Origin of the sequence: Streptomyces tagetis, from assembly GCF_018069565.1 — a bacterium.
Classification (GTDB): Bacteria; Actinomycetota; Actinomycetes; order Streptomycetales; family Streptomycetaceae; genus Streptomyces; species Streptomyces tagetis.
Window position 1 is genome coordinate 1 of sequence record NZ_JAGPNL010000013.1, and the last position, 107796, is coordinate 107796.

Genomic DNA, 107796 nt, shown 5'->3' on the forward strand with positions numbered 1-107796 from the left:
CGGTGGTTATAGCGTAGGGGAAACGCCCGGTTACATTCCGAACCCGGAAGCTAAGCTCTACAGCGCCGATGGTACTGCAGGGGGGACCCTGTGGGAGAGTAGGACGCCGCCGAACAAATATTGATGAGAGGGCCCACACCGAAAAGGTGTGGGCCCTTTCTTTTTTGGTGCATTACCGTGGCCCCCATGAGCAGCACCAGCAGCACCGAGCAGTACGTCGTCCGCGCCGTGCGCGCCGAGGAGTGGCCGGCCGTCAAGGCGCTGCGGCTGGTCGCGCTCCAGGACCCGGTGGCGCACCTCGCCTTTCTGGAGACGTACGACGAGGCCGTGGCCAGGCCGGACTCGTACTGGCAGGGGCGGACGGGCGGGGCTTCCGTGGGGTCGGGCGGCGCCCGCCAGTTCATCGTGGAGGGGCCGGACGGCGCCTGGGTCGGAAGCGTGACCATGCTCGTCGAGGAGGCCGGCACGACGGACTGGGCCGGATTCCCGGTCGAGCGGCGGCAGGGGCACCTCGTGGGTGTCTATGTGCGGCCCGAGCACCGCGGTTGCGGGCTGACCGAGGTACTGGTCGACGAGGCCCTGGAGTGGGCCTGGGGCGTCGGCGTGGAGCGGGTGCGGCTGATCGTGCACGAGGACAACGGGCGGGCGCTGCGCTTCTACCGCAGGATCGGGTTCCAGCCGAGCGGGGTCAGCGTGCCGCTGACGGCCGGCTCGGCCGAGTCCGAAGTGGAGGAAATGGAGGAAGTGGAGGAAGTGGAGTACGTCCTCGAACGTCCCTGAGCGCCGTGGAGACGGCCTGGTCAGGCCGGAAGTTCGGCGTGCGGCCAGCGGGCGCGGGCCTGTTCACGGGAGCGGAGCAGGGCCAGCGTGGGCAGTCCCTGACCGGCTCCGGTGGCCAGCAGCTCCGGGAGCTGGGGGAGCGGGGCGACGGCGGCGACATCGTCCAGGACGAGGGTCATTGGTGGGTCGAGGCGACCGGAGGATGACCGTTCGGCCATGCGCCGGCCGCGCTCGACCACGCTGGAGACGAGCGCCGTGAGCAGGGGCATGGCGCCCGGAGTGGTGCGGGGGTCCTCCAGGGACTCCCCCACCGCGTAAAGGCTTCCCCCTTCGTGCGGAAAGGAATCCAAGGCGAGCGCATCACTTCGGTGGGGAGTGCACGCCTCGCGGATGTTCACCGTCGAGAGTGCGGCCAGCGCCCGCGTGGTGAGCTGCTGGGCCATGTCCCGGCGCTCCGGATGGGCCGTCAGGGCCGCCTCCAGCTCGCCCGCGGACCCCGGCGCCGCCTTCGGGTGGGTCCGGAGGACGCGGACCGCGTCCTGGACCTGGCCGCCCTGGGACCAGCGGTGCACATGGCGCAGGGTGCGGCCGTCGACGGCGGCGGCGTGCAGGTAGCTGCGCAGCAGTGTCGCCGCGGTGTCGCCGAGGGCCTGGTCGAGCCGGGCGGTGGGCCGTACCGGGGCCAGCAGTGCGGCGGCCCGTGCCACGGCGGTGTCGCGGTCCTCGCACCCCGCCGTGGGCGACCAGTGCAGGCGGGCCGGGGTGTCGCAGAGGTGGGCGGGGTCGTAGAGCAGGACCGGGCCCAGCTTGGCGCGGGCGTCCTTCGTGTCCTGCCAGAGGCCGGGGTGCGAGGTGACGACGATGACGGCGCCCTCGGCCTCCCGCACGGCCCGCGCCGCCAGGGAACGCCGCTCCTCCCGCGAGCCCAGCAGCACCTTCCCCCAGCCGCCCGTGCGCGCGGCGGTGGTGAAGACGGGCGCTGCGCCCCCGAGGGCCGGGAACTCCGGCGTCGTACGGTCCGCCGGGGGCGTCTCCGCGGCCTCGTGGACGGGGGCCGGCCTCGGGGCCGGGACCTCGTGGCGGGGCGCGGGCTCCGTCGGCACGGGCGGTGCCTCGACGGGGTGGGCCTCCTCGGCCGGGTACGCGGTGCGGCGGCGTTGCCGTACCGCCTTCCAGCGGGCCAGCGTGCCCATCACGAACACGGCCAGCACCACCAGCACCATCAACTGGCCGATGAACAGCCCCCAGAACAGGCCGTAGCCGGAGAGGCCGGCCGCCGGGGCGTCCGGCCAGGCGCCGGGGATGTCGTGCGGTTCGGTGATCAGGGCGCGCATCGCCCGCGGCGTGCCCGTGAAGGTGACGCCGTCCGGCCAGGCCCCGTGCGCGAACAGCGCGGCCACTCCGGTCGCCGTCCACACCAGCACCGTCATGCCGAGCAGGAAGGCGAGGACGCCGACCAGCAGACCGTCGGGGACGCCGCCCCGGTGGTCGGGCCGGCCCTCGCGGCGGTCGTCAGGTCTCATGCGGCCTCCCGCTTCGCTCCGTCTACGCCACCGTCGAGGAGTCGCCCAGGTGGTGTTCCATGAAGGCCGCCGCCCGCTCCTCCGCCTCCAGCTCGGCCGCCCGCAGTGCCTCGTCCGCGAGTTCGTCGGAGGACTCGGTCATCGCGCGGTCGGTGAAGACGAGGGGGCGCTCGGTCTCGGTGATCAGGTGTTTGACCACCTGGACGTTGCCGTTGACGTCCCACACGGCGATGCCGGGGGTGAGGGAGGGGATGATCTCCACCGCCCACCGGGGCAGCCCCAGCACCCGTCCGGTCGCGCGGGCCTCGTCGGCCTTCTGCGCGTAGACGGTGCGGGTCGAGGCCATCTTGAGGATCGCCGCGGCCTCCTTCGCCGCCGCCCCGTCGACGACGTCGGAGAGGTGGTGCACCACCGCCACGAAGGAGAGGCCGAGCCGGCGGCCGAACTTCAGCAGCCGCTGGAACAACTGGGCCACGAAGGGGCTGTTGATGATGTGCCACGCCTCCTCGACCAGGAAGATGCGCTTCTTGCGGTCGGGGCGGATCCAGGTGTGCTCCAGCCAGACGCCGACGATGGCCATGAGGATCGGCATGGCGATCGAGTTGCGGTCGATGTGAGAGAGGTCGAAGACGATCAGCGGCGCGTCCAGGTCGATGCCGACCGTCGTCGGCCCGTCGAACATGCCCCGCAGGTCGCCGTCGACCAGCCGGTCCAGTACCAGCGCCACGTCCAGACCCCAGGCCCGTACGTCGTCTATGTCGACGTTCATCGCCTCCGCGGACTCCGGCTCGGGGTGGCGGAGCTGCTCGACGATGTCGGTGAGGACGGGCTGGCGGTCGACGATGGTCTCGTTGACGTAGGCGTGCGCGACCTTGAGGGCGAAGCCGGACCGTTCGTCGAGGCCGTGGCCCATGGCCACCTCGATGATGGTGCGCAAGAGGGCGAGCTGGCCGGTCGTGGTGATCGACGGGTCCAGGGGGTTGAGGCGGATGCCGTGGTCCAGGGCGGCCCGCGGGTCCAGCCGGATGGGCGTGATGCCCAGCTCCTCGGCGATCAGGTTCCACTCGCCGACGCCGTCCTCGCCCTGGGCGTCCAGGACGACGACCTGGCGGTCGCGGAAGCGGAGCTGGCGCAGGACGTACGTCTTCTCCAGTGCCGACTTGCCGTTGCCGGACTCGCCGAGGACCAGCCAGTGCGGGGCGGGGAGCTGCTGTCCGTAGAGCTGGAAGGGGTCGTAGATGTAGCCCTTGCCGGAGTACACCTCGCGGCCGATGATCACGCCGGAGTCGCCGAGGCCGGGGGCGGCCGTCGGCAGGTAGACGGCCTGGGCCTGGCCGGTGGAGGTGCGCACCGGGAGGCGGGTCGTCTCCACCTTCCCGAACAGGAACGACGTGAAGGCGTCGGTGAGGACGGACATCGGGTCCCGCATCAGGCTCAGCCCCTACCTTCGGATGCCGGTGGCGAACGGAAGTGTGTTCACGAAGGCGCGGTGGTGCTCGCGGTCGCACCACTCCAGCTTCAGGTACGACTTTCCGGCCGAGGCCCGGATGGTCCGCTTGTCGCGGGCCAGCGCCTCGGGGGAGCGTGAGGAGACGGTGATGTAGCCGACGAGGTTGACGCCGGCCGCGCCGCTGGCGAGGTCCTCGCCGCGCTGGTCGAGCCGGCTGTGGGCGGCGATGTCGCGGGGGTCGACGGTGCGGTTCATCTTGGCGGCGCGGGACGCCTCGGCCTCGTCGTTGGTCTTCTCGGTGAGCATGCGCTCGATGGCGACCTCGGTGGGTTCGAGGTCCATGGTGACGGCGACGGTGCGGATGACGTCCGGGGTGTGGACGAGCAGCGGCGCGAGGAAGTTCACGCCGACCGGGGTCATGGGCCACTCCTTGACCCAGGCGGTGGCGTGGCACCAGGGGGCGCGGGTGGAGGACTCGCGGGTCTTGGCCTGGAGGTAGGTGGGCTCCATGGCGTCCAGCTCGGCCGGCCAGGCGTTGCGCTTGGTCATCGCCTGGATGTGGTCGATGGGGTGGTCCGGGTCGTACATGGAGTGGATGAGGGAGGCGAGCCGGCCCTGTCCGAGGGGCTGGCGGACCCGGATGTCGGCCTCCTGGAGGCGGGAGCAGATGTCGGTCAGCTCGCGGGCCATGACGACGGCGAGGCCGGCGTCGCGGTCGACCTTGCGGCCGTTGTGCGGGCGGGCGGCGCGGGCCATGGCGTGGGCCTCGGCGGCGAGTTCGCGCGAGTAGTGCATACAGGCGACGAGGTAGGCGCGGTGCTGCTCGCTGCTGGTGGAGACCATGGACTGGAGCTGGTCGTAGGACTGGCGCAGCCAGACGGCGGCCTTGTCGTCGCCGCGCAGGGTGACGTCCTTGGCGTGGGCGTCGGGGTCGGCGGGGAGGGTGCGGGCGAGCATCTGGAGGCGGGTGACGAAGCCGTCGCCGTTGGCCACGTGCTTGAGCAGGGTGCCGAAGCGGTCGACGAGGGCTTCCTGGTCCTCGGAGTCGCGCAGGCCGACGCCGGGGCCCTCGATCTCGATGGCGGCGGTGACGGTGCGGCGGTCGGCGTGGAGCAGGACGGCGATCTCGTCGGGCCCGAAGGGGGCGGCCAGCCAGGAGATGCGGCCGATGCCGGGCGGCGGGCCGATCTCGACCTCGCGCCCGTCGAGCCGGGTGCCGGCCTCGACGACGCCGGAGCGGTAGGCGGTGCCCTGGCGCAGGGTCCGCTTGTAGCTGCGGTTGATCTCGAACCACTTGTAGAAGGTGCGGTGCTTGTACGGGACGTAGACCGCGGCGAGCGCGAGCATGGGGAAGCCCGTGAGCAGCACGATGCGCAGGGACAGGACGGGGACGAGGAGTCCGGACATCATGCCGAGGAAGGCGCCCGCGATGATGAGGGCGATCTCTCCGGTCTCGCGGTTGCGTCCGACGATCGCGTTCGGCCGGGCGCGGCCGATCAGATACGTCCGGCGGGGCGTGACCGGATGGGCCAGATGGGAATCGGTCGTCAACGCCCTTCACCTCCCGTGCTCTTGTTGCTGGTGCGGGTGCTGCTGGCGTGGGGCGTGTTGACGGGGCTGCCGGCGCGGGGCGCGGGGGCGGCGGAGGGGGCGGGGCCGCCGCCGGCGGGGCGGGAGCTGTGCGCGGCGACTCCGCCGGAGGCGGGGTTGGCGGGGCGGGGGGCGGCGGAGGACTGGCCGCCGTCACCGCCCTGGCGGGTGCTGTGGGTCCGGATGCCCTGGGCGACGAGGTTGGCCGGGGAGCTGATCACGGCGGCGGCCTTGTTCTCGGCGCCGCGCATGAGGCGGTTGTCGCGGGAGCCGGCGATCTCGTCGCCGAAGCCGGGGACGAAGCGGTAGATCATCGCGGAGGCGAAGATGGCGAGCAGGATGATCGCCAGGCCGGAGACGACGGCGGAGAAGGCGTTGGGGCCGTCGTCGGCGGAGAGGGCGCCGGCCAGGCCCAGGACGATGACGATGACCGGCTTGACCAGGATCACGGCGATCATGACGCCGGCCCAGCGGCGGACGTGGCCCCACAGGTTCTTGTCGACCAGGCCGGCGTAGACGACGGTGCCGAGGAGGGCGCCGACGTAGAGGAGGGCGGCGCGGATGACGAGTTCGAGCCAGAGGACGCCGGCGGCGAGGATGGAGACGAGGGAGACGACGATCAGCATGATCGGTCCGCCGCCGATGTCGTTGCCCTTCTCCAGGGCGCCGGAGAAGGTGCCGAAGAAGGTGTCCGTCTGGTCGCCGGTGGCCTTCGCGAGGACGTCGGTCACGCCGTCGGTCGCGGAGACGACGGTGTAGAGGATCAGGGGGGTGAAGGCGGAGGCGAGGACGGTGAGCCAGAGGAAGCCGACGGCCTCGGAGAGGGCGGTGCTGAGCGGGACGCCGCGGACGGCGCGCTTGGCGACGGCCAGGAGCCACAGCAGGAGCGTCAGGATCGTCGAGGCGGCGAAGACGACGGCGTACTGCTGGAGGAACCTGGGGTTGGTGAAGTCGACGGTGGCGGTCTCGCGGACGGCGTCGCTGAGCTTGCCGACGGTCCAGGAGGCGGCGTCGGCGCAGCCCTGGGCGAGGGAGGCGAGGGGGTCGAGGGCGGAGACGGGGGTGTCGGGGCCGGAGCCGCCTCGACGGGAGCCGCCGCGTTCGCAGTAGTCCTTGGCGGGGCCGTGGATCAGATCACAGGGGTTGTCGCTGGTGGTGGGCGACGGGGTGGGGTCGGCGAAGGCCCGGCCGGCGAAGAGCACCAGCGCTGTCTGTGCCACCGTGACCGCACCGGCCAGCTTGAGTACGTGGCGGTTAGCGCGCATAGGTGAGCCCTCCGTACCCCTGGATGGCCTCCGCCATCTCGCCCGAACTGGAGGCCCTGTCGTCCCCCGGAATCGGGGCAGGGCCTTCCTGCTGAGAGTGCGTCACGATCTTCCAGTCGCCCTCGGTCCACCGCAGCTCCATGGTGATGGTGAACCAGCCGCTGGTGACGGGTGTCGTGGATTTCTCCCCGGCGAGACCGAGGAGCCCGTTGCACCAGACTTCGACGGTCGCGCTGTCGGCGGAGCCCTTGGCGAATTTGGTGCCGATCGGAGTCGTGCGGGACACGAAGGTGTAGCCCTTCGGCGTGGACCCGTCTTCCCCGAGACCGACGCTCTTGTTGAAGTCCGGGCTGTACGCCTTGTCCAGGGCGGCCGAGAACTCGGCCACTCTCGACGGCACGATGACGGTCTGCAGGATGCCGTCGCGCTTGGACTTGTCGAACATCTCCGCCGAGCCCAGGGCGACGGAGTAGTTCGCCGCCGCGCTCTGGGCCCCCTGTTGGGTGTGGGGGTGGCCCGTGGGGATGCCGTGGGTGGTGGTGTCGACGGGGCGTTCGCCGGTGGGGGAGGTCGGGGAGGTGCGGGGCTTGTCGCCGGAGGCGCCGTCGCGGGGGGCGGAGTCGCCGCCTCCACGGTTCGCGAAGGCGATCGCGGCGATGAGGAGGACGACGACGCCGACGACCGTGACCAGGCTGCGCGAGGACGAGCGGCCCCCGCGGCGTGGGCCCGGGTACCCCTCGGGGCCGCTGTCGGGCAGCCGTGTGCGCGTCTGACCTGTGCCGCCGTAGCCGCCGGAGGTCTGCTGGTCGTCTCCGAGACTCATGCCGCGTACGCCCCCTCGACGTCGTGCGGGAACACCTCGTACTCCGTGCCGTAGAAGTATGACGGTAGCCGTGCTGGTTCCCGCTCGGGCGCGGTGTGGTGACTCGGCATCAGGGAAACGCAACCTCGGTCGGTGGGCACGGCGGGCGGGTGGGTGGAGGGGGACCGGGCGTGCCCGGAGGGGCCGGTGGGGCGGGCCCGGTTACACGGCCATGCCGTACACGATGGTGAAGAGCGTGCCGAGCGAGCCGATGATGAACACGCCCGTGAGCCCGGCGACGATGAGGCCCTTGCCCTGTTCCGCGCTGAAGGTGTCGCGGAGCGCGGTGGCGCCGATGCGCTGCTTGGCGGCGCCCCAGATGGCGATGCCGAGGCAGAGGAGGATGGCGACCGCCATGACCACCTCGATCATGACCTTGGCCTCGTTGCCCAGGCTGCCGAAGGGGCCCCAGTCCGGAGCGATCCCGCCGATGATGGTGTTGATGTCTCCCTTGTCGGCCGCAAAGAGCATGTAAGTCACCGCCCCTGTTGGGTAGTTCCGCACCCTCTGCGGTGTGCAGAGGTCAGACCTCATTGTCGCCGACGATGGCGCCGTCGCATGTCGACTTGGCGTCATTGCCTGGCTGGTTTCGTGAGAACAGCTTGCCATCGCCCCGCGCCGGCGCGCTCGCGGCAGGCGTGGGACGGTGTCCGGGATGTCGTATCGTCACTCTGTGTATCACGGCAGGTCACGCCGGGCAACGAGGAGGGTGCGGAACCTGTCGTGTGGTTCGGTCGTTAGGCCCTTCTACGCGTCCGTCGGCGGCTCCTGACGGATGGTCGGGCGGGGCGGCGGTGGCGCCCCTACACTGACGTGGGCGGCGTACTCCTGGACGGCGAGGGGTGGTTGAGGGTGCGTAAGGCGTGGGTCCTGGCGACCGTGGTCCTGGGGGCCGGCCTCTCCTTCGTGATGCTGCTCGTCGTGGGCGTCTACGTGGTCGCCGGGAACCTGGCGGGCGGGGTGGCCGGGGGGACCAAGCGGCTCGCCAAGGGGACGGTTCCGGCCGCGTACCAGGAGCTGGTGCAGACCTGGGGCAACCTCTGCGACGCCATCAACCCGGCGCTGCTGGCCGCCCAGCTCTACCAGGAGAGCGGCTTCGACCCGAAGGCGCAGAGCCCGGCGGCGGCGCAGGGGATCGCGCAGTTCATCCCCGGCACCTGGGCGGCGCACGGCATCGACGGGAACGGTGACGGGGTCCGGGACGTGTGGGACCCGCGGGACGCGATCCCCTCGGCCGCCTCGTACGACTGCCAGTTGGCCTCGTACGTGAAGAGCGTGCCCGGGGACCCGACCGAGAACATGCTGGCGTCCTACAACGCGGGCCCGGACGCGGTGATCCGGTACCAGGGCGTGCCGCCCTACAAGGAGACCCGGAACTACGTCAAGGTGATCCGGTCGCTGGAGGAGAGCTTCGCCCAGCCAGTCAGCCGGGTCGCCCCCTCCCGGCAGGCCGCCGGCGCCATCGCCTACGCGCAGAAGAAGCTCGGCACGCCGTATCTCTGGGGCGGCAACGGCACCGCGGACCAGGGCGGGCGCTTCGACTGCTCGGGGCTGACCAAGGCGGCCTACGAGAGCGTCGGCATCACGCTGCCCCGGGTGGCGAACGACCAGTACAACGCGGGTCCGCATCCGGGGCGGGACGAGCTGCTCCCGGGCGATCTGGTCTTCTTCTCGGACGACCTGACCGATTCGCGGGCCATCCGGCACGTGGGGATCTACGTGGGTGGCGGGTACATGATCGACGCGCCGCGGCCCGGTGCGGTGATCCGGTTCGACCCGGTCGACACCCCCGACTACTTCGGCGCCACGCGGGTGACCGAGGATGGCGCGAACGCGCTCCCCACGACCGTGTGAACCGAGCGTGAAACCCTGCCCTGAGCTGCGACGATCTATCTCTCTTCGATAACGTCTGAGTGATCGTTCGGTGGAGTGTGGAACGTATGGGCGGGGACCGTGCGTTCCTGTGTGCGTAGAGCGTGATCTACGACCACGGGGGTGGCAGGAGAGACGCGCGCACCGCGCGTCGGAGGACGGGACGAAGGGGCCGCAGCGCCATGGCTGGACTCGCCGAATCCGGGTCGAACCCCGACGTCGAGCTGCTCTACGACATCAATGGCCTGGCCAAGGACGCGCCGCACTGGTTCGACCGGGTCATGGAGTTCGTAGGCGAGTACGGGGTGGTGTTCGCCCTCCTGCTGCTGGTGGTGTGGTGCTGGTGGTCGGTGCGCCGGCGGGGCGGCGAGGACGCGGCCTCCTCGGTGGCCGCGCTGGTGTGGGCGCCGCTCGCGGCGGGCGTGGCGGTCCTGGTCAACGTGCCGATACGGGGTTTCGTCGAGCGCCCCCGGCCGTTCTTCGACCACCAGGGGCTGGAGGTGCTCGTCGCGGGCAAGACCGACTACTCCTTCGTCAGCGATCACGCGACGCTGGTCATGGCGATGGGCGTCGCCCTGTTCGTGGCCGACCGCCGCTTCGGTGTCGCGGGGATCGTGCTGGCGCTGTTCGGCGGGTTCTGCCGGGTCTACATGGGGGTGCACTACCCGACCGACGTCGTGGGCGGCTTCGCCCTCGGTACGGCGGTCGCGCTGCTGCTGTCGCCGGTGGCCATGGCCCTGCTGACGCCGCTGACCCGGGCCGTCGAGCGTTCCCCGCGACTGGGCGGGCTGGTCAGCGCGCGGGGGCGGGCCGCCGGGCAGGACGCGGTGATCCCGGGGGCGCGCAAGGAGAGCCCCGGCAGCGAGGAACGCGGTCTGGCCGCCTGACGGGGGCGGGTGACGCCCGGTCAGGGGCGGACGGCCGCCGGGCCGGGGGCGCCGGTCACACCGCGCCCCGGCCGCGCCCCGCGCCGCCCCGCCCCGGTCACACCTCGCCCCGGTCACATCCGGCGCCGGTCACACCCGGCCCCGGCACGGTTAGAGCCCCTGCGGTGAGGTGAAGACGCGGTCCGGGTCGTAGCGGTCCTTCAGGGCGGTCAGGCGGGGCGCGGCGTCGCCGTAGTAGGCCGTCCGCCAGTCCTTCAGCTCCGGGTCGGTGTAGTTCTGGTAGGCGGCGCCCGAGGCGTACGGGCGCATGGCCCCGTGCACCGAGGCGAGCCAGTTGCGGGACGCCGCGCCGTCGCCGCCCGCCGGCCAGGAGGCGAGGTACTGGGCCAGCGTCCGGGAGCGGCGGTGCACGAAGGCGGTGGCCGTCGGCGCGACGCGGTTGACCGCGCCGCCGAGCGCGGTGAACGAGACGCTGCCGGCGCCGCCGGACACCGTACGGAGCCGGTCCAGCAGGGCCGTGACGCCGGCCGCCGGGATGTCGCGGTCGAAGAAGTCCGAGCGGGCGGCGTACGTCTCGCGGGCGAGGCCGCCCTCGGGGGCGCGGCCGGGGGTGGACCCGGAGAGGTGGCAGCGGGCGTCGGTGGGGAAGGACGAGCAGCCCGCGTACACCTCCATGGCCTCCCGGTAGCTGCGGCGCTTGAAGGAGACGTGGCTCGCGGAGGCGCCGGTCTGCGCGGCGAGCCGGTCGACGGCGTTCTGGAGGTCGCCGAGGGTGCCGAGGGAGAAGGCGGCCAGGGAGACGGCCGGGCCACGTCCCGCGACGGCCTCCAGGTGCAGGGAGGACCAGATCTCGTCGGGCTGGTCGGGCCCCCACCGCTGCCAGGCGGCGACCAGCCGGCCCGCCCGTGACCAGGGCCAGGTCAGGTACGCGGAGACCGCCTGCGGGGCCGGACGGGTGCGGAAGCGCAGCTCGGTGACGACGCCGAAGGTGCCGTTGCCCGCTCCGCGCAGCGCCCAGAACAGGTCCGGGTTCTCGGTGGCGTCGGCGGTGAGCCGCCGTCCGTCGGCGGTGATCAGGGTGGCGCCGGTGAGGTGGTCGCAGGTCAGTCCGTAGGCGCGGGAGACGACGCCGTGGCCGCCGCCGAGGACGAGCCCGGAGATGCCGACGGTGGGGCACGACCCGGCCGGGAGGGTGGTGCCCCGGGCGGCGAGGGCGCGGTAGACGTCGATCAGCTTGGCGCCGGCGCCGATCACCGCCTCGTCGCCGCTCGCCCGGACGCGGTCGAGGGCGGAGACGTCGATGATCAGGCGGCCGTCGCCGGAGGACCAGCCGGCGTAGGAGTGGCCGCCGCTGCGCAGGGCGACGGGGACGCCGTGGGCGCGGGCGTGGCCGAGGGCGGTGCGGACGTCCTCGGGGTGCGCGGGGTAGGCCACGGCGGCGGGGCGCAGGGTGTCGAAGCGGGTGTTGTAGAGCTGGCGGGCGGTGGTCCAGCTCCGGTCGCCGGGGCGTACGAGGGTGCCGTCGAGGGAGGCGGCGAGCGCGTTCCAGTCGGCGGGGGTCGGTGCGCCGCCGGGGGCGGGGACGGAGCCGCGGGCCTGCGGGGGCGAGGAGGACGGCGGGCGCGCGGGTTCGCGCGGGCCGCTCTGGTCGTCCGGGACGGTGCCGGCGCAGCCGGCCGTCGTCGCGGTGAGCGCCGCGGCGGCCGTGCCGCCGAGGAACGTGCGCCGGTCCATGTCCGCCTCCGCCTCACGTGGGGTCGTCAGGCAAGACGGGACACGCGGGGGCGGGGGTTCCCTCGGCGGTGTCGGCCGTGCGGGTGAAGAAGGCGGACGGAAGGTGCCGGATCAGCCCGGGGCGTGGGTGTGGGCGTCCGTGCGGGCCTGCGATCTGGCCCGGCGGGCCGGGCCCTGCCAGCCGCAGGTGCAGCGGGCCCGGCAGAACGACCCCCGTTCGGCGGTCGACGTGCGGTGTTCCGGGGTGTCCCGGCGGATCTCCGTACCGTCCTGCTGTGCCACGGGCGCAACGTTACCGGCGCCGCCCGCCCGTCGTTAACCGGGCGGCAGGGGGCCGGGACGGACGGCACGGACGGGGGCAGGGAAGGCGATGGCAGGGCGGCGGGAGCGGTGGGGCGGCAGGGCGGGCGGCGGGGTCCTCGCCGGGAGCGTGGTCCTCGGCGCCTGTCTGGGCGGCGGCGCGTGCTCCGGCCAGGGGGCCGCCGTGCGGGACGCCGCCGCGGGCGATCCGGTCGCCGTGCTCCACGGCGCCGCCGACCGGCTGGTCGCCGCGGGCAGCTCCAAGGCGCGTACGGCGATGGAGATGGCGAGCGGCGGGACCCGGGTGACCATCCGCGGCGAGGGTGTCTACGACTTCCGGGAGCGGCGCGGGAGCCTCAAGGTGCTGCTGCCGGCCGACGCGGCGGGCAACCGGGACCACCGGCCGATCACCGAACTGCTCACCCCGGGCGCCCTGTTCATGAAGAACCGGGGCGCGGGCGTGCCCGACGACAAGTGGGTGCGGGTGGAGACCGCCACGCTCTCCGACGGCAATCTGGTCACCGGCGGCGCCACCGACCCCTTCACCGCCGCCGAGGTGCTGCGCGGGACGCGGACGGCTGCGTACGTGGGGCGCACCGAGGTCGCGGGCACCGCCGTGCGGCACTACCGGGGGACCGCCGACCTCGCCCGCGCCGCCCGGGACGCGACCCCGGACAACCGGGAGAAGCTGGCCGCCGCGGCCGAGGGGTTCGCCACCGCGGAGGTGCCCTTCGACGTCTACCTCGACGACGAGGGCCGCATCCGCAAGCTCCGGCACCGCTTCAGCTTCGTCAACGGGCAGTACGAGGGAACGGTGGCGGTCTCCTCCACGACGCTGCTCTACGACTTCGGCACCGAGGTCCGGGTGCGGCTGCCGGCCGAGGGCGACATCTACGCGGGCCGTATCGCCGAGGGACCGGCCGGTAAGGACTAGCCCTTCCGTGCCATGCGCGCTGCGTAGCCGCTGCCTACTCTAGGAAGTCGGCTACGGCAGGGACGAGGTGACGGGTGTGGCTCCGGTCGGCGGGACGGCGATTCAGGACCACGTGGCCCTCGCCGAGATCGAGCTGTGCGGGGAGCTGATCATCGCGGCCTCCGCCGCCCGGGGGCGGCTGAGCCTGGAGAGCATCGACGAGGTGCTGAAGGTGGCCGAGGAGCGGCGCACCGCCGACCGGTAGCGCCGTCCCTGAAAGCTGAGAGCTGAGAGCTGAGAGCTGAGGGCCCTGGTCCGCTCCCCGGTGTCAGGTGCGCAGCAGGCGGCCGATGGCCTTGGTGGCCTCCTCGACCTTCGCGTCGATCTCCGCGCCGCCCTTGAGGGCCGCGTCGGCGACGCAGTGGCGCAGGTGCTCCTCCAGCAGTTGCAGGGCGAAGGACTGGAGGGCCTTGGTGGAGGCGGAGACCTGGGTGAGTATGTCGATGCAGTAGACGTCCTCGTCGACCATGCGCTGGAGGCCGCGGATCTGGCCCTCGATCCGGCGCAGGCGTTTGAGGTGCTGGTCCTTCTGGTGGTGGTACCCGTGCACACCGCGGTCGTGGTCGGTCACGGGGACGTCCGCCACCGGGTCGGTGCCCTGGGCGGTCCGGGCGTTCCGTGTGTCCTGGGTGTCCTGGGTGTCCTGGGTGTCCTGGGTGTCCTGGGCGCCGACGGCGGCGGTGGAGGGCGCACCCGCGCCGGCCTCGGTGGTCGTCATCGCGTCCTCCTGGTGGACAGATTGCGGACATATACCCCTAGCGGGTATATGGTAACGAACTTCGCCGCGCACGGGCTCCTTGGCCGAATCTTGACCCGTTTTTTGGTGGTTCACGGGCGTTTCTTGGGTAGCGCATGGCCGACGCGGTGTGTCGGGACCGGGCCGGTTGGCCCCGGGATGCCCCCCTGCTCGCCACGGTGTCCGATGGGCGACACTGGGGGACGGCCCGTTAGCCGTGGCCGGTTGATGCGCCTAGCATCAGCCTGACCGAATTCCATGCACCCCGAGGACCCCACGTGCGCTTTCGTCTGACCCCCAGGGAGACGAGCTTCTACGACATGTTCGCCGCGTCCGCGGACAACATCGTCACGGGCTCCAAGCTCCTGATGGAACTGCTCGGGGCGGACGGTCCCGCCCGAGCCGAGATCGCAGAGCGTATGCGGGCCGCCGAACACGCGGGTGACGACGCGACGCACGCGATCTTCCACCAGCTCAACTCCTCGTTCATCACGCCCTTCGACCGCGAGGACATCTACTCCCTCGCCTCCTCGCTCGACGACATCATGGACTTCATGGAGGAGGCCGTCGACCTGGTCGTCCTCTACAACGTGGAGGAGCTGCCCAAGGGGGTCGAGCAGCAGATCGAGGTGCTGGCGCGGGCCGCCGAGCTGACCGCCGAGGCCATGCCGAACCTGCGGACCATGGACAACCTCACCGAGTACTGGATCGAGGTCAACCGGCTGGAGAACCAGGCCGACCAGATCCACCGCAAGCTCCTCGCCCACCTCTTCAACGGCACCTACGACGCCATCGAGGTGCTGAAGCTCAAGCAGATCGTGGATGTGCTGGAAGAGGCGGCCGACGCCTTCGAGCACGTGGCGAACACGGTGGAGACCATCGCGGTCAAGGAGTCCTGACCCCTTCATGGACACCTTCGCTCTGGTCGTGACCATCGGGGTCGCGCTCTTCTTCACGTACACCAACGGATTCCACGACTCGGCGAACGCGATCGCGACGTCGGTGTCGACGCGGGCGCTGACCCCCCGGGCCGCGCTCGCCATGGCCGCGGTCATGAACATGGCCGGGGCCTTCCTCGGTTCCGGGGTCGCCAAGACCGTCAGCGAGGGCCTGATCGAGACCCCCGAGGGGTCCAAAGGGATGGGCATCCTCTTCGCCGCGCTGATCGGCGCGATCGTCTGGAACCTGGTCACCTGGTACTTCGGTCTCCCCTCGTCCTCCTCGCACGCGCTCTTCGGCGGCATGGTCGGCGCGGCCCTGGCCGGGGGCACCACGGTCTACTGGCACGGGGTGCTGGACAAGATCGTGCTGCCCATGTTCATCTCCCCGGTCGTCGGCCTGATCGTCGGCTACCTGGTGATGACCGCCATCATGTGGATCTTCCGGCGGGCCAACCCGCACAAGGCCAAGCGCGGTTTCCGCATAGCCCAGACGGTGTCGGCGGCCGGCATGGCACTGGGCCACGGCCTCCAGGACGCCCAGAAGACGATGGGCATCGTCGTGATGGCCCTGGTCATCGCCGATGTCGAGGACGCCGGCGACCCGATCCCGGTCTGGGTCAAGATCGCCTGCGCGCTGATGCTGTCGCTCGGGACCTACGCGGGCGGCTGGCGCATCATGCGCACCCTGGGCCGCAAGATCATCGAGCTGGACCCGCCGCAGGGGTTCGCGGCGGAGACGACCGGCGCGTCGATCATGTTCACCACGGCCTTCCTGTTCAAGGCGCCGATCTCGACGACCCACGTCATCACCTCGGCGATCATGGGTGTCGGCGCCACGAAGCGGGTCAACGCCGTGCGGTGGGGCGTCGCCAAGAACATCATCCTGGGCTGGTTCATCACCATGCCCGCCGCCGCCGCGGTCGCCGCCGCCTCCTACGGGATCGTGTACCTGGCCGCTCCCTGAGCGCGCCTGCCCCCGGCCCGGACGTGAAGGGGCCCGCCCCCGGTGGACGGGGGCGGGCCCTTTCGCCTCGCGGCGGCACCGCCATGCAGCGCCGCGAGGGGATCGTGGGTCAGCCGAAGCGGCCGGAGATGTAGTCCTCGGTCGCCTGCACCGACGGGTTGGAGAAGATCCGCTCCGTGTCGTCGATCTCGATCAGCTTGCCGGGCCGGCCGACCGCCGCCAGGTTGAAGAAGGCCGTACGGTCCGAGACGCGCGCCGCCTGCTGCATGTTGTGCGTCACGATGACGATCGTGAACCGCTCCTTCAGCTCGCCGATCAGGTCCTCGATCGCCAGCGTGGAGATCGGGTCCAGGGCGGAGCAGGGCTCGTCCATGAGGAGCACGTCGGGCTCGACGGCGATGGCGCGGGCGATGCACAGCCGCTGCTGCTGACCGCCGGAGAGGCCGGAGCCCGGCTTGTTCAGGCGGTCCTTGACCTCGTTCCACAGGTTCGCGCCGCGCAGCGACTTCTCGACGATGTCGTCCAGGGCCGCCTTGCGGTGGCTGCCGTTGAGACGCAGACCCGCCGCCACGTTGTCGTAGACCGACATGGTCGGGAACGGGTTCGGCCGCTGGAAGACCATGCCGACCTCGCGGCGCACGGCCACCGGGTCGATGCCGGCGCCGTAGAGGTTCTCGTCGTCGAGCATCACCTTGCCCTCGACCCGGCCGCCCGGCGTGACCTCGTGCATGCGGTTGAGGGTGCGCAGGAAGGTGGACTTCCCGCAGCCGGAGGGGCCGATGAAGGCCGTCACCGAGTGGGGTTCGACGGCCATCGAGATGTCCTCGATGGCGAGGAAGGAGCCGTAGTAGGCATTGAGTCCGCTGACGTCGATGCGCTTGGCCATGGGGATCACTGCTTCTTTCACGTCGTGGGGGCCGGCCGGATCGCGGCGGCCGGCCGCGCGGGCGGGGCCGCGGATCAGCGGGGGGCCTTCCAGCGGGCGATGGCGCGGGCCGCCAGGTTGAGGATCATGATGAACGCGATGAGCGTCAGGGCCGCCGCCCAGGCGCGGTCGTACGCCGCGCCCTCGCCGCCGCTGTTGGCGTACTGGAGGTAGATGTACATCGGCAGCGACGCCTGCGGTCCGGAGAGCGGGTTCGTGTTGATGAAGTTCGTGCCCCAGACCAGCAGCAGTACGGGGGCGGTCTCGCCGGTGATGCGGGCGATCGCGAGCATCACGCCCGTGGTGATGCCGCCGAGCGAGGTCGGCAGGACCACCTTCAGGATGGTGCGCCACTTCGGCACGCCGAGCGCGAGCGACGCCTCCCGCAGCTCGTTCGGGACGAGCTTCAGCATCTCCTCGGTCGAGCGGACGACGACCGGGATCATCAGGATGCTCAGGGCGAAGGAGCCGGCGATGCCGGACGGGCCCATGTCGAGGATGAGCACCCACAGGCTGAGGATGAACAGGCCCGCGACGATCGACGGGATGCCCGTCATGACGTCGACGAAGAAGGTGACCGCCTTCGCCAGCCGGCCCCGCCCGTACTCGACCAGGTAGATCGCGGTCAGCACGCCGACCGGCACGGAGAACAGGGTGGCCAGGCCGACCTGCTCCAGGGTGCCGATGAGGGCGTGGTAGATGCCGCCGCCGGGCTCGGTGTCGCTGACCACGCCCATCGAGTGGGAGAGGAAGTAGCCGTCGAGGACCTTCACGCCGCGCTTGAGGGTCTCCCAGATCAGGGAGGCGAGCGGGATCACGGCGAGCAGGAAGGCCACCCAGACCAGGCTGGTCGCCACCCGGTCCTTGGCCTGGCGCCGGCCCTCGACGCGGGCCGAGACGCCGTAGTTGCCGCCGACGAAGCAGACGGCCGCGATCAAAGCCCACTGGATGCTGCTCTGCAGCCCGGCGGCGGCGCTGACGGCGAGGCCGAGGGCGACGGAGGCGGCGGCGACCGCCCACGGGAACCACTTCGGCAGGGTGGCGCCGCGCAGCGAGCTGCGCCGGGGCGTGAGGGATGCGTGGCTCATGCGTTGGCCCCCGAGTACTCCTTGCGGCGGGCGATGATCAGTCGCGCGGCGCCGTTGACCAGCAGGGTGATGACGAAGAGCACCAGGCCGGAGGCGATCAGCGCGTCCTGGCCCATCACGGTGGCCTCGTTGAACTTGCTGGCGATGTTCTGGGCGAAGGTGCCGCCGCCCGGTTCGAGCAGGCTGGCGCGGATGTCGAAGACGGGGGAGAGCACCATGGCGACGGCCATCGTCTCGCCGAGCGCGCGGCCGAGGCCCAGCATCGAGGCGGAGATGACGCCGGAGCGGCCGAAGGGCAGCACGGCCATGCGGATGACCTCCCAGCGCGTGGCGCCGAGGGCCAGGGCGGCCTCCTCGTGCGTGCGCGGGACCTGGCGGAAGACCTCGCGGCTGACGTTGGTGATGATCGGCAGGATCATGATCGCCAGCAGGATGCCCACGGTGAACAGCGAGCGCGCCGGGCCGCCGCTCCAGGACAGGACGCCGGTCCAGCCGAAGTAGTCGTCGAGCCAGCCGTAGAGCCCGTTGAGGTGCGGGACGAGGGCGAGGGCGCCCCACAGGCCGTAGACGATGGAGGGCACGGCGGCGAGCAGGTCGATCACGTACGCGATGGTGCCGCCGAGCTTCCGCGGCGCGTAGTGCGTGATGAACAGGGCGATGCCGACCGCGACGGGTACGGCGATGGCCATGGCGATGACCGACGAGACGACGGTGCCGAAGGCCAGGACGGCGATGCCGAACCGGGGCGGGGAGCCGCTCGGGTCCCATTCGAAGCTGGTGAGGAAGTCGGCCTCGTTCTCGCTGAGCGCGAGGACGGAGCGGTAGGTGAGGAAGGCCGCGATGGCGGCCATGACGATCAGCACGAGGATGCCGGACCCCCGGGAGAGTCCCAGGAAGATCCGGTCGCCGGGACGGGTGGCGCCGCGCGCGGCGCGTTCGGCTCCGGCTTCGGGTGTGGGGGGTTCCGTCTGCTGGTGGGTGGCGGTGGTGGTGTCCATCGGGTTCTCCGGTCTGCGGAACCGCTCCGTCGTACGGGCGGCTCGGGCGGAGCCGCCCTCGGGTCGGGGCGCTCCTGGCGGCGGTGCACCGGACGGTGCGGTCCGGCCCCCGCGGGGGAGGCCGGACCGCACTCGGGTCAGCTCAGGCCCGAGACGGTCTCGCGGACCTTGGTGATGATCTCCTGCGGCATCGGGGCGTAGCCGGCCTCCGCCAGCAGGCCCTGGCCGTCCTCGGAGGCGATGTAGTTGAGGAAGGACTTGGTGGCGGGCAGGGTCTCGGCCTTGTTGCCCTTGTCGCAGACGATCTCGTACGTCACCAGGACGATCGGGTAGGCGCCGTCGGCGGAGGGGGTGTAGTCCAGCTTCAGGGCGAGGTCCTTGCCGGTGCCGACGACCTCGGCGGCGCCGATGGCGGCGGTGGCGTTCTCGACGGTGGCCTTGACCGGCTCGGCGGCCTCGGTCTTGATGTCGACCGTCTTGACGCCGTCCTTGGCGTAGGACAGCTCGAAGTAGGAGATGGAGCCCGGGGTCTGCTTGACCTGCTGGGCGAGGCCGGAGGAGCCCTGCGCGGACTGGCCGCCCTTGGCCTCCCACGACTTGCCCGGCTCGTACGTCCAGTCCTTGGGCGCGGCGGCCTTCAGGTACTTGGTGAAGTTGTCCGTGGTGCCGGACTCGTCCGAGCGGTGGAACGCCTGGATCTTCAGGTCGGGCAGCTTCGCGTCGGGGTTGAGCTTGGCGATGGCCGCGTCGTTCCAGTTGGTGATGCGGCTGTCGAAGATCTTCGCCAGGGTCGGGGCGTCCAGGGCGAGGGTGTCGACGCCGGACACGTTGAAGCCGACCGCGATCGGGCCGCCGACCATGGGCAGGTCGATGCCCTGGCCGTCGGTGCAGACCTTCTTGGACGCCTCGACCTCTTCGGGCTTCAGGGCCGAGTCGGAGCCGGCGAAGGCGGTCTGGCCCTGGGTGAACGCGGTGATGCCCGCACCGGAGCCGGTCGGGTTGTAGTTGATCTGGACGTCCTTGCAGGCCGCGACGTACTGCTTGACCCAGGCGTCGATCGCGTTCTTCTGCGCCGAGGAGCCCGAGGCCTGGAGGCGGCCCTTGGCGTCGTCGCACTGGACCGAGCCGCCGGCGGCGGCGGAGGCGGAGGAGTCGCCGCCGGCCGTCTTGTCGCCGGTGTCGTCGGAGCCGCACGCCGTGAGGGCCAGGGCGCCGGAGACGGCGAGAGCACCGAGAGCGAGGGCCCGCCGGTTCATGCGCTGAAGCTTCACTTGAGGGAGTTCCTTCCAGGAGCCGCCGTCCTGAATTCGGCGGCGTGCGAGGACTGGTGCTGCGGACAGCGCCGACAGGGCCGCGTCGCTTCGGCGGGGTTGCGCCGGGATGCGTCCCGTATCGGGTAAGGCCGAAATTAGGCAGATCAGATGAAGGCGCCGATGGGCGTGCGTGAACGCGGGGTGAACCCCTGAGGACGGTGCGGTGAGGTCACGGAAGGCTCACGTCAAGGACACGGAGCGGTCCCGGCCGGGCCCGTCCGGAGCAGGGCGTCGACCAGGGCGCGGTCCCGGGGGTGGCTGAGGCGGGCGCGGGCGTCGGCGGGCGGCAGCCACAGGACGCGGTCGACCTCGTCGGAGGGGACGAAGGCGCCGTCGCCGGCCTCGGCGGCCCAGTAGCGGACCTCCTTGGGGCGGCCGTCGGCCGGATAGCGCACGGTGGGCAGGGCCGCGCCCGGCACGGCCGCGTACCCGGTCTCCTCGGCGACCTCGCGCAGGGCGCCGGCGAGCGGGTCCTCGCCCCGCTTCAGCTTGCCCTTGGGGTGCGACCAGTCGTCGTACTTGGGCCGGTGGACCAGGCAGAGCTGGAGCTCGCCGGTGCGCGGGGCGCGGCGCCACAGGACGCAGCCGGCCGCCCGTACGACGGGGTCCCGGGTGGGCTGCATGGGCGGGGTCCTCTCGGGTGGCGGCGGCCGGGGGGCCAGGCTCGGGCCCGGCTCGTGCGGCGGGCCGGGGTGGCGGGCCCGGCTGCGTGCGGGGCTGGGTGCCGGGCCCCGCCCGGCGCGGGCTCAGCGCGGGGTGCCGGTGGCGGCGCGCTGCCGGCCGTGCCGGAACGCGTACCGCGCCGCCTCCACCTCATGCCGCTGGGCGGCGTGCAGCACCCCGAGGGCGTACGCCGTCGCCGGGGCGATGCGCGGGGTGCGGGCCGCCTGCGCCGCCTCGGCGGCGGCCTCCGCGGCGTCGCGGTGCCGGTCCAGGGCCTGCCCGGCGGCGCCGAGCCACGCCGCGTCGGGGTCGGTGCCGCCGGGCCCGAGCAGCACCTCGCGCGCGTACCGGTGCAGGCGCAGCAGCAGCCGTACCTGGAGCCAGGGGGCGTCCTGCGGATGCGGCGCCGCGTCCGGGGAGAGCCCCTGGTCCAGCGCCTGCGCGTTGTACGGGTGCCCCGCGGAGGCCAGCGGCAGCGCCGTCACCGCGTCGGTGAGCCGGCCCTCGGCCGCCGCGGCCGGGGCGCGCAGGTCGGCTCCGGCCGCGCCGGCCCGCAGCGGGACCTCGCTGGCCAGCAGGGCGACCGCGTCGGCGACCGCGTGGAAGCGGCTGCTGCCCAGCGCCTGGAGCGCGGCCGAGTGCGCCCGGGTACGGGCCAGGGTGAGCCGGCGGTCGAGGAGCGCGCCCGCCCTGGCCGCCCCCACGGTGAGCTGCCCCCGGTCGGGGAGCGCGGTGCGGGCGACGGGCACGGCGGTCCCGGCCGGCCCGCTCGCCGGGGCGGCGACGGCCGCCCGGCCCGCCGGTGCCGCCGGGCCCGGGAAGGCCGGGGTGCCGGAGAGCCGGTGCAGGGTGGTCAGCAGGCGCTCCAGCCGGGACGCGCAGGCGTGCTCCCGCGAGAGCGTGCCCGACAGCCACGCCAGCTCCGGGCGCATGGCCTCGGCCCAGTCGGCGTCCAGCAGCGGCTGGTAGGTGTGCAGGGTGCCGCTGATGCGGCGGGCCGACCGGCGCAGGGCGAGGGCCGCGTCGGCGGGCTCCTCCGCGTCCGGGCCGCAGGGGGCGGCGCTCTGGGTGCCCGCCTCCCGGTGCAGGCGCAGGGCCCGGAGGAACTCCACGGCCTGGGCGCGCAGGTACGCCGCGAGGGCGTCCGCGGGCACCGGCTCCCCCCTGGGGTCCGTCGGGTCAGGGTGTCGCTGTGCCACGCCGGCGCCTCCGGGCGTCTATGAGCATCTCCTGGATGTTGCGCAGTGGCCGCCCCTCCGCGTCGGCGGCGTGCCGGGTCCACTCGCCGTCCGGGCCGAGGTGCCAGGAGGCGGTGGTGTCGGACATGCCGGTCTCCAGCAGCCGGCTGAGGGTGGCCCGGTGCGCGGGGTCGGTGACCCGCACCAGGACCTCGATACGGCGGTCGAGGTTGCGGTGCATCATGTCGGCGCTGCCCATCCACACCTCGGGCTCCCCGCCGTTGCCGAAGGCGAAGACCCGCGAGTGCTCCAGGAAGCGGCCGAGGACCGAGCGGACCCGGATGTTCTCCGACAGCCCCGGCACCCCGGGGCGCAGCGCGCAGATCCCGCGCACCCACACGTCGACGGGGACGCCCGCCTGCGAGGCGCGGTAGAGGGCGTCGACGACCGTCTCGTCGACCATCGAGTTGACCTTGACGCGGATGGCGGCGGGGCGTCCGGCGCGGTGGTGCCGGATCTCCTGGCGTATCCGGGAGACCAGCCCGTCGCGCAGCGACCTGGGGGCCACCAGCAGGCGCCGGTAGGTCTCCCGGCGGGAGTAGCCGGAGAGCCGGTTGAACAGGTCGGAGAGGTCCGCGCCGACCTGCGGGTCCGCGGTGAGCAGACCGAGGTCCTCGTAGAGGCGGGCGGTCTTCGGGTGGTAGTTGCCAGTGCCGACGTGGCTGTAGCGCCTGAGCGTCTCGCCCTCCTGGCGCACCACGAGCGAGAGCTTGCAGTGGGTCTTCAGGCCGACCAGCCCGTAGACCACGTGGCAGCCGGCCTCCTCCAGCTTGCGGGCCCACTTGATGTTGGCGTGCTCGTCGAAGCGGGCCTTGATCTCGACCAGGACGAGGACCTGCTTGCCCGACTCGGCGGCGTCGATCAGGGCGTCCACTATCGGCGAGTCGCCCGAGGTCCGGTACAGCGTCTGCTTGATCGCCAGCACGTCGGGGTCGCCCGCCGCCTGCTCCAGGAACGCCTGCACGGAGGTGGAGAAGGAGTCGTACGGGTGGTGCAGGAGCACGTCCCGTTCGCGCAGCGCGGCGAAGATGTCCGGCGCCGACGCCGACTCGACCTCCGCGAGGTCGCGGTGGATGGCGCCGACGAACTTCGGGTACTTCAGCTCCGGCCGGTCGAGTCCGTGGACGCGGAAGAGACCGGTGAGGTCCAGCGGGCCGGGCAGCGGGTAGACCTCCGCCTCGCCGATCTTCAGCTCGCGCACCAGCAGGTCCAGGACCTCCCGGTCGACGGACTCCTCCACCTCCAGCCGCACCGGGGGCCCGAAGCGGCGCCGCGTCAGCTCCTTCTCCAGCGCCTGGAGCAGGTTCTCGGCGTCGTCCTCCTCGACCTCCAGGTCCTCGTTGCGGGTGAGGCGGAAGGTGTGGTGCTCCAGCACCTCCATCCCGGGGAACAGCTCCTCCAGGTGGGCGGCGATGACGTCCTCGACGGGCACGTAGCGGCCCGGGGACGCCTCCAGGAAGCGGGAGAGCAGCGGGGGCACCTTCACCCGGGCGAAGTGCCGGTGCCCGGTGACCGGGTTGCGGACGACGACCGCCAGGTTCAGGGAGAGGCCCGAGATGTACGGGAAGGGGTGCGCCGGGTCCACCGCGAGCGGGGTGAGCACCGGGAAGATCTGCTGCCGGAACAGGGTGAAGAGGCGGGCCTGCTCCTTCTCGGCCAGCTCGTTCCAGCGGACCAGATGGATGCCCTCGGCGGCCAGCGCGGGGGCGACGTCCTCGTGGAAGCAGGCGGCGTGCCGCGCCATCAGCTCCCGGGAGCGGGACCAGATCATCTCCAGCACCTCGCGGGGCTGGAGCCCGGAGGCGGAGCGGGTGGCCACGCCGGTGGCGATGCGGCGCTTGAGCCCGGCCACCCGGACCATGAAGAACTCGTCCAGGTTGCCGGCGAAGATCGCCAGGAAGTTGGCGCGCTCCAGCAGGGGCGTCGCCGGGTCCTCGGCGAGTTCGAGCACCCGCTCGTTGAACGCGAGCCAGCTCCGCTCGCGGTCCAGGAAGCGGTCCCCGGGGAGCCGGGCCCGGTCGGAGTCCGCCGCCTCCTCGTAGGTGTCGGGGTCGGCGTCGATGTCCGGTTCCAGGTCGGGGACGGCCGCTGCCACGGTCTGCGGGCGGTGCGCGGCGATGGAGCCGACGGAGGGCTGTGGCTGCGGGCCCTCGGCCGGTGCCTGGCTGTTCGGCTGCCTCATGAACCCATTCTTCCGCGCCGGGGCCGTTACGGGCGCGTCCGAGGGCGCGGAGGGCTCTGGCAGGCTCGGCTTCATTCGGCGAGGGTCGCAAGGTTGTCTGAATCGACGGTTACGGCGACATGACGTGTGGGGGCCGGGGCCCACGGGACGGAACGGACCGGTGCGACGGCGCCCGCCAGCGCCGCTTCGCGCGCCCCGCCCGCCCCCGGCGGGCGCCGGTCCCGCGCCCCCGTGCGAGGGCCGCGTGAACCGGCGGGAGGGGCTCGTCCGATGAGGAGACGTGAGCGAAACGAGAAGCGACGGGGAGCTGCTGCGCGCCGTCGCGGCGGACGCCGACCGCCGCGCCTTCGAGGAGCTGTACCGCCGGTACGCGCCCTGGCTGACCGCGCGGCTGCGCGGGCGCTGCGCCGACCCGGGCGTCGTCGACGACGTCGTGCAGGAGACCTTCCTCGCGGTGTGGCGGGGCGGCGCCCGCTACCGCGAGGACGGGGACGTGGCCGGCTGGCTCTGGCGGATCGGCTCGCGGCGGCTGATCGACGCGCTCCGCGGTGACGGCGCGCGGGGCCGGCTGCGGCAGGCGCTGGCCCGGCTGCGCCACCGCGACGAGGCGTCCGCCGAGGACCGGGTGCTGGCCGGCGTCGAGCACGGGGACCTCGCCGGGGCCCTGGTCAGGCTCTCCCCGGAGCTGCGCGCGGTGCTCCAGGCCACGGTCGTCGACGGGCTGACCACCCGCGAGGCCGCCGTCCTGCTCGGCATCCCGCCGGGCACGGTCAAGACGCGGGCCATGCGGGCCCGCCGGCAACTGCGGGAGGCGCTGGCATGAGCGACGACACCTGGCACGTGGCCGAGGAGGACCTGCGCGCCTACGCCCGCGGCACCCTCACCGCCCCCCTGCTCTGGTCCGCCGACACCCACCTCGCCGCCTGCGCGCGGTGCCGGGCGCTGCTCGCCGAGGCCGGCGACCCGGCGGCGCTGGACGCCGGGTGGGAGCGGCTCGACGCCGAGCTGGACGCGCCCCGGCCGGGCCGCTGCGAGGCGCTGCTGGTGCGCTGCGGCGTCCCCGACCACACCGCGCGCCTCCTCGCGGCCACCGCGCTGCTGCGCCGCTCCTGGCTCGGCGCCCTCGGCCTGGTCCTGCTGATGACCTGCGTCGCCGCCCTCTCCACGGCCGCCACCCGGACGCCCACCCCCTTCCTCGCCGTCGCCCCGCTGCTCCCGCTGGCCGGGGTGGCGCTGGCCTACGGGCCCGCGCTGGACCCGGCGTACGAGATGGCCGTCGTCACGCCCACGCACGGCTTCCGGCTGCTGATGATCCGCACGGTGGCCGTGCTCGCCGCCGGGCTCGGGGTGAACGGCCTCGCCACCCTCGCCCTGCCCGGGTACGGGCTGCGCGCCCTCGGCTGGCTGCTGCCGGCGCTCGCGCTCACCTCGGCCGGCCTCGCGCTGGCGCCCCGGCTGGGCCCGGTCGGCGGCCCCTCGGCGGTCGCCGGGGCGTGGGTGGCGGTGCTGCTCGCCGCCGACGCCGCCCGCGCCGCCCCGGGCCTCCCGCTCGCGCCGTTCACCGCGGCCGGGCAGGGTGTCTCGGCCGCCGTGGCCCTGCTCGGCGCCGGGCTGCTCTTCCTCGTCCGCGACCGCTTCGACGTCTGCGCGCGGGGTGTGGTGTGAGCCGCCGACGGCCCGGCCCGGCCCGCCGCGCCCCTCGTGTCCTCCGCCCTTTCCGTCCCACGACCGGGAGTGCCGTATGACCCCCACCGTCTCCGCCTTCGGGCTCAGCCTCCACTACGGGCGCACCCGCGCCCTGGACGAGGTGTCACTGCGGCTCACCCCCGGCGTCACCGGGCTGCTCGGTCCCAACGGCGCCGGCAAGACCACGCTGCTGCGGGTGCTGGCCACCGCCGCCCCCGCCGACCGGGGCACCTTCACCGTCCTCGGCCACGACCCGTCCGGCGCCGCCGGGCGCCGCGAGGTGCGCCGCCGGCTCGGCTACCTGCCGCAGACGCCCGGACTGCACCCGCACTTCACCGCCTTCGAGTTCGTCGACTACGTGGCTATCCTCAAGGAGCTGACCGACCGCGCCGCCCGCCACCGCGAGGTGCGCCGCGTGCTCGACGAGGTCGGCCTGGCGGACGTGCGCGCCCGCAGCGTCGGCAAGCTGTCCGGCGGCACGCGCCGGCGGGTCGCCCTCGCCGCCGCCCTCGTCGGGGAACCGGCGTTCCTCGTCCTGGACGAGCCCACCGTCGGCCTCGACCCCGAGCAGCGGATGCGCTTCCGGGAGCTGATCGCCGGCGCCGGCGAGGGCCGTACCGTCCTGCTCTCCACCCACCAGACCGAGGACGTGGCGATGCTCTGCCACCGGGTGCTGGTGCTGGCCGACGGCACCGTCCGCTTCGACGGCACCCCCGCCGAACTGGCCGCGCGGGCGGCCGGCCGGGTGTGGAGCAGCGCCGAGCGCGCTCCCGGAGCCCGTGCCGGCTGGCGCACCGGCACCGGTGGCCACCGCAACCTCGGAGACCCGCCACCCGGCGCCGACCTGCTGGAACCCACGCTGGAGGACGGCTACCTGCTGACCCTCGACGAGGCCGGCACGGAGGTGGCGGCATGAGCGCCCCGCTGCCCGACGCCCCGCTCCCCGACGCCCCGCCCGCCACGGCCGACGCGCCGCCCGGCGCCGGGCCCCGGGCCGTGCTCGCCCTGGCCCGGTTCGAGGCCCGCCGGCTGCTGCTGACCGCCCCGGTCCTCCTCGCCTTCGCCGGGTACGCGCTGTGGATCGGGTGGCGGACCCCCTCCTCCTGGGACGGCCACCCCGCCCTCCAGGACGTCGACCGCGCCGCCCAGGGCCCGCCGCTGCTCGTCGGCCTCGCCGTGCTGCTCGGCGCGAGCCTCGGCGTGCTCCGCTCCCACCGGCACGGCACCGAGGAGCACTTCGGGGTGCTGCCGCTCACGCCCTGGCGCCGCACCGTCGCCCACCTGCTCTCGGTGGTGCCGGCCGCGCTGCTCACCGCGGTGGGCGTGGCCGTCCAGTTCGGCTGGGAGGCGCTCAAGCCGGGCGCGGTCGGGCACGGCTCGCCCGCCGAACTGGCCGTCGGCCCGCTGTCGGTGCTGCTCTTCGGGGCGGCCGGGGTGCTGTCGGCCCGGCTCGCGCGTTCGCCGCTCGCCGCGCCGGGGCTGGTCGTCGTCCTGCTGGGCGTCGTCGCCCTCGGCGCCGGACCGGACGGCACCGACGGGCTCTCCTGGCTGGCCCCGTCCGTCGCCACGGGCGCCTCCACCACCTTCCCCTCCGAGCTGCTGGGGCGGCCCGCCGCCTGGCACGTCCTCTACCTGGCCGGTCTCGCCCTCACCGTGGCCCTCCTCGCCGTGTTCGCCGCCGGGGGACGCACCCGGGCCGTCAGCGCCGGCCTCGCCCTGTCCCTCGCCGCCGCCGTCGCCGGCGGCACCCTCCAGGCCCGCGGCGCGGCGCCCTCGCCGGAGCTGACGGCGGCCCGCGAACGCGCCACGCTCGCCCCGGAGAAGGAGCAGACCTGCCTGCGGCGGGGCACGACGACGTACTGCGCCTTCCCCGAGTGGGAGCCCCGCACCGCCACCTGGGCCGCGGTCGTGGACCGGGTCCGCTCCCGCACCGGCGGACCCGCCCGCGAGGCGCCGCTGCTCGTGCGGCAGCGCGTCGAAGCCCGGTACGGGCCGTACGACGACTCCGCGATCCCGCCCGCCGAGGCCCCGCACCAGGTGACCGTCGGCACTTCCTGGGGCGGCAACCGGGTACCCGAGTTCTCCACCGCTGTCGCCGCCGTGTTCGTCGCGGGCAGCGAGAGCGCCGGGGCCGAGCTGTGCGACGGGCGGATGGTCACCGTCATGTGGCTCTCGCTGAGCTGGCAGGACGATCCGGTGGACGCCCTGCGCCGGGTCCGCGTCGACGACAGCCTCAGCGGCCCCGCGACGGTCCTCGCGCCCACCGAACCGCTCTCCATGACGGCTGCTCAGACCAAGGTCGTACGGGAGTTGCTGGAGTCCCCGCCGCCCGGCGTGGCCGAGCGGGTCCGGGAACACTGGGCCGAGCTGACCGCCCCCGGCGTCACGACCGCGCACGCCGCCGGACTCCTCGGCGCGAGCGCCCCGGCGCCGGACGAGCCGACGGAGGAGGGCGAGGCGTGCGAGGCGTGACCCGGCCCGGCGCTTGACCACGCCGGGCAGGCCCGGCGGGCGGAGGGTCCCGGGCCCGCCGGGCTCACGTCTCCGTGCGGTACATCAGGTCCGTCTCGTGGGTGGTGAAGCCCAGCCGCTCGTAGACCGCGACCGCCGCCTCGTTGTCGGCGTCGACGTACAGCATCGCCGTGGGCAGCCCCCGCCGCTCCAGGTGCCGCAGGCCGATGGTGGTGAGGGCCTTGCCGAGGCCGCCGCCCTGGGCGTCCGGGCGGATGCCGACGACGTACACCTCGCCGAGGCCCTCGTCCGCGTGCTCCTTGGTCCAGTGGAAGCCGATCAGCTCGCCGTCCCGCTCGGCGAGGAAGAAGCCCGCCGGGTCGAACCACGGCTCGGCCTCGCGGTCGTCGAGGTCGCGCTGGGTCAGCGAGCCCTGCTCGGGGTGGTGGGCGAAGGCGGCGGCGTTGACGGCGAGCCAGGCCGCGTCGTCCTCGCCGGGCACGAACGGACGCACCGTCACGCCCTCGGGCAGCCGCGGCTCGGGCAGGTCCAGGCCGGTCAGCGGGCGCCGCATCTGGCGCAGTTCGCGGAAGAGCGCGAGGCCGAGGGCCTGGGCGAGGTGCCGGGCCGCCGGGTGGCCGCCGTGCGCCCAGAGCCGCAGCCGCTTGCCGGAGGCGGCGAGCAGCGCGGAGCCCAGCGCCCGTCCGTGGCCCCGCCCCCGGTGCGAGGGGTGGACGACCAGTTCGGCGGCGGGCGGCTCCACCGGGTCGGTGTCCTCCAGTTGGGCGTAGCCGACGAGTTCGCCGTCCGTGGTCAGCAACAGGTGGGAGACGCCCTCGCGGGCCGCGCCGCGCAGGTGCAGCCGGCCCTGTTCGGACACGGCCTGCTGCCCGTCGTGCCGGGCCGCCTCGGCGAGCAGGGCCAGGACGGCCCCGGCCTGCTCCTCGCCGAGTGCGGCGTGGGTCTCGATCGAACGGGGGCGGCCGGGCCGCTCGGTGTCGTCGCTGCTCATGCGTACGAGGGTACGGGGCGCACCCCGGGCGGCGGCGGGAGCCGGACACGCGGATACACCAGGATGTAACCCGGAACCCCCTGTCGCGCTACGCGCGTTGACCTTAGGCTGCGCCGGTGGACCGGACACCCCGGCCGCCCGACGACGCGAGACCCACAGGGGGACGCATGCCATCCACAGGACAGTCGCAGGTGCTGCGCCGCAGGCGCCGTACGACGCGGCTCCTCGCTCTCACCGCCGGTGCCGTCACCGTCGGGGCGCTCGCCGCGGCGGCCCTGCCGGGGACCGCGAGAGCGGGCGAGAGCGGGCGGGGCGGCGGCCACGGCCCGGCCCGCTACCAGGACGTCCAACTGCTCTCCTTCAACGACCTGCACGGCAACCTGGAGCCGCCCGCCGGCTCCTCCGGCCGGGTCACCGAGGACCTGCCGGACGGCACGACGCGCACCCTGGACGCGGGCGGCGTGGAGTACCTCGCCACCCACCTGCGCACCGCCCGCAAGGGCCACGCCTACTCGGTCACCGCGGCCGGCGGCGACCTGGTCGGCGCCTCCCCGCTGCTCTCCGGCCTCTTCCACGACGAGCCGACGATCGAGGCGCTGAACGGGCTCGGCCTGGACGTCACCAGCGTCGGCAACCACGAGTTCGACGAGGGCGCCCGGGAGCTGGCCCGCCTCCAGAAGGGCGGCTGCCACCCCACCGACGGCTGCTACACGGACAAGCGCTTCAAGGGCGCCGACTTCCCCTACCTCGCCGCCAACGTCCTCGACGAGCGCACCGGCAAGCCGCTGCTGAAGCCGTACTGGGTGTGGCAGAAGAAGGACGTCAAGATCGGCTTCATCGGCGTCACCCTGGAGTCGACCCCGGACATCGTCTCCGCCGAGGGCGTCAAGGGGCTGACCTTCGAGGACGAGGCCGAGACGATCAACAAGTACGCCCGGGAGCTGGAGCGCAAGGGCGTGAAGTCGATCGTGGCGCTGATCCACGAGGGCGGCTTCCCGGCCTCCGCCTCCTACAACGCCGACTGCGACGCCCCGGGCGCGGGCGCCGGCGTCTCCGGCCCGATCGTCGACATCGCGCGGAAGATCTCGCCCCAGGTCGACGCGCTGGTCACCGGGCACACCCACAACGCGTACGTGTGCACCATCCCGGACCCGGCGGGCAAGCCCCGCATGGTGACCTCGGCCGCCTCCTTCGGCCGCCTCTACACGGACACCACGCTCACCTACGACCGCCGTACGGGCGACATCGCCCGGACGGCCGTGCGCTCCGCCAACCGCGTCGTCACCCGCGACGTGCCCAAGGCCCCCGACATGACCCGGCTGATCGGCAGGTGGGACGCGCTGGCCGCCCCCATCGGCAACCGCGCCGTCGGCCACATCTCCGGCGACATCGGCAACACCGGCACCGAGTCCCCCCTCGGCGACCTGATCGCCGACGCCCAGCTCGACCACGCGAAGTCCCTGGACCCCTCGGCCGACCTGGCGCTGATGAACCCGGGCGGCATCCGCGCCCCGCTGACCTACGCGGCCCAGGGCGCGGAGGGCGACGGCGTGGTGACCTACGCCGAGGCGTTCACCGTCCAGCCCTTCGCCAACACCGTGAACCTCCAGGACTACACGGGCGCCCAGCTCGTCCAGGTCCTCAAGGAGCAGGTGAGCGGCGCGAACGAGGCGGCGCCGAAGATCCTCCAGGTCTCCTCCGGCCTCACGTACACCCTCGACCTGACCAAGTCCGGCGCCGACCGGGTCGTGGCCGGCTCGATCCGGCTGAACGGCGCCCCGATCGACCCGGCGGCCACCTACCGCGTCGCGGCCAACAGCTTCCTCGCGGGCGGCGGCGACGGCTTCACCACCCTCGGCCAGGGCACCGATCCGCTGGTCGGCGCGGACGACCTGGCGGCCCTGGAGCAGTACCTGACCGCCCACTCCAGTGCGACCGCCCCGCTCGACCCGCCCAAGGCCGACCGGATCACGATCCTGGACTGAGCCGGCCGCGCGCCCTCACGCCCCGCCGTCCGCCGCCGGGCCGGGCGGCGGGGTCGGCGCACCCGGCAGGCGGATCGTCGCCACCGTGCCGCCCTCCGGGTCCCCGGCCCGGGTCAGGGCCACCTCCCCGCCCGCCTGGTGCACCGTGCGGGCCACGATGGACAGGCCCAGCCCCGAGCCGGGCAGCGCGCGGGCCTGCGGCGAGCGCCAGAACCGGTCGAAGACGTACGGGAGATCCTCGGCCGGGACGCCGGGCCCGCGGTCGCGGACGGTGAGGGCGCCGTCGGCCAGCCGGACGTCGACGGTGCCGCCCCGGGGGCTGAACTTCACCGCGTTGTCGAGGACGTTGACGACCGCGCGCTCCAGCGCCGCCGGTTCCGCCCGTACGTACCAGGGCCGCACGTCGGCCGTGAAGGTCAGCTCCGGCCCGCGCAGCCGGGCCCGGCGCAGCGCCGACTCGACCACGTCGTGCCAGGCGAGGATGCGGGTCCGCCCGGCGTGCTGGCCGGTGTCCGGCCGGGACAGCTCCTGGAGGTCGCCGATGAGCGTCGCCAACTCGGTCATCTGCGCCTTCACCGAGGCGAGCAGCGCCGCCCGGTCGGCCTCGGGCAGCGGACGGCCGGTCTCCTCGCTGCGGGTGAGCAGCTCGATGTTGGTGCGCAACGAGGTGAGCGGGGTGCGCAGTTCGTGCCCCGCGTCCGCGATGAGCTGCTGCTGAAGGTCCCGTGAGCCGGCCAGCGACGCGGTCATGGTGTTGAAGGAGCGCGAGAGGCGGGCGATCTCGTCCTCGCTGTCCTCGTCCACCGGGATGCGCACCGCGAGGTCCTCGGTGCGGGCCACGTGCTCGACGGCGCGGGTCAGTTCGTCCACCGGGCGCAGCCCCGCGCGGGCCACCCACAGCCCGGCGGCGCCCGCGCCGAGCACCCCGGCGCCCGCCACGAAGACGAGCACCAGCGCGAGGTTGTTGAGCGAGCCGTCGACCTCGCTGAGCGGCCGGGCGGCGGACACCGCCACCTTGGGCAGCCCGCGCACGGTGTAGGTGAAGACGCGGTACGGGGTGCCGTCGGAGCCGGTGGCGTCGTGCAGCGCCTCGTCGGACCGGCGTTCGGCCACGGCGCGGTCGGCGTCGGTGAGCGTGACCCGCTCGGTGCCGATGATGAGGCAGCTCTTCCCCTGGTCGTCCAGCAACTGCACGCTGGAGTTGAAGAGGTTGGGTTCGCGCGGGGTGGACTCGTGGGCGCACAGACCGGTGGCGAGGTCGACGTACCCGGCGACCTGCTGGGTCGTCATGCGGTTGGCGCGCAGCGCGTCGTCCAGCGAGTTCACCAGCACGTTCTTCACCACGAACCAGCAGGCCACCGCCGCCGCGGTCACCGCGAACGCCACCGCCGCCGCCACCAGCAGGGCCAGCCGCGACCGCAGCGGCAGCGAACGGAGGCGGCGGACCGCCCGGTTCACTCCGCGCCGCCCTGGCGCAGGACGTACCCCACGCCCCGCACGGTGTGCACGAGGCGCGGTTCGCCGCCCGCCTCGGTCTTGCGGCGCAGGTACATGACGTACACGTCCAGGGAGTTGGACGAGGGCTCGAAGTCGAAGCCCCAGACCGCCTTGAGGATCTGCTCCCGGGTGAGGACCTGGCGCGGGTGGGCGAGGAACATCTCCAGCAGCGTGAACTCGGTGCGGGTCAGCTCCACCGGCCGCCCGCCCCGGGTGACCTCGTGGGTGGCCAGGTTCATGGAGAGGCCGGCGAAGGAGAGGGTGTCGTCGTCCTCGGTGCTCGCCGCGAGGGCCGCAGCGTAGGAGCTGCGGCGCAGCAGCGCGCGGATGCGGGCGAACAGCTCGTCCAGCTCGAAGGGCTTGACCAGGTAGTCGTCGGCGCCGGCGTCCAGCCCGGTCACCCGGTCGCCGACGGTGTCGCGGGCGGTCAGCATGAGGATCGGGGTGGTGTCGCCGGCGCCCCGGATGCGGCGGGCTGCGGTCAGTCCGTCCATGCGGGGCATCTGGATGTCGAGGACGACCAGATCGGGGCGGTAGGCCGCCGCCTTCTCCAGCGCGTCGGCGCCGTCGACGGCGACCTCGGTGCCGTACCCCTCGAAGGCGAGGCTGCGCTGGAGGGCTTCGCGGACCGCCGGCTCGTCGTCGACGATCAGGATGCGCTGGGTGTCACGGTCGCCTTCTGCGGGGCTCATGGCTCGGGGTTCCTCGGGTGCGGTGGGCTCGGGGGCGGGACGTCCTTCAGCGTCGCACGTCGGTGGGGGGTGCGGGAAAGCCGCGGGGGACCGGGCATGCGGTACGGGGCGGCGGCGGGGTCCGGGCGGGCGGTACGGGGCCGCCTCGGCCGGGCCGGGTCAGCCGTCCGCGCCCGCCCGCAGGGAGGCCAGGTCGGCCTTGACGGTGTTGACGGGGATGGCGAAGCCGAGCCCCACGCTGCCCGCGTCGGCGGACGAGGAGGAACCGGCGGCCGAGTACATCGCCGAGTTGATGCCGACGATGTTGCCGTTCATGTCGATCAGCGCCCCGCCGGAGTTGCCCGGGTTGAGGGAGGCGTCCGTCTGGATCGCCTGGTACGTGGTCGTGGAGGAGCCGGTGTCGCCGTTGAACTGGCGCCCGCCGTAGGAGAAGGGCCAGCCGCCGCCCTGCTGCTGTTGCCGCTGCTGCTGCCCGTCGCCGCCCTTGGCGACGGTGACGTCGCGGTCGAGTGCCGAGACGATGCCGCTGGTCACGGTGCCGGTCAGGCCCTCGGGGGAGCCGATCGCCACGACCGGGTCGCCGACCTGGAGGCCGTCGGAGTCGCCGAGGGTGGCGGCGGTCAGCCCGGAGGCGTTCTCCAGCTTGATCAGCGCCAGGTCCTTGGAGCTGTCGGTGCCGACGGTCCGCGCGGTGTACGTCGTGCCGTCGCTGGTGCGTACGGTGATCGAGGAGGCGCCCGCGACGACGTGGTTGTTGGTGACGATCTCGCCGTCACCCGTGATGATCACGCCGGAGCCGGTGGAGGTGCCGGTGTTGGTGGCCGCGCTGATCTCGACGATGCTCGGGCCGACCGCGCGGGCCACCCCGGCGACGGTGCCCTTCTGGCCGGCGGGCACCACGGCGGTGCTGGTGGAGCTGGAGGTGACGGCGGTGGTGCCGGTCAGCTCCTGGATGCCGTACGCGGTGCCGCCGCCGACGGCCGCCGCGACCAGGGCCACCGCCGCGAGCAGGGCGAAGGGCCCCCGCCGGGCGGCCCGCTTACCGGACGGTGCCGGCGGCTGCTCGGCTCCGGGAGACGAAACCGCGGGCGGCTGGTTCGGCGGGGGCGGCCAGGCGGGGTCCACCGGGCCCGTGCCCAGGGGAGCGTAGACGTGCGAGCGGTCGCCCTCGAAGGGCGTCGCGTACGGGTTCTCGTCGCCGCTGCGGCGGTGGCTCTCGGTCATGTCCATGAGCCTCCCGCCCGTCCATGAGAGCCGCCTGAGGGACGCCTGAGAAGCCCGGCAGAACCGCGTATGCCCGATATAAGGGCGGCAGCCCGAGGGCGCGGCGCCGCTACGGCGCGCTCGCCCCGACGCTCACGCGCAGCCGCAGGACTGGCGGACCACCAGTTGGGACGGGAACTGCTTCAGGCGCTCGCGCCGCGAGCCGGCCACCCGCAGCCCGTCGTCCAGGACCAGGTCGACCGCGGCCCGCGCCATCGCCGACCGGTCCGAGGCCACCGTGGTCAGCGGCGGATCGGCCAGCGCCGCTTCCTTGATGTCGTCGAAGCCGGCCACCGCCAGCTCGCCGGGGACGTCGATGCGCAGCTCGCGGGCGGCGCGCAGCAGGCCGATCGCCTGGTCGTCGGTGGAGCAGAAGACCGCGGGCGGACGCTGCGGGCCGGAGAGCAGGTCGAGGGCGATCCGGTAGGCGTCGTACCGGTTGTACGGCGCCTCGAAGAGCCGGCCCTCGGTGGAGAGCCCGGCCTCCTTCATCGCGCGCCGCCAGCCCTCGACGTGGTCGGAGACCGGGTCGCCGACGGCCGGGGTGTCGGCGGTGCCGCCGACACAGGCCACGTACTCGTACCCGTGCTCCAGCAGGTGGCGGACGGCGACCTGGGCGCCGTTCAGGTCGTCGGTGACGACGGCGACGTCGTCGATGGCCTCGGGCCGCTCGTGCAGCAGGACGACCCGGGCGTCCCACGCCTCGATCTCGGCGGCGGCCATGTCGTTGAGCGCGTGGCTGACCAGGATCAGCCCCGAGACCCGCATGCCGAGGAAGGCGCGCAGATAGTGCACCTCGCGCTCGCCGACGTAGTCCGAGTTGCCGACGAGCACCATCTTCCCGCGCTCGGAGGCGGCCCATTCGACGGCGTGCGCCATCTCCCCGAAGAACGGCTGGCGCGCGTCCGGCACGATCAGCCCTATGAGGTCCGTGCGCCGCGACGCCATGGCCTGGGCGACCCGGTCGGGCCGGTACCCCAGCTCCTTGATCGCGGCGAGGACACGCTCGCGCGTGGCCGGGGCGACCGGCCGGGGTCCGTTGTTGATGACATAGCTGACGACGGCGGTGGAAGTCCCCGCCAGCCGCGCCACGTCATCCCGAGTCACCTTGGCCACGCGCGGAGTCTACGCGGATGGACCCGCGCCGGGCAGGGCGTATCACACCTTGGATGGCCTGGACGTTCCCGCGGGTCCGCCGGTGACGCCCCGCGCGGGCCGCTCGCCCTTCGCACCCCGCTCGGCCCGCTCGCCCTTCTCGGGCGTGACGAAGCGGTAGCCGACGTTGCGGACGGTGCCGATCAGCGATTCGTGCTCGGGGCCGAGCTTGGCGCGCAGCCGCCGCACGTGCACGTCGACGGTGCGGGTGCCGCCGAAGTAGTCGTAGCCCCACACCTCCTGGAGGAGCTGGGCGCGGGTGAAGACGCGGCCCGGATGCTGCGCGAGGTACTTCAGCAGCTCGAACTCCTTGAAGGTCAGGTCGAGCACCCGGCCCTTCAGCTTGGCGGAGTAGGTCGCCTCGTCCACCGACAGGTCGCCGTTGCGGATCTCGGTGGGGGAGTCGTCGACGATCTGCCGGCGGCCCAGGGCCAGCCGCAGCCGCGCCTCGACCTCCGCGGGGCCCGCGGTGTCCAGCAGCACGTCGTCGACGCCCCAGTCGGCGGTGACGGCGGCGAGCCCGCCCTCGGTGACGACGAGGAGCAGCGGGGAGCCCGGCCCGGTGGAGTGCAGCAGGCGGCACAGCCCGCGCACCTGGGGCAGGTCGTGGCGCCCGTCGACGAGGACGACGTCGGCGCCCGGGGCGTCGATCAGGGCGGGGCCCTCCGCCGGGGCGACCCGGACCGAGTGCAGCAGGAGGCCGAGGGCGGGGAGCACCTCCGCCGAGGGCTGGAGCGCGTTGGTCAGCAGCAGCAGGGAACTCATCGCGCCCCACCTGCCCGGGGCGTCGGATGATCGTGCGCGGTTCGCTCGCCCATAACGTCGGATTCCTCTCCGGTTCCTGCGAGGACGTCTGCGGCACTGCTTCTGGCGGTGCGGGCCGTGCCCGTGGGGCCCGCCGCGAGTCCGGGAACCGGCCGGCCCCGAAAGCACGAAAGGACCCGGGGGCTACGCTGCCCGAGTCCTCTGCCGAGCAGAATAGCCGACATGAGCAAGGGTCCGGCAGGTCGTGTGGCACGCGCCACCTCTCGTCCGTCCGCCCGCGCACCGCGCGCGGCGTCCGCCCCGGAGCCCGCCGGGTCCCCGCCGCCCCGCACCGGCGCCCGCACGTTCCTCCGTACGGCCGACGGCGTGCGCGTCGACGCCGTCTACGCGCCCGGTGCCGCCGCCGGTGACGCGGGCGCCCCGGTCTTCGTCGTCGCGCACGGCTTCACGGGCGACGCCGACCGGCCGCACGTGCGCCGGGTCGCGGCGGCCCTCGCCCGCCACGGGGCCGTCGTCACCTTCTCCTTCCGCGGGCACGGCGCCTCCGGCGGCCGGTCCACGGTCGGCGACCGCGAGGTGCTGGACCTGGCGGCGGCGGTCGCCTGGGCGCGCGGCTTCGGGCACGCGCGCCTGGTGACGGTCGGCTTCTCGATGGGCGGCTCGGTGGTCCTGCGGCACGCCGCCCTGTACGGCGCGGACGCCGCCGGGCCCGACGCGGTGGTCTCGGTGAGTTCCCCCGCCCGCTGGTACTACCGGGGGACCGCGCCCATGCGCCGGCTGCACTGGCTGGTCATGCGCCCGGCCGGCCGCCTGGTGAGCCGCTGGGGACTGCGCACCCGCGTCCATCACCGGGACTGGGACCCGGTGCCGCTCTCCCCGGTGGAGGCGGCGGCGCGGATCGGGGTGCCGCTGCTGCTGGTGCACGGCGACCGGGACGCCTACTTCCCCCTCGACCACCCCCGCATGCTGGCCGGGGCCGCCGGTGACCGGGGCGAACTCTGGCTGGAGCCCGGCATGGGCCACGCCGAGCACGCCGCGGACGGCGAACTCCTGGACCGGATCGGCGACTGGGCGGTGTCGCGGGCGGGCTAGCCTGAGGTGTTCACTGCCGAACGACGACAGGCGACGAAGGGTCCAGATGGCAAAGGTCACGGTGCGCTACTGGGCGGCCGCGAAGGCCGCGGCGGGGGTGGCCGAGGAACCGTACGAGGCGGACACGCTCGCCGGGGTGCTCGACGCGGTGCGCGAACGCCACCCCGGCGAACTCACCCGCGTGCTGACGCGCTGCTCGTTCCTGGTCGACGGTGACCCGGCCGGGACCCGCGCGCGGGAGACGGTACGGCTGGCCGAGGGCGGCACGGTCGAGGTGCTCCCGCCGTTCGCAGGAGGGTGAGATGAGCGACCAGCCGCATCAGCCGTACGGGGGGCAGGAGCCCCCGGCGTGGCCCGCGCAGCCTGGGCGGGGCTTCCCGCCGGGGTTCGAGGAGCCGTCCGCCGCCGAGCAGACCCAGCAGTGGCAGGGCCAGACCTGGGAGACCCGGCTCCAGCCCCCGATCGACCCCACCACACCACCGCCGTCGCCGTCTCCGGGCGGGGGGTACGGGGGGCAGCCGCAGCCGGGACCGTCGTACGGGGGGCAGCCGTACGGGGGCGAGCCCCAGGCCGGGCAGCCGCCCTACGCGGGCCAGCCCCAGGCCGGGCAGCCGCCCTACGGGGGGCAGCCGTACGCCGGGCAGTCCTACGGGGGCGGCCCGCAGGCCGGTCAGCCGTACCCCGGCCGGCCCCAGCCCCAGCCGGAGCACCAGTACGCCGCCCCGCCCCACCCCTACCAGCAGGCGGCCCAGCCGTACCCGCAGCCCCAGGCCGCCGCCGCGTACGCCGCCGCCCCCGCGGCCCGGCCCCACGAGCCCGCCGCCGCCCCGGAGCCCGCGCCCCCCGCCGGTGACGGGCCCGGGTACGGTCCGGCGACCCTCGCCGGCAACGCCCGGATCACCGACGCGCAGCGCGCCCGCGCCGAGGGCCGCTCCCCGATCATCGACCCGGGGATGCGGCCCGCCCTGCTCACCGCCCTGCTCGGCCTGCTGCTGGCCGGGGCGGCGGCGATCGGCACCTACGCCCTGCTCCTGCCGCTGGTCGCGCTCCAGGCGGTCACCGCGGCCGGCTGGTTCCGGCTGAACGGCATGTGGCCGGCCCGCCAGGGCATCGCGCTGGGCTTCCTCGGCGCGCTCGTCGCCGATGTGGCGATGCTCGCCTCGGACCGGTCCCCGGCCGCGCTCCTCGGCAGCCTCGGCGTGTGGGTGCTGCTCACCCTCGTCCTGCAACTGCGCTCGCACGCCGACCCGGACGAGCGGATGTACGGCCTGATGGCCACCGTCGTCGCGGCGGCCCTCGCCATCATCGCGGGCGGCTACCTCGCGGCGGACACCGACGCCGTGACGGTCGGCGGCATCGCGGTGGCGGCGGCTGCCGTGGTCCGCGCCCTGCCGCTGCCCGCCCCGGCGGCGATGGTCGCGGCGGTCCTGGCGGCGGCGGGCGCGGGCGCCGCGGCCGGCGGGATGACCGGGCTGGGCACCTCGGGGGCGCTGCTCGGCGCGGGCGCCGCGGTGTGCGCGCTGATCGGCCACCGCGCGGCGGCCTACGACTACCCGTCCCGGTTCGTCCACTTCACGGCGGGCGTCGCCCTGCCGCTCGCGGCGGCGGCCCCGGCGGTGTACGTCCTCGGGCGGCTGCTCGGCTGAGCCGTCCCTCCTGTCACAGGTGATCGACAGAATCCGGCGGCCGTCCCCCCGCGCGCTACCCTCGCGCTGGACGGCCGCCCGGTCGTCGGGGGAAACGCCGTCGTCGACGCCAAGGGTGGGAAAGACACCGCATGCGAGCATTGCGAATACTGCTGATCATCGTCGTGATCCTGGGCGGTCTCTTCGCCATCGCGGACCGCCTCGCCGTCAACTTCGCCGAGAACGAGGTGGCCGAACGGCTGCGGACCTCCGAGGACCTCGCCGAGACCCCGGACGTGTCGATCAACGGCTTCCCCTTCCTCACCCAGCTCCTCGGCGGCGAGCTGGACGACGTCGAGATCGGCATCGACTCCTACGAGGCCGCCACCGGTGACGGCGGCAAGAAGATCCGCATCGACGACCTGCGGGCCCGCATGAAGGGCGTCGGCTTCTCCGGCGACTTCTCCTCGGCCACGGCGTCCAGCGCCGACGGCAGCGCGGCCATCTCCTACGACGAGCTGCTGAAGGCCGCCAAGTCCGAGCCGACCCAGGCAGCGCCGGGCGTCACGGCCAAGGTCGTGGGCCTCTCCGACGGCGGCAACGGCAAGATCAAGGTGGCCCTGGAGGTGACCATGCTGGGCACCCCGATGCCCGAGCCGGTCCACGTGCTCAGCTCCGTGCGGGTCAAGGGCGACGAAGTCGAGGTGGCCGCCGACGGTCTGCCCACCGTCGCCGGGGTGAAGCTGCCCGAGTCCCGGGTGCGGGCCGTCACCGACTTCCGCCAGCGGATCGACGGACTGCCCGGCGGCATCACGATCGACAAGGTCGAGGCGGCCGAGGACGGCGTCCGGATCACGGTGAAGGGTTCGGACATCCGCCTGGCCGGGTAGGACTTCCCCAGCCTCTCCGGCCTCCCCGGCCCGCCCGGACGGACCCGGCAGCCCGCCCCGGCGCCCCGGCGCCTTGGCGGGCGCCCGCTCCCTCGGCGGCCCCCGGACCGCGCTGTCGTCCGCGATGCGAGACGGCGCCGTCCGCTCCGTAGAAACCCGGCCGGACCGGAGGGCTTGCCCGACGGGCCGGATTCCTCCCCGCATGCCGCTCATCTCACATCACGGACCATTGTGTCTCACCATGTGATCCGCCGGTGACACACCCGGCATTCCGTCCCTACGATCGGGCCCATGCAGTGCCAGACAAGCGTCCTCCGTTCGCGGGGACAGGCGGATCTCACGAAGCGGCGGGCAGTGGACCTGTGCCGCGTCGCCGCCATGCTCTGTCGCACTTTCTGAGCGGAAGGCCACGCCTCCGCATCCCCACCCCGCACGCCGGGGGGTGTCCGTGTGCCGCGCCCGCCACGCGCCGCGCCGCGCCCCTCACCCCGTTCCGCAGGCCCCGCCGCATCTGCCCCGGAGGAGAGACATGAGCCGCAGTGACGTCCTGGTCGACGCCGACTGGCTCCAGGACCACCTGGACGACCCGAGCATCGCCATCGTCGAGGTGGACGAGGACACGTCCGCGTACGAGAAGAACCACATCAAGAACGCGATCCGCATCGACTGGACCAAGGACCTCCAGGACCCGGTGCGCCGCGACTTCGTGGACCAGGAGGGCTTCGAGAAGCTCCTGTCGGCCAAGGGCATCGCCAACGACACGCTGGTGATCCTCTACGGCGGCAACAACAACTGGTTCGCGTCCTACGCCTACTGGTACTTCAAGCTCTACGGCCACGAGAACGTCAAGCTGCTCGACGGCGGCCGCAAGAAGTGGGAGCTGGACGCCCGCGAGCTGGTCGAGGAGGTGCCCGAGCGCGCCGCCACCGACTACAAGGCCAAGCCGCAGGACACCTCGATCCGCGCCTTCCGCGACGAGGTCGTCGCCGCGATCGGCGTGCAGAACATCGTCGACGTGCGCTCGCCCGACGAGTTCTCCGGCAAGCTGCTCGCCCCGGCCCACCTGCCGCAGGAGCAGTCGCAGCGCCCTGGCCACGTGCCGTCCTCCCGCAACATCCCGTGGTCGAAGAACGCCAACGACGACGGCACCTTCAAGTCCGACGAGGAGCTGAAGGCCCTCTACGAGGCCGAGCAGATCGACCTCTCCAAGGACACGATCGCCCTGTGCCGCATCGGCGAGCGCTCGGCCCTGAGCTGGTTCGTCCTGCACGAGCTGCTCGGTGTGGAGAACGTCAAGAACTACGACGGCTCCTGGACCGAGTACGGCTCGCTCGTCGGCGTGCCGATCGCGCTGGGCCCCGCCAAGTAAGCCGACCGACCCTTCCCAACACCTCAGGAGTACGACATGTGCGGAGCGAAGGCCGGCGGCCCCGACGCCTCGACGATCAAGCCGGGTGAGACCACCATCCAGGGTCAGGTGACCCGCGACGGCGAGCCGGTGACGGGCTACGTCCGTCTGCTGGACTCGACCGGCGAGTTCACGGCGGAGGTCCCCACCTCCGCGACGGGCCAGTTCCGCTTCTACGCGGCCGAGGGCACCTGGACCGTCCGGGCGCTGGTCCCGGGCGCCACCGCCGACCGCACGGTCGTCGCCCGGCAGGGCGGGCTGGCGGAGGTCGCGATCGCCGTCTGACGGCACACGCGCGGAAGGGGCCGCGCCCCACGGGTTGGACACCCGGGGCGCGGCCCCTTCGCCCGTCCGGAACTACCCTGGAGGTATGTACGCACGGCGGCGTCACGTGTACTTCGCCATGATGGGGACGTGCCTCGCGCTCTTCGTCCTGGCCTGGGGCGTGGTGCGCATCTGGTCGGTGCCGGCCGCCGTCGGCATGTGCGTGGTGGCCATGCTCATCCCGCCGGTCGCCGCGATGGTCGCCAACCGCCGCGGCCCCGAGGACCGCTGGTGGGACGACCCATCGGGCGATCCCAAGTCCGACGAGTGGTGGGACGAGCTGGACGGCAAGAAGCACCACTGAACGCCTGCTACGGCGGCTACGGCACCCACGGCGGCCGTCCCCCGCGCCGTCTCAGTAGACGAGCGCCTGCGTCTCCTCGCCCATGGCCTCCTGCACGAAGACCTGGGCGCCCGCGATCCGCACCCCGTCCAGCACGTCACCCTCCGTGATCTCCCGGCGGGCCGCGCACTGCGTGCACAGCGTCAGCCGGCCCCCGGCCAGCACGGAGTCCAGCAGGTCGGGCAGGGGCGCGGCGTGCGGCAGCTCGAACTCGGCCGCCCGGCCCGGCAGCGCGAACCACGACGCCTCGCCGGTCAGCCACAGGGAGACCTCGACACCGCTGGCCACGGCCACCGCCGCGACCGTGAACGCCTGCGAGCACCGCTCGGGGGCGTCGGCCCCCGCCGTCAGCTTGATCACCAGCTTCTTCGCCATGGCCGCATCGTACGGCGCCGGGCGGGGCCCACCTCCCAGGGTGCCGCCCGGCCCGGCCGCGTAAGCTGGTGTCCGGCCCTGTGCACACCGCGCACGTACGACCCCGCTCAACCGAGGAGCACCCCGTGGAGATCTTCTTCGAAGTCCTGTTGGTCCTGGTCTGCGTCGGCGTCCTCGCCTTCGCCGGACTGACCGTGAAGAAGCTGTACCAGGGCCAGCGCTGACCCCTCGCCAGGAAGTTCCGCTCATGATCGAGATTCCGTCCGACCTGCACAAGGACCTCGTCCCGCTCGCCTTCCTGCTCGGTGAGTGGGCGGGCGCCGGCGTGCACGACTTCCCCGGCGCCGAGAAGTGCAACTTCGGCCAGGAGGTCGCCTTCACCCACGACGGCCGGGACTTCCTGGAGTACCGCTCCCGCACCTGGGTGCTGGACGGCGACGGGAACAAGCTCCGCCCGCTGGAGACCGAGCACGGCTTCTGGCGGATCGACGCCGACCGCAAGGTCGAGGTCACGATGGTCCGCGACGACGGCGTCATCGAGATCTGGTACGGCGAGCTGGCCGACCAGAAGCCCCAGATCGACCTGGTCACCGACGCGGTCGCCCGCACCCCCGCCGCCCGCCCCTACACCGGCGGCAAGCGGCTGTACGGCTACGTCAAGAGCGACCTCATGTGGGTCGGCGAGAAGCAGACCCCCGAGGTCGAGCTGCGCCCCTACATGTCCGCCCACCTCAAGAAGGTCGTCACCCCCGAGGACGTCGAGCGCTGGGCCAAGGCCCTCCCCGACGACATGCCGGACGACGGCATCGCCTTCTTCAAGTAGCCCGGCCCCAGCAGACCGCGGTTCCTCCAGCAGGCCAGCCCTCTTATGGGCGGCGCTCCGGTTCTTCTCGTGGGGCGGTAACCCCAGGTCCCCCGTACCCCGGCATGGGTTAACAGATGACCCAGCATGGCAATGCGCTTGCTTCTCGCCGGGGTCTGGGGATACCGTCTTGGTTGTCTTCGTGGTGGGCGATGTCATCGTCCCGCGGATGCGCGAAGCCCCGACCGTAATGTGTCTGCGGTCGGGGCTTCGGAGGCCATGCTCTGGGCGGCATGCGAAGCAGAGGCGGACCCAGGGCGTACGCAAGCCACGATAGCAGAGCACATCCGCGGGCGCGCCGCGCTGCGGAAACCGAGTGGGGGAGAGACTGTGGCCGGTGACCTGCCGGAGTGGATGCTGCGAGCCTTCTCGAAGCCGCGCATGGCTTCCTACCTGCGCGCGGCAAGGGGCGATGCCCAGAAGGCCGCCAGCCTCTACTGGTGGAACATGGAGGCGTCGGCCGCGCTGTACGGACCACTGAACTGCCTGGAGGTCACGCTGCGCAACGCCCTGCACGGCGTGCTCGAACAGCATCACGGCCGGCCGGACTGGTGGGTGGGGGCGCCTCTGAGCCCGAACGGCCTCCGCCTGGTCGACGACGCGCGCGCGAAGTGCGAACGGAACGGAACGGCCTCGGCCCCCGTCGACGGCATCGTCACCGAACTGACCCTCGGCTTCTGGGTCTCCCTGGTGAGCGGCGCCCGCGGCTACGACCGTGGGTTCTGGGTGCCCGCCACCCACAAGGCGTTCCCGAACTACTCGGGGCGACGTAAGGAGCTGCATGACAGCCTCATGTTCCTCCTGTGGCTGCGGAACAGGGTCATGCACCATGAGCCGATCGACCATCAGTGCCGACGGCGGTGCCCCCGCTGGCACCTGGACCCGGTGAGTGGGCACGCCACGCTCTATGACGTGCTCGGCTACCTCAGCCCCGAGCTGGCCAAGGAGGCACGAGCCATGGACAGGTTCCCCGCCGTCTTCGCGTCGCGGGGCGATGCCCTTCGCGGCACCAGGCCGCCTCAGTTCTGAAACCGGACCGTCAGGAGACGCTGTGACCGACTTCGACGTGCGCTCCCGGGGTGGCGATGCCAACCCGGAGTTCGCCGGTGTGCTCGTCTCGCGGCCCGACATCGCCCGCCTGGCCGGGGTGAAGCGTCCCGCGGTCACCAACTGGGAACGACGGTACGCGGATTACCCTGCCCCGCTTCCTCGAAGCGAGGGCGCGCGCGGTGCCGCCCCCGAGATGTTCCGAGCCGACGAGGTACTGGCCTGGCTCTCGGCACGGCCCATTCCCGCCAACGCCCTCCTGCCCGGCGAACCGTCGGGAACGACGTACGGCGACCGGTTTCGAGCCGGGCTGACCGGGAGCAGAGCGGGCGGGCTGCTCGCGGCGGTGAAGGAACTCACCGGACCCGCGGCGGAGCGGATGCGCGGGCCGGTCCCCCTGCCGCTCTACCTCGACTGGCTGCTGTACCTCGTGTTCCGCGCGATCGTGGAGGCGGACGGGGGGCAGGAGGGCAGTCAGGGCCGGACCCAGGCCGGGAGGGACGTCGCCGTCCCGGAGGAGAAGTACCCGCGCGGACTTCCGGCCGACCTCCAGAACCTTCTGGACCGGAATCCGCCCAGCTCCCCGGAGGACGGACGTCAGGCGTTCGACCTGGTCCTCACCCTCCTGCGCGACGCCGAGGACCGCGGGTTCGGTGACTTTCTCACCCCCCCGTCGGTGAGCCGTGTCATGGCCGGAGCACTGGCTGCCGTGGCACCCGCCGTGCCGACACCGTACGACCCGTTCTGCCGTACCGGCGAGCTGCTTGCCGCCTACCTGGACGCCACCGCCGAACGGGACGGACCGGGACCCCGCAGGGTGAGGGGGCGGGTGCTCCATGACCGTGCGCTGCGCATCGCCCGTATGAACGTCCGGGTACACGGCGCGGACGACGCGGAACTCGCCCTGGGGCCCGGTGCACCCCCGCCGGACCCGGACGGGATGTTCGACGTGATTCTCACCAACCCGCCGTTCGGTGGCAGAACCCGTGACGACGGGCCCCCACCCGCCTACTGGACGTACGGCCCCGCCCGGCGCGTCGAATTCGACTGGCTTCAGTACGTCATCTCCCGCCTCGCCCCCGAGGGCCGGGCCGCCGTCCTGATGCCCGCGGCAGCCGCCTTCCACACGGGTGCGGCACGTACGGTCCGGGCCGGGTTGGTCGAGGCCGGGATCGTCGAGTGCGTGATGGCGCTGCCCGGACAGCTCTTCGGGCAGACGGCGATCAAGACGCACATCTGGTTCCTGAGAGCCACACCCGGGCCGGTACGCGACGTACTTTTCGTGGACGGTGAGGACCTCGGGCACGTCGTGAGCCGCACTCGCCAAACCCTTTTCGACGACGACGTCGCCCGGCTGGTGCGAGAGTACGGTTCCTGGTGTTCAGCCGCCGACAGCGAACGGGAGTACCCCGGAACACCGGGGCTGAGCCGGGCCGTGGCGCCGGGTGAGATCGTCGCACACGACCACCGGCTCGACCCGGCGACGTACGTACGCACAGCCATGCCTGAGCCGGCCGTCACGGACTCGGCCGAGGTACGTGGCCGGCTGGCCGGACTGGCGCAGGAGATCGAGGTCCTGCAGGCGCGGGCCAGGAACGCCGACGCCGACGCGTTGAGGCAGCTCAGGAGGTATGGACTGTGACGGGCACAAGAGGGGGAACGGAGGCATCTGACACCGGGCTTCATCTGCCTGAGGGCTGGCGGTGTGCTCCCCTGAGGGACCTGTGTGCCTCCCTCCGGGCGGGCCCGGCGTCGCGTGTCCAGGACAAGGGACACACACAGGCGGACGGTGGTGTCCCCGTCGTCCTGCCTCGTGATCTCGGTGGGCAGCGGATCACGACCGCCGAGCCCGGCCTCGTGCCCGCCGTCCCCAGGGAGCGGGCGCGAGCACTGGAGCAGCACCTGCTGGCCGAGGGAGACATCCTCATCACCCGCACGGGCAACGTCGGCCGCCTGGCCCTGGTGACGGGAGAACACAGCGGCTGGCTGTTCCACGCCAACCTGGTCAGGATGCGGCTCCCGGGCGCCGGCCCGGCGCAGGCCCCCTACCTCGCCGCCTACCTGAGTTCGGGCACCGCTCAGGACTGGGTCCGTGCGCGGACGGCCGGCTCGGTGATCCCGTCGGTGAGCATACGGACGCTGGGCGAGCTGCCCGTGCCGCTTCCGCCGCAGGCGGAGCAGCGGGCCATCGGCGCGACCCTCGCGGCCCTCGACGAGAAGATCAGAGCGCACACGGAGATCGCCCGGACTACCGTCCAGTACCGTGCGGTGCTGGCGGACGCGCTCCTGACCGGCGTGGTGACCGCCCAACCGTGACCTGGGTTCTGGCCCTAGACTCGGGGCTGTGGTGAGCACCGACTGGAAGAGCGACCTCAGACAGCGCGGCTACCGGCTGACCCCCCAGCGTCAGCTCGTACTGGAGGCTGTGGACACCCTTGAGCACGCCACCCCGGACGAGATCCTCATCGAGGTGAGGAAGACGGCATCCGGGGTCAACATCTCCACCGTGTACCGCACCCTGGAGCTGCTGGAGGAGCTGGAGCTGGTCTCGCACGCCCACCTCGGCCACGGGGCGCCCACGTACCACCTCGCCGACCGGCACCACCACATCCACCTGGTCTGCCGGGACTGCTCCGACGTGATCGAGGCCGATGTGTCGGTGGCCGCCGAGTTCACCGCCAAGCTCCGGGAACAGTTCGGCTTCGACACCGACATGAAGCACTTCGCCATCTTCGGCCGCTGTGCGGACTGCACCTCCGGGGGCGCGTCCGCCGGGTCGTAGGCTGGGGCCATGAAGAGCCCTCTGCTGTCCCTGCCCGGCGCCGTCCCCGCCGAGGGCGTGGACGAAGGCGTCGCCGCCCACTACGGCGACCTGTTCCGCGAGCAGCGTGCCCTCGCCGACGGCACCGGATTCGTCGACCTCTCCCACCGCGGCGTCCTCGCCGTCACCGGTGAGGACCGGCTGAGCTGGCTGCACCTGCTGCTCACCCAGCACGTCAGCGACCTGCCGCCCGGCGAGGCCACCGAGGCCCTGGTCCTCTCCGCCAACGGCCACATCGAGCACGCCCTCTCCCTCGTCGACGACGGGACCACGGTCTGGGCGCACGTCGAACCCGGCACCCAGGAGGCGCTCATCGCCTACCTGGAGTCCATGAAGTTCTTCTACCGGGTCGAGGTGGCCGACCGCACCGCCGACACCGCCGTCGTGTACCTCCCGGCCGGCTCCATCGCCGAGGCCCCCGAGGGCGCCGTGGTCCGCGAGACGCCGTACGGCCGCGACCTCTTCCTGCCCCGCGCCGGGCTGGAGGACTTCGCCGCCAAGGCCGGTCCGCCGGCCGGCATCCTGGCCCACGAGGCGCTCCGGGTCGAGCGGCACCGGCCCCGGCTCGGCTTCGAGACCGACCACCGCACCATCCCGCACGAGCTGGGCCTGATCGGCAGCGCCGTCCACCTCCAGAAGGGCTGCTACCGCGGCCAGGAGACCGTCGCCCGGGTGCAGAACCTGGGCAAGCCGCCGCGCCGCCTGGTCTTCCTGCACCTGGACGGCAGCGAGGTCCACCTCCCCGGGCACGGCGCCCCGGTGCGTGTCGCCGACGACGGCCCCGACGGCCGGAAGATCGGCTTCGTCACCACCTCCGTACGCCACCACGAGCTGGGCCCGGTCGCCCTCGCCCTGATCAAGCGCAACGTGCCCGTCGACGCCCGCCTGATCGCCGAGGACACCGCCGCCGCCCAGGAGACCGTCGTCGAGCCGTGAGGCCGGGGTCCCTCACACCTCGACGAGCACCGTGAACGGGCCGTCGTTCGTCAGCGCGACCCGCATCCGCGCGCCGAACCGGCCCGTCGCCACGGTCGCCCCCAGCGCCCGCAGCCGGGCCACCACCTCGTCGACCAGCGGCTCGGCCACCTCGCCGGGGGCGGCGGCGCTCCACGTGGGGCGGCGGCCCTTGCGGACGTCCCCGTACAGGGTGAACTGGCTGATCACCAGCAGCGGGGCGCCGATGTCGGCGCACGACTTCTCGTCGTGCAGCATCCGCAGCGACCACAGCTTGCGGGCGAGCCGGTCCGCCTGCTCCGGGGTGTCGTCGTGCGTCACCCCGACCAGGACGCACAGCCCCTCGCCCTCGATCGCCCCCACCGTCTCGCCGTCCACGACGACGCTCGCGCCGTCCACCCTCTGCACCACTGCACGCATGCCCGCCATGATGCCGTGCGGGACCGGAACGCCGACGGGCGGGCCGCGGGGCGCCCGCGCACTGCCACACGGGGCTTCTTTTCGCTCCGTAACCCCCCATCTGGGGCCGATCGGGGGCACTCGGTCACATAGCGGCCACTTGGGGTGGCACGATGCTCCCAGACGCCGGTCGAGGGGACGGTAGAGGTAGATGAGCACACCGAGTACGGGGCAGCCGCTTGGGACTGTCGCGTTGACTCACCCGGGCGGCCTGGAGGCGCCCAGACCGCCCGTGCAGCGGACGGACAGCCCAGAGCTGCCCGTGGACGCGGCACCGGGCATCCCGGGCTCTCCGGGCGCGGGGCGCGACCTGGCCGGGCTGAGCCTGCCGGAGCTGCGCACGCTGCGCCGGGACGCCCAGCGGGAGGAGGCCGACCTCAGCTACGTACGGCGGCTGCTGCACGGGCGGATCGACATCCTCCGCGCCGAGCAGGCACGGCGGGGTACGGCGTCCGTGCCGGCCGCGGCGGAGGCGTCCGTGGTCGAGCGGCTGTCGGAGATCCTGGCCGACGCCCCGGTCCGGCACCGGGCCTCCGCCCGCCATGTCACGCTGGGCACCCCGCGCAGCGAGGAGGGCCGCAGGCTCGCCGCCGAGATGCTCGGGGACGTGGAGCTGTCCGATCTGGCGGCGCTCACCGATCCGGAGCTGATCGCCGCGATGGGCCGCCTGGTCCGCCACGAGCAGCGGGTCTCGCGCCGGCGCCGCCGGCTCCAGCGCACCGCCGACGACTCCAGCGCCGAGATCGCCCGCCGGTACCGTGAGGGGGAAGCACAAGTCGACGACCTGCTCGTGTGACGCCAGGAGCCGCTGTACGCCGTCCTGGGGGCCCGGTGATCCCGGGCCGTCGCCGTGACGGGTCCTTGTTCCGGAAGGCCACCGCCGATGTCCGCGTCCCAGCCCGTGTCCACGCCCGCGCCGGCCACCCCGCCGGCGCCGCCGGCCGCCCTCGCGCCCGTCGTGCCGCCCGTCCTCGCCGAGGTCGTGCGGTCCGGCTTCGTCGAGGGGCGGCACCGGGGCAGCCTGGTCGTCCTGGGCGCCGACGGAGCGGTGGAACTGGCGCTCGGGGACGTGACGGCACCCGTCTTCCCCCGCTCCTCCAACAAGCCCATGCAGGCCGCGGCGGTACTGCGGGCCGGCCTGGAGCTGGCGGGGGAGCGGCTGGCGCTGGCCGCCGCCAGCCACTCCGGAGAAACCTTCCATCGCACACTCGTACGGACCATGCTCGGCGAGTTCGGTCTCGACGCCGGGCTGCTGCGGTGCCCGCCCGACCTGCCCCTGGACGCCGAGGAGCGGGACCTCTACCTCGCCGCCGGGAAGGTCGCCGACCCGGTCACCATGAACTGCTCCGGCAAGCACACCGCGATGCTCGCCGCCTGCGCGCTGCGCGGCTGGCCGCTGGAGGGCTACCTCGACCCCGGCCACCCGCTCCAGCGGCTCGTCCACCGGACCGTGGAGGAGGCGGCGGGCGAGCCGGTCGCCGCGGTCGGCACCGACGGGTGCGGGGCTCCGCTGATGGCGATCAGCCTGGTCGGACTGGCCCGCGCCTTCCAGGGCTTCGCCGGCGCCGAACCCGGCACGCCCGAACGCCGGGTCGCCGACGCGATGCGCGCCCACCCCGAGTACGTCGCCGGTACCCGCCGCGCGGACACCTGGCTGATGCGCGAGGTGCCGGGCACGCTCTCCAAGATGGGCGCCGAGGCGGTCCAGGCGGTGGCCCTGCCGGACGGCCGCGCCCTCGCCTTCAAGATCGAGGACGGGGCGACGCGGGCGCTCGGCCCGGTCCTCGCCCGCGCGCTCACCCTGCTCGGCGTGGACGGCCCCGTGGTCGGCCGCATCGGCCGCGCGCCGCTGCTGGGCGGGGGCGCGGAGGTGGGGGAGATCCGGGCGGCGTTCTGAGGGCGGTGCTCGCGGGGGCGCGTGGGGTGAGGAGGCTCTTGCGGGGGCGCGTGAAGCGAGGGGGCCTTTGCGGGGGCGCGTGGGGTGAGGGCGGTCTTCGCGGCGCGCGTGAGGTGAGGGGCGCCTTCGCGGGGGCGCGTGAGGTGTCGGGCGGGAGGCATCAGGCGGCGGGGCATCGGGGCTGGTGGGGCCCGTCGGGTGGCCGCGGAAATTTCCGCGACGCACGCCCCGGGCGCCGCATACCGTGAGCGCATGACGAGCCGTGCCGAGATCGACGTACACCCCATCACCGAGGCCGAGTTCCCCGACTGGAGCCGGGCCCTGAGCACCGGTTTCCTCCAGGACCCCGTCCTGGGCGAGGAGCAACTCCGGGCCCGTGCCAGGCAGTTCGTACCGGGCCGGCTGCTCGGCGCGTTCGACCGCGGCCGGTGCGTCGCCACCTACCGCTCCTTCGACCAGCGGCTCACCGCCGTCGGCGGCGCCGAGGTGCCGGCCGACGCGGTCTCCAACGTCACCGTCACCCCGACGCACCGGCGCCGCGGCCTGCTCAGCCGCATGATCGGCGCGGACCTGGCGGCGGCCCGGGAGCGCGGGGACGTCGTCGCCACGCTCATCGCCGCCGAGTACCGGATCTACGGCCGCCACGGCTTCGGCCCGGCCACCACGATGACCCAGTGGACGGTGGACGTGCCCCGCGCCGGCCTCGACCCGCGCTGGGCGGCCCCGGAGGACGGCGGCACCATCGACCTGGCCGACGGCGCGGACGTCCGCAAGCTCGGCCCCGAGCTGCACGAGCGGCTGCGCCGGGCCCAGCCGGGCGCGGTCAGCCGCGACGAACTGTGGTGGCAGGCGCGGACCGGCGCCGTCCGGATGCACGCCACCCCGTGGCACGAGCCGTTCTACGCGGTGTACCGCTCGCCCGACGGCGAGGTGCAGGGCATGGCCGCCTACCGGGCCGACGACACCTGGGGCGACGCGAAGCAGCCGCTCAACACGGCGACCGTCGACTGGCTGATCGGCGTCACCCCGGCCGCCGAGCGCGCCCTGTGGCGGTACCTCTGCTCCATCGACTGGATCACGACGGTCAAGAGCGGCTGGCGCTCCCCGGACGATCTGCTCCCGCACTACCTGCCCGACCCGCGCGCGGCCCGGATCAGCACCCAGGCCGACTGGCTGTGGGTCCGCGTCCTGGACGTCGTACGGGCGCTGGAGGCGCGGACGTACGCGGCGCGGGGCTCGCTGGTGCTGGAGGTCGTGGACCCGGGCGGGCCGGCCGCCGGGCGGTGGCGACTGGAGGCGGAGGAGGGCGGCGCGTCCTGCGTGCCGACCACCGAGAGCGCCGATCTCGTGCTGGACGCCGGGGCGTTGGCGATGCTGTGGCTCGGGGACGAGTCGGCCGCGCGACTGGCGGCGCTGGGCCGGGTGACGGAAGAACGAGCGGGCGCCGCCCTGTCGGCCGACGCCCTGCTGCGTGCGCCCCGGCGCCCGTGGTGCCCGGACATGTTCTGAGGGGCGGGGCCCCGTGAGGTGCGGGTGTCCTCCTTCCCCGGTGACGGAGCGCGGGCGTGTCCGTAGCGTGCGCTCCGTCGTGCCGGTGGTCGGGCCGGCCGGCCGCCGGGCCGGGCTCCCGGCTCCCCTCCGGAGAGGAGCCCGGACGGCGGCGTGGCCGGCTCAGCCGGACTGGGCGAGCAGCATGACGAGGATGACCGCGCCGACGCCGCTGATCGCGCCGCTCCTCGCCTTGACGCCGACGGTCAGCGTGACGAGGGCGATGAGGCCCATCGCCCCGTACTTCCCCTGGACGAACTGCTCGAACCCGACGGCCAGAGCGGCGATGACGATGGCGATGTACGGCATGGTGCCCCCCTTCGGGCCGCCCCGGCCGGGACCGGCCCCACACTCTCTCCTGGTGGCCAACCTCCTGAAGGCGCAACCACGTTGTCCAAGTTGGTTGCCAACTTACCGCCGGGATGGCTCTACTTGGAAGGGTCGTGCATCCAGATCGTGCCGAACCGCCCCAAGTTGGCGAGAAGTTGACGGTGTTCCCGGCGCCTCACAGGGCCGGTCGCGCCACCAGGAGCGCGAGCAGGACCGCGCCGGCGGAGCTGAGGGACGGGCTCTTGGCCTTGATCCCGACGGTGAGCAGCAGCAGTCCGACGCTGCCGGTGAGGCCGTACTTCCACTGGACGGCCTGCTCGAAGCCGACGGCGAAGGCCGCGGTGAGCAGAGCGAGGACGGGCATGGTCTTCTCCCTTCGGGCGTCTCGGCAGCCGAACTCTCGCCAACCGGGCAAAGTTGGCAACCAACTATGACTATGATGTCCCCAGTTGGCATCACCTCGCAAACATGTTTCAGTCAACTCCTGCTTGGAAGGCAGGAGTTGTAGTTTCTGGTCGTGACCCAGGAGAAGGCGTCCGTGAACACCGGCAGAAGGCCCACCCCCCAGGAGATCGCCGAGATCCTGCGGGAGCGCATCCGCGGAGGCCGGCTCAAGGCGGGCGACCGCCTCCCCACCCAGGCCGAACTCGCCGACGAGTTCGGCGTGGAGCGCGGCACCGTCCGGCAGGCCCTGCGCGCGCTCCAGGACGACGGCCTGCTCACCAACGTCAGCAAGGGCAGCCCGCCCCGCATCGCCCAGCCCGCCCCGCACCCCGGCGAACCGCAGCCGGCCCTGGTGGTGCTCGGACCCCGCCTGTCGGACGCCTTCCGGGAGCCTCGGGTACGGCTGGACGTGGTGTGCCACACCGCGGAGTCCCTGCTGCTGGCGCTCAGCGAGCCGCTGCGCCAGATCCACGAGGGCCGCGTCCGTCCGGACTCCCTCGACCTGCGCGTCCTGATGCCGGCCCGGGACATCGCCCTGGCCTTCCCGGTCCTGGCCGACCCGGCGGAGCCGGGGGCGCCGGAGAGCGCCACGGCCGGTGCGGAGGCGGAGCCGGTGCCTGGGCAGGGGCCGGTCCCGGAACCGGACGACCCGGCCCACCGGCGCTGGCTCCAGATGCGCAACGCCCAGGCCCGCGTGCTCCGGCACAGCCTGCACGCCCTCCGCTCCACCCACGGCATCGCCGTCAAGGTCTCCTTCCGGGCGCTGCCGTTCACCCCGCCGGTGAAGCTCTACCTCCTCAACGGGGAGGAGGCGCTCCTCGGTTACTACCTGATCGCCCGGCGCGAGGAGGAATGGGAGGACCGGACCTTCCAGACGTACGACGCCCTCGGCACCCAGTCCCTGCTGTTCTCCTTCCGCAACCAGGCGGCCCCCCGGGACGCCGCCTTCGTGACCGAGTCCCAGAAGTGGTTCGACGCCCTGTGGGACACCATCACCACGGACATGACACTGTCCTGAGCCCACGCCCTGACCCTTGCCCTGAGCCCTGGCTAGGGTGGGGCGGCATGGCCGACGAGTGCTTCCGCCACCCCCGCCTCGCCCCGCTCTACGACGTCCTCGACCCGGACCGCGGCGACCTGGACGCCTACCTCCGGATGGCGGAGGAGTACGGGGCCCGCCGGGTCCTGGACGTGGGATGCGGGACGGGCGTCTTCGCCCTGCTCCTCGCGGACCGCGGCATCGAGGTCACCGGCGTCGACCCGGCCGGAGCCTCCCTGGACGTGGCGCGCGGCAAGCCGGGCGCCGGACGGGTGCGCTGGCTGCACGGCGACGCGACACGGCTGCCGCCGCTGCGGGTGGACCTGGCGACCATGACGGCGAACGTCGCCCAGGCCATCGCCGGCCCCGACGACTGGCACGGCACCCTGCGAGGCGTGCACGCGGCGCTGCGTCCCGGGGGCCGCCTGGTCTTCGAGACCCGGGACCCGGCCGCGCGGGCCTGGGAGGAGTGGAACCGCGCCGCGTCGCACCGCGTGACAAAGGTCCCCGGCACCGGCGCGGTCGAGAGCTGGGTCGAGGTGAGCGAGGTGGACGGACCGCTGGTGACCTTCCGCTGGACCATCGTGTTCGCCGCCGACGGCGCCGTGCTGACCTCCGACTCCACCCTGCGCTTCCGCACCCGCCGGGAGATCGAGGACGACCTCGCGGCCCACGGCTACGTACTGGACGAGGTCCGCGACGCCCCCGACCGCCCCGGCCGGGAACTGGTCGTCATAGCCCGCCGCCCCTGAACCCGACGTACCGCCGAAGCACCTCCCGGCTGTCGGGGGTGAACCCCCACTCCCCCCACTCCCCCCAGGCCGCCCGCAGCTCGCCCCCGCTCAGCCACCCGCACCAGGCGACCTCGGCCGCATCCGGCACGAGGGCCCCGGTCACCACGGCCTCGTGCACCCCGAGTCAATGCGGGCTCAGCCCCACGCGGTTGACGAACGCGCCCAGCAGTCGCACCGGCGCCCGCACCCCCAGCTCCTCCGCCAACTCCCGTGCCGCGGCCTCCTCGTACGACTCCCCGACCCGTACCGCACCCCCGACCCCCACCTCGTGACGCCCGGGATACCGCGCCAGGTGCCCCGCCCGCCGCAGCACCAGCACCCGCCCCCGCCCGTCCCGGCACACGGTCACGGCCACCCGGTGCAACCACCCTTCCCGGACGGCCCGTTCCCGCGACACCACCCCCGACACGCGCCCGAACCCGTCCACCCACTCCACCATCTCCGCCACACCCCCACCCTCCCGCACCCCACTGACAACGGGACCAAAGCCCGCCGAGCCCAGGCCCCCGCCCTGGAGCGAGCGCAACCCAGACCCGAGCCCGGACCCCATGAACCCCACCGCACCCCAAGTCGTCCTCGACATAATGGACTTCGACACCCGTGCCGCCCCCGACCGGGCCTTCGCCGTCCTCGACTCCTTCGTCGCCTGCGGAGCCGGCGGGCGCCTCATCGGCTCATGGCCGCGGACCCGCCCCGGCGTCCGCGAGACGGTGCGGATCGCGACGAAGGTCGGGCGGGCACTCCTGGCTCCAGGATCGGCGTATCAACTGGTTGGATTCCTGTATGACGGACTGGTCGGAACTCAGCCACGCCTACGGCTCGGCGGAAGACATACCCATCCTGTTGGACCGGATCGCAGGGGAAGCGAAGTCCGGGCTATGGAGCGACCTGTGGTCAGCGCTGTGCCATCAGGGCAGCGTCTACTCGGCCAGCTTCGCGGTGCTGCCCTGGCTGACCGACATGGCCGGCAGTGACGACCGAGACCAGGCGGTGAACGCGCTGGCCCTGGCAGGCGCGATCATGGCGGGTGCCGAGCAGCCGCACGGGGCCGGTGACGTCCGCGCGCGGCACGCCGCGGAGGTCGAGCGCCTCCTGACGGCAGTGAACCGGCAGCTCCGGACGGCATCCGATCGCACCGACTACATCCACCTACTGGAAGCCATGCTGGGTTTCGAGGGCGTCGTGGGCTGGAGTGAGGATCTGGCCTGGGGACTGGGCAACGAGGAGTACGAGGTCGACTGCCCCGGCTGTCAGACCGGCCTGTTCGTCGTTTTCGGCGAGCGAGGATTCTTCTCCACCAGCGAGGACTACGCGCTCGCGGACAGCGATCTCGAGACGAGGCCGCTGCTGCCGGCCAACCCCGCGGACCTGGACGGCATCGGCCGGCGCCTCCACGACCTCGCGCTCTCCGACGGTCAGCACGAGGTCGCCCACGCGCTGACCTACGTATTCGGCCACGCGGCGTGCCCGGAGTGCGAAACGCGCTTCTCCGTTGCCGACGAGGTCGGCGCCGACTGGACTACGGGTCTTGGGACGGGCTAGTGCGCCAGAGGCGTCTGAGGGCTTCGAGTTCGGTTCGGGGGAAGTGCTCACCCCACTTGCCTCGGCAGCCGCTCTCGCCGTAGGTCTGTGCGACCTCATCGAAGCAGCGGATCACGGCGCGGGCGAGCTGGTCGATGCCGAGCTGACTCGACCAGATCGCGGTTCCCTTGTTGTCGTGATCGCCGCCATCGCGCGGTTCCAGCACGCGGCACCAGATGTCCTCGCCTTCGCGGTAGAAGATCCACCGGCGGCCTTCGCGTGGTGATTCTCAAGGGTGCAGTCGGCCCATCCGTGGGCTCCCAGCGTCCAGGTGATGCGGATGCCGGACGTCACCGCTGCTCCCCGGCGTGGAAGTGGCGGATTGCCTGCCTCCAGAGCATGTTGGTGGCGACGCCGGACGACCGCGCCGCCCTACGGCTGAGCGTCACGCCGTCGGCCGGGTGAGTTTGGCGGCCACGGCGTCGAGGACCCAGTCCAGGCCGGTCGTGAAGGTCGTCTCGGCGTCCACGTCCGTGCCGTCGTACACGGCCTTGGCCAGCGCCGGGAAGCGGCCCGTGGCCAACAGGCCCGTCACACGCGGGCCGTGGGCGCGCTGCCAGTCGTGCTTGGACAGGCCCGTGGCGCGCTCGGCCCGCAGGTTCGCGATCTCGCGCCTGATCGCGCCGATGAAGTAGGCGCTGACGGTCTCCACGGCGCGCATGACGGTGTTGACATCGGCGAGGTCGTCGAGGGCGGCCAGTGTGGCCTCGGTCATGGCGAGACCGTTCGGGCCCAGGGCCGGGCGACCGCCGAGCAGGTCGGCCAGCCATTCATGACGGAGAGTGGTCCGCCTGGTGCGGTGGGCGAGGGCGCTCAGTGCCTCCCGCCAGTCAGCGGGCTGTTCCTCGGGGAGCATCTCGGCCTGGACCTCGTCCACCATGAGGTCGAACAGCTCCTCCTTGGTGGAGACGTATCTGTACAGCCGCATCGGACCGGCGTCCAGACGGGCCGCGACCTTGCGCATCGACACCGCCTCCAGCCCGCCCTCGTCGGCCAGTGCGATCGCGGCGGCGACGATCCGCTCCCGGTCGAGCGGCACGGGTTGAGTCGGCGGCTCCGGCCGGTCCCACACAGTCATGGCGACACCGTACCGTTGCGATGCGTCGTAGCGAAGAAATACAGTGTATCGACATGAGATACCGCATCGCAGTAGTCGGGGGCGGTCCTGCCGGCCTTACCTTCGCGCGTGTCCTGCGCCGTCATGGTCACCCCGTCACCATCCTCGAACGCGATCCCGCCCCGGACGCCCGCCCTTTGGGCGGCACGCTGGACCTGCACGAGGAGCTGGGCCAGCGCGCACTGGACAAGGCGGGGCTGCTGGCGGAGTTCCGGGCCCTGTCCCGTCCCGAGGGGCAGGCCATGCGCATCCTGGACGCGGACGGGACCGTCCTGCGCGACTGGCGGCCCCGGCCGGATGACCGGGCCCATCCCGAGATCGACCGCGGGCAACTCCGTGACCTGCTGCTCGGCCCTCTCGACGTCCAGTGGGGCCGGGGCGTGACGCGGGTGGTGCCGGGGGCCCGGGACGGCGTACCGGTCCACTTCGCGGACGGGCGGCAGGAGACGTTCGACCTCGTGGTCGGCGCGGACGGCGCCTGGTCCCGGGTCCGCCCGGCGGTCTCGTCGGCGACACCGACCTACACCGGCGTCACCTACGTCGAGACCTCCCTCGACGACGTCGACACCCGCCACCCTGACCTCGCCCGTCTGATCGGCGACGGTTCCGTGGCCGCGTACGGCGTGAACCGGGCTCTCGTCGCCCAGCGCAACAGCGGCGGCCACGTCAAGGTGTACGCCCAGTTCCGCGCGCCGCTGGACTGGCACACGAACCTGGACCCGGCCGACGCCGAGGCCGTGCGGTCGAGCCTGCTGGCTCTGTTCGACGGCTGGGCCGCTCCCGTCCTCGGCCTCCTCCGTCACGGCACCGCGTTCGTCCACCGCCCCCTCCACGTCCTGCCCGTGTCCCACACCTGGACCCACGTCCCCGGGGTGACGCTCCTGGGCGACGCCGCCCACCTGATGCCCCCCTTGGGGGCGGGCGCGAACCTCGCGATGCTGGAAGGCGCCGAACTCGCCGAGTCCCTCGCCGCCCGCCCTGAAGACCTGGACGAGACCGTCCGCGCCTTCGAGGAACGGATGTGGGCACGGGCCGGCAGGTGGGCGAAGATCACGACAGCCGGCCTGGAACGCCTCGTGAGCCCGGACCCCGCCGCAGCCCTCGCCCTCTTCGACCAAGTCCAGCCCTCCTGACCACCCATCGCGCGAACACCCTCCCGTCCGGGCGTGCAGGGTGCACTTTTGCAAGCGGGGTGCTTGCAAAAGTTAGCGGGAGGGGGCAGGCTGGGGGTATGGCATCGCTCAACGTCGGCAATCTCGGCGAGTACCTGCGCGAGCAGCGGCGCAACGCGCAGCTCTCGCTGCGGCAGCTCGCGGAGGCCGCCGGGGTGTCCAATCCGTACCTGAGCCAGATCGAGCGCGGGCTGCGCAAGCCCAGCGCGGACGTGTTGCAGCAGGTCGCCAAGGCGCTGCGGATCTCCGCCGAGACGCTGTACGTGCGCGCCGGCATCCTCGACGCGGAGCGGGACCGGGACGAGGTGGAGACCCGCGCGGTGATCCTCGCCGATCCCACCCTGGACGAGCGGCAGAAGCAGGTGCTGCTCCAGATCTACGAGTCCTTCCGCAAGGAGAACGGGTACGGGGCCGGAGCGGATGCCGGCGGCACCTCCATACCGGACGACCGCCCCCCTGTCGCGGAGGGTGGCGGCGCCGGCCCGCGGGAGACGGCCGGATGACCGGCCGCCGGGCGCGGGACCCGTACGACAACCCCAGCCGAACGCACACCGGGAGGACCAGCACCATGCCGATCACCGAAGACCTGCGCAAGACCTTCAGCGACCCCACCCTGCTCTACTTCGCCGCGGGCACCGCCGACCTCGCCTTCCAGCAGGCCAAGAAGGTGCCCGTGCTGGTCGAGCAGCTCCGCGCCGAGGCCCCGGCCCGGATCGAGGCCGTACGCAACACCGACCCGAAGGCCGTCCAGGAGCGGGCCGCCGCCCGCGTCCGTGAGACGCAGGGCACCCTGCAGAGCAAGGTGAACGAGTTCGTCGGCACCCTGGACGCCGACTTCAAGAAGCTCGGCGAGTCCGCCCAGGACCTCGCCCTGCGCGGCGTCGGCGTCGCCGCCGAGTACGCCGTCCGCGCCCGCGAGACCTACGAGAAGGTCGCCGAGCGCGGCGAGCAGGCCGTGCGCACCTGGCGCGGACAGACCGCCGAGGGTGTCGAGAGCGTCGCCGAGGGTGTCGAGGACGTGGCGGTCGCCGTCGAACCGAAGCCCGAGCCGGTCGAGGTCACCGAGGAGAAGCCCGCCTCGGCGAAGAAGGCCCCGGCCGCGCGGAAGCCCGCGGCCCGCAAGAGCACCGGCCCGAAGAAGACGCCGCCGTCCGCCGAGTGACCGGCGCCGGGCACCCCGCCCGGCGACGACGACGGCACCGACCGGAGAACGGGCCGGGCACCCTGGGGATGCCCGGCTCGTTCTCCGGGTACCGTGACCGCGTAGGGACGATCCGAATCTGGTGGTGGACGTTGTGCTGATGCAGGGTTTCGCAGGCTTGATGTGGCTGCTGAGCACGGCCCTGATCCTTTTCAGCGGCTTCGCGTTGATCGACGCCGCCACGCGCCGCGAGGACGCCTACCGCGCGGCCGACAAGAAGACCAAGCCGTTCTGGCTGATCGTCCTCGGGCTCGCCTTCGTGGTGAACCTGATCTTCAACATCCTGTCGTTCCTGCCGATCATCGGCCTGATCGCGACGATCGTGTACATGGTCGACGTACGGCCCGCGCTGCGCGGTCTGTCGGGCGGCGGGCGTGACACCCGCCGCGGCTCCAGCAGCGACGGCCCCTACGGCCCCTGGAACGGCGGACGCTGAGCGGCGACGACCGTCGGCTGATCCACCCCCACGGCCGCGTGGCCCCGAGGCCGCCCGTCCCCGAGCCGCCCGCTCGCGCTCGGGGCGGCTCGGGCAGGTTCAGGGCACCTGGGGCACGCGGTCGAGGAGCAGGACCGCGACGTCGTCCGTCAGCTCCCCGCCGTTGAGGTCGCGGACCTCGTTCACCGCGGTCTGGAGCAACTGCTCGCCCCGCAGACCGTCGGCGAAACGGCGGCGCACCATCTCCACCATGCCGTCCTGGCCGAGCCGCTCCCGGCCCGCGCCGACGTGGCCCTCGATCAGGCCGTCGGTGTAGAGCATCAGGCTCCACTCGGCGCCGAGTTCCACCTCCACCCGCGGCCAGCGGGCCGCCGACAGCAGGCCGAGCGCCGGGCCGTTCTCGTCGTGGGGGAGGAGCCGGGCGGGCCGGTCCGGTCCCGCGAGCAGCGGCGCCGGGTGGCCGGCCAGGCAGAGGCCGGCCCGCGTCCCGTCCGGGGAGATGTCCACCGCGCACAGCGTCGCGAAGATCTCCTCGTCCGAGCGCTCGTGCTCCAGCACCTGCTGGAGGGTGGCGAGCAGTTCGTCCCCGCACATCCCGGCCAGGGTCAGCGCCCGCCAGGCGATGCGCAGTTCCACCCCGAGCGCCGCCTCGTCCGGCCCGTGCCCGCAGACGTCGCCGATCATGGCGTGCACGGTTCCGTCCGGGGTGCGGACGACGTCGTAGAAGTCCCCGCCGAGCAGGGCGCGGGAGCGGCCCGGACGGTAGCGCGCGGCGAACCGCAGCGGTGAGCCGTCCAGGAGCGGTGTCGGCAGCAGCCCGCGCTCCAGTCGGGCGTTCTCCTGCGCGTGCAGCCGGCCCTCGGCCAGCCGCCGTTCCGCCCAGTCGGACCGCTTGCGCTCGACGGCGTAGCGGATCGCCCGGCTCAGCAGCCGGCCGTCGAGTTCGTCGCGGAGCAGGTAGTCCTGGGCGCCCACCGCCACCGCCTCCGCGCCGCGCTCGGCGTCACCGGCCGAGGTGAGGGCGAGCACGGCGTGCCGGGGCGCCAGCTCCAGCACGTGCCTGAGCACCGCCAGCTCGTCCTCGTCGGCGCCGTCGCCGGGGCGGGCCGGGCCGGGCAGGGCGAGGTCCAGCAGGATGCAGTGGACGTCGTCGGTCAGCAGCCGCCCGGCCTCGGTGAGGTTGCGGGCGGTACGGACCCGGATCGGCTTGCCGGCCTGGTCGAGCAGGTCGGGCACGATCGGGGAACCGCCCGGATCGTCCTCGATCAGCAGCAGCGTCAGGTTGGTGGGCGGGGTGATGTCCGGGTGGTCCGTGGTGTCCTCGCGCATCTCGGTGGGGGACGCGCTCGGTCCGTCCGGGGTGGCGGGCCCGCGCGCGCCGGTGGCGTCACGCGGGTCCGTGGTGCTCGCGCACCGGGTGGTGTTCTCGGCCGGGTTCTTCCCCGGGGTGGCCCGCTCTTCGCGGGGGCCGCCGTCCGGGGACGCGGCGGGCGCCTGACCGCACTCGGCGGCCGGGATCGCCCTCTGCCGCGGTACGGGTACGGGCATGATCGTGGGTTTCCTTCCCTCCCCCCGAGGGCACGGTGGGGCGAGGGACCTCGACCCACCGACGGGGACCATAGCGGGTGACGGCACCGGCGCGGAATGGTCGGCCCCGCCGGGCTACGGCACCGGACGCTGTCATATGCGGTGGTCTGTCCCGCAGTTGGACACGTTGCCGGGGTGCGGGGGATGACGAACGTCACGCGGGGTGGGCGCCGCGCGTGGACTGCGTCACGTGGTCCGGATCACGCCACCGGGGGGTGGGGGTTCGGCCACGGGGGTTCGGCCACGCTGTACGGGCGGGGCCGTTTTCGGCTCCGCCGGGGTGTGGGGTGTGCGTGGCCCGGGGCGCCGTGCCACCGACTGCCTGTGGCCGGTGTCACGATGCCGGGCTTCCCCTCGCGCGGTGTGCGTCCGCCCCCGAGGCCCGGTGCCCGGAGGGCTCACGCCCCGCTCGCCCCCCGCTCGCCCCCCGCGCCCCCCCCGGCTCACGCCTCCGGACGTACCACCCCGAGGATCGGCATCGTGCCGGCCCCGGCGATCGTCACCGTGCGCCCCGGGCGCGGGGCGTGCACGACGGAGCCGTCGCCGACGTACATCCCGACGTGGCTGGCGTCCTCGAAGTAGATGATCAGGTCGCCGGGACGCATGTCCTCGACGTCGACCTGCCGCAATTGCCGCCACTGCTCCTGCGAGGTGCGCGGTATCCCCTGGCCGGCCGCGGCCCACGCCCGCGAGGTGAGTCCGGAGCAGTCGAACGAGGAGGGGCCCGCGGCGCCCCAGACGTACGGTTTGCCGATCTGGGCGGTGGCGTACTCCACCGCCTCACGACCCCGCTCGGTCGCCTTGCCGTCGAGCTCCTTGAGGATGCCGGAGCGGAGCCAGGCGGCCTGGGCCTCGCGCGCGGCCTGCCGTTCCAACTGGGCGAGGCGCTCCTTCTCCTCCTTCTCCAGCTCGGATTCCAGCTTCTCGGCCTCGGCGACGCGCTTCTCGACCTTCTGGCGGGCGGTCGCCTTCTCCCTGCGGTTGGCCTCCAGTCTCCTGGCCTGGACGGCGGCGTCGGTGGCGTAGGTCTCCAGGTCCTGCTGGGTGCGGGTGAGTTCGCCGAGCAGGCCCTTGGCCGCGCGCTGGCCCTGGAGCACCCGGCCGCCGGACTCCAGGAACTCCTCCGGGTCCCTGCTCAGCATCAGCTTGGCCTCGTCGGGCAGGCCGTTGGTGCGGTACTGGGCGCGGGCGGCGGCGCCGGCGCGGTCGCGCAGCCGGTCCAGCCTCTCCTGGCCCCGGGCGGTCTTCTTGGCCAGCTCGGCGAGTTCGGCGGACTGCCTGCGGGCCTTCTCCTCCGCCGCGTTGTACTCGTCGGTGGCGGAGGCCGCGGCCCGGTAGAGGGACTCCAGCTCCTTGCGTACGGCTTCCAGGTCGCGGGCCGGGGTGGCGGTGGCGCTTGGGGCCGGTGGGGCGGGTGAGGTGGGCGAGGTGGGTGCGGAGGGTGCGGAGGGTGCGGAGGGTGGGGCGGGCGCCGGGGTGGGCGCGGGGGCCGCGAACGCCACCCCCGGGGCCGCCAGCAGAGTGACCGCGCAGACCACGGTCACCGCGGCGGCCGTCAGCCCGTGCTTGCCCGTACGCATATGGCGCCCCCACCATGGACGAACCCGTCAGTAACATCGCGTCGCTCGGGGGATCGTGCCACGTGCGACGGCGAAACGACAGAGGGGGTGCTTCCCCCACAGGGGGGACGAACACGACCCGGAGATCGTTCCCGGGCGGTGAACCCCGGCGTGGTGGCAGTGGGTGGGGTTCTGGGCGGGAGGCTCCCGCCGGCGCACCTCGGGCGGCCGGTCCGCCCCGGCCGGCTTCAGCCGCGTGGCGCCAACGCCGCCCAGCGCACCGTCACTTCGCCCTGCCGCCACCGCGCCGGCCCGTCCGCCACCGGCCAGTCGGCGGCCAGGTCCCGTACCGTCCGCAGCCAGTGCTGGCGGGCCCCGTAGGACGCGTACGGCGCGGCGGCGGCCCAGGCGCGGTCGAAGTCGCGCAGGAAGGCGTGGACCGGTTCACCGGGGACGTTGCGGTGGATCAGCGCCTTCGGGAGCCGTTCCGCGAGGTCGGAGGGGCGCTCCAGCGAGCCGAGCCGGGTGGCGAAGGTCACCGTGCGGGGGCCTTCCGGGCCGAGCGCGACCCACACGTGCCGCCGCCCGATCTCGTCGCAGGTGCCCTCGACCAGGAGCCCGCCCCGGGAGTGCTCCGTCGCCGGCGCGAGCCGCGCGCACAGCCGCCGCCAGACCGCGGCGACCTCGGACTCGTCGTACTGGCGCAGGACGTTCGCCGCGCGGATCAGCGCGGGGCGGCGGGTGACAGGGACCTCGAAGCCGCCGTGCCGGAAGACCAGCCCCTCGCGCGCGTACGCGGCGGCGCCCGCGACCCGCTCCGGATCGATCTCGACGCCGACCACGCGGGTGCGCGGCGCGACGGAGCGCAGGCGGTGCAGCAGCTCGACGGCGGTCCAGGGGGCGGCGCCGTAGCCGAGGTCGACGGCGACGGGATCGTCGGCGCGGCGCAGTTCGGCGCCGTGGACGGCGGCGATCCAGCGGTCCATGCGGCGCAGCCGGTTCGGGTTGGTCGTCCCCCGTGTGACCGTCCCCACGACGGGGGCCCCACCGCTCGGGCGGAGCCGAGGACGGGGGCGGTCGGTGGGGCGGGAGGGCATGCCTACGAGGGTAAGCGGCACGGCGGGACGCGCCGGCGCGCGGGCCCCAGCGCACGGGAGTGCTCGAACGGTTGAGCGACATGCGTAATGATTCGGCAAAGGCCCGGAAACCGGAAATGGAGCACTGCCGTCCGGCGTTCCACTCCTCGGAGGGCAGGCCGTGCCCTCCGACCGGCATGTCCGCAGCGAGGAGGAACGGCTCGTGAGCCAGTACGTCGGCAGGCTCGGGCGTCGCTCACCGGCGGCCTCACCTCTGCGGAGGCTGTCCCGCAGGCCCCGCCGCGTGGCGATGCTCTCCGTGCACACCTCACCGCTCCACCAGCCCGGCACCGGCGACGCCGGCGGCATGAACGTCTACATCGTGGAACTCGCCCAGCGGCTCGCCGCGATCAACATCGAGGTCGAGATCTTCACCCGGGCCACCACGGCCGCCCTGCCGCCCAGCGTCGAACTGGCCCCCGGCGTCCTCGTCCGGCACGTCGACGCCGGACCCTACGAGGGACTGGCCAAAGAGGACCTCCCGGCCCAGCTCTGCGCCTTCACCCACGGCGTCATGCAGGCGTGGGCCGGCCACCGTCCCGGCCACTACGACCTCGTCCACTCCCACTACTGGCTCTCCGGCCACGTGGGCTGGCTCGCCGCCGAACGCTGGGGCGCCCCCCTCGTGCACGCCATGCACACCATGGCCAAGGTCAAGAACGCCAACCTGGCCGAGGGCGACACGCCCGAACCGGCGGCGCGCGTCATCGGGGAGACCCAGATCGTCTCCGCCTCCGACCGCCTCATCGCCAACACCGCCGAGGAGGCCGACGAGCTGGTCCGGCACTACGCCGCCGATCCGGCCAAGGTCGCCGTCGTCCACCCGGGCGTCAACCTCGAACGGTTCCGTCCCGCCGACGGCCGCGCCGCCGCCCGCGCCCGCCTCGGCCTCCCGCAGGACGCGCTGATCCCGCTCTTCGCCGGCCGGATACAGCCCCTCAAAGCCCCCGACGTGCTGCTCCGCGCGGTCGCCGTCCTCCTCGACGAACGCCCCGAGCTGCGCTCGCGCATCCTCGTCCCCGTCGTCGGCGGCCCCAGCGGCAGCGGCCTCGCCAAACCGGAGGGCCTCCAGAAGCTCGCCGCGCGGCTCGGCATCGCCGACGTCGTCCGGTTCCGCCCGCCGGTCGGGCAGGAGCAGCTAGCCGACTGGTTCCGTGCCGCGTCCGTGCTGGTCATGCCGTCCTACAGCGAGTCCTTCGGCCTGGTCGCCATCGAGGCGCAGGCGGCCGGCACGCCGGTCCTCGCCGCCGCCGTCGGCGGCCTCCCCGTCGCCGTCCGCGACGGACACACCGGGCGCCTGGTCCGCGGCCACGAACCCGCCGCCTACGCGCGCGTGCTCGCCGATTTCGCCGACGAGCCGACGCTCACCGACCGCATGGGCGCCGCCGCCGCCCGGCACGCGCGTGCCTTCGGCTGGGACGGTGCCGCGGCCGCCACCGCCGACGTGTACTCGGCCGCGATCCAGGCCCACCGCCGTCGCGTACGCTCGCCCCATGGCTGACGGAGAGAAGGCGGCGGAGGCACGGCAGGCGGCGCGGACCCTGGAGAGCGCCCTGGCCGACGCCGGGCTGGAGTGGGAGACCGCCGAACCCGGGAAGTACGTCGTCACCCTCCCCGGCACCCGGAAGCTGTCGACCACGGTCTCCCTCGTCCTCGGCCGGCACTCCCTCTCCCTCAACGCCTTCGTCATCCGCCACCCCGACGAGAACGAACCGGCCGTCCACCGCTGGCTCCTCGAACGCAACCTCAGGCTCTACGGGGTGAGCTACGCCGTCGACCGGCTCGGCGACGTCTACGTCACCGCCAAGCTCCCCCTCTCCGCCGTCGCCCCCGACGAGATCGACCGCCTCCTCGGCCAGGTCCTGGAGGCCGCCGACGGCGCCTTCAACACACTGCTGGAGCTGGGCTTCGCCACCGCCATCCGCAAGGAGCACGCCTGGCGGACCTCGCGCGGCGAGTCGACGCGCAACCTGGAGGCGTTCACCCACCTGATCGAGCGCACGGGGACCGATGCGGAGCGCAGGGAGGGCTGATACGGGGTCTGGGGAGGGCTGATACGGGGCGGCTCTGTGGTCGCTCCGGCTCCTCCGCTCGGCGTGTCGGCGTGTCGGCGTGGCGGAATGCCGGTGCGCCGGCGTGTCGCCGTCGTTGCGTCGGAGTGTCGAAGGCCGGCGTGTTGCCGTGTGTCGGGGTCGGGGGTCGCCGTGTCGCCGTGTGGGCGTGTCAGCGTCCGGCGCCGGACCGGTAGCGCCCCGGCGGCACGCCGACGAGCCGTTTGAAGTGCCGGGTCAGATGCGCCTGGTCGTAGAAGCCGGTCGCCGTCGCCACCTCGGCCGGTGTCCGCCCCGCGAGCAGCAGCCGCCGGGCCCGGTCCACCCGCCGGGACATCAGGTACTGGTGCGGGGCGATGCCGTACGCCGTGCTGAACGACCGCACCAGGTGTGCCGGATGCGCGTGCAGCACCTCGGTGGCCTCGGCGAGGCCGAGCCCCTCCACGACCCGCGCGTCGAGCAGTTCGCGCAGCCGGCGGGCGATCACCGGGTCCTGGCGTACGGGCGCGGGCTCCGTACGGGAGCGCAGGTGGGCGCGGAGGCGCTCGCCGATCAGCGTCAGCCGGCTCTCCGCCTCCAGCTCGTCGCCGGGCCGTTCCAGCGTGGCGTGCACACTGCCGACACGCCGGCGCAGCAGCGGATCACGCAGGTCGGGGCCGTCGACCGCGGCGCCGATCAGCTCCTCGCCGAGCCGGGAGGCGTCCAGGTAGAGGACGCGTTTGCGGAAGCCGTCTGGCGTGGCGGCGGAGCCGTTGTGGGGCACGTGGGGCGGGAGGAGCGACACGGTGTCGTGCGGGGTGCCGTGCTGGTGCCGGTCCAGTTCGTACCGTACGGCCCCGGTGTCCACGATGAGCAGCGTCCAGGCGTCGTGCACGTGCATGGGGTACGCGTACTGGGTGTAGTGGGCGTGGAAGACCTCGACGACGCCCGGGACGCGGGGACGCCAGGCGGTGACGCGCTCCCGCTCCCTCGTCCGCTCCTTCGGAGCCGGTCGGCGTGCGGCGGCCATGCAAAGAACGTACAAGACCCCGCCGTGGACCGGGCGGCAGTCTCACCGTATGAACGACGCAGCGCCCCTTCGCTTCGACACCAAGATCGCTGTCCTGCTCCGCGACGACCTGGAGACCTGGCAGCGCCTCAATGTGACCGCCTTCCTCGTCAGCGGCCTCGGCACCCGCCTGCCGGAGGTGATCGGGGAGCCGTACGAGGACGCGGACGCGGTGGAGTACCTGCCGATGTTCCGGCAGCCGGTGCTGGTCTTCGAGGGCACCAAGGAGACCCTGGTCACGGCCCACACCCGCGCCCTCGCCCGCGCGCTGCCCCGCGCGGTCTTCACCTCCGACCTCTTCGCCACGGGCAACGACCGCGACAACCGGGCGGCGGTACGGGCCGTGCCGACCGCCGGGCTGGACCTGGTGGGGCTGGCGGTGTACGGACCGAAGAACGCGGTGGACAAGGTGCTGAAGGGGGCGCGGATGCACGGGTGAGGGGTGGGGGTGAGGGGTGGGGCCGCTGGGGCGGGCGAGGGCTACGGAGCCGGGAGGACGGCCGGTGAGGCTCCTCAGCCCGTGCCGACCCCTTCCGCCCGGTCGGCCGGCCCCTCGGCTTCGATACTGGCGTCGGCCTGGGCGTCCGCATGTGCCACCGGAGCCTCCACCCCAGGCAGCCCCTTCCCCGACGTCTCCTTTCCCGGCGTCCCCGTCGGCGCCCCCGCGCCCGCCCCCGCCCCCATCTCCTCCGGCAGCCGCCGCATGAGCAGCGCGTACCCGGCCGCCGCGACCGTACCGACGAGCGCGCACAGCCCCCACAGCCACTCGGCGCCGTAGCGGTCGATGACGAAGCCGGACATCAGCGGGGCGACGAGGGAGGCGACGGCCCAGGACAGGGTGTACATGCCCTGGTAGCGGCCCCGCCCGTGCACCGGCGAGAGCCGGACGACAAGACCGGTCTGCGTCGGGGCGTTGACGATCTCCGCCAGCGTCCACACGCAGACGGTGAGCGCGAACACGCCGACCGACCCGGCGAACGCGGTGAGCCCGAACCCGTACCCGGCCAGCAGGGCCGAGACGACGAGCAGCCGGCGCGGATCGCGGTGCTCGATGAACCGGGTGACCGGGATCTGCAGGACGACGATCAGCAAGCCGTTGACGGCGATGGCCATGCCGTAGTCCGCGGGGGTGAACCCGGCCGCGCCCATGGCGACCGGCAGCCCGATCGACCCCTGCTGGAAGATGACGGCGATGAGGAAGGACAGCCCGACGACGCTCATGTAACGGCCGTCGCGCAGCACGGTCCCGAGCGAGACCGGCGCCTGCGACGCGGCGGAGGACGGGCCCTCCTCGCGGGCCGGGCGCGACTCGGGCAGCTTGACGAAGACCAGGATCGCGCAGGCCAGCGTCATCCCGGCCTCCAGCAGGAACCCGGCGAGGTAGCTGACCTCGGCGATGAAACCGGCCGCCATGGACGACACGGCGAAGCCCAGGTTGATCGCCCAGTAGTTGAGGGAGAAGGCCCGGATACGGTCCTCGGGCCGCACGATGTCCGCCATCATCGCCTGCACCGCGGGCCGGGAGGCGTTGCTCGCCATGCCGACCAGGAAGGCGACGGACGCGATGGCGACCGGGTCCTGCACGAAGCCGAGCAGCGCGACCGACAGGGCGGTGGAACTCTGCGCGACGAGCAGCGTGGGCCGCCGGCCGAGCCGGTCGGTCATCACGCCGGCGCCGAGCGACGAGACGACGCCGCCGAGCCCGTGCAGGGCGACGACGAGACCCGCGTAGGAGGCGGAGTAGCCGCGTTCGAGGGTCAGGTAGAGCGCCATGAAGGTGGCGACGAAGGCGCCGAGCCGGTTGACCAGGGTGCTCGTCCACAGCCACCAGAACGCGCGGGGGAGCCCGGAGACGGACTCGCGTGCGGCGCGTCGCAGACCGGCGACTGACATGGCGGACCCCCGTGGCGTACGAAACGGCGTGTAAGCGGCTGATGCGGTGATCAGACCTTACGGACGCGGTCCTGGCGGAGGCCACTCGTTTAGCAACACCCGTCAAACGTCACCGGCCCCGGCGTCCGACCCTCGGGCGCGGCGCGCGGGCGCCGGGGCGGGTCGATTACGCTCGGGAGCATGGCCGACGCACCGTACAAGCTGATCCTCCTCCGCCACGGCGAGAGCGAGTGGAACGAGAAGAACCTGTTCACCGGCTGGGTGGACGTCAACCTCACCCCGAAGGGCGAGAAGGAGGCGACGCGCGGCGGCGAGCTGCTCAAGGACGCCGGCCTGCTGCCCGACGTGGTCCACACGTCCGTCCAGAAGCGCGCGATCCGCACGGCCCAGCTCGCGCTGGAGACCGCCGACCGCCTCTGGATTCCCGTCCACCGGAGCTGGCGCCTGAACGAGCGTCACTACGGCGCCCTCCAGGGCAAGGACAAGGCGCAGACCCTCGCGGAGTTCGGCGAGGAGCAGTTCATGCTCTGGCGCCGCTCCTACGACACCCCGCCGCCGGCCCTGGACCGCGACGCCGAGTACTCCCAGTTCTCCGACCCGCGCTACGGCATGCTCCCGCCGGAGCTGCGTCCGCGGACGGAGTGCCTCAAGGACGTCGTCGTCCGGATGCTGCCCTACTGGTTCGACGGCATCGTCCCCGACCTGCTCACCGGCCGCACGGTCCTCGTCGTCGCCCACGGCAACAGCCTCCGCGCCCTGATCAAGCACCTCGACGGCATCTCCGACGCCGACATCGCGGGCCTGAACATCCCCACGGGCATCCCGCTCTCCTACAACCTGGACGCCGAGTTCCGCCCCCTCAACCCGGGCGGCACCTACCTCGACCCGGACGCAGCGGCAGCAGCGATCGAAGCGGTCAAGAACCAGGGCAAGAAGAAGTAGGTTCCGTGATCATGCCCCCGACCTGCCCATATGGCGCAGGTCGGGGGTATTTTTGCAGCTCGGGACCGCACTGGGCCCTCAATAGGTTCTCTCCGGTTGTTCGGTCCAACTGCGTCACGCGCGTCGTAGATCCCTCTTCCGCTGCCAGTAGAGCCGATACGTGCCGAACGATGTAAACAGCAACCGCACGGATGGGTCACTCCGCCGATACCGAGTCTGTCGGTAGACGTCGTGTGAGGAGATGTCCTTCACCCACCGGAAGCCATCCGCGTCCTGGAAAGACAGGCCAAGGGCAAGTGTGCGGCGGCCGTCCTGATACCGCGGCACGTCTAGGGCAATCTCTTCATCTTTTGGCACCCAGGGCACAGCCGCAGGCAAGCTACGAATCTCCCCGCTCCCGTCGCCCTTCGAGTAGAGCGCGTTGACGTACAGGATGGGCCGATCGGCGGTGTTGCGCACATGGATGCGGATGAAGCTACCTTCGTCGTCGGCTCCCCGTTCTGTCCACGTGACTACTTTCAAGGCTTCGTTCCGCTCTTCCTTCCTTCGGTCACGCAGAAGGATGTAGAAGCCCAGGAGGAGAGAACCGCCGGTAAGGACAGCGCTGAACCATGCGGGGACGGTGCCCCATTCCAACCCGTTCATGAATCTGTCTTGTGCCGCCTGTGTGGCGCAGAAACGAGAATTGAGCCACTTTTGAGCAGGCATGTGACGGGGCCCCGACGTTGCCGGCGTCAGGGGCCCCAAGCTGGCCGATCAGTTGGGTGGAGTCGATGGGCGAAGAGCATTGCTCAAAGCATCCCGGGCGCGCTCGCGGCTGCTCGGCATGAGGTGCGCGTACACCTTCAGCGTGAGTCCCGGGTCGGAGTGCCCGAGGTACTCGCTGACGGCCTTGATGCTCTCGCCTGCATCCAGCAGCACCGACGCGTAGAAGTGCCTTAGGGCGTGCATGCCGTGCTCGCGCGCGGCGGTGTGCTCCCGGCTCTTGGCCTTCGGGATGATGCCCACGGACGCCAAAGCGGGCTTCCAGTGGTCCTCATTCAGCGAGGTACGCCAGACATGGCCACCGTTGGGCCCGGTGAAGATCAGACGCTTGGTTACGGGCTGGCCGTTCGCCCGCATCCAAGGCAGCGTGATCTCGACGGGCGGGAACTGCTTGATGTGCTCCTTGAGCGCTTCCGCCACGGGATCGGGCAGCGGGACGTCACGGAGCTTGCCGCCCTTCGGAGGCGCGAACACGGTCTAAGCGTGTCCCGGTGAGTGCGCGGTGAGTACGTACTCCCCCTGCCTTCGCGCCGAACTAATCCGAACTTTCGTCGTTGGGTGGGGTGTTGGCGCAGCCTGCACGGCTGCAAGACTGGCTGTATGGCCGAACTCAACGGAAAACCCGCCACCCTCGACGACCTGCAGAGCCTTGCCCTCACGAACTATGGGCACTTCACGTCAATGCGGCTGGAGGATGGCACCGTCCGGGGCCTGTCGCTCCATCTGGACCGCCTGGTGCGCGACTGCCGCATCGTCTTCGGTGTCGAGTTGGACCGAGAGCGGACACTGAACTACATCCGGAAGGCAGCCGACGGCGTAACTGGGGTTGCCGGCCTCCGCGTCACCGTCTTCGATCCTGGGATCGACATGGGGCGTCCTAGCGACGCCAAGGACCCACACATCTTGGTCAACCTGCGACCTGGGGGTGCCATGTCGCCGCCACCCCTTACGGCCAAGACCTTCACCTTCACCCGCGACAACGCGCAGGTGAAGCACATCGGCCTGCACCCCCAGCTCCGGCTTCGCCGTGATGCCCAGCTCGCCGGATTCGATGACGCCGTGTTTGTCGAGCCGGACGGCCGAATCTCCGAGGGCGGCACGTGGAACCTCGGTTTCGTCGACCAGGACGGAACCGTCATCTGGCCGGAAGCACCTGTACTCCCGGGCACGACGATGCTGCTGCTGCGAGGCCTCGACGCCCCGAAGCAGATCACGGCTCCGGTGCAGCTCGCCGACGTCCCGAGCATGGCAGCCGCATTCGCGACGAACGTAACGATCGGCGTGCGTTCAGTCAGTGCGCTCGATGACGTGCAGTTTCCGCATGACCACCCCGTGCTCGCAGCGTTGCGTAACGCCTACGTCGGCATTGCCGGCGAGCGCCTGTAGACGCGTGCCGCCGCCCCATCAGGGGCGGCGACTCACGACAGAGGTAGCCCATGCCACTCGTTACGAAATGGACCGGACGCGAAGTCAAGGCGCTGCGTGAAGCCGTACGCATGAGCCTTATGGAGTTCGCCGAGAAGCTCGGGGTGTCCGATCGCATCGTCTCCCGCTGGGAGGCAGACGGCGAGCGGGCCACACTTCGCATGGTGAACCAAGCCGCCTTAGACACCTTGCTTGCCAAGGCAGACAAGGATGCCCAAGGTCGCTTCGTCGGCATCTTGTCGATGGACGACGTCCCTGCCCACGCCCTAATCGAGCCTGACACCGACCACACGAGCAGCGGCGAGTACGTGAAGCATCCCGGAGACGGGAAGCTCATGGCCTACGTCCCAGAGGGAATCTTTCTGGCGGGGGAGAGTGACGACCCCGTGTGGGTGGACGAGTTCCACATAGACACGTTCCCGACCACCAATGCCGACTACGCACGATTCTGTGCGGCCACTCGGCACCCTGTGCCTGAGCACTGGGAGAACGGCCGATGTCCTCGGGACCTGTACGACCACCCTGTCGTACACGTGACTTGGCGCGACGCGCACGCGTATGCGACGTGGGCGGGGAAGTCGCTGCCGACGGCCGAACAGTGGGAAAAGGCGGCGCGCGGTACCTCCGGGCGTACTTTCCCGTGGGGGGATCAGAAGACCGCCGCCAAGTGCAACGTCAGGGAGACGGGTGTGGAGCGCACGACTTCGGTTTCTCGCTACCACAGCGGTGTCTCGCCTTACGACGTCTACGACATGGTGGGCAACGTGTGGGAGTGGCTCGCAACGCCGACCACACCAGGCCGCTACGAACTTCGTGGCAGCGCCTTCACAAGCCCCTTATTCCGGGGAGTGCCTGCCGTTCCCAACGACGCCAACGACACGATGCACGACGACGACACCGGATTCCGGTGTGTGGCGACCCCCGAACAGATGGTGTCTAGCATCAGTGATCGCTAGAACGTCTCGCGCTGGCTGTCTTCCTTGATGGCGCATGCCAGGCACGGCGGTAGCGAACCCTGCCGCCGCCGTGCCAACGGATTTTGCTTTGCGAAAACCTCACGGCCCGCAGGTTGTCGCTACTTAACGACTTTCAGGTGTCCTGTTACTGCCGGGCTCTTTTGGCCTCCACCAGGGACGGCTGCCATGGCCAGTCCGAAGACCAGCGCATCGAGGTCTTGCTCACTTTCCCTCAGATGATCAGCAATTACACGGGACGTCCAACCATCTTCCCTGGCTAGCTTGAACAAGTCGGTCAAGAACTTTGAAGGCTCAGCTTGAATTCCATCTGGTTCATCGGTTCGATAACCTCTTTCGGATAGCTCGATCAGCCATTGCCTTCTGTTCCACTCCGAAATAAACTCAAGCCTATACAAACGCTCAACCATGGCGAGAGCTGAAACTTTCCAGTACTTCTTTAGCTGGAATACATCATCTAGGCGGAGCTTTCCTACCACTTGAGCGTATAGGCCGTCGGCTGGTACTAGAAAGCTTGCGGCGAAATCATGAGCTTCCTGCTCGATTTGCCTTGAGAGATTCATGCTCGTGGCTTCATGCAGCACCAAGTGGCCTAGTTCGTGCGCTAGGTCGAATCTCGTCCGCTCGGCCGTCTTGCTTGTGTTCAGGAATACGAAAGGTCGCCCCTCATATTTGAAGGAGAAGGCATCAATTTCGCGATCGGCAGCCGGGAGTGAGAAGACGCGAACCCCCCTTCGTTCAAGGAGGGCCAATATGCTCTTGATGGGCTTTTGGTGCAATCCCCAGGTCGACCGCAGTTGTTCAGCGACTACTGCTGGGGGAACGTCGGATGGATCGGCGACATCGGGTAGGTCGGCAATTGGCGTGCCGTAGTGCTTGTCGATCCACCCGCTCAGCTCAATCGCCATGGAGCTGACCGCAAGCACCCTCCTCAACTGTCGAGCTGTCATCGACGAGAGGGCGCGAAAGGTAACCCACTCCTCGTTTACCTGCGGTGGGTCATCAGAAATAAAGAAGGACTGCGGAAGGGACAGGGCTTCTGCGATCTGTTCCACCGGCGGCGAATCCACCTGCCCGGATTCCCAGGCCGTGACAGTACGCCGTGAAACATTGCACAGCTCGGCGAGCCCCTGTTTCGTGAGTCCCCTCCGCTCTCTCGCTGATGTCAGCCTTGCAGGATTAAATGACGGCCCTTCATCATGAAGTAGCCCGGAATACCATTGATTCTCCGTCATCGTCGTCATCCTCGTCTGACTCTATAGGTGCTACCGCTCCCGATGAAGGGATCGGCGGGATGAGGATGCGCTCCACCCACTCGCCAACCAGACCATCTCCAAGGTCTCGTGCCAGCGAGACCTCCAAACGAATCTCGTCATCGTCGGCGTGGACGACGAGGAACCAAGTTGAGCAGTCCTCGTCAGGAGTTAGGTCGGAGCTTTGTGGCCGTGCAGAGCGGGTGCCCTCGATCTCTCCCCAGAGAGTCGGTTGAACGAATTCTGCGTTCCTTTCTACCCGCTCCCTGGTCTTGGGCCCTCGCTTCCTGGTCAGCTTTGGGTGGCGCTTACCTCGCGTACCAGTGTATTTGTCGCCGGCTACGACAGCAAAGGCCAGGCGCTTCTCCTCAGAGTAGACAGTTTCGTAGTTTCCCGTCCGGCCTATGCTCCAGCCCTGCTGCAACTTCTTCAGTTGCCGACGGAGTCCTGCGAGTGTTTCCGCCCACATGACCACGCCTGCGTATGTCCGCGGATACCAGGGCTGATCGACCCGCTTCCGGGCATCATCGCCATACGTGACACTCTTCCGAAAATGTTCGGCGGAGAGTCCCCACTTCCGAAGGCGAGCGTCTGCCTCAGCCGGGGGAGTGATCTTGGTGGAACTGTCGGGCGGTTGTGCAGGGCGCTTCAGCATCGAGCCTCCGTGATCGACTTCCCCAAATCTTACCTCAGATGAGGTCTGAAAAGGGGAAGTTGCAGTCTGGTGGCGTCGATCACAGCAAGTCTGGTCGTCCGGCGGGCCAGGGGTGTTGTGGGCCATGTGTGGGCCAGGGGGGCGGAGTTGGACGCACTTTTGGCCATCGGCACAGGTCAACGCCCGCGTAGTCGCGTGCAAGGTAACGCTCTTGAAAACCGTCGCGCTCCCAGCGCGGTACAACTTTCTCTACTTCATCAAGCACCCGTCGTCGCTTCGCTCCTCCGGGCGGGAGCGGGCGTCCGGCGGCGCCCGCTCCCGCCCAAGAGGCAGGCACACATGCGCGTACACCGCGCGGCGACGAGGGAGTCGCTCGGGTCAGGGACCTCGCCGGCGGCATCGGTGCCGACAGCGTGCTGGAGTATGTCGGCACCCAGCGGCGAAATGTATCGCCGTGAGTAGAAAATCTTTGAAACGCCTTCCTAAGGAATCACTCATCAGGAATGATGGGTGCACTTGGGGCAGTGTACTAGCCGATGGGCTAGCTCTGAATTTGGCACGAGGGGACCGATGGACTCTACTTACGGCATGCTCGTAACTGCTTTCGGGACAGACTTCCTACGATACGTCTTGGCGACCCCGGAAGGGGGGAGCGTCAATCTTGAAGCCCGGAACGTGAATCTCGATGTTCTCAATGAGCTATTCCAAATAGCGGTCGGTCTGCATGGCAACGGGGATCGCGTCTCTGGGACGATGCAGGCAAATAGCTATCTCGTAGGATATTCCGAGGAGTATCAAACGAGTCGCGCCAACGCCATGAGGATGCGAAACGGAGGAGACCTTCCTGAAATTCCCTCAGCAGGCTCGGATGATTTCGTAAACTGCATGCGTCTAATTGCACGGGACTTGTGGCCTTCCTATTTTCTTCTTCCCCCTCCCTCGGAGGGCGCTCGAACCTTCTACACTGCGGCACCGGTAGGAGTTATTCAGCACCCTAGACTCGAAGCCACCTACCGCGCACTCTTGTCAGATGCAAGACTGGCTAAGTTGTTTCCCGACGTGGCGGCCGATGCTCCGATGGAGGAGATCTCTCGGTGCGACTCGATCTGGTATGTAAGTGGCGGAATAAGCGGGACCAAGGACCCGCTCAGTTTGCTTTCTGGGCTGATGTTCGATGCGAGCGTTAGGGCCAGATTGGGCGGCGAGCATCTCACTTTCGAATCCCTTTCTCGCCATCTCGAAGAATCGATCGACACTCTAAGGAGGCTGGCCGATGGCGAGTCGGTGCGAGTTCCAACAATCGTTGGTTTCAGTGGCGCCAGATTGCCTGTCGGAGCTTCAGTTGAGCTTGGGGACGGTACCTTCAGGTCTATGCGTCCGGTAGAGAGGGACCTCCTTTTTGGTGCTGGCAAGGATGTCACTCTTGTTTATGAGACATCGTTCCCTCTCAGTATTTATGCAATCACTGAGAACGATTTTAGGGCAGTGCCCGAAGCTACTTCCCAGAAGTGGCATGCGGCAACCAGGGAAGCGCATCGATCTTTTAATGCGGATATCGACAAGGCCCGTTTGAGTCTCTTGCTTTGTTCAGAAGGGGAAAATTTCCTCGCTACGCGCGAGCACTCGCGATTCTTTTCCGACCCCACAAGTTTGGGCGGAATTAGCGCAGTGGAGAGCGGGAGTCCTATCGTTTGCCACGACGTCTCCTTCGAGATTATTTCTGAAGCGGTACAGCTACATAGGATCGTTCGAAATGTGCATCCGGATTCGCTTGATATTGCGATGCGGAGGGTTCTTTTGGCGGCCTCGTCGCGCGACGAAGTCGCTGACTCGCTGATTGATGCGCTGGTTGCGTGGGAAAATATGTTCGGCACCTCCCAGGAGACCACATTTCGCGTGACCGCATCTCTCGCTAAATTGGTCGAAAGTGATCAAGCAGCGCGGCGCGAATTTCAAAAGGTGCTCAGCAAGATATACAGCACTCGAAGCAAGCTGGTTCACGGGGCAAAAGAGCTTCCCTTGGATGATGCCTCGTATAAGCAGAGGGTTAAAGCTATTCGCGTAGCGATTGATGGACTGCGTTCCCTTTATGTCGATCGCAATGATCTGTTGGGGCTCAAATCGGAGGAGCGGAGTATGCGACTGCTCCTCGAGGGGTGATTTCGCGGAGGCTGCAAGGGTGGCTGTCATGGCACCCATGACGGGTTGCCTCTGAGCTCCAACGGTTCGCAAGCTGTGAGCCACTGCTCTTCTTCGTGAGTGAGGGCCTGAGGGGGCGGATGCCGCTGGGCCCTCTCTGGGCCCTCCGAGGGCGACAAGCAACGGCCAACAACGACCACTCATGACAGCCCGATCGCAGGTCAGTTGGGGCCTGCACCCCGCTGACCAGGGCCGGGAATCGGGCCCGCCAGACCCAGGGCAAGAAGAAGTAAGCGCCTAACCGTGAAGCCCCCGCCCTGCGGTTTCCCCGCGGGACGGGGGCTTTTTGGCGGGCCGGGCCGTCAGGGCGTGGTGGTTACGCCGCCACTCGTAGGCCCCGGGCGACGTCTCGACGACCTCGCGGGGGTAGACCTCACGCACCCGTGCGAGAAGGTCGCGCTGCTCGCCGACCCAGGCCGGCGGTGGTGCGGACAACGGAACGGTGACCGTGACCCCTGTGGACGGCCCGTCGTGCACGGACACCTCCAGCCCACCGCTCTCGCCGGGCTTGAACGCCATGGAAGGAGTGCGCCCGGAGGTGAGCCACCTGGCGGACCGCCGAGCCTCCCACCTCGACAAAGACTCCTCCCAGTCCTCCAGATCCTCAGGGAGCAGGGTCACCCTGAAGGTGGCGCTGACGGATTCCGCCTTGATGACGATCTCGGCATCGAGGAAGTCGTGGCCGGTCAGGATTCCGGGTTGACAACGCCCCAGGACGCGCACGGAGACCGTGTGGCCACTGGTGCCGGGCCCGTCGGCCACATGGATCAGATCGATGACGCCGTCCGCAGAGCCCATGTATTCCCTCCCCGAAGCAACCGGGCCTGAGCATCCTGCCGTACCACCCTCCCGGCCTCGCGGCCCGGGGTGCCGGCTCCTCCGGTCCGGCCCCTCGCCGGACGTCATGAGGTACGCGTACACGCCGAGTGTGAGGCCCGGGTCCGAGCTATCCCGACACCCGGCGAGGGTGCCGACGCACAGCGGCCGACGAGCGGGGACGGCTGCGGACGCTCGCACCAGGTCAGAGGCCGACGTATGGCTCGGAGGGAGGGCTCCCCTCGTGGAACTGCTTCGGCCGGACCATCCAGGGTCTGTCTCTCCGTCGTAGCGTGGCAACGGCGTTCGTCATCGGGCTCCGGCACGGTCACCGTGGGCACCCTGGCAGTCGAGGGATCGCCCTGAGAAGGTGCCATACGGCACCCCTCACCGTGGAAGCCGGCCCCGCAACCACACGCTCTGCGCCACATCTCCGGAGAGGTCGTCGCCTATGGTGTCGAGAATGGAGCGGGAGGAGACCTACGGGATGGCCAACGCCGCGTTCCGCCCGCTTCGGCGCCGAGGGATTCAGCGGCTGGCTCACCAGCAATGGGGCAACGGCCGGTCCATCTGGTCGGCGGACATCGAGAACCGCAGGCTCGATGTCGACCGGGTCGCCGTGTCCGAGGAGTCCGCGCCTGACCGCGTCGGTACGGTCCTGGACCTGGCCGACGACGAGACGGTGTGCGTGAGGCGCCGGCGCTTCGTCCTGGACGGCAAGCCTGTCCTGCTCGCCACGAGCTATCTGCCCATGTCCCTGGTCGCAGGGTCCGCGGTCACCCAGGAGGACACCGGCCAGGGCGGGACGTACGCCAGGCTCGCCGAACTCGGCCACGAGCCGGTGCACTTCCGCGAAGAGATCCGCTCACGTATGCCGTCGCAGGACGAGGCACGCCAGTTGAGCATGTCCGCGGGCACCCCGGTCATCCTCATCTGCCGCACCGCGTTCACGGAGGAAGGCCGCCCCGTCGAGGTCAACGAAATGACCCTGGACGCCGCGTCGTACATCCTGGAATACGACTTCGACGCCTGAGCCCCGCGCAGCCAGGACGCCAGGGGCCGCGTCCGCTCACGTACAGGCGCTAACGACGGCGCATGGGTGGGCCGGTCCGGTAGGCGTTTCCCATGAGCAGGTCCGCCTTGGCCGCTTTGTGGAAGTCGTTGAGTGCGTGGATGACCGCAAGGCGTGCCTCCTCCGGAGTGCCATCCGTACCCTCAGGATCACGAGCCTGCCGGAGAACGGCCCACGTCCGTTCGTTGATCCGATTGGCGATCTTCGCCGCGTCCTCGTCGGCCAGGAGGACGAGCCCTTCGAAGAGGAGCGACCGCTTGGATTCCGCCGACTCCATGGCAGCGAGCCCGGGGGATCGGTCCTCCCCGGCTTCCCGTGCCGCGAACACGACCCTGGCAGCCCTCAGTATCTCCTTCACGCACGAGGTGTACTGAATGTAGGCGTCGAGCTTGCGCTCGTCCCACCGTGTGGCCATCTCCCGTCTGAACTTGGCGCGTTCCGCCACGGTCGTCGCCACGAAGGAAGCCAGGGCGCCGATGAGGACGCCGACCAGGGTGATGATCTGAGTGACCATGGCGGGCAGATTATCGTCAGGAGGACGCAGCCGAACGGTATGTCATGTGATCCCTGCCGCCTTTGAGGCTCGGGACCGAATGGTGCCGCAGGCCGTGATCAGGTGGCGGTGGGGGAGGGGTGGGGCACGGGTTTCCAGGCGGCGTACCAGGAGGCGCAGGGCACCGAGTTCGGTGTCCCGTGCCTGCGCGCCGTCGAGGGCGGGAGATCCAGGTGCGGGGGGCCGACCGGGGTAGCTCTTCTCCAGGGTGATCAGAGCCGATTCCTCCAGCACCTTCAGGCGCGGGAGGGGTTCCGCCGGTGAGGGTCAAGAACTCGACGCGGTCAGCCTCCTTGGCGATGGTGAGGATGCCGGGTTGTAGGTGCTGGTGGACGAGGTCGTCCAGGGACCTTCCTTGTGTTCGTATCGGATGGCCGGGGGCGGTAGTCGAAGAGCCAAGCGATCGAACGCGATCTACCAGCGGTGCCGACCGTGCTGTTCACCGGACTCGATGCCTGGCCGCGCGATGCGCGCGATGAGCCCACGCTCGCGCGGCCGGCTGAGGCGAGCGACGGAGAAGTGCGCCTTGTCCGCGCGGGGTTTGACGGGCCAGGGCCCCTCTTGTCGCGAGCAACCGGCTTCGGCCCCGTCAGCAATCCACCTTTTGGCGCGAACCGAGGCCGCGTCGACGGTCACCGAGGTCCAGTCCACCTCGCCCCGAATCCCGAGTACGTCCAGCACCGCCCGATGCAGCCGACGTCACAGGCCGGCCTCGGTCCATACCGTGAAGCGGCGATGCGCGGTGGCGGAGGGCGTGCCGAACGTCGGCGGCGGATGCCGCCAGGCACGGCCGCTGGTCAGCACGTACGCCACTGTGGTGAAACACGGCCCGCTCTCACGCGGAGCGGTCCCGCCACCTTGCGGTCGAGCCATGGACAACGGCAGCAACGGGGCGGCCAGTTCCCAGAACTCATCAGGAACCAGATGCTTCGACAGATCAGTACTTACGGTCGGCATCATGCCGCTCGGAGATCAGGCGTCACGTCACGTGGGACAGCCTTCTATGCCTGGATTGATGTGGCCGATCTGGCGGCCTGCTCGATCTTCGCGCAGTAGGCGATACGGGCGTCCTCATCGATCTCCATCTCGTGTTCGGGGCGCATCCCGGTTCGGCCGTCCACGCCTTCGCGCAGGATGTCGGCGTGCCCGGCATGCCGGTTGGTCTCGCCGAGGACGTGGACCAAGATGGCGAACAGGTTCGTGTTGGGATAAGGCTCCGGCCACCACGGCACGTGGCCAGGGGAATCGAGGGCAAGCTCGTCGATCGTCGCGTCCGAATGTTCCCACGTGCGCCGGTAGGACTCGATGATCTGATGGCGCGCCTCGTCCTCAGCCGCCCACAGATCGCTGCCGTCGTGGTCCTGCCACCGGGGCAGCGGTTCTGGGGACGGCCGGTCGAAGACCTCGCCCAAGTACCTGGCCTCGACGCCGGCCACGTGTTTGACCAGGCCGAGGAGGTTGGTCCCGGTCACTGTCAAAGGTCGGCGGGCGTCGTATTCGGACAGGCCGTCGAGCTTCCAGAGCAGCGCCTTACGGTCCCGCCGCAGTCTCCCGTGCAGGGTGCCCTTCGCGAATTCATCGATCACGCGGCATGAGCCTGCCATGGGCTACTTGTGGCCTCAAGATCTCGTACGCGGACCGCAACGACCGGCAGGGCCGAAGCCTGGCCATGGCCACCGCCCCGAGCTACTGAAGAAGCTCGCGGAACTGCCCACGTGAGACCGCCTTTTATGGTGTCGCTCCGTCTGTCAGTGCCGGGTGGGAAGCTGGCCGGCGTGATCGAAGCGAATGCGAAAGCGGACCTTCTCCGGTACTTGCAAGAGGCGCGTGATGCCCTGGTCTGGAAGCTTGACGGGCTCTCGGAGTACGACATCCGCCGGCCGCTGACTCCCACAGGCACGAACCTGTTGGGGCTGGTCAAGCATGTTGCCGGCGTGGAGCTGGGGTACTTCGGCGACACGTTCGGACGGCCGTTCTTCGACAAGGAGCCGCCGTCCTGGTGGTATACCGAGGAGTCGGAACCCAACTCGGACATGTGGGCCACGGCTGACGAATCACGGGAACAGATCGTTGGGCTGTATCGCCAGGCGTGGGAGCACTCCGACAGCACGATCGCGGCGCTCACGCTTGACGTGATCGGTCACGTTCCGTGGTGGCCGGAGGAGCGTCGAGCGGTGACGCTGCACCACATCCTGGTGCGCGTGATCTCTGATACCCAGCGGCATGCCGGCCACGCAGACATCCTGCGAGAGCTCATCGACGGATCTGCCGGATATTCGCAGGGCAAGGGCAACATGCCGCCAGAGGATCAGGCGTGGTGGGAGGGCTATCGGGGTCGGCTGGAACGCGTGGCGCGGGAAGCCAAGAGCTGAGCTCGCCCGGCTGTCATGAGTGTGGATGGACGGACGTGCCCGCGGCCCCGTGCGGCACCCACCGCCGGTTCGTCGCCTCTTACGTTGATTCCCACAACGGCGGTGAAGGCAGGTCGAATTGGTGGGCGGTGATGCCCAGCGTCACCACGCCGTCCGCGTTGGAGTCCGGGTCTTCCGCGTAGCGCGGGGGTCTCCCTGTCCAAGAGGCCCGCTGCCAGGAATTCCCGGAGCAGGGAGATCTGCTTTCGCGCCGCCCCGCCGTGACTGCCTCCGCGCACCCAGGTTGAAGTACAACTGCTGGAAGCCGCCCCGGCGGTAGGAGAACTGGAACGGGTGCTCGGGGCAGTGCGGGACCAGGTAGTTCTGGCCGTGTGGGCACTCGCACGCCGGCGTGGACGCCAGGAAGACGGTCTCCGCCGTGCCTTTGACCGTCAGCAGGGCGCGTCGCCGGACCCGCGACATTCTGCGGGGATCGCCGTTGGCCGAGGACGCCGGGCTGATCGTCAGCGAGCTGAGCGCGAACGCGGTGCTGCACACGGCCAGCGGCAAGGCGTACGGCAGTTTCCACCTGGCTCTCGCGGTGTCGCCACGGGTGATCGCCCTGTCGGTCACGGACGAGGGAGGCACGGTGCGGCCCCCCCGAGGTTCAGGACCAGGGCCAGGAGTCAGAACACGGGCGCGGCCTCGGCATGGTCGGCGCGCTCGCTCAGCGGGTGATGGTCTTCAAGCTCGTCGAGTCCGCCGAGGCCCGGGTGGCGGGCCGTGAACGCCCCCACCTCGTCGCCCTGGTCCGTGCCGGAGCCCGCTTCGAACGTGGCGGGACGGTCGGGCGCCCCGCCAAGCGCTAGGGCATAGTCTGGTGCACCATGGCCGACCACCACACCTACGGCACCAGTACCCACACCGCCAGCGAGTTGGTCCGGCTCGTCAGCGACCGCCTCGGGCTGGTCTTCACCGAGCGCCACAGCGATTTCCGGGGCAGCTACCACCTCGCCCGCATACCCGACGGGCGGATCGAGATCCAGCCCAACCCGATCCCCGGCGACGATGATGAAGTCGACCTCTACGCCCCGGAACACGCGGCGGCCCAAGTGCTGTTGCTCACTACCACACCGACCGCGCACCCCGCCCTCCAGGCCGGTCTGGACTCCATCGAAGGGCTCACCCACCTGAACCACGAGACAACGTGAACAGCTACTGATTCACAGCTTTTTACAGTTGCTCCAGTACTCCAGCTTCGCAAGCCGGTATCACTGGTTACCCGGCTCGGGACGTTCTGTCAGTGCCGAGAAGTAGCCTGCGACGATCAGCCGTGGCATGTCTGGAGGGTTCGTGGAAGCTGCTCTCGTCAGTCCCGACCGGTTGTGGTCGGCGCAGGAGGTCTTGGTACGTCCGAGTCCTGTCCCGACGGCGGCAGGGGTCTACGGGTGGCACTTCGAGCAGCCGCCCCACCCGGACCTGGACACCGGGCGCCTGCTCTACGTCGGAATAGCCCCGCGGTACATGGCGAACCGGACCAGCACCCAGAACCTGCGCAAGCGGGTGCGCTACCACTACCGGGGCAACGCGGCCGGATCGACGCTGCGGCTCACCCTCGGGTGCCTGCTCGGGCTGGAACTGCGCCGCGTGGGCAGCGGCAAGCGGATGACCTTCGGCAAGGCAGGGGAGACCGCCCTGGGGCAGTGGATGGCGGACAACGCCCGTGTCTGCTGGGTGGAGCGGGACGATCCGTGGGTCCTGGAATCCCAGCTCATCTCCCGGCTCGATCTTCCGCTCAACCTCGACCAGAACGGCCACAATCCGTTCCACGGTCGGCTGAAGGAACTGCGGGCGCAAGCCCGCCGGCGAGCCAGGGAGCTGCCGATCGGCTCTTAGGAAGGGGCCGACTGTCAGTGCCCTCTGTTCTACTTTGGGGCAGGTGCTTTGGGTGATGGGGGGCCGGGATGGGTGTGTTGTACGACTACTTTCACGCGGGGGACCATGCCGCGGCGGTGGAGCAGGGGATCGGGCCCGGTGGTGACTGGCTGGAGGGCCGGTCGTTGGAGGGGGCCGGGGTGGACTGGGTCGACGCGAAGAATCTGGAGCCGAGCGTTGTCCTGGGGCAACTGGTCGCCTACGCCGAGGGTGTTCCCTTCGGTGATCTGCCGGACGGCCCGGTGGTGGTCTGGCCCGAGGAACCGCATCCCCGGGGTGAGGTCGAGCCCGACTCCCCTTGGGACACGGGGTTGATACTCCAGCACGTTCCCGATCGCTGGCGCGATGTCCTCGCCGATCTTCCCGAGGACTCGATACCGGGGGTCGCCGGACGGTGGTACGGGATCGAGGAGGTCGATTTCGGCGGCCCTCTCGACGTGGAGAGGACGGTCTCCCTGTTCGCCGGCCTGGCACGGCGGGCACGGGAGGCGGGGGCCCACCTGTACTGCCGGTGCAGCGTGTGAACGGCTTGCGTCCCGTGCTGGTGCGCGTCGTGGTCACAGGGCCAGCAGGCCCGCCGCCGTCTCCTTGAGGCCGCAGGCGTCGAGGTAGAACGGGCGCAGGTGGTCCTCGAAGTCGACGTGGAACCACGCGCACCGGGCGGCGCGGGCCTCCTCGGCGGCCGTAACGACGAGGGCCGAGCCCACCCCTCGCGTCCGGCAGCGCCGGGCGACCACCGTGTCCAGCAGGAAGGCGTGGACTCCGCCGTCCCAGAGGACGTTCACGAAGCCGACCAGGGAGCCGTTTTCCCGGGCGCAGACCCAGCCGAGGCTGTGGCGTTCCAGCCGGGCACGCCACGGGGTGCGGGTGACGGGGTGGCCGAAGCCGTCGGTGTGCAGCGCGTCGAGGTCGGCGTCCTCGAAGTCGCCCCGCCACTCGTACGTGATCGCCGTCGGCATCACACGTCCAGCGTCTTGAACTCGATCTTGCCTGTGCTCATGCGGAAGTTGCCGTTGGTGTAGAGGGTGGGGCGGGCTTCGATGTGGTTGCCGCTGTACTTCTCGACGTGGCGGATCTCGACGCCGCCGGGGACCGTGAAGTCGATGAGGGCGATGGCGACCCAGTAGGAGAGGTTCCGGTTGTTGAAGAGGGGGACCGTGACCGTGGAGCCGCGGTGGTCGGTGACGACCGCGCGGGCACCGTACGACTTGAAGGAGCCGGTGCCGTTCTCGACCGCGCTGTACGCGCACAGGAGGACGTAGCCTTGGAGGTCGGGCCGGCGGATCGTGATCGTCTCGCGGCCCGGCACCCGGGAGTCGCCGTCCAGGCGGATGTACGGCGGGTCCGTGGCCGAGCCGAGGTCGCGGTAGTAGACGACCTGCTCGGACTTGAGGGGGCGCTTGCCCTTCGGGGTGACCAGGTGCGCCGGGACGTGCAGGGCGTACAGGTCGAGGTCGGCACCCGCCTCGCGCCGGGCCCTGCTGCCGCCGTCCCACTCCAGGCCGGCGGTGACGACGAGGTCCGGGTCGTCCTTGCGCAGCGAGATCAGCGCCTGGCCGGCCTTGGACAGGGCGACCTTGCCCAACGGGGCGGACGGCGGGGGCGGCGAGGGGACGGCGGCCTGCGCGGGCGGCGTCGGGGAAGGGCCCGGGTCGTCCACCACGATGCCGAAGTCCGTTGCCGGCCCGGCCAGTCCGGTGTCCCAGCCCTGCCCCACCGCCCGTACCTTCCAGCCGCCCGCCCTGCGGTACAGCTCGAGGAGGACCGCCACCGTCTCCCGGTGCGTGAACGGCGGCGGGGTGAACGTCGCCCGTTCGCCCCCGCAGTCCACCACCGCCCACGGCGTGTTCGCCGCGTCGAAGTGCGTCGCCGAGAGCTCCGGATCGATGCTCGCCACGACCGCCACCCGGTCCACCGACGCCGGGAGCGCCGCCAGGTCCGCGACGATGGTCTGCCCCGTCAAGGTGACCCCGTCCTGCGCCGGGTGGTTGTAGAAGACGAGGTCGTCGTCGCCGCGGACCCGGTCGTCCGCGCCGAGCAGCACGGCCGAGACGTCGATGCCGGTGCCCGCCGAGGTGAGGGTGACGTGGCAGAGCCCGGTGGGCAGGGGCGCGTTGCCGCCCTTGGCGAGATCGGTGGTCATACATGGCCTCTCACGGTGGTGCGCCCATCGTCGTACCTCCTGTGGACCCGTGTACGAGGAATGACCGGTTCCGAGGGGAGGAGGAGGGTGGGGAGGGCGCGTACCGGGGGAGGAGCGGTGGCCTCGGGGTTCGCTTTCGGGCGTTGCCCGCGGCTGTTGCGTTCCGGCCGGGAGGCGGGGGCAACTGCTGCCGTCCGTAGGGTTTCTGGCCGGCCGGGTGCTCGTCTAGCGTCGTGTGGCGTGTACTTCGACGAGAACGAACCCGTGTTCAAACGGAGCAAGTGGGGCACGACCCGCTACGCGTACAACCCCCGCAACCCCGTCGGCTTCGCGCTGATCGTCGTGACGCTCGTGGTCGTCGGGGTCGTGATGCTGCTCATGGTCTTCCGCGCGGGGCCGTTCGCCGTCCACGAGCGGCCCGCGCCCACGCCGACGCCACTGAGCACGCCGGCGGGCGAGTGGGACGCCGACTACTGAACCGACGCCGTCGGCGCGTGGCGACGGCGGCGTCCGCGCAGGGACGTGTACACCGTGCCCAGTACGAAGGACTGGAGCAGGGCGGAGACCACGATTCCGCCGATGAAGAACCAGGCCGGCGCGTCGGCCCAGCCGCTGTCGACGAGCCAGACCACGAAACCGAAGAGCGGGAAGGTCAGCAGGGCCGGCCACACCCAGATCAGCGAGGCGTCCGGGCCGCTCGCGTACAGCGGCTCCGTCGCGGCGAGGACGATGGCCGCGCCCACCAGCGAGAGGTAGACCGCGGAGACGGGGTTGGTGACGGCGCGGCGGGTGAACGTACGTATCGGGCGGGTGCTCATCGGATCTCCCCCATGGGTCGGCGTCGTGGTTCCAGGGTCGGACGGCGGTCCGTCCGTGTCCTGAGTACCCGTACTCAGCTCGCCCACGTCCCGGTGCGTGCCCGCGGTGGCCGGGAGGCCCGGCCACCGCACCGCGTCACCTCACCGTGCGGTCAGCCGCACTGGCAGGGGTTTCCGGACTGGCAGCCGCAGCCGCACCCCGAACCGCAGCCGCAGGCGGCGATCAGGGGCAGGCTCTTGAGGTCTGCGGGCTGCTCGGTCGGGCGCTGCTGCGCGGGGTCGGGCTGCTGAGCGGGGGATTCGGCCATGGGACCCTCCTTGGGGCTGGTGCCTGTGACCATTGGATGCCCCGAGTGGCGGTCGCATCAACGGCGCATGCGGTGATCACGTGCGCCCCCTCGGCCGTCGAGCCGCCTGGCCGTCCCGGCCTGGGCGCCCGGCCGCGGAGCCCTTGGCCGTCCCGGTTCGGCCGCCGCCCGCTGTCCGCTGCCCGCCGCCGCCACCAGCAACCGGGAGCGCCCGGAGCGCCCGGACTCCCAGAGCGCACAGAGCGCTCAGAACCCTGGGAGCCCTGGGAGCCCTGGGAGCCCCGGGAACACGAGGGCCCAGAGGCCCCCGGAGCGCCCCGGAGCCCCCGAGGGCCCGAGCCCCCCGGCCCGGCCCCCAGCCCCCGACCGCCCCTCAGCCCCCCTCAGCCCCCTCCGTCGCCTCCGGCGCCTCGCCCCGGCTCACCGTCGGCACGTCCGCCTGGAGTTCGTCCGCGTGTTCGCCGGTGACCAGGTACACCACCCGCTTGGCGACCGCCACGGCGTGGTCCGCGTACCGCTCGTAGTAGCGGCCCAGCAGGGTCACGTCGACGGCCGTCTCGATGCCGTGCTTCCAGCGGTCGTCCATCAGGTGCTGGAAGAGGGCGCGGTGCAGCAGGTCCATCTCGTCGTCGTCCTGCTCCAACTGGAGGGCCAGCTCGACGTCCTTGGTGATGATCACCTCGGCCGCCTTGGCCATCAGCCGCTGGGCGAGCTGCCCCATCTCCAGGATGGTGGCGTGCAGGTCGCGGGGGACGGCCCGCGCCGGGTAGCGCAGCCGGGCCAGCTTGGCCACGTGCTGGGCCAGGTCGCCCGAACGCTCCAGGTCGGCCGACATCCGCAGCGACGTGACGACGATGCGCAGGTCAGTGGCGACCGGCTGCTGCCGGGCCAGCAGGGTGATCGCCCGCGCCTCCAGGTCGTGCTGGAGCTCGTCGACCTTCTGGTCGCCCTCGATCACCTCCTCGGCGAGCTTCAGGTCGGCGTCGAGGATGGCGGTCGTGGCGCGTCCGATCGCCGAACCGACCAGCCGGCCCATCTCCACCAGACTGTCGCCGATCGAGTCCAGTTCCTCGTGGTAGGCGTCCCGCATCAGGTTCCCTCTCGTACGTCGTGGCGGGGGCTCGGTTCCCCCGCCCCGGCCCCACGGCCCCACCGTCCGGCCCGTACGCGTCCGTTTCCGGCACCCGGAATGAACCATCCCTGGCCCCCAGGTGAACTCTGGGCGACGAGTGTTCGAGGTCGCACGCCGATGGCTGGGGGCAGCGTGTTCCTCATGCCTAACCTGGACGCATGGACGTGAACGCGGCGGTCGCCGCAGTGGCGGCGCTGGCCGGATTGCTCACCGGCGTCATCGCCGTGCTGGCGTTCCGCTGGAGCGAGCGCGACCAGAGCCGGCCCACCCGCACCTCCCTGCACACCGACCCGGTGCTCCCGCCCGGCGTGGACACGGTCCTGTCGGTGCTGCGGTCCTCGGCGGTCGTCCTCGACGAGGCCGACGCCGTGGTCAAGGCCAGCTCGGCCGCGTACGCCCTCGGTCTGGTCCGGGGCGGACGGCTCGCCGTCGACCCCATGCTCCAGATGGCCCGTGACACGCGCCGCGACGGAGAGATACGCCAGGTGGAGCTGGACCTGCCGCGCCGCAGCGGGCGGGGCGAGGCGCTGGCCGTCTCCGCGCGCGTCGCGCCGCTCGGCTCCCGGCTGGTGCTCCTGCTGGTCGAGGACCTCACCGAGGCCCGCCGTATCGAAGCGGTCCGGCGCGACTTCGTCGCCAATGTGAGCCACGAGCTGAAGACGCCGGTGGGCGCGTTGTCCCTGCTCTCCGAGGCGGTGATGGACGCCTCCGACGACCCCGAGGCGGTCGAGCGCTTCGCCGGGCGGATGCAGATCGAGGCGACCCGGCTCACCAACCTGGTGCAGGAGCTGATCGACCTGTCCCGGGTGCAGAACGACGACACCCTCGACGACGCCGAGCCGGTCCGGGTGGACGAGCTGGTCGCCGAGGCCGTCGACCGGTGCCGGCACGCGGCCGGCACCAAGCAGATCACCATGGCGACGGCCGGTGCCGCGGGCCTGTCGGTGCACGGCAACCGCGGCCAGCTCGCCGCCGCGATCGGCAACCTCGTCGAGAACGCCGTCAACTACTCACCCGCCCGGACCCGCGTCGGCATCGCGGTCCGCCGGGTCGCCGCGTCCGGCGGCGCCATGATCGAGATCGCCGTGACCGACCAGGGCATCGGCATCTCGGAGAAGGACAGGGAGCGCGTCTTCGAGCGCTTCTACCGCGTCGACCCCGCCCGCTCCCGGGCCACCGGCGGTACGGGGCTGGGCCTCGCCATCGTCAAGCACGTGGTCGCCTCGCACGGCGGGGACGTCACGCTGTGGAGCGCCGAGGGACAGGGGTCCACCTTCACCCTGCGCCTGCCCGAATCGGGCCCGGCCGGCGACCGCGCCCCCCGGGACCCGGCCGCCCCGGGTGCCACCGAGCACAGCCACTCCGCCACGGGTGCCACGGGTGCCCCGGGTGCCACGGGTGCCACCGCCCACGGTGGCTCCGCCGCGGATGACACGGCTTACGGTGACTCCGCCCCGGGTGAGACGGCTTATGGTGACTCCGCCATGGGTGGCACCCCTTATGGTGACGCCACGGGTCACTCCGCCACGGGTGACGCCGTCTACGGTGACTCCGGAGACCTCGCCGGTCCCCTCAGCCCCACGGACGACCTCACCGGTCCCGCAGAAGACCTCATCGGTCCCACAGACCTCCCCGACCCCACCGACCGCGCGCCACACGACGCACACGGTGGTACGGCGCCCGGACACCTCGGGGGCACCACGGACCGCACCGCGCCCGTGCACCCCCCGGAGCCCGCCGGCCCCGTCTCCCACCCCGACCCCGACCCCGTCCCGCGCGGAGACACCGCCCGGGTCATCGACCCCGCACCGCACGCCGACGCCGCCCCGACCACGGCGGACGAGGACCGCGCGGCACCCGCGGCCCCCGCGGAGGAGACGGGGGCGGCCGGACGGTCCGGCTCCGCTTCCTCCCACCGATCCCCGTACGAAACGCTTCCCGCTCCGGAGGTCCTTCCGTGACCCGTGTGCTCGTCGTCGAGGACGAGGAGTCCTTCTCCGACGCCCTGTCCTACATGCTCCGCAAGGAGGGCTTCGAGGTCGCGGTCGCGACCACGGGGCCCGACGGACTCGACGAGTTCGAGCGCAACGGCGCCGACCTCGTCCTCCTCGACCTGATGCTGCCCGGCCTGCCGGGCACCGAGGTCTGCCGCCAACTGCGCGGCCGTTCCAACGTCCCCGTGATCATGGTCACGGCCAAGGACAGTGAGATCGACAAGGTCGTGGGACTGGAGATAGGGGCCGACGACTACGTCACCAAGCCCTTCTCCTCCCGCGAGCTGGTCGCCCGTATCCGCGCCGTGCTGCGCCGCCGCGGCGAGCCCGAGGAGGTCGCCCCCGCCGCGCTGGAGGCCGGCCCGGTCCGCATGGACGTGGACCGGCACGTGGTCACCGTCGGCGGCACCAAGGTCGACCTGCCGCTGAAGGAGTTCGACCTGCTGGAGATGTTGCTGCGCAACGCGGGCCGGGTGCTGACCCGCATGCAGCTCATCGACCGGGTGTGGGGCGCCGACTACGTCGGCGACACCAAGACCCTGGACGTCCACGTCAAGCGGCTGCGCGCCAAGATCGAGCCCGACCCGGGCGCACCGCGGTACCTGGTGACCGTGCGGGGGCTCGGCTACAAGTTCGAGCCGTAGGCCGGCCCGGCGGGACGACACGCGAAGGGCGGGACCTCCCTGGGAGGTCCCGCCCTTCGCGTGGCCGGATACGGCGGTCGCGTACGGCGGCTCAGCCGGCGGCCGGCTCGGAGGCGCCGGCGCTCGCCGAGGCGCTCGCGTCGGCCGACGGCTCGGCGGCGGCGTCCGCCGGGGCGCCCGGGGCGGCCGGGGTCTCGCTCGGGCCCCAGGACGAGAAGAAGCTCTCGGCGGGCACGACGAACGCCTGGAGGTTCACGTCACCGGTCTTGCTGAAGGTGAAGGTGACCTTCTGGGCGTTGCCGTCCTGGACGGACTCGCGGCTGCTGGGCAGGACGGCGGAGGCGTTGTCCTTGCCGCCGATGATCAGGGAGCCCCCGGCCGGGACGACCAGGCCGCCGCTGCCCTTGGCGGGCTTCAGCTCGGCGTTCTTGCCGGTGCCGGGCAGGGTGATGGACTCCAGGGTCTGGTCGGTGCGGCCTTCGTTGAAGAGCGTGGCGGCGACCACGGCCGGGCCGGTCGACTGGAGGTCGGGCTGGGTGATGACGACGGCGTTCTGGATCTTGATGTCGCCGACGGCCGTGGCCGCGTGGTCCGGCTGGATCTCCAGTGACTGGGCGTTGTGGCCGGCACCGCACGCGGCGAGCGAGGCGATCGAGAACGCGATGGCGGCGGCGGCGAGGGCGCCGCGTCGAAGGCTGCTGCTCACGGCGGCGGCAACTCCTAGGACTCGAGCGAGGCGGCGGCAAGGGATAAAGCCGCCCTAAGTGATGGTCAGCGACCATAGGTTACCGAGCCGTCCCGGGGCCGCCGCACCCGACCCTCCCCCGGGGGCCGCGGCTTCGCCCGGCAGGCGGCAGCCGGGGCGGGAAACGGGCCCGGGGCGGGAAACCGGTCCGGGGCGGGCGGGCGCCGACCGGTGGGTGCCGGACCGGACGGGCCGAGCCCCTCGCCACGCCGCCGACGACGCCGCCGCACCGGCCATCCCGGAGCGGGACACCCGCACAGGCCACCCCGGAGCCTGGACGTCCGCACCGGCCATCCCGGAGCGGGACACCCGCAGAGGCCACCCCGGAGCCGGGACGCCGGCCGGAACAGCCTCCCCCAAGTCCAGTCCGCCCACGCCGCCCACTCCCTCCCGCAGCCCTCCCGCAGCTCCCGCAGCTTCCACAGCTCCCGTTACTTTCACGCCACACCCGGGGCCGCTTCCCGGCCGCCTTTGGTGCCTTTGGAGTACCCGTCCCGTGCGTCATTCCGATAAGAAGCCCCGCGATACCGACGCGCTGTCGGCGCGTGAATTGCATGTGAAGGAATGTGTCCCCGGGCCGGGAATTGATCACGGTGGGCCGGTGGCCGTCCGGCAGGTGATCAATTCCCGGATTCGACCGGAACCCCGCCCCGAGTGTCGAACGGAGTAGCGGAAGTCGCACGTCAGGGACCGGACATATGGGGATGTTTGGTCGGTGTGGCGAGGCCCTCGGAGGGTGTGACGTGGGTGTTTCGTCCGGCCCGAAGAGCCCCTCCGACCTGCGAATACGAGGTTCCGCTGACCTCGCGCAGCACGTTCCTGTGACTGTTGTCAAGCCCCGAGATATGCCCTGACCTGCGAAAACGCCATTCAGTAGACGCCGTATCCGTGTTACCCTGGATAGCCACGGAAGGGGTACCTGTCACATGACGTTCAAGGTTGGCGACACCGTGGTCTATCCCCATCACGGGGCCGCGCTGATCGAGGCTATCGAAACTCGCCAGATCAAAGGCGTGGACAAGACCTACTTGGTGCTGAAGGTCGCCCAGGGTGACCTGACGGTACGTGTGCCAGCGGACAATGCGGAGTTCGTCGGCGTGCGTGATGTGGTCGGTCAGGACGGGCTGGACCGGGTCTTCGAGGTGCTGCGCGCGCCGTACGCCGAGGAGCCCACGAACTGGTCGCGTCGTTACAAGGCAAACCTGGAGAAGCTCGCCTCCGGCGACGTCATCCGGGTCGCGGAAGTGGTGCGCGATCTCTGGCGGCGCGAGCGCGAGCGCGGACTCTCCGCCGGTGAGAAGCGCATGCTCGCCAAGGCCCGCCAGATCCTGGTGAGCGAGCTGGCCCTCGCGGAGAACACCAACGAGGACAAGGCCGAGGCCCTGCTCGACGAGGTTCTCGCTTCCTGAGGCGGGACGCTCGCGTGGCCTGACGCGAGGCGCGCTCGCCGCACGCTCGGAATCAGCGCACGGAAATGCCGTGGTGCCCGATGACAGCTTCTGTCGCCGGGCGCCGCGGCATGTTCGTTCCAGCGGCCGGGCCCACCCGGGGATGCCGGGCCCCGGGATGAGGCCACGGGAGCCGCCGGTCTTCGTAGGCTCCTCCCGGGAGGTCTCCCCCGGTCCCTCGCGTGCCGGGCTCGGTCCGCGGCTCGACCAGGGTCACGGAAGGGTCCGGTCAAGGCGTAGCGCCCGGCACGGTGAAGGCCATACCCACCTAGGTCGAGCACACAAACCTGACAGGAACCGATGTCTGACGAATCGCGGCTCTCGCCCACCGGGGCCCCCGGGCCCGCCGAGACTCCCGTGCCCGCCCGGACCGCGGCGGTCATCCCGGCCGCCGGGCGGGGCGTACGCCTCGGACCCGGCGCCCCCAAGGCGCTCCGGGCGCTCGGCGGCACTCCCATGCTGATCCACGCGGTCCGCGCGATGGCCGCCTCCCGCGCGGTCTCCCTGGTCGTCGTCGTGGCCCCGCCCGACGGCGCCACCGAGGTCAAGGGCCTCCTGGACGCGCACCCGCTGCCGGAGGGGACCGACCTGCTCGTGGTGCCCGGCGGCGAGACCCGCCAGGAATCCGTACGGCGCGGCCTGGAGGTGCTGCCGCCCGGCGTGTACGACGTCGTCCTCGTGCACGACGCGGCCCGGCCCCTGGTGCCGGTGGAGACGGTGGACGCCGTGATCGAGGCGGTGCGCCGGGGCGCCCCGGCCGTCGTGCCGGCACTGCCGCTCGCCGACACCGTCAAGCAGGTCGAGCCGGCCGGTGTGCCCGGCACGCCCGAGCCCGTCGTGGCCACGCCGGAGCGGTCCCTGCTGCGCGCGGTGCAGACGCCGCAGGGCTTCGACCACGACACGCTGGTCCGCGCCCACACCACCGTGACCGGCGAGGTCACCGACGACGCGAGCATGGTCGAGCGGCTCGGGCTGTCGGTCGTGGTGGTGCCGGGGCACGAGGAGGCGTTCAAGGTGACCCGTCCGCTGGACCTGGTGCTCGCCGAGGCGGTCCTGGCCCGCAGGAGGCACACCGATGGCTTCTGAGGACTTCCCCGCCCTGCCGCAGGTCGGCATCGGCACCGACATCCACGCCTTCGAGGAGGGCCGCGAGCTGTGGTGCGCGGGCCTGAGGTGGGAGGGCGAGGGCCCCGGGCTGGCCGGGCACTCCGACGCGGACGTGGTCGCGCACGCCGCGTGCAACGCGCTGTTCTCCGCCGCCGGGCTCGGTGACCTGGGGCAGCACTTCGGCACCGGGCGCCCCGAGTGGTCCGGCGCCTCGGGGGTGACCCTGCTGACGGAGGCCGCGCGGATCGTCCGGGCGGCGGGCTTCCGGATCGGCAACGTCGCGGTGCAGGTCGTGGGGGCACGCCCGAAGATCGGCAAACGCCGCGAAGAGGCCCAGAAGGTGCTCTCCGAGGCGGTCGGCGCCCCGGTCTCCGTCTCCGGCGCCACCACGGACGGCCTCGGCTTCCCCGGCCGGGACGAGGGGCTGATGGCCGTGGCCACGGCCCTGGTCGCCCGCACCTCCTGATCCGTCCCTGATCCGCGCCTGATCCGTTCCTGACCCACTCGGTGTCCTCACGAGAGCGCCGCGCGGGTCAGCCGGGCCGCGCCCGCGGGTCAGCCGGGCCTCGTACCCACGCGGCCCCCGCCCGCACCCCGAAATGGCCGGTTCCACCCCGCCCGCGTACGGCGGAACGGCCGCTTCCGCGCCGCCCCCGGTCACCCGCGGCACCCCCGGCCGCCTCCGTCGGGGGCGTCAAGGGGTCGGTGGGCCCCAGGCACTGTCCGGGGCCCACTACCCTGGAGCCGTGACCATTCGCCTGTACGACACCAACGCCCGGCAGATCCGTGACTTCGCCCCTCTCACGCCCGGGTGTGTCTCGATCTACCTGTGCGGTGCCACCGTTCAGGCGGCCCCGCACATCGGCCATGTCCGGTCGGGGCTCAACTTCGACATCATGCGCCGCTGGTTCGCGTACCGCGGCTACGACGTGACGTTCATCCGCAACGTCACCGACATCGACGACAAGATCATCCGCAAGGCGGCGGAGCAGAACCGCCCCTGGTGGTCCATCGGCTACGAGAACGAACGGGCCTTCGACGACGCCTACTCGGCCCTCGGCTGCCTGCCCCCCACCTACGAGCCCCGCGCCACCGGGCACATCACCGAGATGGTCGAGATGATGCGCGGCCTGATCGAGCGCGGCCACGCCTACGAGGCCGACGGCAACGTCTACTTCGACGTGCGCTCCCTGCCCGGGTACCTCTCCCTGTCCAACCAGGACCTGGACGACCTGCGCCAGCCCTCCGAGGAGGGCGAGACCGGCAAGCGGGACCCGCGGGACTTCGCCATGTGGAAGGCGGTCAAGCCGGGCGAGCCGAGCTGGGAGACGCCGTGGGGCCGGGGCCGGCCGGGGTGGCACCTGGAGTGCTCGGCGATGGCCCACAAGTACCTGGGCAGCGCGTTCGACATCCACGGCGGCGGGATCGACCTGATCTTCCCGCACCACGAGAACGAGATCGCCCAGGCCCGCGGCTTCGGCGACACCTTCGCCGAGTACTGGGTGCACAACGCCTGGGTCACCATGAGCGGCGAGAAGATGTCGAAGTCGCTCGGCAACAGCGTGCTCGTCTCCGAGATGGTCAAGCGCTGGCGCCCGATCGTGCTCCGCTACTACCTGGGCACCCCGCACTACCGCTCCACCATCGAGTACGGCGAGGAGGCCCTGCGCGAGGCGGAGTCCGCCTTCGCCCGCATCGAGGGCTTCGTGCAGCGCGTCACCGAACTCGCCGGAGGGCCCGCCGAGCCCGCCGCCGAGGTGCCGCCCGCCTTCGCCGAGGCGATGGACGACGACCTCGGCGTCCCCCAGGCGCTGGCCGTCGTGCACACCACCGTCCGGCAGGGCAACAGCGCGCTGGCCGCCGACGACAAGGAGGCCGCCGTCGCGCGGCTCGCCGAGGTCCGCGCCATGCTCGGCGTGCTCGGCCTCGACCCGCTGGACGCGCACTGGGCCGGCGAGGCCGACCGCGGCGAGGACCTCCACGGCGTCGTCGACAGCCTCGTCCGCCTCGTCCTCGACCAGCGCGAGGCCGCGCGGGCCCGCAAGGACTGGCCCACCGCGGACGCCATCCGCGACCGGCTGGGCGAGTCCGGACTGGTCGTCGAGGACGGCGCGCACGGCCCCCGCTGGAGCCTCGGCCCGCGCTGACCGGCCCGGCCGCGGAAGATCCACTTGTGCCGCCCGGCCCCCCGGGCGGCACACTGCATACGACACGACGACCGCGTACCACCCCGCGGACCCCGCACGGCGCGGGCGACCGCGTACGACGCGCGGCGAGAACAGGCGCGCACCGAGCGCGCACCAGACGCGAGAACAGACGCGAAGACAGACGCGAACCGACGCGAAACAGAGTGGAGACAGGGAACTCATGGCCGCGAACAACCGCCGCATGTCCGGCAAGAAGGGCGCGCAGGTCGGCAGCGGCGGCAAGCGGCGCCGGGGCCTGGAGGGCAAGGGGCCCACGCCTCCCGCCGAGATGCGCAAGGGGCACGCCAAGCAGCGCGCCGCCCACGCCAAGACGCGCCGCGCCCAGGGCCGCCCGCAGCAGCGGCGCGGCGGCGGCCGGTCCACGTCCGAACTGGTCGTCGGCCGCAACCCGGTCGTCGAGGCGCTGCGCGAGGGCGTGCCCGCCTCCACGCTCTACGTCCAGCAGTTCATCGACAACGACGAGCGGGTGCGCGAGGCCCTCCAGCTCGTCGCCGACCGCGGTGGCATCAACCTCATGGAGGCGCCCCGCCCCGAGCTGGACCGGATGACCAACGGCCTCAACCACCAGGGCCTCGTCCTCCAGGTCCCGCCGTACGAGTACGCGCACCCGGAGGACCTCGCCGACGCCGCCGCCGACGCGGGCGAGGCCCCGCTGATCGTCGCCCTGGACGGGGTGACCGACCCGCGCAACCTCGGGGCCGTCGTCCGCTCCGTCTCCGCCTTCGGCGGCCACGGCGTGGTCGTGCCCGAGCGGCGGGCGGCCGGCATGACGGCGGGCGCCTGGAAGACGTCGGCCGGCACCGCGGCGCGCACGCCGGTCGCGCGCGCCACCAACCTCACCCGGGCGCTGGAGACGTACCAGAAGGCCGGGGTCGTCGTCGTCGGCCTCACCGCCGACGGGGAGGCCGAGCTGAGCGACCTGGACGCCCTCGGCGGGCCGGTCGTCATCGTGGTCGGCAGCGAGGGCAAGGGCCTGTCCCGGCTGGTCGGCGAGACCTGCGACGTCCGGGTGCGCATCCCGATGCCGGGCGGCGCCGAATCCCTCAACGCCGGTGTGGCGGCGGGGATCGTGCTCTACGAGGCGGCCCGCAGGCGGGCTTGAGCGTACGGACGCCGGTCCCGCCGAACGGGTGAACCGGCGTTCGACGCGTCCCCCGTACGGGGTGTTCCGGACGGTCCGGACATGCTTGACGCGGTCCGGACAGATCCGGCGGGTCAAGGCAGTGTCCTAACGTCACGTCACTCGGTTAGATGAGTGTGGACACCAGAACACCCCGCACACCCACGGGGGACCGCTCGTCGCTGGTCGACGACGCTCCCGCGCTGAGCATGGTGAAGGTGCCGAGCGATCCGGCTCAGGTCATCGTCAACCACGCGAGCTTCCGCGTGCAGCTCGGTGCCTCGGCGCGGCGGACCCGGTCCCCGCGGATCGCACGGCACCTGAGCGCCACCCAGGACACCGCGCGCTTCCCCGTGGCCGGTGCCGTGGGCCAGGCCGCCCGCCGCCGCCCCGTCGTCTGGAGCGGCCGGTCCGAACCGGACGACACGGGAGCCCACCGGCTGCTCCAGGCGGTGCGGGCGGGGGCCGGCCACCATGTCGCGGCCCCGTCCGACGGCCCCGGTGACCCCGGCGCCACCCAGGTCATCCCCCGCTTCGGCGAGCCGGCCGCCCCCCGCCACGGCCTCCCCGGCCACGAGGACGGCCACGACGAGGGCCCCGACACCCAGCCCCTGGAGTCGCCGGTCGTCGGCGCCCCGCGCGGCCCCGTCGGCGACGGCACCCGGCTGCTGCCCGCGATGCGCTCCTCCGGCAGCGCCTACGACGAACTCGCCTACGCCGACGACGACTTCGACGTCACCTCGGGCGCGTACCCGGGCGCGTACCCGGGCGAGGGCGCCGGCTCCCGGCGGCACGGCGACGACCCGGCGCGGCACGCCTACTACCCCGGCCGCCGGATGAACCTCGGGGTCGTGCTGCTCCCGCTGCGCGTCTTCCTCGGCTTCATCTCCATCTACGCCGGCATGGGCAAGCTCTGCGACCCCGTCTACTTCGACGGCGGCGAGCGCGGCTCCATGGTCAAGTGGCTCAACACCCTGCACCCGTGGGACGTCGCCGAGCCGCTGCGCCAGTTCGCCCTGGCCCACCCGGTCGGCTCCGGGCTGGTCATCGCCTTCCTCCAGGTGATCGTCGGCGTCCTGACCGTGCTGGGCTGCTGGCAGCGGCTGGCCGCCGGGATCGGCGCCCTGCTGTCGGCCGCGCTGCTGGTCACCGTGAGCTGGAAGAGCGTCCCCGCCTACGACGCGCCGGACATCATCTACCTCGCCGCCTGGTCCCCGCTGATCATCGCGGGCGCCCCGGTCTACTCCGTCGACGGCAGGCTGGCCGGCAGCGCCTGGCGCCGCCTCGGCCCCCGGGCCGACATCTGGGACCTGCGCCGCTGGGTGCTGCGGCGCGGTGCCGTGGTGACCTTCCTCGTCACCGGCATCACCCTGCTGGTCGGCTCGCTGCTCGGCGGTGCCGTCCGCGACGCCGACCGCGTGGTCGTCCCCGGGCCCGGCGAGGCCCCGCGCAACGTGCTGCCCGGCTCCCCGCTGCCCCAGGAGCCCGGCGAGCGCACCGCGACCACCACTCCGGAGGCGTCCTCCTCGCCCACCCAGGGCGCCACCAGCGGCACCACCACCGGCCCGGCCACCGGGGGCGCCACGACCACCCCGGGCGCGACCCAGGGCGGCGGCGTCACCACCGGCGGTGCCCCGAGCCAGACCCAGGGCACCACGGGCCAGGCCCCGCCGCAGCAGGAGGCCCCGGCCGGACAGGCGCCGAGCACCAGCGCCGGACCGACCTCCGGCGGCGCCACCACCGGCTCCGACGGCTCCACGGGGGCCGGCGGGGGCACCGGCGGCGGAGGCGGCGAGGAAGGCGAACCGTCCACCGGGCAGCCGGGCGGACGCCTGGTGGGCGGCCTCCTGGGCTGACCACCGGCCCTGACGACGACGGGGTCCCGCACGAGAAACGTGCGGGACCCCGTCGTCGTACGAGATGCCGGGAAGGCGGGAGCCGGATCAGAAGGGCGCCGGTCCAGCGGTGCCGGGGGAGACCGGTCAGCGGCGCTGGGCGGCGAGTTCGCGGGCGGCCTCCGTCAGGTCCTTCGCGGTGTCGATCGCCCGCCAGTAGGAGCCCTGCGGGATGGTGAAGCCGGCCAGCTTGCGTTCGCGGGCCAGCCGGGGGAACGTCGTCCGCTCGTGGTCACCGCGCTCCGGCAGCAACTCCGCGAAACCGGACGAGAAGACGTAGACGCCCGCGTTGATCTCGAAGGTCGACGGCGGGGCCTCGATGAAGTCCGTGATGTGCCCGAAGCCGTCGGTCTTCACGGCACCCCAGGGCAGCCGCGGGCGGGCCAGCGCGAGGGTCGCCACGGCGCCCCGCTCGGCGTGGAAGTCGGCCATGTCGCGCAGCGAGAAGCGCGTCCAGATGTCGCCGTTGGTGGCGTACCAGGGCCGGTCGGGGTGGGGCAGGCGGGCGGCGGCGTACTTCAGGCCGCCGCCGCGGCCCAGTGGCTCGGTCTCCACGACGGTGCTGACGGAGAGCGGCAGATCGGCCGTCTCCAGCCATTTCTGCAGCACTTCGGCGAGGTGGCCGCAGGAGACCACCACGTCGGTCACGCCCTCGTCGGCGAGCCAGGAGAGCTGATGGCCGATGATCGGGGTCCCGGTGCCCGGGATCTCGACCATCGGCTTGGGCCGGTCGTCGGTGTACGGACGGAGCCGGGACCCCTGTCCGCCGGCCAGGACGACGGCCTGAACGGGGCGGCGGGACGCGGCGTTCGGATCGGTCATGACCCGAACTGTACGGGGCGCCCCGCCGGCGCCGTGGCAGCGAGGTGCGGTGCTCAGCCGTGCGCGGCCAGCACGCCCGAGGCGAAGGCGGTGTCGCAGACGGGGCGGGCGAACGACTGGGCGCGCGTGGGCCCGTACACCTTGACCGCGGCGCGGCCCAGTGCCCGCGCGATGGAGGCGCAGTGCCCGGCGAGCGACGGCCGGTCGTTGACGGCCTGCTGGAGGTGTGTCAGGGCGATGCCCGGGTCCTTCTCCTGCAACTCGGTCAGGAGCTGATCGCGCAACACCTCGTGCGCGGCGCGGGGCGCGGTGGTCGCGCCGGTCTGCGAGGAGGAGGCGTCGGACGCGGTGAGCACCGAGTCCGAGGGGTCTCCCGACCAGTCGACCCGGGTCACGGCGAGGGTGCCGGAGAGCACCAGGACGACGGGCAGGACGAAGGCGAGCGAGCGGCCGATGCGGTGGGCGGGGCCCCGGCCGTGGCGCCTCTGCGGGATGGCGGAGTGCTTCACGGAGTGCTTCACGCGAGTGAGGGTAGCGTCCGGTGATGATTTGGCGACATTTAGTCACCGGTTCGGGGGATGAAGTGGTGCCACGAAATGGGTAACAGGTTGACGCACGCGGCTCGAAACGTCCCGAAGTGCCGGTCTCGGGCCGGGGAACGGAACGGGCCCCGCGGCAAACCGCGGGGCCCGATGTCGTCAGAGCGGGTGAATTCTCAGTCGGAGAGGCGCTCGCCCGTGGAGGTCGAGAACACGTGGGTCTCGCCCGGGTGCGGGACGACGTGCACGGTCGAGCCCTTCTCGGGCACGGCGCGGCTGCTGACGCGGACGACGAGGTCCCTGGACTCGCCGCCGACCTCGGCGGTGCCGAAGATGTAGCCGTCGGCGCCGGTCTCCTCCACGACGTTGACCGAGACCGCGAGGCCGGCCGGGGCGTCGTCGGCGTCCTTCGTCAGCGAGGCGGAGGCGCCGCCGCCCAGCTCGACCACGTCGAAGTGCTCGGGACGGACGCCGACGGTGACCGTGCGGTCGCCCTTGTCGGCGGCGGCCTTCAGGGCCTCCCGGCTGACCGGGACCACGCTGTTGCCGAACTTCACGCCGCCGTCGGTGATCGGCACCTCGACCAGGTTCATGGCGGGGGAGCCGATGAAGCCGGCGACGAAGAGGTTGGCGGGCTTGTCGTACATGTTGCGCGGGGAGTCGACCTGCTGGAGCAGGCCGTCCTTGAGCACGGCCACCCGGTCGCCCATGGTCATCGCCTCGACCTGGTCGTGGGTGACGTAGACGGTGGTGATGCCCAGGCGGCGCTGGAGCGAGGCGATCTGCGTACGGGTGGAGACGCGGAGCTTGGCGTCCAGGTTGGACAGCGGCTCGTCCATGAGGAAGACCTGCGGCTCGCGGACGATGGCGCGGCCCATGGCGACGCGCTGGCGCTGACCGCCGGAGAGCGCCTTCGGCTTGCGGTCCAGGTACTCGCTGAGGTCGAGGATCTTGGCGGCCTCCTCGACCTTCTGCCGGATCTCCGCCTTCGGCACGCCCGCGATCTTGAGGGCGAAGCCCATGTTGTCCGCGACGCTCATGTGCGGGTACAGGGCGTAGTTCTGGAACACCATGGCGATGTCCCGGTCCTTGGGCGGGAGGTGGGTGACGTCGCGGTCGCCGATGCGGATGGCGCCGCCGTTGACGTCCTCCAGTCCGGCGAGCATGCGGAGCGAGGTGGACTTGCCGCAGCCGGACGGGCCGACCAGGACGAGGAACTCCCCGTCCGCGATGTCGATGTCGAGACCGTCGACGGCGGGCTTGTCGGAACCGGGGTAGATCCGGGTCGCCTTGTCGAACTGGACAGTGGCCATGGTGATGGGCCCCCTTCTACCGGCAGGAACGTGCCGGACGATCCGTTGTAGGAAGGTGGTGGTGTGGTCCACGCGAGTGAACCGTGCCAGGACGCTACCTGGCGTTCACGTGGTCTGTCAGCACCTACCGGCCGGTGAACTTCGCCGCGGACGCGCGCATCCCCCCGTTCACCGCCTCTGTGTACAGTGGAGCAGCCTCCGTGCGGTCCGCCGCGCGCCGCCTCCTTAGCTCAGTTGGTCAGAGCGCCGCTCTTGTAAAGCGAAGGTCGTCGGTTCGAATCCGACAGGGGGCTCTGTGAGCAAGGCTCTGAGCTGGGGGTTGCCCCCGGAGCAGGGCTCCCTTCGGCCCCGGACATCCCGTCCGGGGCCGTTCGCGTGAGCACCGCGTGGCGGGCGCGAGGCACGAGCCGGGCACCGCTTCCGGCGACGGTGAGCTTCGCCCCGGGCGGCAGCCGTGCTCACGTGCGCGACGTCGTCACGCCGAGGAGCGCCTCCAGTTCGGCCACGGCCGTGTCCTCGTCCGTGGCGTGAACGGTGGTGATGCCCAGCTCGGCGGCCGGCGGCAGGTTCATCGCGTGATCGTCCACGAACACGCACCGCTCGGCCGGGACCCCGATGCGTTCGAGGGTGAGCCGGTAGATCGCCGGGTCGGGCTTGGCCATCCCCACCAGCTCGGACACGACGTGCACGTCGAACAGGTCCCAGACGCCGACGTGCTCGTACGGGTTGAACGGGTCGAGGCCGAAGCTGTTGGACAGCAACGCGAGCCGGTGACCGGCGGCACGCGCGGCTCGGGCGAACGCGACCATCCGGCGAGCCACGGGGACCCCTGCCCAGGCCCGCCCCATCAGGTTCACCGGGTCCACGTGCGGCCCGAGGAGAGCGGCCGTGGCCGCGTTCCACTCGGCCTGCCCCAGCTCCCCGATCTCCAGCGCGGTGTAGAGGCGCCGCCCTTCGGGGTGATCGTCGAGGATGCCGGCCCACGCCCCGGGGCTCAGCCCTTCGGAAACACACCAGGCGCGATGGACGTGGCCGGGGCCGGCGGTGAGCACTCCGGCGAAGTCGAGGATCAGGCCGCGCCTGTCGGCAGTACCAGTCCCGTGCGGCATCCGGTGATCGCCCCTTCCCCGGTGGGTTCCCTCCGTGACGCTACCGCGCACTCGCTCACGGGGAGGGGCGATCGGCCAGGAGGGCAGGGGCGGACGGTGGCTCGGTCAGGAGGCGGGTTCCGGGACGGGGGTGTCGGAGGGGGTGCCGTGGCGGGGGGCCTTGGCCGTCACCATCAGGCCCGCCACCAGTGCGGCCAGCAGCATCACGCCGGCGGCCACCCAGATCGCCACCGTGTAGCCGTGCACGATGCCCTCCTTGACGATCATCGCCCGCTGGGCCGGGTTCTTCAGGTGCGAGGCGATGAAGGTCGTGCTGCTCGTGGTGGCCACGGTGTTGAGCAGTGCCGTGCCGATCGAGCCGCCCACCTGCTGCGAGGTGTTGACCGTCGCCGAGGTCACCCCGGAGTCCTGCGGGGCGACCCCGGCGGTGGCGGTGGAGAAGACCGGCATGAAGGTCAGGCCCATGCCGAGGCCCATCAGGATCAGCGCCGGCATGACCTCGGTGGTGTACTCCGAGTGCACCGTGATCCGGGTGAGGATCACCATCCCGGCGGAGGCCAGCACCATGCCGGGGACCATCAGCATGCGCGGTGCCACCCGGCGCAGCAGCCGGGCCGAGATCTGGGTGGAGCCGACGATGATCCCGGCGGTCAGCGGCAGGAACGCCAGCCCGGTCTTCACCGGCGAGTAGCTGAGGATGACCTGGAGGTAGTAGGTCATGAACAGGAACAGGCCGAACATGCCGATGACGGCCAGCATCATCGTCAGGAAGCAGCCCGCCCGGTTCCGCTCGCGGATGACGTGCAGCGGCAGCAGCGGTACGGGCGCCCGGGTCTGCCACCACACGAAGGTGGCCAGGAGTACGACGGCGGCGCCGAAGAGCGCGAGCACCAGCGGGTCGCTCCAGCCGTGCGGCTGGGCCTCGCTGAAGCCGTAGACGAGGGAGACGAGCCCGCCGCAGCCGAGGACGACGCCGGGGATGTCGAGGCGGACGTCCGCGTGGCCGGGGATGTCGTGCAGCAGGGTGAGCGCGCCGAAGACGGCGATGACGGCGATGGGCACGTTGACGTACAGGCACCAGCGCCAGTCGAGGTACTCGGTGAGCACGCCGCCGACGACGAAGCCGATGGCGGAGCCGCTGCCGGCCAGCGCGCCGTAGACGCCGAACGCCTTCCCGCGCTCTCTCGGGTCGGTGAAGGTGGTGGTGAGCAAGGACAGCGCGGAGGGCGCGAGGACCGCGGCGAAGACGCCCTGGAGGGCGCGGGCGCCGAAGAGCATGCCGGAGCTGAGCGCGGCGCCGCCGAGCGCGGAGGCGCCGGCGAAGCCGATCAGGCCGATGACGAAGGTCCGTTTGCGGCCCACCAGGTCCGCGATCCGGCCGCCGAGCAGCAGCAGTCCGCCGAAGGCCAGGGTGTACGCGGTGATCACCCATTGCCGGTTGGCGTCGGACATGCCCAGATCGCGCTGCGCGGAGGGCAGCGCGATCTGCACGATGGTCGCGTCCAGGACGACCATCAACTGGGCCAGGGCGATCACCACCAGCCCCCACCAGCGGCGGGGATCGGAGGGTGGGGGTGTGTTCGCGTCACCTGTGCGGGCCGCACTCATTGGCCCAGAACACCACGGATCGGGATGTATCGCATCCTCGCTCGTGGCGTGCCGTTCACGGCTCCAGGACCACCTTCCCGACGGTGGTCATGCCCTCCGGCCCGCCTCATCATCGCCGGGCCGGGCACCTCCTCGCAGACGCCGTCGACGAGGTACGGAAGGCCGTCGCGGATGCCCGGCGCCGACCAGCCGAAGACGAGGAGCCGGCCGCCCGGCCCGAGCAGGGCGACGCGGACCTGGCCGGGGCGCGGGTCCTCGCTCCTGGTGGACCAGGTTGTCGGCGGGGCCGAAGGCGTGCAGACGGATGGCGGGCATGGGTCCCCCGTGGTCTGGGCGGCTGGATCGTCGGAAGGCCGGCGCCGGGGGGTGCGGCGGCCGGGTGCCGGCCGACGGCCTCGACCTCGTTTGAGGTCAAGCCCGCCGGGTGCCCGGGGCGGGACTGTCGGTGGTGGGGTGCAGCATGGGTCCATGGCGAGGAGAGCGGGAACGGCGGACGGTACGGCGCTGCGGGCGGCGCGGCGGCCCGAGGTGCGGCTGCCGCCCCTGGAGCCGTACGGCGACGGCGGGCTGGAGCGGGATGGGGACTACGACGGGCTGGACTTCGACGGGACGGACCTGGCCGGGCAGGACGGCGCGGGCGCCCGCTTCATGGACTGCGCGCTGACCGGGTGCGTCCTGGACGAGACGTCCCTCAGGCGGGCCCGGCTGCTCGACACGGTCCTGACCGGCGTACGGGGCGTGGGCACCGATCTCGGCGAGGCCACCCTGCGCGACGTGATCCTGGCCGACGCCCGCCTCGGCGGGGTCCAGGCGCACGGGGCCGTACTGGAGCGGGTGGTGATCCGGGGCGGGAAGATCGACTTCCTCAATCTGCGGGGGGCGAGGCTCAAGGACGTGGTCTTCGAGGGGTGTGTGCTGGTCGAGCCGGACTTCGGGGGCGCCCGGCTGGAGCGGGTGGCGTTCGCGGACTGCGCGGTGCGGGGAGCCGACCTGAGCGCGGCGACGCTGGTCGACGTGGACCTGCGCGGGGCCGCTCCGCTGGAACTGGCCCGAGGGGTGGACCGGCTCTCGGGGGCGGTGATCAGCCACACCCAGTTGCTGGACCTGGCCCCGGTACTGGCGGCGGAACTGGGGGTGCGGGTGATGCCGTAGGGGTGCCGGGTGTGCGTCGGGACCGGGGGCCGGGGCGCGCTGTGCGCCGGGCCGGGGTTCGGCGGTGTTGGGACGTGCCGGGGTGCCGGCCGGGGGCCGGTCCCGTCGGGGTGCCGGGGGCGTGCCGGGCTGGCCGAGGCGTGGTGGTGGGGTGGTACGGCGCGGTCGTGCCTGGCCGGGGGCCGGTCAGGGCAGGCGGGGGAAGCGGGCCTGGAGGGTCCAGACGGCCGGGTTCTCCGCAAGGTCCTCGTGCAGGTCGGTGAGGTCGGCGAGCAGGTCGTGGAGGAAGTCCCGGGCCTCCCGGCGCAGTCCGGCGTGGGGGAAGGAGAGCGGCGGCTCGTCGGCCGGCAGCCACTCCGCGTCGATGTCGACCCAGCCGAAGCGGCGCTCGAAGAGCAGGCGGTCGGTGGACTCGGTGAAGTCCAGTTCGGCCCGCTGCGGCCGGGCGGCCCGCGAACCCGCCGGGTCCCGGTCGACGTGCTCCACGATGTCGCACAGCGCCCAGGCGAAGTCGAGCACCGGCACCCATCCCCAGGCTGTGGAGATCTCCCGGTCCGCCTCGGTGTCGGCGAGGTACACGTCGCCGCAGAACAGGTCGTGCCGCAGCGCGTGGACGTCCGCGCGGCGGTAGTCCGTCTGCGGGGGGTCCGGGAAGCGGGTGGAGAGGGCGTAGCCGATGTCGAGCACGGGGGAGATGGTGTCACGCCGGGCGGACCCGGTCGCCGGGGGCCGTGGACGACGGCCCCCGGGGCTGGCGCCGGGCACGTCCGGAGCCCGTGCCGGGGCCGGCGGAGCGCCGGGGCCGCTGCCGCGCCGCCGGGCTGCGGCCGGGCCCGCCGCTGCCGCGCCGCCGGGCTGCCGCCGGGCCCGGGACCGCTGCCCGGCGTCCCCGGAGCCCGCGCCGCGGGGCCGCTGCCGTGCGGGGGCGC

General features: G+C 71.9%; 108 protein-coding genes, 1 tRNA gene, 1 rRNA gene and 6 pseudogenes. 63 read left to right on the forward strand and 53 right to left on the reverse strand.

The genetic code is table 11. The annotated features are described in order from the left end of the window. Together rrf and J5Y05_RS30465 are read left to right on the forward strand one after the other, a co-directional pair. A 5S ribosomal RNA gene (rrf, locus tag J5Y05_RS30460) occupies window positions 1-115 on the forward strand; the annotation flags it as partial. Window positions 116-186: 71 nt separating this feature from the next. Next, entirely contained in the window at window positions 187-780 is a 594-nt protein-coding gene (locus J5Y05_RS30465) for a GNAT family N-acetyltransferase (protein WP_210876538.1), read from the forward strand. Window positions 781-800: 20 nt separating this feature from the next. On the opposite strand, the gene J5Y05_RS30470 is transcribed toward J5Y05_RS30465, so the two are convergent. From J5Y05_RS30470 to J5Y05_RS30495, 6 genes are all read right to left on the reverse strand, one after another. Then, window positions 801-2303, reverse strand: a complete 1503-nt coding sequence (locus J5Y05_RS30470) for a type IV secretory system conjugative DNA transfer family protein (RefSeq protein ID WP_210876539.1) — start codon at window positions 2301-2303, stop codon at window positions 801-803. Window positions 2304-2325: 22 nt separating this feature from the next. Further along, on the reverse strand, window positions 2326-3732 hold the full coding sequence (locus tag J5Y05_RS30475; protein WP_210876540.1) for an ATP-binding protein: 1407 nt from the start codon (window positions 3730-3732) through the stop codon (window positions 2326-2328). A gap of 12 nt (window positions 3733-3744) precedes the next feature. Then, window positions 3745-5304, reverse strand: a complete 1560-nt coding sequence (locus J5Y05_RS30480; RefSeq protein ID WP_210876541.1) for an SCO6880 family protein — start codon at window positions 5302-5304, stop codon at window positions 3745-3747. Continuing rightward, complete coding sequence (locus tag J5Y05_RS30485; RefSeq protein WP_210876542.1) at window positions 5301-6608, reverse strand: hypothetical protein; 1308 nt, start codon at window positions 6606-6608, stop codon at window positions 5301-5303. Before J5Y05_RS30485 ends, J5Y05_RS30480 begins: the two co-directional genes overlap by 4 nt. Beyond that, window positions 6598-7431 (reverse strand): DUF8175 domain-containg protein, encoded by an 834-nt coding sequence (locus J5Y05_RS30490; protein ID WP_210876543.1) that lies wholly within the window; start codon window positions 7429-7431, stop codon window positions 6598-6600. Before J5Y05_RS30490 ends, J5Y05_RS30485 begins: the two co-directional genes overlap by 11 nt. Before the next feature lie 201 nt (window positions 7432-7632). Then, window positions 7633-7941, reverse strand: coding sequence for a DUF8827 family protein (locus J5Y05_RS30495; RefSeq protein WP_210876544.1), 309 nt, complete (start codon window positions 7939-7941; stop codon window positions 7633-7635). A gap of 381 nt (window positions 7942-8322) precedes the next feature. Here J5Y05_RS30495 and J5Y05_RS30500 point away from each other — a divergent pair, with 381 nt between their 5' ends. Further along, window positions 8323-9324 (forward strand): C40 family peptidase, encoded by a 1002-nt coding sequence (locus J5Y05_RS30500; RefSeq protein WP_210876634.1) that lies wholly within the window; start codon window positions 8323-8325, stop codon window positions 9322-9324. A gap of 200 nt (window positions 9325-9524) precedes the next feature. Beyond that, window positions 9525-10229, forward strand: coding sequence for a phosphatase PAP2 family protein (locus tag J5Y05_RS30505; protein WP_210876545.1), 705 nt, complete (start codon window positions 9525-9527; stop codon window positions 10227-10229). 150 nt (window positions 10230-10379) lie between these two features. Here J5Y05_RS30505 and J5Y05_RS30510 read toward each other — a convergent pair whose 3' ends face one another. Continuing rightward, complete coding sequence (locus J5Y05_RS30510) at window positions 10380-11963, reverse strand: FAD-binding oxidoreductase (protein WP_210876546.1); 1584 nt, start codon at window positions 11961-11963, stop codon at window positions 10380-10382. Window positions 11964-12074: 111 nt separating this feature from the next. Continuing rightward, window positions 12075-12245, reverse strand: coding sequence for a hypothetical protein (locus J5Y05_RS30515; RefSeq protein WP_210876637.1), 171 nt, complete (start codon window positions 12243-12245; stop codon window positions 12075-12077). 88 nt (window positions 12246-12333) lie between these two features. Between J5Y05_RS30515 and J5Y05_RS30520 the strand changes: the two genes are divergently transcribed. Beyond that, on the forward strand, window positions 12334-13197 hold the full coding sequence (locus J5Y05_RS30520; protein WP_210876547.1) for an SCO4651 family lipoprotein: 864 nt from the start codon (window positions 12334-12336) through the stop codon (window positions 13195-13197). 76 nt (window positions 13198-13273) lie between these two features. Next, a complete protein-coding gene (locus J5Y05_RS30525; RefSeq protein ID WP_210876638.1) occupies window positions 13274-13441 on the forward strand; it encodes a hypothetical protein in 168 nt (55 codons plus the stop codon). A 63-nt stretch (window positions 13442-13504) separates the two neighbouring features. Here J5Y05_RS30525 and J5Y05_RS30530 read toward each other — a convergent pair whose 3' ends face one another. Beyond that, window positions 13505-13954, reverse strand: coding sequence for a metal-sensitive transcriptional regulator (locus tag J5Y05_RS30530; RefSeq protein WP_210876548.1), 450 nt, complete (start codon window positions 13952-13954; stop codon window positions 13505-13507). Window positions 13955-14250: 296 nt separating this feature from the next. On the opposite strand from J5Y05_RS30530, the gene J5Y05_RS30535 reads away from it, so the two are divergent. Together J5Y05_RS30535 and J5Y05_RS30540 are read left to right on the forward strand one after the other, a co-directional pair. After that, the gene (locus J5Y05_RS30535; protein ID WP_210876549.1) at window positions 14251-14871 is read left to right on the forward strand and encodes a DUF47 domain-containing protein; all 621 of its coding nucleotides are present in this window, start codon (window positions 14251-14253) and stop codon (window positions 14869-14871) included. A gap of 7 nt (window positions 14872-14878) precedes the next feature. Continuing rightward, window positions 14879-15877, forward strand: a complete 999-nt coding sequence (locus J5Y05_RS30540) for an inorganic phosphate transporter (RefSeq protein WP_210876550.1) — start codon at window positions 14879-14881, stop codon at window positions 15875-15877. Window positions 15878-15986: 109 nt separating this feature from the next. On the opposite strand, the gene pstB is transcribed toward J5Y05_RS30540, so the two are convergent. The 7 genes from pstB to J5Y05_RS30575 all read right to left on the reverse strand — a co-directional run bounded on the left by pstB (window position 15987) and on the right by J5Y05_RS30575 (window position 24284). Beyond that, on the reverse strand, window positions 15987-16763 hold the full coding sequence (pstB, locus tag J5Y05_RS30545; protein ID WP_210876551.1) for a phosphate ABC transporter ATP-binding protein PstB: 777 nt from the start codon (window positions 16761-16763) through the stop codon (window positions 15987-15989). 74 nt (window positions 16764-16837) lie between these two features. Further along, complete coding sequence (pstA, locus tag J5Y05_RS30550; protein ID WP_210876552.1) at window positions 16838-17890, reverse strand: phosphate ABC transporter permease PstA; 1053 nt, start codon at window positions 17888-17890, stop codon at window positions 16838-16840. Next, complete coding sequence (pstC, locus tag J5Y05_RS30555; protein ID WP_210876553.1) at window positions 17887-18888, reverse strand: phosphate ABC transporter permease subunit PstC; 1002 nt, start codon at window positions 18886-18888, stop codon at window positions 17887-17889. The genes pstA and pstC overlap by 4 nt, the downstream gene beginning before the upstream one ends. 137 nt (window positions 18889-19025) lie before the next feature. Continuing rightward, window positions 19026-20159, reverse strand: coding sequence for a phosphate ABC transporter substrate-binding protein PstS (pstS, locus tag J5Y05_RS30560; RefSeq protein ID WP_210876554.1), 1134 nt, complete (start codon window positions 20157-20159; stop codon window positions 19026-19028). Window positions 20160-20386: 227 nt separating this feature from the next. Then, on the reverse strand, window positions 20387-20824 hold the full coding sequence (locus tag J5Y05_RS30565; RefSeq protein WP_210876555.1) for an NUDIX hydrolase: 438 nt from the start codon (window positions 20822-20824) through the stop codon (window positions 20387-20389). 123 nt (window positions 20825-20947) lie between these two features. Beyond that, entirely contained in the window at window positions 20948-22063 is a 1116-nt protein-coding gene (locus tag J5Y05_RS30570; protein ID WP_210876556.1) for a CHAD domain-containing protein, read from the reverse strand. After that, on the reverse strand, window positions 22044-24284 hold the full coding sequence (locus J5Y05_RS30575; protein WP_372450542.1) for an RNA degradosome polyphosphate kinase: 2241 nt from the start codon (window positions 24282-24284) through the stop codon (window positions 22044-22046). Before J5Y05_RS30575 ends, J5Y05_RS30570 begins: the two co-directional genes overlap by 20 nt. A 280-nt stretch (window positions 24285-24564) precedes the next feature. On the opposite strand from J5Y05_RS30575, the gene J5Y05_RS30580 reads away from it, so the two are divergent. The 4 genes from J5Y05_RS30580 (at window position 24565) to J5Y05_RS30595 (ending at window position 28442) form a co-directional block, all read left to right on the forward strand. Further along, the gene (locus J5Y05_RS30580; RefSeq protein ID WP_210876558.1) at window positions 24565-25107 is read left to right on the forward strand and encodes an RNA polymerase sigma factor; all 543 of its coding nucleotides are present in this window, start codon (window positions 24565-24567) and stop codon (window positions 25105-25107) included. Continuing rightward, window positions 25104-25949: a cupin domain-containing protein gene (locus tag J5Y05_RS30585; protein WP_210876559.1), complete on the forward strand. Its 846-nt coding sequence runs from the start codon at window positions 25104-25106 to the stop codon at window positions 25947-25949. The genes J5Y05_RS30580 and J5Y05_RS30585 overlap by 4 nt, the downstream gene beginning before the upstream one ends. 76 nt (window positions 25950-26025) lie before the next feature. Beyond that, window positions 26026-26886: an ABC transporter ATP-binding protein gene (locus J5Y05_RS30590; RefSeq protein WP_210876560.1), complete on the forward strand. Its 861-nt coding sequence runs from the start codon at window positions 26026-26028 to the stop codon at window positions 26884-26886. Then, window positions 26883-28442, forward strand: coding sequence for an ABC transporter permease (locus J5Y05_RS30595; RefSeq protein ID WP_210876561.1), 1560 nt, complete (start codon window positions 26883-26885; stop codon window positions 28440-28442). The genes J5Y05_RS30590 and J5Y05_RS30595 overlap by 4 nt, the downstream gene beginning before the upstream one ends. A gap of 64 nt (window positions 28443-28506) precedes the next feature. Here the strand turns inward: J5Y05_RS30595 and mshD are convergent, their stop codons facing one another. After that, entirely contained in the window at window positions 28507-29433 is a 927-nt protein-coding gene (gene mshD, locus J5Y05_RS30600) for a mycothiol synthase (protein WP_210876562.1), read from the reverse strand. Between the two features lie 167 nt (window positions 29434-29600). Between mshD and J5Y05_RS30605 the strand changes: the two genes are divergently transcribed. Continuing rightward, on the forward strand, window positions 29601-31418 hold the full coding sequence (locus J5Y05_RS30605; RefSeq protein WP_210876563.1) for a bifunctional metallophosphatase/5'-nucleotidase: 1818 nt from the start codon (window positions 29601-29603) through the stop codon (window positions 31416-31418). A 15-nt stretch (window positions 31419-31433) separates the two neighbouring features. Here J5Y05_RS30605 and J5Y05_RS30610 read toward each other — a convergent pair whose 3' ends face one another. The 5 genes from J5Y05_RS30610 to J5Y05_RS30630 form a co-directional block, all read right to left on the reverse strand. Beyond that, complete coding sequence (locus J5Y05_RS30610) at window positions 31434-32876, reverse strand: sensor histidine kinase (RefSeq protein WP_210876564.1); 1443 nt, start codon at window positions 32874-32876, stop codon at window positions 31434-31436. Further along, a complete protein-coding gene (locus J5Y05_RS30615; protein WP_210876565.1) occupies window positions 32873-33607 on the reverse strand; it encodes a response regulator transcription factor in 735 nt (244 codons plus the stop codon). Before J5Y05_RS30615 ends, J5Y05_RS30610 begins: the two co-directional genes overlap by 4 nt. Window positions 33608-33766: 159 nt before the next feature. After that, window positions 33767-34831 carry a S1C family serine protease gene (locus J5Y05_RS30620; protein WP_372450544.1) on the reverse strand — a complete coding sequence of 355 codons (1065 nt, stop codon included), beginning with the start codon at window positions 34829-34831 and terminating at the stop codon, window positions 33767-33769. A gap of 132 nt (window positions 34832-34963) precedes the next feature. Continuing rightward, the gene (locus J5Y05_RS30625) at window positions 34964-35986 is read right to left on the reverse strand and encodes a LacI family DNA-binding transcriptional regulator (protein ID WP_210876567.1); all 1023 of its coding nucleotides are present in this window, start codon (window positions 35984-35986) and stop codon (window positions 34964-34966) included. A 42-nt stretch (window positions 35987-36028) separates the two neighbouring features. Beyond that, complete coding sequence (locus J5Y05_RS30630; RefSeq protein ID WP_247615602.1) at window positions 36029-36790, reverse strand: response regulator transcription factor; 762 nt, start codon at window positions 36788-36790, stop codon at window positions 36029-36031. 222 nt (window positions 36791-37012) lie between these two features. Between J5Y05_RS30630 and J5Y05_RS30635 the strand changes: the two genes are divergently transcribed. The 8 genes from J5Y05_RS30635 (at window position 37013) to J5Y05_RS30665 (ending at window position 42433) form a co-directional block, all read left to right on the forward strand. Next, on the forward strand, window positions 37013-37882 hold the full coding sequence (locus J5Y05_RS30635; RefSeq protein ID WP_210876568.1) for an alpha/beta hydrolase: 870 nt from the start codon (window positions 37013-37015) through the stop codon (window positions 37880-37882). A 46-nt stretch (window positions 37883-37928) separates the two neighbouring features. Continuing rightward, a complete protein-coding gene (locus J5Y05_RS30640) occupies window positions 37929-38183 on the forward strand; it encodes a MoaD/ThiS family protein (RefSeq protein WP_210876569.1) in 255 nt (84 codons plus the stop codon). A gap of 1 nt (window position 38184) precedes the next feature. After that, window positions 38185-39528: a hypothetical protein gene (locus J5Y05_RS30645; protein WP_210876570.1), complete on the forward strand. Its 1344-nt coding sequence runs from the start codon at window positions 38185-38187 to the stop codon at window positions 39526-39528. Between the two features lie 131 nt (window positions 39529-39659). Next, a complete protein-coding gene (locus tag J5Y05_RS30650) occupies window positions 39660-40397 on the forward strand; it encodes an LmeA family phospholipid-binding protein (protein ID WP_210876571.1) in 738 nt (245 codons plus the stop codon). Window positions 40398-40688: 291 nt separating this feature from the next. Then, the gene (locus J5Y05_RS32720; RefSeq protein ID WP_351998383.1) at window positions 40689-40796 is read left to right on the forward strand and encodes a putative leader peptide; all 108 of its coding nucleotides are present in this window, start codon (window positions 40689-40691) and stop codon (window positions 40794-40796) included. A gap of 130 nt (window positions 40797-40926) precedes the next feature. After that, window positions 40927-41766: a sulfurtransferase gene (locus J5Y05_RS30655; RefSeq protein WP_210876572.1), complete on the forward strand. Its 840-nt coding sequence runs from the start codon at window positions 40927-40929 to the stop codon at window positions 41764-41766. 36 nt (window positions 41767-41802) lie between these two features. Beyond that, window positions 41803-42090, forward strand: a complete 288-nt coding sequence (locus tag J5Y05_RS30660; RefSeq protein WP_030744373.1) for a DUF1416 domain-containing protein — start codon at window positions 41803-41805, stop codon at window positions 42088-42090. Window positions 42091-42175: 85 nt separating this feature from the next. Further along, the gene (locus J5Y05_RS30665) at window positions 42176-42433 is read left to right on the forward strand and encodes a DUF3099 domain-containing protein (RefSeq protein WP_210876573.1); all 258 of its coding nucleotides are present in this window, start codon (window positions 42176-42178) and stop codon (window positions 42431-42433) included. Between the two features lie 51 nt (window positions 42434-42484). Here the strand turns inward: J5Y05_RS30665 and J5Y05_RS30670 are convergent, their stop codons facing one another. Then, complete coding sequence (locus J5Y05_RS30670) at window positions 42485-42847, reverse strand: DsrE family protein (RefSeq protein WP_210876574.1); 363 nt, start codon at window positions 42845-42847, stop codon at window positions 42485-42487. Window positions 42848-43094: 247 nt separating this feature from the next. Here J5Y05_RS30670 and J5Y05_RS30675 point away from each other — a divergent pair, with 247 nt between their 5' ends. From J5Y05_RS30675 to ygfZ, 6 genes are all read left to right on the forward strand, one after another. Beyond that, window positions 43095-43670: a heme-binding beta-barrel domain-containing protein gene (locus tag J5Y05_RS30675; protein ID WP_210876575.1), complete on the forward strand. Its 576-nt coding sequence runs from the start codon at window positions 43095-43097 to the stop codon at window positions 43668-43670. 369 nt (window positions 43671-44039) lie between these two features. Further along, the gene (locus J5Y05_RS30680) at window positions 44040-44738 is read left to right on the forward strand and encodes a hypothetical protein (RefSeq protein ID WP_210876576.1); all 699 of its coding nucleotides are present in this window, start codon (window positions 44040-44042) and stop codon (window positions 44736-44738) included. A gap of 22 nt (window positions 44739-44760) precedes the next feature. Then, window positions 44761-46398 carry an N-6 DNA methylase gene (locus J5Y05_RS30685; RefSeq protein ID WP_210876577.1) on the forward strand — a complete coding sequence of 546 codons (1638 nt, stop codon included), beginning with the start codon at window positions 44761-44763 and terminating at the stop codon, window positions 46396-46398. Next, the gene (locus tag J5Y05_RS30690) at window positions 46395-47072 is read left to right on the forward strand and encodes a restriction endonuclease subunit S (RefSeq protein WP_210876578.1); all 678 of its coding nucleotides are present in this window, start codon (window positions 46395-46397) and stop codon (window positions 47070-47072) included. Before J5Y05_RS30685 ends, J5Y05_RS30690 begins: the two co-directional genes overlap by 4 nt. 28 nt (window positions 47073-47100) lie before the next feature. Next, window positions 47101-47538: a Fur family transcriptional regulator gene (locus tag J5Y05_RS30695; RefSeq protein WP_210876579.1), complete on the forward strand. Its 438-nt coding sequence runs from the start codon at window positions 47101-47103 to the stop codon at window positions 47536-47538. A 9-nt stretch (window positions 47539-47547) separates the two neighbouring features. Beyond that, complete coding sequence (gene ygfZ / locus J5Y05_RS30700) at window positions 47548-48513, forward strand: CAF17-like 4Fe-4S cluster assembly/insertion protein YgfZ (protein ID WP_210876580.1); 966 nt, start codon at window positions 47548-47550, stop codon at window positions 48511-48513. 12 nt (window positions 48514-48525) lie between these two features. Here the strand turns inward: ygfZ and dtd are convergent, their stop codons facing one another. Further along, the gene (gene dtd, locus J5Y05_RS30705; protein ID WP_210876581.1) at window positions 48526-48951 is read right to left on the reverse strand and encodes a D-aminoacyl-tRNA deacylase; all 426 of its coding nucleotides are present in this window, start codon (window positions 48949-48951) and stop codon (window positions 48526-48528) included. Between the two features lie 190 nt (window positions 48952-49141). Between dtd and J5Y05_RS30710 the strand changes: the two genes are divergently transcribed. The 3 genes from J5Y05_RS30710 to J5Y05_RS30720 all read left to right on the forward strand — a co-directional run bounded on the left by J5Y05_RS30710 (window position 49142) and on the right by J5Y05_RS30720 (window position 52396). Continuing rightward, a complete protein-coding gene (locus tag J5Y05_RS30710) occupies window positions 49142-49786 on the forward strand; it encodes an RsiG family protein (protein ID WP_210876582.1) in 645 nt (214 codons plus the stop codon). Window positions 49787-49873: 87 nt separating this feature from the next. Beyond that, window positions 49874-50887 carry an asparaginase gene (locus tag J5Y05_RS30715; RefSeq protein ID WP_210876583.1) on the forward strand — a complete coding sequence of 338 codons (1014 nt, stop codon included), beginning with the start codon at window positions 49874-49876 and terminating at the stop codon, window positions 50885-50887. 252 nt (window positions 50888-51139) lie between these two features. Next, window positions 51140-52396: a GNAT family N-acetyltransferase gene (locus tag J5Y05_RS30720; protein WP_210876584.1), complete on the forward strand. Its 1257-nt coding sequence runs from the start codon at window positions 51140-51142 to the stop codon at window positions 52394-52396. Window positions 52397-52558: 162 nt separating this feature from the next. Here J5Y05_RS30720 and J5Y05_RS30725 read toward each other — a convergent pair whose 3' ends face one another. Next, entirely contained in the window at window positions 52559-52744 is a 186-nt protein-coding gene (locus J5Y05_RS30725; protein ID WP_210876585.1) for a hypothetical protein, read from the reverse strand. A 196-nt stretch (window positions 52745-52940) separates the two neighbouring features. After that, on the reverse strand, window positions 52941-53129 hold the full coding sequence (locus tag J5Y05_RS30730; RefSeq protein ID WP_210876586.1) for a hypothetical protein: 189 nt from the start codon (window positions 53127-53129) through the stop codon (window positions 52941-52943). 147 nt (window positions 53130-53276) lie between these two features. Between J5Y05_RS30730 and J5Y05_RS30735 the strand changes: the two genes are divergently transcribed. Together J5Y05_RS30735 and J5Y05_RS30740 are read left to right on the forward strand one after the other, a co-directional pair. Then, complete coding sequence (locus tag J5Y05_RS30735) at window positions 53277-54227, forward strand: winged helix-turn-helix domain-containing protein (protein WP_247615619.1); 951 nt, start codon at window positions 53277-53279, stop codon at window positions 54225-54227. Window positions 54228-54274: 47 nt separating this feature from the next. Beyond that, window positions 54275-55000 (forward strand): class I SAM-dependent methyltransferase, encoded by a 726-nt coding sequence (locus tag J5Y05_RS30740; protein WP_210876587.1) that lies wholly within the window; start codon window positions 54275-54277, stop codon window positions 54998-55000. 166 nt (window positions 55001-55166) lie between these two features. On the opposite strand, the gene J5Y05_RS32725 is transcribed toward J5Y05_RS30740, so the two are convergent. Continuing rightward, window positions 55167-55397, reverse strand: coding sequence for an NUDIX domain-containing protein (locus J5Y05_RS32725; protein WP_372450545.1), 231 nt, complete (start codon window positions 55395-55397; stop codon window positions 55167-55169). Between the two features lie 428 nt (window positions 55398-55825). On the opposite strand from J5Y05_RS32725, the gene J5Y05_RS30750 reads away from it, so the two are divergent. After that, window positions 55826-56584 carry a hypothetical protein gene (locus J5Y05_RS30750; protein ID WP_210876588.1) on the forward strand — a complete coding sequence of 253 codons (759 nt, stop codon included), beginning with the start codon at window positions 55826-55828 and terminating at the stop codon, window positions 56582-56584. A gap of 43 nt (window positions 56585-56627) precedes the next feature. After that, window positions 56628-56849 (forward strand): hypothetical protein, encoded by a 222-nt coding sequence (locus J5Y05_RS30755; RefSeq protein WP_210876589.1) that lies wholly within the window; start codon window positions 56628-56630, stop codon window positions 56847-56849. Between the two features lie 159 nt (window positions 56850-57008). Here J5Y05_RS30755 and J5Y05_RS30760 read toward each other — a convergent pair whose 3' ends face one another. After that, the gene (locus J5Y05_RS30760) at window positions 57009-57701 is read right to left on the reverse strand and encodes a TetR/AcrR family transcriptional regulator (RefSeq protein ID WP_210876590.1); all 693 of its coding nucleotides are present in this window, start codon (window positions 57699-57701) and stop codon (window positions 57009-57011) included. A 53-nt stretch (window positions 57702-57754) separates the two neighbouring features. Here J5Y05_RS30760 and J5Y05_RS30765 point away from each other — a divergent pair, with 53 nt between their 5' ends. The 4 genes from J5Y05_RS30765 (at window position 57755) to J5Y05_RS30780 (ending at window position 60549) form a co-directional block, all read left to right on the forward strand. Next, window positions 57755-58873, forward strand: a complete 1119-nt coding sequence (locus tag J5Y05_RS30765) for an FAD-dependent oxidoreductase (RefSeq protein ID WP_210876591.1) — start codon at window positions 57755-57757, stop codon at window positions 58871-58873. 98 nt (window positions 58874-58971) lie between these two features. Next, window positions 58972-59415 carry a helix-turn-helix domain-containing protein gene (locus J5Y05_RS30770; RefSeq protein WP_210876592.1) on the forward strand — a complete coding sequence of 148 codons (444 nt, stop codon included), beginning with the start codon at window positions 58972-58974 and terminating at the stop codon, window positions 59413-59415. Between the two features lie 65 nt (window positions 59416-59480). After that, entirely contained in the window at window positions 59481-60074 is a 594-nt protein-coding gene (locus J5Y05_RS30775; RefSeq protein ID WP_210876593.1) for a hypothetical protein, read from the forward strand. 139 nt (window positions 60075-60213) lie between these two features. Further along, window positions 60214-60549, forward strand: coding sequence for a DUF2516 family protein (locus J5Y05_RS30780; protein ID WP_210876594.1), 336 nt, complete (start codon window positions 60214-60216; stop codon window positions 60547-60549). 99 nt (window positions 60550-60648) lie between these two features. Here the strand turns inward: J5Y05_RS30780 and J5Y05_RS30785 are convergent, their stop codons facing one another. From J5Y05_RS30785 to J5Y05_RS30795, 3 genes are all read right to left on the reverse strand, one after another. After that, window positions 60649-62097 (reverse strand): PP2C family protein-serine/threonine phosphatase, encoded by a 1449-nt coding sequence (locus tag J5Y05_RS30785; protein ID WP_210876595.1) that lies wholly within the window; start codon window positions 62095-62097, stop codon window positions 60649-60651. A 482-nt stretch (window positions 62098-62579) separates the two neighbouring features. Continuing rightward, complete coding sequence (locus J5Y05_RS30790) at window positions 62580-63716, reverse strand: C40 family peptidase (RefSeq protein WP_210876596.1); 1137 nt, start codon at window positions 63714-63716, stop codon at window positions 62580-62582. A gap of 227 nt (window positions 63717-63943) precedes the next feature. After that, the gene (locus tag J5Y05_RS30795) at window positions 63944-64729 is read right to left on the reverse strand and encodes a class I SAM-dependent methyltransferase (RefSeq protein WP_210876597.1); all 786 of its coding nucleotides are present in this window, start codon (window positions 64727-64729) and stop codon (window positions 63944-63946) included. Between the two features lie 265 nt (window positions 64730-64994). Between J5Y05_RS30795 and mshA the strand changes: the two genes are divergently transcribed. Together mshA and J5Y05_RS30805 are read left to right on the forward strand one after the other, a co-directional pair. Then, on the forward strand, window positions 64995-66332 hold the full coding sequence (gene mshA / locus J5Y05_RS30800) for a D-inositol-3-phosphate glycosyltransferase (RefSeq protein WP_210876598.1): 1338 nt from the start codon (window positions 64995-64997) through the stop codon (window positions 66330-66332). Next, window positions 66325-66864 (forward strand): type III secretion system chaperone family protein, encoded by a 540-nt coding sequence (locus J5Y05_RS30805; protein ID WP_210876599.1) that lies wholly within the window; start codon window positions 66325-66327, stop codon window positions 66862-66864. The genes mshA and J5Y05_RS30805 overlap by 8 nt, the downstream gene beginning before the upstream one ends. A 190-nt stretch (window positions 66865-67054) precedes the next feature. Here J5Y05_RS30805 and J5Y05_RS30810 read toward each other — a convergent pair whose 3' ends face one another. After that, window positions 67055-67891, reverse strand: coding sequence for an AraC family transcriptional regulator (locus tag J5Y05_RS30810; protein ID WP_210876600.1), 837 nt, complete (start codon window positions 67889-67891; stop codon window positions 67055-67057). 49 nt (window positions 67892-67940) lie between these two features. Here J5Y05_RS30810 and J5Y05_RS30815 point away from each other — a divergent pair, with 49 nt between their 5' ends. Then, a complete protein-coding gene (locus J5Y05_RS30815; RefSeq protein ID WP_247615603.1) occupies window positions 67941-68369 on the forward strand; it encodes a DUF2000 domain-containing protein in 429 nt (142 codons plus the stop codon). A 74-nt stretch (window positions 68370-68443) separates the two neighbouring features. Here the strand turns inward: J5Y05_RS30815 and J5Y05_RS30820 are convergent, their stop codons facing one another. Continuing rightward, window positions 68444-69823: an MDR family MFS transporter gene (locus J5Y05_RS30820; RefSeq protein WP_210876602.1), complete on the reverse strand. Its 1380-nt coding sequence runs from the start codon at window positions 69821-69823 to the stop codon at window positions 68444-68446. A 180-nt stretch (window positions 69824-70003) separates the two neighbouring features. Here J5Y05_RS30820 and J5Y05_RS30825 point away from each other — a divergent pair, with 180 nt between their 5' ends. After that, on the forward strand, window positions 70004-70765 hold the full coding sequence (locus J5Y05_RS30825; protein WP_210876603.1) for a phosphoglyceromutase: 762 nt from the start codon (window positions 70004-70006) through the stop codon (window positions 70763-70765). A 114-nt stretch (window positions 70766-70879) separates the two neighbouring features. Here J5Y05_RS30825 and J5Y05_RS30830 read toward each other — a convergent pair whose 3' ends face one another. Together J5Y05_RS30830 and J5Y05_RS30835 are read right to left on the reverse strand one after the other, a co-directional pair. Next, window positions 70880-71410, reverse strand: a complete 531-nt coding sequence (locus J5Y05_RS30830; protein ID WP_210876604.1) for a hypothetical protein — start codon at window positions 71408-71410, stop codon at window positions 70880-70882. 111 nt (window positions 71411-71521) lie between these two features. Then, window positions 71522-72004: pseudogene (locus J5Y05_RS30835) on the reverse strand (tyrosine-type recombinase/integrase); the annotation flags it as partial. A gap of 126 nt (window positions 72005-72130) precedes the next feature. On the opposite strand from J5Y05_RS30835, the gene J5Y05_RS30840 reads away from it, so the two are divergent. Further along, the gene (locus J5Y05_RS30840) at window positions 72131-72916 is read left to right on the forward strand and encodes an aminotransferase class IV family protein (RefSeq protein WP_210876605.1); all 786 of its coding nucleotides are present in this window, start codon (window positions 72131-72133) and stop codon (window positions 72914-72916) included. A 50-nt stretch (window positions 72917-72966) separates the two neighbouring features. Next, the gene (locus J5Y05_RS30845) at window positions 72967-73911 is read left to right on the forward strand and encodes an SUMF1/EgtB/PvdO family nonheme iron enzyme (RefSeq protein ID WP_372450546.1); all 945 of its coding nucleotides are present in this window, start codon (window positions 72967-72969) and stop codon (window positions 73909-73911) included. A gap of 119 nt (window positions 73912-74030) precedes the next feature. Here the strand turns inward: J5Y05_RS30845 and J5Y05_RS30850 are convergent, their stop codons facing one another. Then, entirely contained in the window at window positions 74031-75173 is a 1143-nt protein-coding gene (locus tag J5Y05_RS30850) for a helix-turn-helix domain-containing protein (RefSeq protein ID WP_210876607.1), read from the reverse strand. A gap of 1294 nt (window positions 75174-76467) precedes the next feature. On the opposite strand from J5Y05_RS30850, the gene J5Y05_RS30855 reads away from it, so the two are divergent. Next, on the forward strand, window positions 76468-77997 hold the full coding sequence (locus tag J5Y05_RS30855) for a HEPN domain-containing protein (RefSeq protein ID WP_210876608.1): 1530 nt from the start codon (window positions 76468-76470) through the stop codon (window positions 77995-77997). 276 nt (window positions 77998-78273) lie between these two features. Here the strand turns inward: J5Y05_RS30855 and J5Y05_RS30860 are convergent, their stop codons facing one another. After that, window positions 78274-78834: a DUF5959 family protein gene (locus tag J5Y05_RS30860; protein WP_210876609.1), complete on the reverse strand. Its 561-nt coding sequence runs from the start codon at window positions 78832-78834 to the stop codon at window positions 78274-78276. Window positions 78835-79351: 517 nt separating this feature from the next. Between J5Y05_RS30860 and J5Y05_RS30865 the strand changes: the two are divergent. Then, window positions 79352-79885, forward strand: a pseudogene (locus J5Y05_RS30865) (GntR family transcriptional regulator); the annotation flags it as partial. Window positions 79886-79934: 49 nt separating this feature from the next. On the opposite strand, the gene J5Y05_RS30870 reads toward J5Y05_RS30865, so the two are convergent. From J5Y05_RS30870 to J5Y05_RS30880, 3 genes are all read right to left on the reverse strand, one after another. Next, a complete protein-coding gene (locus J5Y05_RS30870; protein WP_210876610.1) occupies window positions 79935-80438 on the reverse strand; it encodes a hypothetical protein in 504 nt (167 codons plus the stop codon). A 738-nt stretch (window positions 80439-81176) separates the two neighbouring features. Further along, a complete protein-coding gene (locus J5Y05_RS30875; protein WP_210876611.1) occupies window positions 81177-81437 on the reverse strand; it encodes a transposase in 261 nt (86 codons plus the stop codon). A gap of 41 nt (window positions 81438-81478) precedes the next feature. Then, window positions 81479-82063: a DinB family protein gene (locus J5Y05_RS30880; RefSeq protein ID WP_210876612.1), complete on the reverse strand. Its 585-nt coding sequence runs from the start codon at window positions 82061-82063 to the stop codon at window positions 81479-81481. A gap of 189 nt (window positions 82064-82252) precedes the next feature. Between J5Y05_RS30880 and J5Y05_RS30885 the strand changes: the two genes are divergently transcribed. The 6 genes and pseudogenes from J5Y05_RS30885 (at window position 82253) to J5Y05_RS30905 (ending at window position 85287) form a co-directional block, all read left to right on the forward strand. Continuing rightward, window positions 82253-82849 (forward strand): DinB family protein, encoded by a 597-nt coding sequence (locus tag J5Y05_RS30885; RefSeq protein ID WP_210876613.1) that lies wholly within the window; start codon window positions 82253-82255, stop codon window positions 82847-82849. A 418-nt stretch (window positions 82850-83267) separates the two neighbouring features. Further along, a pseudogene (locus tag J5Y05_RS32775) lies at window positions 83268-83486 on the forward strand (ATP-binding protein); the annotation flags it as partial. Window positions 83487-83526: 40 nt separating this feature from the next. Then, window positions 83527-83697, forward strand: a pseudogene (locus J5Y05_RS32750) (IS256 family transposase); the annotation flags it as partial. A gap of 18 nt (window positions 83698-83715) precedes the next feature. Beyond that, on the forward strand, window positions 83716-84039 hold the full coding sequence (locus J5Y05_RS30895; RefSeq protein WP_210876614.1) for a hypothetical protein: 324 nt from the start codon (window positions 83716-83718) through the stop codon (window positions 84037-84039). 313 nt (window positions 84040-84352) lie between these two features. After that, complete coding sequence (locus J5Y05_RS30900) at window positions 84353-84724, forward strand: GIY-YIG nuclease family protein (RefSeq protein ID WP_247615607.1); 372 nt, start codon at window positions 84353-84355, stop codon at window positions 84722-84724. A 116-nt stretch (window positions 84725-84840) separates the two neighbouring features. Continuing rightward, a complete protein-coding gene (locus J5Y05_RS30905) occupies window positions 84841-85287 on the forward strand; it encodes a hypothetical protein (protein WP_210876616.1) in 447 nt (148 codons plus the stop codon). A gap of 33 nt (window positions 85288-85320) precedes the next feature. Here the strand turns inward: J5Y05_RS30905 and J5Y05_RS30910 are convergent, their stop codons facing one another. Together J5Y05_RS30910 and J5Y05_RS30915 are read right to left on the reverse strand one after the other, a co-directional pair. Then, window positions 85321-85722, reverse strand: a complete 402-nt coding sequence (locus J5Y05_RS30910) for a GNAT family N-acetyltransferase (RefSeq protein WP_210876617.1) — start codon at window positions 85720-85722, stop codon at window positions 85321-85323. Further along, window positions 85722-86906 carry a TerD family protein gene (locus J5Y05_RS30915; protein WP_210876618.1) on the reverse strand — a complete coding sequence of 395 codons (1185 nt, stop codon included), beginning with the start codon at window positions 86904-86906 and terminating at the stop codon, window positions 85722-85724. The genes J5Y05_RS30910 and J5Y05_RS30915 overlap by 1 nt, the downstream gene beginning before the upstream one ends. A 240-nt stretch (window positions 86907-87146) precedes the next feature. On the opposite strand from J5Y05_RS30915, the gene J5Y05_RS30920 reads away from it, so the two are divergent. After that, entirely contained in the window at window positions 87147-87383 is a 237-nt protein-coding gene (locus J5Y05_RS30920) for a hypothetical protein (RefSeq protein ID WP_210876619.1), read from the forward strand. Here J5Y05_RS30920 and J5Y05_RS30925 read toward each other — a convergent pair. The 3 genes from J5Y05_RS30925 to phoU form a co-directional block, all read right to left on the reverse strand. Next, window positions 87377-87724 (reverse strand): SCO4225 family membrane protein, encoded by a 348-nt coding sequence (locus J5Y05_RS30925; RefSeq protein ID WP_210876620.1) that lies wholly within the window; start codon window positions 87722-87724, stop codon window positions 87377-87379. The genes J5Y05_RS30920 and J5Y05_RS30925 overlap by 7 nt on opposite strands. 152 nt (window positions 87725-87876) lie before the next feature. Continuing rightward, a complete protein-coding gene (locus J5Y05_RS30930; protein ID WP_199809357.1) occupies window positions 87877-88032 on the reverse strand; it encodes a hypothetical protein in 156 nt (51 codons plus the stop codon). Between the two features lie 373 nt (window positions 88033-88405). Beyond that, window positions 88406-89122 (reverse strand): phosphate signaling complex protein PhoU, encoded by a 717-nt coding sequence (gene phoU, locus J5Y05_RS30935; protein ID WP_210876621.1) that lies wholly within the window; start codon window positions 89120-89122, stop codon window positions 88406-88408. 200 nt (window positions 89123-89322) lie between these two features. Here phoU and phoR point away from each other — a divergent pair. Both phoR and phoP read left to right on the forward strand, forming a co-directional pair. After that, window positions 89323-90586: pseudogene (phoR, locus tag J5Y05_RS30940) on the forward strand (two-component system sensor histidine kinase PhoR); the annotation flags it as partial. Between the two features lie 535 nt (window positions 90587-91121). Then, window positions 91122-91802, forward strand: coding sequence for a two-component system response regulator PhoP (gene phoP, locus J5Y05_RS30945; protein ID WP_030829297.1), 681 nt, complete (start codon window positions 91122-91124; stop codon window positions 91800-91802). A gap of 91 nt (window positions 91803-91893) precedes the next feature. Here the strand turns inward: phoP and J5Y05_RS30950 are convergent, their stop codons facing one another. Further along, on the reverse strand, window positions 91894-92508 hold the full coding sequence (locus J5Y05_RS30950; protein WP_210876622.1) for a copper chaperone PCu(A)C domain-containing protein: 615 nt from the start codon (window positions 92506-92508) through the stop codon (window positions 91894-91896). Between the two features lie 965 nt (window positions 92509-93473). Between J5Y05_RS30950 and J5Y05_RS30955 the strand changes: the two genes are divergently transcribed. From J5Y05_RS30955 to J5Y05_RS30980, 6 genes are all read left to right on the forward strand, one after another. Next, on the forward strand, window positions 93474-93956 hold the full coding sequence (locus tag J5Y05_RS30955; RefSeq protein WP_030419515.1) for a CarD family transcriptional regulator: 483 nt from the start codon (window positions 93474-93476) through the stop codon (window positions 93954-93956). Between the two features lie 339 nt (window positions 93957-94295). Next, entirely contained in the window at window positions 94296-95081 is a 786-nt protein-coding gene (gene ispD, locus J5Y05_RS30960; RefSeq protein WP_210876623.1) for a 2-C-methyl-D-erythritol 4-phosphate cytidylyltransferase, read from the forward strand. Then, window positions 95071-95568 carry a 2-C-methyl-D-erythritol 2,4-cyclodiphosphate synthase gene (gene ispF, locus J5Y05_RS30965; protein ID WP_210876624.1) on the forward strand — a complete coding sequence of 166 codons (498 nt, stop codon included), beginning with the start codon at window positions 95071-95073 and terminating at the stop codon, window positions 95566-95568. The genes ispD and ispF overlap by 11 nt, the downstream gene beginning before the upstream one ends. A gap of 280 nt (window positions 95569-95848) precedes the next feature. Continuing rightward, window positions 95849-97249, forward strand: coding sequence for a cysteine--tRNA ligase (gene cysS, locus J5Y05_RS30970; RefSeq protein ID WP_210876625.1), 1401 nt, complete (start codon window positions 95849-95851; stop codon window positions 97247-97249). A gap of 220 nt (window positions 97250-97469) precedes the next feature. Next, on the forward strand, window positions 97470-98411 hold the full coding sequence (rlmB, locus tag J5Y05_RS30975; RefSeq protein ID WP_210876626.1) for a 23S rRNA (guanosine(2251)-2'-O)-methyltransferase RlmB: 942 nt from the start codon (window positions 97470-97472) through the stop codon (window positions 98409-98411). Window positions 98412-98560: 149 nt separating this feature from the next. Beyond that, window positions 98561-100285, forward strand: a complete 1725-nt coding sequence (locus tag J5Y05_RS30980) for a DoxX family protein (protein WP_210876627.1) — start codon at window positions 98561-98563, stop codon at window positions 100283-100285. Window positions 100286-100411: 126 nt separating this feature from the next. On the opposite strand, the gene J5Y05_RS30985 is transcribed toward J5Y05_RS30980, so the two are convergent. From J5Y05_RS30985 to J5Y05_RS30995, 3 genes are all read right to left on the reverse strand, one after another. Further along, window positions 100412-101146 (reverse strand): nucleotidyltransferase family protein, encoded by a 735-nt coding sequence (locus J5Y05_RS30985; RefSeq protein ID WP_210876628.1) that lies wholly within the window; start codon window positions 101144-101146, stop codon window positions 100412-100414. Window positions 101147-101199: 53 nt separating this feature from the next. After that, entirely contained in the window at window positions 101200-101667 is a 468-nt protein-coding gene (locus tag J5Y05_RS30990) for a hypothetical protein (protein ID WP_372450547.1), read from the reverse strand. A gap of 194 nt (window positions 101668-101861) precedes the next feature. Further along, on the reverse strand, window positions 101862-102998 hold the full coding sequence (locus tag J5Y05_RS30995) for an ABC transporter ATP-binding protein (RefSeq protein WP_210876629.1): 1137 nt from the start codon (window positions 102996-102998) through the stop codon (window positions 101862-101864). Window positions 102999-103217: 219 nt separating this feature from the next. Here J5Y05_RS30995 and J5Y05_RS31000 point away from each other — a divergent pair. Further along, window positions 103218-103291, forward strand: a tRNA-Thr gene (locus tag J5Y05_RS31000). Between the two features lie 165 nt (window positions 103292-103456). Here J5Y05_RS31000 and J5Y05_RS31005 read toward each other — a convergent pair. From J5Y05_RS31005 to J5Y05_RS32095, 3 genes and pseudogenes are all read right to left on the reverse strand, one after another. After that, window positions 103457-104107 (reverse strand): HAD-IA family hydrolase, encoded by a 651-nt coding sequence (locus J5Y05_RS31005; RefSeq protein WP_210876630.1) that lies wholly within the window; start codon window positions 104105-104107, stop codon window positions 103457-103459. 105 nt (window positions 104108-104212) lie between these two features. Continuing rightward, window positions 104213-105715 carry an MFS transporter gene (locus J5Y05_RS31010; RefSeq protein ID WP_210876631.1) on the reverse strand — a complete coding sequence of 501 codons (1503 nt, stop codon included), beginning with the start codon at window positions 105713-105715 and terminating at the stop codon, window positions 104213-104215. Window positions 105716-105801: 86 nt separating this feature from the next. Beyond that, window positions 105802-105945, reverse strand: a pseudogene (locus tag J5Y05_RS32095) (oxidoreductase); the annotation flags it as partial. A 238-nt stretch (window positions 105946-106183) separates the two neighbouring features. On the opposite strand from J5Y05_RS32095, the gene J5Y05_RS31015 reads away from it, so the two are divergent. After that, the gene (locus tag J5Y05_RS31015) at window positions 106184-106867 is read left to right on the forward strand and encodes a pentapeptide repeat-containing protein (protein WP_210876632.1); all 684 of its coding nucleotides are present in this window, start codon (window positions 106184-106186) and stop codon (window positions 106865-106867) included. A gap of 186 nt (window positions 106868-107053) precedes the next feature. Here J5Y05_RS31015 and J5Y05_RS31020 read toward each other — a convergent pair whose 3' ends face one another. Next, on the reverse strand, window positions 107054-107554 hold the full coding sequence (locus J5Y05_RS31020; protein ID WP_210876633.1) for a hypothetical protein: 501 nt from the start codon (window positions 107552-107554) through the stop codon (window positions 107054-107056). Between the last annotated feature and the right edge of the window lie 242 nt (window positions 107555-107796).

Coding starts and splice junctions, on each gene's coding strand:
- J5Y05_RS30465 (WP_210876538.1), top strand. CDS start 187: ATGAGCAGCACCAGCAGCACCGAGCAGTACGTCGTCCGCGCCGTGCGC.
- J5Y05_RS30470 (WP_210876539.1), bottom strand. CDS start 2,303: ATGAGACCTGACGACCGCCGCGAGGGCCGGCCCGACCACCGGGGCGGC.
- J5Y05_RS30475 (WP_210876540.1), bottom strand. CDS start 3,732: ATGCGGGACCCGATGTCCGTCCTCACCGACGCCTTCACGTCGTTCCTG.
- J5Y05_RS30485 (WP_210876542.1), bottom strand. CDS start 6,608: ATGCGCGCTAACCGCCACGTACTCAAGCTGGCCGGTGCGGTCACGGTG.
- J5Y05_RS30490 (WP_210876543.1), bottom strand. CDS start 7,431: ATGAGTCTCGGAGACGACCAGCAGACCTCCGGCGGCTACGGCGGCACA.
- J5Y05_RS30495 (WP_210876544.1), bottom strand. CDS start 7,941: ATGCTCTTTGCGGCCGACAAGGGAGACATCAACACCATCATCGGCGGG.
- J5Y05_RS30505 (WP_210876545.1), top strand. CDS start 9,525: ATGGCTGGACTCGCCGAATCCGGGTCGAACCCCGACGTCGAGCTGCTC.
- J5Y05_RS30510 (WP_210876546.1), bottom strand. CDS start 11,963: ATGGACCGGCGCACGTTCCTCGGCGGCACGGCCGCCGCGGCGCTCACC.
- J5Y05_RS30520 (WP_210876547.1), top strand. CDS start 12,334: ATGGCAGGGCGGCGGGAGCGGTGGGGCGGCAGGGCGGGCGGCGGGGTC.
- J5Y05_RS30530 (WP_210876548.1), bottom strand. CDS start 13,954: ATGACGACCACCGAGGCCGGCGCGGGTGCGCCCTCCACCGCCGCCGTC.
- J5Y05_RS30540 (WP_210876550.1), top strand. CDS start 14,879: ATGGACACCTTCGCTCTGGTCGTGACCATCGGGGTCGCGCTCTTCTTC.
- pstB (WP_210876551.1), bottom strand. CDS start 16,763: ATGGCCAAGCGCATCGACGTCAGCGGACTCAATGCCTACTACGGCTCC.
- pstA (WP_210876552.1), bottom strand. CDS start 17,890: ATGAGCCACGCATCCCTCACGCCCCGGCGCAGCTCGCTGCGCGGCGCC.
- pstC (WP_210876553.1), bottom strand. CDS start 18,888: ATGGACACCACCACCGCCACCCACCAGCAGACGGAACCCCCCACACCC.
- J5Y05_RS30565 (WP_210876555.1), bottom strand. CDS start 20,824: ATGCAGCCCACCCGGGACCCCGTCGTACGGGCGGCCGGCTGCGTCCTG.
- J5Y05_RS30575 (WP_372450542.1), bottom strand. CDS start 24,284: ATGAGGCAGCCGAACAGCCAGGCACCGGCCGAGGGCCCGCAGCCACAG.
- J5Y05_RS30585 (WP_210876559.1), top strand. CDS start 25,104: ATGAGCGACGACACCTGGCACGTGGCCGAGGAGGACCTGCGCGCCTAC.
- J5Y05_RS30590 (WP_210876560.1), top strand. CDS start 26,026: ATGACCCCCACCGTCTCCGCCTTCGGGCTCAGCCTCCACTACGGGCGC.
- J5Y05_RS30595 (WP_210876561.1), top strand. CDS start 26,883: ATGAGCGCCCCGCTGCCCGACGCCCCGCTCCCCGACGCCCCGCCCGCC.
- mshD (WP_210876562.1), bottom strand. CDS start 29,433: ATGAGCAGCGACGACACCGAGCGGCCCGGCCGCCCCCGTTCGATCGAG.
- J5Y05_RS30605 (WP_210876563.1), top strand. CDS start 29,601: ATGCCATCCACAGGACAGTCGCAGGTGCTGCGCCGCAGGCGCCGTACG.
- J5Y05_RS30615 (WP_210876565.1), bottom strand. CDS start 33,607: ATGAGCCCCGCAGAAGGCGACCGTGACACCCAGCGCATCCTGATCGTC.
- J5Y05_RS30620 (WP_372450544.1), bottom strand. CDS start 34,831: ATGACCGAGAGCCACCGCCGCAGCGGCGACGAGAACCCGTACGCGACG.
- J5Y05_RS30630 (WP_247615602.1), bottom strand. CDS start 36,790: ATGAGTTCCCTGCTGCTGCTGACCAACGCGCTCCAGCCCTCGGCGGAG.
- J5Y05_RS30635 (WP_210876568.1), top strand. CDS start 37,013: ATGAGCAAGGGTCCGGCAGGTCGTGTGGCACGCGCCACCTCTCGTCCG.
- J5Y05_RS30640 (WP_210876569.1), top strand. CDS start 37,929: ATGGCAAAGGTCACGGTGCGCTACTGGGCGGCCGCGAAGGCCGCGGCG.
- J5Y05_RS30645 (WP_210876570.1), top strand. CDS start 38,185: ATGAGCGACCAGCCGCATCAGCCGTACGGGGGGCAGGAGCCCCCGGCG.
- J5Y05_RS30650 (WP_210876571.1), top strand. CDS start 39,660: ATGCGAGCATTGCGAATACTGCTGATCATCGTCGTGATCCTGGGCGGT.
- J5Y05_RS32720 (WP_351998383.1), top strand. CDS start 40,689: ATGCAGTGCCAGACAAGCGTCCTCCGTTCGCGGGGACAGGCGGATCTC.
- J5Y05_RS30655 (WP_210876572.1), top strand. CDS start 40,927: ATGAGCCGCAGTGACGTCCTGGTCGACGCCGACTGGCTCCAGGACCAC.
- J5Y05_RS30660 (WP_030744373.1), top strand. CDS start 41,803: ATGTGCGGAGCGAAGGCCGGCGGCCCCGACGCCTCGACGATCAAGCCG.
- J5Y05_RS30665 (WP_210876573.1), top strand. CDS start 42,176: ATGTACGCACGGCGGCGTCACGTGTACTTCGCCATGATGGGGACGTGC.
- J5Y05_RS30670 (WP_210876574.1), bottom strand. CDS start 42,847: ATGGCGAAGAAGCTGGTGATCAAGCTGACGGCGGGGGCCGACGCCCCC.
- J5Y05_RS30675 (WP_210876575.1), top strand. CDS start 43,095: ATGATCGAGATTCCGTCCGACCTGCACAAGGACCTCGTCCCGCTCGCC.
- ygfZ (WP_210876580.1), top strand. CDS start 47,548: ATGAAGAGCCCTCTGCTGTCCCTGCCCGGCGCCGTCCCCGCCGAGGGC.
- dtd (WP_210876581.1), bottom strand. CDS start 48,951: ATGCGTGCAGTGGTGCAGAGGGTGGACGGCGCGAGCGTCGTCGTGGAC.
- J5Y05_RS30710 (WP_210876582.1), top strand. CDS start 49,142: ATGAGCACACCGAGTACGGGGCAGCCGCTTGGGACTGTCGCGTTGACT.
- J5Y05_RS30715 (WP_210876583.1), top strand. CDS start 49,874: ATGTCCGCGTCCCAGCCCGTGTCCACGCCCGCGCCGGCCACCCCGCCG.
- J5Y05_RS30720 (WP_210876584.1), top strand. CDS start 51,140: ATGACGAGCCGTGCCGAGATCGACGTACACCCCATCACCGAGGCCGAG.
- J5Y05_RS30725 (WP_210876585.1), bottom strand. CDS start 52,744: ATGCCGTACATCGCCATCGTCATCGCCGCTCTGGCCGTCGGGTTCGAG.
- J5Y05_RS30730 (WP_210876586.1), bottom strand. CDS start 53,129: ATGCCCGTCCTCGCTCTGCTCACCGCGGCCTTCGCCGTCGGCTTCGAG.
- J5Y05_RS30740 (WP_210876587.1), top strand. CDS start 54,275: ATGGCCGACGAGTGCTTCCGCCACCCCCGCCTCGCCCCGCTCTACGAC.
- J5Y05_RS30750 (WP_210876588.1), top strand. CDS start 55,826: ATGACGGACTGGTCGGAACTCAGCCACGCCTACGGCTCGGCGGAAGAC.
- J5Y05_RS30760 (WP_210876590.1), bottom strand. CDS start 57,701: ATGACTGTGTGGGACCGGCCGGAGCCGCCGACTCAACCCGTGCCGCTC.
- J5Y05_RS30765 (WP_210876591.1), top strand. CDS start 57,755: ATGAGATACCGCATCGCAGTAGTCGGGGGCGGTCCTGCCGGCCTTACC.
- J5Y05_RS30770 (WP_210876592.1), top strand. CDS start 58,972: ATGGCATCGCTCAACGTCGGCAATCTCGGCGAGTACCTGCGCGAGCAG.
- J5Y05_RS30775 (WP_210876593.1), top strand. CDS start 59,481: ATGCCGATCACCGAAGACCTGCGCAAGACCTTCAGCGACCCCACCCTG.
- J5Y05_RS30780 (WP_210876594.1), top strand. CDS start 60,214: ATGCAGGGTTTCGCAGGCTTGATGTGGCTGCTGAGCACGGCCCTGATC.
- J5Y05_RS30785 (WP_210876595.1), bottom strand. CDS start 62,097: ATGCCCGTACCCGTACCGCGGCAGAGGGCGATCCCGGCCGCCGAGTGC.
- J5Y05_RS30790 (WP_210876596.1), bottom strand. CDS start 63,716: ATGCGTACGGGCAAGCACGGGCTGACGGCCGCCGCGGTGACCGTGGTC.
- J5Y05_RS30805 (WP_210876599.1), top strand. CDS start 66,325: ATGGCTGACGGAGAGAAGGCGGCGGAGGCACGGCAGGCGGCGCGGACC.
- J5Y05_RS30810 (WP_210876600.1), bottom strand. CDS start 67,891: ATGGCCGCCGCACGCCGACCGGCTCCGAAGGAGCGGACGAGGGAGCGG.
- J5Y05_RS30815 (WP_247615603.1), top strand. CDS start 67,941: ATGAACGACGCAGCGCCCCTTCGCTTCGACACCAAGATCGCTGTCCTG.
- J5Y05_RS30820 (WP_210876602.1), bottom strand. CDS start 69,823: ATGTCAGTCGCCGGTCTGCGACGCGCCGCACGCGAGTCCGTCTCCGGG.
- J5Y05_RS30825 (WP_210876603.1), top strand. CDS start 70,004: ATGGCCGACGCACCGTACAAGCTGATCCTCCTCCGCCACGGCGAGAGC.
- J5Y05_RS30830 (WP_210876604.1), bottom strand. CDS start 71,410: ATGAACGGGTTGGAATGGGGCACCGTCCCCGCATGGTTCAGCGCTGTC.
- J5Y05_RS30840 (WP_210876605.1), top strand. CDS start 72,131: ATGGCCGAACTCAACGGAAAACCCGCCACCCTCGACGACCTGCAGAGC.
- J5Y05_RS30845 (WP_372450546.1), top strand. CDS start 72,967: ATGCCACTCGTTACGAAATGGACCGGACGCGAAGTCAAGGCGCTGCGT.
- J5Y05_RS30850 (WP_210876607.1), bottom strand. CDS start 75,173: ATGACGACGATGACGGAGAATCAATGGTATTCCGGGCTACTTCATGAT.
- J5Y05_RS30860 (WP_210876609.1), bottom strand. CDS start 78,834: ATGGGCTCTGCGGACGGCGTCATCGATCTGATCCATGTGGCCGACGGG.
- J5Y05_RS30870 (WP_210876610.1), bottom strand. CDS start 80,438: ATGGTCACTCAGATCATCACCCTGGTCGGCGTCCTCATCGGCGCCCTG.
- J5Y05_RS30875 (WP_210876611.1), bottom strand. CDS start 81,437: ATGATGCCGACCGTAAGTACTGATCTGTCGAAGCATCTGGTTCCTGAT.
- J5Y05_RS30895 (WP_210876614.1), top strand. CDS start 83,716: ATGGCCGACCACCACACCTACGGCACCAGTACCCACACCGCCAGCGAG.
- J5Y05_RS30900 (WP_247615607.1), top strand. CDS start 84,353: ATGGCGAACCGGACCAGCACCCAGAACCTGCGCAAGCGGGTGCGCTAC.
- J5Y05_RS30910 (WP_210876617.1), bottom strand. CDS start 85,722: ATGCCGACGGCGATCACGTACGAGTGGCGGGGCGACTTCGAGGACGCC.
- J5Y05_RS30915 (WP_210876618.1), bottom strand. CDS start 86,906: ATGACCACCGATCTCGCCAAGGGCGGCAACGCGCCCCTGCCCACCGGG.
- J5Y05_RS30925 (WP_210876620.1), bottom strand. CDS start 87,724: ATGAGCACCCGCCCGATACGTACGTTCACCCGCCGCGCCGTCACCAAC.
- J5Y05_RS30930 (WP_199809357.1), bottom strand. CDS start 88,032: ATGGCCGAATCCCCCGCTCAGCAGCCCGACCCCGCGCAGCAGCGCCCG.
- phoU (WP_210876621.1), bottom strand. CDS start 89,122: ATGCGGGACGCCTACCACGAGGAACTGGACTCGATCGGCGACAGTCTG.
- J5Y05_RS30955 (WP_030419515.1), top strand. CDS start 93,474: ATGACGTTCAAGGTTGGCGACACCGTGGTCTATCCCCATCACGGGGCC.
- ispD (WP_210876623.1), top strand. CDS start 94,296: ATGTCTGACGAATCGCGGCTCTCGCCCACCGGGGCCCCCGGGCCCGCC.
- ispF (WP_210876624.1), top strand. CDS start 95,071: ATGGCTTCTGAGGACTTCCCCGCCCTGCCGCAGGTCGGCATCGGCACC.
- rlmB (WP_210876626.1), top strand. CDS start 97,470: ATGGCCGCGAACAACCGCCGCATGTCCGGCAAGAAGGGCGCGCAGGTC.
- J5Y05_RS30980 (WP_210876627.1), top strand. CDS start 98,561: ATGAGTGTGGACACCAGAACACCCCGCACACCCACGGGGGACCGCTCG.
- J5Y05_RS30985 (WP_210876628.1), bottom strand. CDS start 101,146: ATGACCGATCCGAACGCCGCGTCCCGCCGCCCCGTTCAGGCCGTCGTC.
- J5Y05_RS30995 (WP_210876629.1), bottom strand. CDS start 102,998: ATGGCCACTGTCCAGTTCGACAAGGCGACCCGGATCTACCCCGGTTCC.
- J5Y05_RS31005 (WP_210876630.1), bottom strand. CDS start 104,107: ATGCCGCACGGGACTGGTACTGCCGACAGGCGCGGCCTGATCCTCGAC.
- J5Y05_RS31010 (WP_210876631.1), bottom strand. CDS start 105,715: ATGAGTGCGGCCCGCACAGGTGACGCGAACACACCCCCACCCTCCGAT.
- J5Y05_RS31015 (WP_210876632.1), top strand. CDS start 106,184: ATGGCGAGGAGAGCGGGAACGGCGGACGGTACGGCGCTGCGGGCGGCG.